70 protein-coding genes and 2 tRNA genes are annotated in these 81,718 nt (G+C 41.1%); 44 read left to right on the top strand and 28 right to left on the bottom strand.

Annotated elements, in window-relative coordinates; translation table 11 throughout:
- Positions 1–533 precede the first annotated feature (533 nt).
- From D1164_RS20095 to D1164_RS20025, 16 genes are all read left to right on the top strand, one after another.
- On the top strand, positions 534–743 hold the full coding sequence (locus D1164_RS20095) for a hypothetical protein (protein ID WP_119351699.1): 210 nt from the start codon (positions 534–536) through the stop codon (positions 741–743).
- Between the two features lie 54 nt (positions 744–797).
- A complete protein-coding gene (locus tag D1164_RS23990; protein WP_206611079.1) occupies positions 798–1,430 on the top strand; it encodes a B12-binding domain-containing radical SAM protein in 633 nt (210 codons plus the stop codon).
- The gene (locus tag D1164_RS23985; RefSeq protein ID WP_206611078.1) at positions 1,343–2,290 is read left to right on the top strand and encodes a B12-binding domain-containing radical SAM protein; all 948 of its coding nucleotides are present in this window, start codon (positions 1,343–1,345) and stop codon (positions 2,288–2,290) included. Before D1164_RS23990 ends, D1164_RS23985 begins: the two co-directional genes overlap by 88 nt.
- 19 nt (positions 2,291–2,309) lie before the next feature.
- Positions 2,310–3,155: a M48 family metallopeptidase gene (locus tag D1164_RS20085; RefSeq protein ID WP_119351698.1), complete on the top strand. Its 846-nt coding sequence runs from the start codon at positions 2,310–2,312 to the stop codon at positions 3,153–3,155.
- A gap of 106 nt (positions 3,156–3,261) precedes the next feature.
- Positions 3,262–3,540, top strand: coding sequence for a YtxH domain-containing protein (locus D1164_RS20080; RefSeq protein WP_119351697.1), 279 nt, complete (start codon positions 3,262–3,264; stop codon positions 3,538–3,540).
- A gap of 205 nt (positions 3,541–3,745) precedes the next feature.
- On the top strand, positions 3,746–4,087 hold the full coding sequence (locus tag D1164_RS20075; protein ID WP_119351696.1) for a phage holin family protein: 342 nt from the start codon (positions 3,746–3,748) through the stop codon (positions 4,085–4,087).
- A 6-nt stretch (positions 4,088–4,093) separates the two neighbouring features.
- A complete protein-coding gene (locus D1164_RS20070) occupies positions 4,094–4,492 on the top strand; it encodes a hypothetical protein (RefSeq protein WP_119351695.1) in 399 nt (132 codons plus the stop codon).
- Positions 4,485–5,597: an AI-2E family transporter gene (locus tag D1164_RS20065; protein ID WP_119351694.1), complete on the top strand. Its 1,113-nt coding sequence runs from the start codon at positions 4,485–4,487 to the stop codon at positions 5,595–5,597. Before D1164_RS20070 ends, D1164_RS20065 begins: the two co-directional genes overlap by 8 nt.
- Positions 5,598–5,761: 164 nt before the next feature.
- Entirely contained in the window at positions 5,762–6,628 is an 867-nt protein-coding gene (locus D1164_RS20060) for a sigma-70 family RNA polymerase sigma factor (RefSeq protein ID WP_119351693.1), read from the top strand.
- Positions 6,629–6,751: 123 nt separating this feature from the next.
- Positions 6,752–7,573 (top strand): MlaE family ABC transporter permease, encoded by an 822-nt coding sequence (locus D1164_RS20055; RefSeq protein WP_241558303.1) that lies wholly within the window; start codon positions 6,752–6,754, stop codon positions 7,571–7,573.
- Positions 7,574–7,584: 11 nt separating this feature from the next.
- Positions 7,585–8,364, top strand: a complete 780-nt coding sequence (locus tag D1164_RS20050; protein ID WP_119351692.1) for an ABC transporter ATP-binding protein — start codon at positions 7,585–7,587, stop codon at positions 8,362–8,364.
- A gap of 3 nt (positions 8,365–8,367) precedes the next feature.
- Positions 8,368–9,312, top strand: coding sequence for an MlaD family protein (locus tag D1164_RS20045; protein ID WP_119351691.1), 945 nt, complete (start codon positions 8,368–8,370; stop codon positions 9,310–9,312).
- A gap of 294 nt (positions 9,313–9,606) precedes the next feature.
- Positions 9,607–11,421: a hypothetical protein gene (locus D1164_RS20040; RefSeq protein ID WP_119351690.1), complete on the top strand. Its 1,815-nt coding sequence runs from the start codon at positions 9,607–9,609 to the stop codon at positions 11,419–11,421.
- Between the two features lie 106 nt (positions 11,422–11,527).
- Entirely contained in the window at positions 11,528–12,346 is an 819-nt protein-coding gene (locus tag D1164_RS20035) for an OmpA/MotB family protein (protein ID WP_172594551.1), read from the top strand.
- Positions 12,347–12,525: 179 nt separating this feature from the next.
- Positions 12,526–13,035, top strand: a complete 510-nt coding sequence (locus tag D1164_RS20030) for a sigma-70 family RNA polymerase sigma factor (RefSeq protein WP_119351688.1) — start codon at positions 12,526–12,528, stop codon at positions 13,033–13,035.
- A gap of 506 nt (positions 13,036–13,541) precedes the next feature.
- Entirely contained in the window at positions 13,542–14,066 is a 525-nt protein-coding gene (locus D1164_RS20025; protein ID WP_206611077.1) for a helix-turn-helix domain-containing protein, read from the top strand.
- 449 nt (positions 14,067–14,515) lie between these two features.
- Here D1164_RS20025 and D1164_RS20020 read toward each other — a convergent pair whose 3' ends face one another.
- The 3 genes from D1164_RS20020 to D1164_RS20005 all read right to left on the bottom strand — a co-directional run bounded on the left by D1164_RS20020 (position 14,516) and on the right by D1164_RS20005 (position 16,915).
- Entirely contained in the window at positions 14,516–15,175 is a 660-nt protein-coding gene (locus D1164_RS20020; RefSeq protein WP_172594550.1) for a porin family protein, read from the bottom strand.
- A gap of 49 nt (positions 15,176–15,224) precedes the next feature.
- Positions 15,225–15,896: an OmpA family protein gene (locus D1164_RS20015; protein WP_119351685.1), complete on the bottom strand. Its 672-nt coding sequence runs from the start codon at positions 15,894–15,896 to the stop codon at positions 15,225–15,227.
- A gap of 407 nt (positions 15,897–16,303) precedes the next feature.
- Positions 16,304–16,915: a sugar transferase gene (locus D1164_RS20005; RefSeq protein ID WP_119351683.1), complete on the bottom strand. Its 612-nt coding sequence runs from the start codon at positions 16,913–16,915 to the stop codon at positions 16,304–16,306.
- A 671-nt stretch (positions 16,916–17,586) separates the two neighbouring features.
- Between D1164_RS20005 and D1164_RS20000 the strand changes: the two genes are divergently transcribed.
- From D1164_RS20000 to D1164_RS19985, 4 genes are all read left to right on the top strand, one after another.
- Positions 17,587–20,514 (top strand): chemotaxis protein CheB, encoded by a 2,928-nt coding sequence (locus D1164_RS20000; RefSeq protein ID WP_119351682.1) that lies wholly within the window; start codon positions 17,587–17,589, stop codon positions 20,512–20,514.
- Complete coding sequence (locus D1164_RS19995; RefSeq protein ID WP_147372241.1) at positions 20,511–21,077, top strand: hypothetical protein; 567 nt, start codon at positions 20,511–20,513, stop codon at positions 21,075–21,077. Before D1164_RS20000 ends, D1164_RS19995 begins: the two co-directional genes overlap by 4 nt.
- A gap of 181 nt (positions 21,078–21,258) precedes the next feature.
- Positions 21,259–21,642, top strand: a complete 384-nt coding sequence (locus D1164_RS19990) for a glycoside hydrolase family protein (protein WP_147372240.1) — start codon at positions 21,259–21,261, stop codon at positions 21,640–21,642.
- A gap of 128 nt (positions 21,643–21,770) precedes the next feature.
- Entirely contained in the window at positions 21,771–22,421 is a 651-nt protein-coding gene (locus tag D1164_RS19985) for a CPBP family intramembrane metalloprotease (protein WP_119351679.1), read from the top strand.
- Here the strand turns inward: D1164_RS19985 and D1164_RS19980 are convergent.
- Both D1164_RS19980 and D1164_RS19975 read right to left on the bottom strand, forming a co-directional pair.
- A complete protein-coding gene (locus tag D1164_RS19980) occupies positions 22,412–23,137 on the bottom strand; it encodes a DUF6320 domain-containing protein (protein WP_119351678.1) in 726 nt (241 codons plus the stop codon). The two genes, D1164_RS19985 and D1164_RS19980, sit on opposite strands and share 10 nt — an antisense overlap.
- A 6-nt stretch (positions 23,138–23,143) precedes the next feature.
- Positions 23,144–24,442: a hypothetical protein gene (locus tag D1164_RS19975; protein ID WP_119351677.1), complete on the bottom strand. Its 1,299-nt coding sequence runs from the start codon at positions 24,440–24,442 to the stop codon at positions 23,144–23,146.
- 408 nt (positions 24,443–24,850) lie between these two features.
- On the opposite strand from D1164_RS19975, the gene D1164_RS19965 reads away from it, so the two are divergent.
- The 12 genes from D1164_RS19965 (at position 24,851) to D1164_RS19915 (ending at position 34,219) form a co-directional block, all read left to right on the top strand.
- Positions 24,851–25,048, top strand: coding sequence for a general stress protein CsbD (locus D1164_RS19965; RefSeq protein WP_119351675.1), 198 nt, complete (start codon positions 24,851–24,853; stop codon positions 25,046–25,048).
- Between the two features lie 25 nt (positions 25,049–25,073).
- Entirely contained in the window at positions 25,074–25,940 is an 867-nt protein-coding gene (locus tag D1164_RS19960) for an SPFH domain-containing protein (protein ID WP_119351702.1), read from the top strand.
- Complete coding sequence (locus D1164_RS19955; protein ID WP_119351674.1) at positions 25,937–26,494, top strand: universal stress protein; 558 nt, start codon at positions 25,937–25,939, stop codon at positions 26,492–26,494. The genes D1164_RS19960 and D1164_RS19955 overlap by 4 nt, the downstream gene beginning before the upstream one ends.
- A 100-nt stretch (positions 26,495–26,594) precedes the next feature.
- The gene (locus tag D1164_RS19950) at positions 26,595–26,987 is read left to right on the top strand and encodes a hypothetical protein (RefSeq protein WP_119351673.1); all 393 of its coding nucleotides are present in this window, start codon (positions 26,595–26,597) and stop codon (positions 26,985–26,987) included.
- Between the two features lie 145 nt (positions 26,988–27,132).
- Entirely contained in the window at positions 27,133–27,672 is a 540-nt protein-coding gene (locus D1164_RS19945; RefSeq protein WP_206611076.1) for a helix-turn-helix domain-containing protein, read from the top strand.
- Between the two features lie 146 nt (positions 27,673–27,818).
- Positions 27,819–29,318 (top strand): B12-binding domain-containing radical SAM protein, encoded by a 1,500-nt coding sequence (locus D1164_RS19940; protein WP_119351671.1) that lies wholly within the window; start codon positions 27,819–27,821, stop codon positions 29,316–29,318.
- 122 nt (positions 29,319–29,440) lie between these two features.
- Positions 29,441–29,767, top strand: a complete 327-nt coding sequence (locus D1164_RS19935) for a fatty acid desaturase (protein ID WP_147372239.1) — start codon at positions 29,441–29,443, stop codon at positions 29,765–29,767.
- A 125-nt stretch (positions 29,768–29,892) separates the two neighbouring features.
- Positions 29,893–30,768: a GTP pyrophosphokinase gene (locus D1164_RS19930; protein ID WP_172594549.1), complete on the top strand. Its 876-nt coding sequence runs from the start codon at positions 29,893–29,895 to the stop codon at positions 30,766–30,768.
- A 301-nt stretch (positions 30,769–31,069) separates the two neighbouring features.
- Positions 31,070–31,420: a cupin domain-containing protein gene (locus tag D1164_RS19925; RefSeq protein WP_119351668.1), complete on the top strand. Its 351-nt coding sequence runs from the start codon at positions 31,070–31,072 to the stop codon at positions 31,418–31,420.
- 24 nt (positions 31,421–31,444) lie between these two features.
- Entirely contained in the window at positions 31,445–31,570 is a 126-nt protein-coding gene (locus D1164_RS24130; RefSeq protein ID WP_262707174.1) for a hypothetical protein, read from the top strand.
- A 75-nt stretch (positions 31,571–31,645) separates the two neighbouring features.
- A complete protein-coding gene (locus D1164_RS19920; protein ID WP_119351667.1) occupies positions 31,646–31,849 on the top strand; it encodes a hypothetical protein in 204 nt (67 codons plus the stop codon).
- Between the two features lie 123 nt (positions 31,850–31,972).
- Positions 31,973–34,219: a glycosyltransferase family 4 protein gene (locus tag D1164_RS19915; RefSeq protein WP_119351666.1), complete on the top strand. Its 2,247-nt coding sequence runs from the start codon at positions 31,973–31,975 to the stop codon at positions 34,217–34,219.
- Positions 34,220–34,613: 394 nt separating this feature from the next.
- Here the strand turns inward: D1164_RS19915 and D1164_RS19910 are convergent, their stop codons facing one another.
- The 10 genes from D1164_RS19910 to D1164_RS19865 all read right to left on the bottom strand — a co-directional run bounded on the left by D1164_RS19910 (position 34,614) and on the right by D1164_RS19865 (position 42,423).
- A complete protein-coding gene (locus D1164_RS19910) occupies positions 34,614–35,084 on the bottom strand; it encodes a hypothetical protein (protein ID WP_119351665.1) in 471 nt (156 codons plus the stop codon).
- 286 nt (positions 35,085–35,370) lie between these two features.
- Positions 35,371–35,445 (bottom strand) — tRNA-Pro (locus D1164_RS19905).
- Positions 35,446–35,522: 77 nt separating this feature from the next.
- A tRNA-Ser gene (locus tag D1164_RS19900) sits at positions 35,523–35,611 on the bottom strand.
- A 300-nt stretch (positions 35,612–35,911) separates the two neighbouring features.
- Positions 35,912–36,775: a universal stress protein gene (locus tag D1164_RS19895; RefSeq protein ID WP_119351664.1), complete on the bottom strand. Its 864-nt coding sequence runs from the start codon at positions 36,773–36,775 to the stop codon at positions 35,912–35,914.
- Positions 36,776–36,801: 26 nt separating this feature from the next.
- Positions 36,802–37,014 carry a hypothetical protein gene (locus tag D1164_RS19890; protein WP_119351663.1) on the bottom strand — a complete coding sequence of 71 codons (213 nt, stop codon included), beginning with the start codon at positions 37,012–37,014 and terminating at the stop codon, positions 36,802–36,804.
- 127 nt (positions 37,015–37,141) lie between these two features.
- Positions 37,142–37,495, bottom strand: a complete 354-nt coding sequence (locus D1164_RS19885; RefSeq protein WP_119351662.1) for a phage holin family protein — start codon at positions 37,493–37,495, stop codon at positions 37,142–37,144.
- A 39-nt stretch (positions 37,496–37,534) separates the two neighbouring features.
- On the bottom strand, positions 37,535–37,834 hold the full coding sequence (locus D1164_RS19880) for a YtxH domain-containing protein (protein ID WP_172594548.1): 300 nt from the start codon (positions 37,832–37,834) through the stop codon (positions 37,535–37,537).
- Positions 37,835–38,060: 226 nt separating this feature from the next.
- A complete protein-coding gene (locus D1164_RS19875; protein WP_119351660.1) occupies positions 38,061–38,465 on the bottom strand; it encodes a response regulator in 405 nt (134 codons plus the stop codon).
- A gap of 134 nt (positions 38,466–38,599) precedes the next feature.
- The gene (locus D1164_RS19870) at positions 38,600–39,949 is read right to left on the bottom strand and encodes a sigma-54-dependent transcriptional regulator (protein ID WP_119351659.1); all 1,350 of its coding nucleotides are present in this window, start codon (positions 39,947–39,949) and stop codon (positions 38,600–38,602) included.
- A 41-nt stretch (positions 39,950–39,990) separates the two neighbouring features.
- On the bottom strand, positions 39,991–42,423 hold the full coding sequence (locus tag D1164_RS19865; protein ID WP_119351658.1) for an ATP-binding protein: 2,433 nt from the start codon (positions 42,421–42,423) through the stop codon (positions 39,991–39,993).
- 107 nt (positions 42,424–42,530) lie between these two features.
- Here D1164_RS19865 and D1164_RS19860 point away from each other — a divergent pair, with 107 nt between their 5' ends.
- Positions 42,531–43,226, top strand: coding sequence for a 3-keto-disaccharide hydrolase (locus D1164_RS19860; RefSeq protein WP_119351657.1), 696 nt, complete (start codon positions 42,531–42,533; stop codon positions 43,224–43,226).
- Between the two features lie 62 nt (positions 43,227–43,288).
- Positions 43,289–44,071 (top strand): class I SAM-dependent methyltransferase, encoded by a 783-nt coding sequence (locus D1164_RS19855; RefSeq protein WP_119351656.1) that lies wholly within the window; start codon positions 43,289–43,291, stop codon positions 44,069–44,071.
- Here the strand turns inward: D1164_RS19855 and D1164_RS19850 are convergent.
- From D1164_RS19850 to D1164_RS19815, 7 genes are all read right to left on the bottom strand, one after another.
- A complete protein-coding gene (locus tag D1164_RS19850; protein WP_119351655.1) occupies positions 44,064–45,614 on the bottom strand; it encodes an AbgT family transporter in 1,551 nt (516 codons plus the stop codon). The two genes, D1164_RS19855 and D1164_RS19850, sit on opposite strands and share 8 nt — an antisense overlap.
- A gap of 180 nt (positions 45,615–45,794) precedes the next feature.
- Positions 45,795–49,334, bottom strand: a complete 3,540-nt coding sequence (locus D1164_RS19840; RefSeq protein WP_119351701.1) for a family 78 glycoside hydrolase catalytic domain — start codon at positions 49,332–49,334, stop codon at positions 45,795–45,797.
- A 178-nt stretch (positions 49,335–49,512) separates the two neighbouring features.
- Positions 49,513–50,922 carry a BNR-4 repeat-containing protein gene (locus D1164_RS19835; protein ID WP_119351653.1) on the bottom strand — a complete coding sequence of 470 codons (1,410 nt, stop codon included), beginning with the start codon at positions 50,920–50,922 and terminating at the stop codon, positions 49,513–49,515.
- 1 nt (position 50,923) lies between these two features.
- Positions 50,924–52,933, bottom strand: coding sequence for an alginate lyase family protein (locus D1164_RS19830; protein ID WP_119351652.1), 2,010 nt, complete (start codon positions 52,931–52,933; stop codon positions 50,924–50,926).
- A gap of 27 nt (positions 52,934–52,960) precedes the next feature.
- Entirely contained in the window at positions 52,961–54,367 is a 1,407-nt protein-coding gene (locus tag D1164_RS19825; RefSeq protein WP_119351651.1) for a BNR repeat-containing protein, read from the bottom strand.
- A gap of 165 nt (positions 54,368–54,532) precedes the next feature.
- Positions 54,533–54,736, bottom strand: coding sequence for a hypothetical protein (locus D1164_RS19820; RefSeq protein ID WP_147372238.1), 204 nt, complete (start codon positions 54,734–54,736; stop codon positions 54,533–54,535).
- Positions 54,729–56,639: a heparinase II/III domain-containing protein gene (locus D1164_RS19815; RefSeq protein ID WP_119351700.1), complete on the bottom strand. Its 1,911-nt coding sequence runs from the start codon at positions 56,637–56,639 to the stop codon at positions 54,729–54,731. The genes D1164_RS19820 and D1164_RS19815 overlap by 8 nt, the downstream gene beginning before the upstream one ends.
- Positions 56,640–56,815: 176 nt before the next feature.
- On the opposite strand from D1164_RS19815, the gene D1164_RS19810 reads away from it, so the two are divergent.
- The 3 genes from D1164_RS19810 to D1164_RS19800 are packed head-to-tail and all read left to right on the top strand — an operon-like array spanning position 56,816 to position 63,441.
- Entirely contained in the window at positions 56,816–57,898 is a 1,083-nt protein-coding gene (locus D1164_RS19810; RefSeq protein WP_119351649.1) for a hypothetical protein, read from the top strand.
- 23 nt (positions 57,899–57,921) lie between these two features.
- Complete coding sequence (locus D1164_RS19805; protein ID WP_119351648.1) at positions 57,922–59,766, top strand: CHAT domain-containing protein; 1,845 nt, start codon at positions 57,922–57,924, stop codon at positions 59,764–59,766.
- Between the two features lie 21 nt (positions 59,767–59,787).
- Positions 59,788–63,441 carry a tetratricopeptide repeat protein gene (locus D1164_RS19800; RefSeq protein ID WP_172594547.1) on the top strand — a complete coding sequence of 1,218 codons (3,654 nt, stop codon included), beginning with the start codon at positions 59,788–59,790 and terminating at the stop codon, positions 63,439–63,441.
- Here the strand turns inward: D1164_RS19800 and buk are convergent.
- The 3 genes from buk to D1164_RS19785 all read right to left on the bottom strand — a co-directional run bounded on the left by buk (position 63,426) and on the right by D1164_RS19785 (position 66,691).
- Entirely contained in the window at positions 63,426–64,505 is a 1,080-nt protein-coding gene (gene buk, locus D1164_RS19795; protein ID WP_119351646.1) for a butyrate kinase, read from the bottom strand. The genes D1164_RS19800 and buk overlap by 16 nt on opposite strands.
- A 14-nt stretch (positions 64,506–64,519) precedes the next feature.
- Positions 64,520–65,422, bottom strand: coding sequence for a phosphate acyltransferase (locus tag D1164_RS19790; protein ID WP_119351645.1), 903 nt, complete (start codon positions 65,420–65,422; stop codon positions 64,520–64,522).
- Between the two features lie 72 nt (positions 65,423–65,494).
- Positions 65,495–66,691: an acetate/propionate family kinase gene (locus D1164_RS19785; protein WP_119351644.1), complete on the bottom strand. Its 1,197-nt coding sequence runs from the start codon at positions 66,689–66,691 to the stop codon at positions 65,495–65,497.
- Positions 66,692–67,103: 412 nt separating this feature from the next.
- Between D1164_RS19785 and acs the strand changes: the two genes are divergently transcribed.
- The 5 genes from acs to trmD all read left to right on the top strand — a co-directional run bounded on the left by acs (position 67,104) and on the right by trmD (position 74,979).
- Positions 67,104–69,029 (top strand): acetate--CoA ligase, encoded by a 1,926-nt coding sequence (gene acs / locus D1164_RS19780; protein WP_119351643.1) that lies wholly within the window; start codon positions 67,104–67,106, stop codon positions 69,027–69,029.
- Positions 69,030–69,103: 74 nt separating this feature from the next.
- Positions 69,104–70,435, top strand: coding sequence for an L-lactate MFS transporter (locus D1164_RS19775; protein WP_119351642.1), 1,332 nt, complete (start codon positions 69,104–69,106; stop codon positions 70,433–70,435).
- A 295-nt stretch (positions 70,436–70,730) separates the two neighbouring features.
- Positions 70,731–73,421: a bifunctional acetate--CoA ligase family protein/GNAT family N-acetyltransferase gene (locus D1164_RS19770; protein WP_119351641.1), complete on the top strand. Its 2,691-nt coding sequence runs from the start codon at positions 70,731–70,733 to the stop codon at positions 73,419–73,421.
- Positions 73,422–73,491: 70 nt separating this feature from the next.
- On the top strand, positions 73,492–74,235 hold the full coding sequence (locus D1164_RS19765) for an SIR2 family NAD-dependent protein deacylase (protein ID WP_119351640.1): 744 nt from the start codon (positions 73,492–73,494) through the stop codon (positions 74,233–74,235).
- A gap of 57 nt (positions 74,236–74,292) precedes the next feature.
- Positions 74,293–74,979, top strand: a complete 687-nt coding sequence (trmD, locus tag D1164_RS19760) for a tRNA (guanosine(37)-N1)-methyltransferase TrmD (RefSeq protein ID WP_119351639.1) — start codon at positions 74,293–74,295, stop codon at positions 74,977–74,979.
- A gap of 180 nt (positions 74,980–75,159) precedes the next feature.
- Here trmD and D1164_RS19755 read toward each other — a convergent pair whose 3' ends face one another.
- From D1164_RS19755 to D1164_RS19750, 3 genes are all read right to left on the bottom strand, one after another.
- Complete coding sequence (locus D1164_RS19755) at positions 75,160–75,816, bottom strand: transposase (protein WP_119351638.1); 657 nt, start codon at positions 75,814–75,816, stop codon at positions 75,160–75,162.
- A 32-nt stretch (positions 75,817–75,848) separates the two neighbouring features.
- Positions 75,849–75,971 carry a hypothetical protein gene (locus D1164_RS24125; RefSeq protein WP_262707173.1) on the bottom strand — a complete coding sequence of 41 codons (123 nt, stop codon included), beginning with the start codon at positions 75,969–75,971 and terminating at the stop codon, positions 75,849–75,851.
- 211 nt (positions 75,972–76,182) lie between these two features.
- A complete protein-coding gene (locus D1164_RS19750; protein ID WP_119351637.1) occupies positions 76,183–79,053 on the bottom strand; it encodes a PD-(D/E)XK nuclease family protein in 2,871 nt (956 codons plus the stop codon).
- 103 nt (positions 79,054–79,156) lie between these two features.
- On the opposite strand from D1164_RS19750, the gene D1164_RS19745 reads away from it, so the two are divergent.
- A complete protein-coding gene (locus D1164_RS19745; protein ID WP_119351636.1) occupies positions 79,157–79,816 on the top strand; it encodes a phosphatase PAP2 family protein in 660 nt (219 codons plus the stop codon).
- On the top strand, positions 79,813–81,480 hold the full coding sequence (locus D1164_RS19740; RefSeq protein WP_119351635.1) for an ArnT family glycosyltransferase: 1,668 nt from the start codon (positions 79,813–79,815) through the stop codon (positions 81,478–81,480). Before D1164_RS19745 ends, D1164_RS19740 begins: the two co-directional genes overlap by 4 nt.
- Positions 81,481–81,718: the final 238 nt, after the last annotated feature.

Here is an 81,718-nt window from a genome sequence, read left to right as displayed (position 1 = left end):
ATCCTGAGCATGTCGCTTTTCGACAAAACACCGATCAGGGAACTCTTCAAAAGGGTGGTGCAAATGGATGATATGCCTGAAAATGGTCATGGCCAATTGTGCTTTAATTTTTAGTGGACACTAATGACGTTTTGCTGGTAATTGCAGTTATTGCCATAATAATTAGAATTATTCAGGGAAGAAGGATTTTATAAAAGTTCAGGACAAAATATTGTCCATAGTCGTTAATAGTTTAGTTTGGGTTGGTTTTTAAAAATGTGGGTCTTGTGCCCACATTTTTTTCCAAAAAAGCGTAATAAATCGGGAATGACAGTTCTACCTGGTTTTTTGTTATGAAAACCCTGCCTCAAAAATAACTACCACCGGGCAACCATACTTTGGAAGTTCTGCCTGACGAAAAAAATGATACTCATTGTGTGGAAATCAAATACATCTTTAAATGTGTGAATTATGTAATATTATTTAGGAATTGTATAATAAACACCCACCCTTCAATTTTTAACTTTCTTATGAATTAATTCATACTATATAGAATGAAAAAAACAGGCATCGTACTGATTATTGTCGGATTATTACTGACCATTTTTACTACTGTTTCTTTCTTCACCAGAGAGGATGTAGTTAAAATAGGAGATTTAAAAATTACAGCCAATAAACCTCATAATTTCAGGTGGTCGCCATTTATTGGCATCGCGGTAATGGCTGTTGGTGGTATTTTTGTATGGCAGGGATATAAGAAATAAAATGGCTTTTCCGACCTGCATAAAGACTTTTTATAACCTGTAAAAAAGAAAATTATGAATATTTTATTGGTATATCCCAAATATCCTGAATCATTCTGGAGTTTCACGCATGTATTGCGGTTTATTTCCAAAAAAGCAGCAGTGCCACCCCTGGGTTTGGTTACCATTTCGGCTATGTTGCCGCCAACATGGAATAAAAAGCTTGTTGATCTGAACGTTACATCACTTCAAATCAGTGATATCATCTGGGCCGATTATGTTTTTATCAGCGCAATGTATATTCAGAAAGAATCGGTAAATAAAATTCTGGAAGAATGTATAAAAAACAAGGTTAAAGTTGTAGCCGGCGGTCCGCTGTTTACCCAGGAGTACAACAATTATTCGCAGATTGACCATTTTGTGCTGAACGAAGCAGAGATTACGATGCCTTTGTTCCTCCATGATCTGGCTTCGGGAAAACCACCACAGCGTATTTATAAAACCAGCGAATATGCCGATATGACTACAACCCCTGTCCCCGACTACCATTTATTATCGGCAAAAGACTATGCTTTTATGAATATTCAGGTATCGAGGGGTTGCCCGTATTCCTGCGATTTTTGCGAAATTACTGCCCTTTTGGGGCACAAGGTACGAATGAAAACCCCATCCAAGTCATTAACGAACTCGAGGCGCTTTACAACCTGAACTGGCGTGGCCCGGTGCTGATTGTTGATGATAATTTTATCGGGAACAAACATGAAATAAAAAACAACCTGCTTCCGGCAATGAAAAGCTGGATGCAAAGCCATAACTACCCGTTCAAATTCAATACCGAAACATCCATTAATCTTGCCGACGATGAGGAACTGATGCAAATGATGGTAGAAACCGGTTTTAGTTCCACATTTGTCGGCATCGAAACACCCGAAGAAAAATCGCTTCATGAATGCCACAAAATTCAGAATAAAAACAGGGACCTTTTGCTAAGCGTAAAAAAAATACAAAACGCGGGGATGCAGGTATCCGGAGGTTTTATTGTTGGTTTCGACAGCGACACGCCTTCTGTTTTTCAGCGGCAGATTGATTTTATTCAGCAAAGCGGAATTGTATCCGCAATGGTTGGACTGTTAAACGCTCCCAAAAACACAAAACTTTATGAACGACTTGAAGCCGAAAACCGGCTGACGGTTGAATCATCGGGCAATAACACAGACGCATCCATGAATTTTATCCCCAAAATGGATCATCATGAACTACTCGTCGGGTATAAAAAAATTATCACCGGCATCTATTCTCCAAAACCCTATTATCAGCGAATACGACAGTGTTTAAACAATTATAAACGTCCGAAAACCGGAAAAGGAAGAGTGCAGTTGAACTACCTGGCAGGTTTTATTAAATCTGTATTTATCATCGGGCTTGCCAACAGTGGCCGCCGCGAGTACTGGAAATTTCTGTTTTGGACACTCTTTCGAAAGCCCGGATTAATGATTGATGCCATAACCTTTGCGGTGTATGGTTATCACTTCCGCACGGTATATGGGTTAAGGAACAAAAGCAGATAATGAATTATAAGATAAGGAAATGAAAACACTTGCTAAAAAATGGATAAAACGAGTTGGGTTTCAGGTCAGAAAACCTCTTTTGCTGGTTCTGGGTTCTGTTTTGTTTACTGGATGTGTTCTGAATCTTGTAACCGGCCGCAACCAGTTGAGTTTAGTCCCCGAATCGGAATTGCAATTAATGGCTACCAGCCAGTACAGTGCTTTTTTGGCCGAACACAAGGTGTTAAGCCCGGGCAATAAAGAGGCCGCCATGGTTGACCACGTTGGAGCGCGTATTTCCAATGCAATCACAAAATATTACAATAGCCAGGGGCAACAATCGGTAATTGAAGGCTACAAGTGGGAGTTTAATACTGTAGATGACAAAGCCGTTAATGCCTGGTGTATGCCCGGAGGAAAAGTGGTTGTTTACACTGGCTTATTGCCCGTTACGCAGACCGAAACAGCGCTTGCCATAGTCGTTGGCCACGAAATTGCCCATGCCATTGCAAAACATGGCAGCGAACGAATGAGCCAGGGAATGATTCAACAATTGGGCGGCGTTGCATTGCAGGTTGCCCTATCGCAAAAACCTCAGGAAACTCAAAATCTGTTCATGCAGGCCTATGGCATTGGTAGCACGGTTGGTGCAGTTTTACCCTGGTCGCGGCAACAGGAAACCGAAGCCGACCAGTATGGATTAATATTTGCAGCCATGGCCGGTTACAACCCGCAGGAAGCAATTCCCTTTTGGGAAAGAATGTCGAATGCAGGCGGAGCAAAACCTCCTGAATTTTTAAGCACTCACCCCTCCGATGAAACAAGAATAAGAAAGCTGAAACAATTTATGCCCGAAGCCATGAAATATTACAATCAGTCAAAATAAAACGTGTGAATGATGTAAATCATTTGCAAAATTGTGTAACGCCATTCGGTGCAGGATGGCCGACCTTTGTCGGTATAAGTTATTTAATCAATAATCAATTAATAATATGAGTTCAGGAAAAGTTTTGTTGGGCGTATTGGCCGGGGCAGCCGCCGGCGCATTGGCAGGAATTTTATTTGCTCCTGCAAAAGGATCGAAAACCCGTAAAAGAATTTTGAAAAAGGGGGAAGACTACTCAGATGCAGTAAAGGAAAAGTTAAACGATTTGCTTGAAGTAGTCACCGAAAAATTTGAAAAGGTGAAAGCAGATGTTTCCGACTATGCTGATAAAAAAATGGGGAAACCCGATGAGGCAGAAAAGGAAACAAAAACTGTTGAGAATTAGAAGGGTTTAAAATGGAAACATGTTAAAAGAAACATTGAAAACAGAAATCCTTTGCTGAAGTTACAGATCATCTGCTACTGCACAATATAAACTTTAGCAAGCGGGAAAGAAACCGTGTTTCTTTTAACATTTTATTTCAGGCACCTTGGGCAAACAAATTCAACATTCGCCGAATGAAAATGAAGTACTATAATGTAAAAATACCATGGATGAAAACGTGAAATTAATTGAATCCCTTCTGGAAAGTACCTTCAAGTATGGGGTAGCAGAAATAGAGTTGGTAAAGCTAAAAGCTTTAGACAAAACATCGGAAGTAGTTTCCGGGTTAATACCCCATGTTGTTGTTTTTTTTATTCTTGTTTTGTTTCTGCTTTTTTTCAATTTAGGCCTGGCATTTTGGCTGGGTGATATTTTCGGGAATAATTTCTACGGATTTTTTGTGATTGCAGCATTTTATGCTGTTGTGGGACTTGTAATGCATTTTTTTATGCATAAGTGGATTAAACGGAAAATTTGCAATTATCTGGTTAAACAGATGTTTAAATAAACTGACATGGAAAATATATCTACCCCTGCCGAACTTAAAGAAGCCATTCAACTGCTGGAAGCAGAAAAATCTGTTCATCTTCTAGAGATGAAGGGAAACTTTTTTCTTGCCTACGAGAGCCTTAAACCCGCTAATCTTATTAAAAGTACAATGAAAGAAATTGGTTCTTCCCCCTATCTTTTCAATAATATTTTTAACGTTACCCTTGGCCTGGTTGCAGGCTATCTTTCAAAAAGAGCGCTAATGATTGGCAGGTCAAACAATAAATCAAAGAAACTATTGGGTTTAATTTTACAGTTGGGTGTTACCAACCTGGTTGTTTATGCCCCAAATGCCATAAAGTCATTTGTTCAGAATATTTTTCAAAACAACAGCCGGAAATCGAATTCTGCAAGCCGTGATTAAAAAAGAAACAAGAATTCCGATCAGCATAAAAGCACCCCTTGTTTTTATTGGCATATTTGCGTTTTTCACGGTACTGTATATCGCCAAAAGCATTATTATCCCTCTTGTTTTTGCTACCATCATTGCCATTATTTTGCACCCCGTTGTAAATCTGTTTGTCAGGATTAAAATAAACAGGATTGTTGCCATTTTAATTACCTTATTACTAACCTTTCTGGTAATTGCCGCATTTGGGGCTCTTTTGACTACCCAGGCAAGCCGGTTTACCGAATCGTTGCCAAAACTGGTTGATAAATTTACTGAAATAATCAACCAGACAATTATTTACGTTTCGGGGCATTTTAATTTAAGCAATAAGGAAATTACCACATGGATTACAGAAACAAAAAATGAACTCATTGGAAGTGCTGAAATCGGGCAAACCATAATTAATGTAGGCAGCGTTGTAGCTTTATTATTTCTGATTCCTGTATATGTTTTTATGATTTTGTTTTATCAGCCTCTCCTGATTGAATTTTCACACAAGTTGTTTGGAAAAAGCAACAGAAGTAAAGTGAGCGAAATCATCAACCAGATTAAAACCCTTATTCAGCGTTACCTTATCGGATTGTTAATTGAGGTGGTAATCATTTCGTTTTTATATACCATTGGCCTTCTGATTTTGGGAATTGAATATGCTTTGATTTTAGGCTTATTGGGCGCACTTCTTAACCTGATTCCCTATCTCGGTTCAATTATAGCTGCGTCAATGCCAATGATAATTGCCATTGTAACCAAACCATCTCCCTGGTTTGCATTGCTGGTTTTGGCCCTTTATATTTTTATTCAATTTATAGATAACAATTACATTGTTCCCAAAATAGTTGCTTCGAAGGTAAAAATCAACGCATTGGCTTCCATCATTGCTGTTATTACATTTGGCGCACTATGGGGTATTCCGGGAATGTTAATTGCCATTCCGCTAACTGCAATTGCAAAGCTTATTTTCGATCACATTCCGCCATTAACACCCTGGGGCTTTTTATTGGGTGATACAATGCCCCCAATTATAAGATCGCACCGATTCAAAAAAAATGAAACCAAATTGAATGCACCGGATAAGTAAAATTTGAATTATAAGTTAGTTCCATTTTAAAAATCCTTTCAAAATACGAATTAACAATATCATTCTAAAATCATTGGAAATGTGTGAATTGTGTAAATCATTTATAAAATAGTGTAAATAGTTTCTTGGAAAAATGGAGACATTTGTAATAACAATTATTTTATATGAGACACCTGAAAATTTCCCGGCAAATAAATTTTACCAATAGTACAGCGCTGGATATATATTTGCGCGAGATTAACAAAATTAAACTGCTGACAACAGAAAAAGAGATTGAACTTGCCCGGCGAATTAGTGAGGGCGACCAGCACGCATTTGGGGAGTTGGTAAAAGCCAATCTCCGGTTTGTTATTTCGGTTGCAAACCAATACAAAAACCAGGGATTAAGTTTACCTGATTTGATAAACGAGGGAAACCTGGGGCTGATAACAGCAGCCGAACGTTTCGACAAAACCCGGGGATTTAAATTCATTTCCTACGCTGTTTGGTGGATTCGTAATTCAATCCTGCAGGCAATCGACGAAAATTCAAGAATAGTTAGGCTTCCGGTGAATAAAATCGGGTTAAAAAATAAAGTGAAAAAAACGTTCAACCAATTAAGCCATGAGTATTTTCGCGAACCAACCATTGACGAATTATCTGAAGCGATGGGATTGCAGCCAGAGGTTGTGGAAGATACAATGTATATCTTAACCATAAATATGTCGATGGACGAACCAGTTGGCGATGAAGCGGAAAATAACCGTTATGATTTGGTACCGAACGATAATTCGCATAGTCCGGTATCAGGTTTAATTACCGAATCATTGCAAAAGGAAATTGAACGGACGCTTTCCAGGCTGTCCTCAAGGGAAGCCAATATTTTACGCCGGTTTTTTGGGCTCAACGGAATTGTTGCCCAACCTTTGGAAAAAATAGGCGTCGATTTCGGGTTATCGTATGAAAGAGTAAGGCAAGTTAAGGAACATTCGCTGAAAAAATTAAAAGTTCGCACACATAGCAACAGTTTACTTAAAGAATACGTTTGTTAATGATTTCTTCGGATTCACTTACAGATGTGTGAATGATGTAACTCTTATCCGAAATACTGTAAAATTTTCAGGCATAAACGCCCCTACCTTTACTAGGTGAAAAAATTTACCCCATTTAAAAAAGTGTCAATAAACACCCTTGTCGTTAAACAGCAAGTTATTAAGCTTAGCGAGAAAACTATTGAGAAAACGAAGGAAGCGAATGTATTCTTTTCCGGAATAGGCGATTTCTTTTTATTTCTTTGGAAAACTACAAGAGAAACTTTTTCCCTGAATTTTGAATTTAACGAATTCCTGCGCCAGTGTTTTCAAATAGGGTACAAAACTTTGCCACTTATTTCGGTAACAGGCCTCATAATGGGATTGGTATTAACCATACAATCGCGGCCGGTTTTGGTCGATTTCGGAGCCGTATCCATGCTTCCCGGTATGGTATCTTTATCAATTATCCGGGAAATGGGACCGGTTATTACCGCATTAATCTGTGCCGGGAAAATTGGTTCGGGGATTGGGGCCGAGCTGGGTTCAATGAAAGTGTCGGAACAAATCGATGCCATGGAAGTTTCTTCTACCCACCCCATACGTTTTTTGGTAGTAACAAGGGTTTTGGCCGCCACGCTGATGATCCCCGTTTTGGTTTTGTATGCCGATGCGCTTGGGATTTTGGGAAGCTGGGCCGGCGCAAACATTAAAGGAAGCGTCTCTTTTGTTTTGTTTTTCAACCAGGCATTCCGGGTGGTCGATTTTATGGATTTTTTACCTGCCGTAATTAAAACATTCTTTTTTGGAGCCGTCATCGGGCTTGTGGGGTGTTATAAAGGTTATTCTGCAGGGCACGGCACGGAAAGCGTGGGCAAAGCGGCCAATTCGGCCGTGGTACTTGCTTCCCTGCTTGTGATAATTGTTGATTTGATTGCTGTTCAGATAACCGATATGCTTTTATAGAAAAATAAGAAATGATTAAAAATAAAAAGGTTACTCCGGAAAGTACAAAGAAGCCCAAAATGGTTATTGAAATTAATAACCTCAGTAAAGGTTTTGATGATATGCAGGTATTAAAAAAACTGTCGTTAAAACTTTATGATGGCGAAAACCTGGTTGTACTCGGTAAATCAGGCTCCGGAAAATCGGTTCTTATTAAATGCATCGTCCGTTTGCTCAACCCCGACCAGGGAACTATTATGGTTCTGGGCGAAAATGTGAGTGAATTGAAAAGCAAAAAACTGGCCCGGTTGAGGGAAAAAATTGGTTTCCTTTTTCAGAGCGGTGCGCTGTACGATTCAATGACCATTAAAGAAAACCTTGAATTTCCTTTACGCAGAATAAAAAAGAAGCTTTCAAAAAAAGAAAGGGATAAAAAAATTGAGGAAACTTTGGAGCATGTAGGTTTGGCCGACACGTTGCATAAAATGCCATCGGAACTTTCGGGCGGAATGCGGAAACGGGCAAGCCTGGCACGCACCATAGTAGTAGACCCGATGATTATGCTCTACGATGAACCAACCACCGGACTCGACCCGGTAACTTCTGGTGGAATAAGCGCACTAATTAATGATGTTCAAAAAAAATACCTTACATCATCTATCATCATCACGCACGATATTGAATGTGCCCGCGCCACTGCCGACAGAATTATCATGTTAAAAGACGGCGAGATTTACATGGAAGGCAACATTGATGATTTTGAAAATTCAACTGATGAGGTAATCCAATCTTTTTTCAAACAAAAAGCATAAAAAATGGAAAATTACACACCACAGTTTAAGGCACGTTTAGGAATTTTTATTGTAGTAGGAATTGCCATTTTTGTTGTGGCCATTTTCATCATTGGCAAGCAACAAAATTTATTTAATCCTGTGTTCAAAATTACAACCAATTTCTATAATGTAAGCGGCCTGGAAGTTGGAAATAATATACGGTTCTCGGGAATTGATGTCGGCATTGTTGATAACATTAAAATTATTAACGATTCAACCGTGCAGGTCGACCTGCTTATCAGAAAAGATGTGCAGCAGTTTATAAAAGCCGACAGTTATGCAAGTATTGGCTCCGAAGGAATTATCGGCGACCGGATTATTACGATTACACAGGGAAGCACTAACTCATCAATGGCAGAAGACGGAGAACATATTTTGTCGAAAGAACCACTTGAAACCGACGAGATTATGAAAAGTTTAAAAACCAGTGCCGAGAGCGCCGAAGTTATAACAAAACAACTTGCCGAAATAATGACAAACATTAATAACGGACAAGGAATGCTGGGAAGGTTAATCCAGGATTCAACCATTGCGGAAAATGTGAATCTGACCATCGAAAACTTCAGAAAAAGTTCGGAAGGGTTGGATGAAACCATAGAAATCACAAAAGAAAATGTGTTTGCCTTTATGGAGAGCTTACAGAAAACTGCCGCAAAAACGGAAGTTGCTTCCAACGAACTCGGCGAAATTATGACAAAAATAAACAATGGCGAAGGGGCTATTGGAATGTTGCTCAAGGATACGTCTATTGTTAATAATATTGATGAAACGATTATTAATCTAAAAGAAAGCAGTATCGGACTGAACGAAAATATGGAAGCGCTCAAACACAATTTCCTTTTCAGGAGATATTACAGGCGGCAGGCCAAGGAAGAGGAAAAAATGCGAATGGAGACAGATACGATAGTGCCGGAGGGAAATAAGTAGGAAGCAGAGGGCAGAGAGCAGAGGGAAGGGAGCGAAGGATGGCATCCCTTTTCTCATCAGCGGTACGTAAAATCCAAACCCTTGCAAGTTTTTTAAACAGAAGGGATGCTATCCTTTTGGCAACAGGACAGCGGGTGGAGTGCGAGGGACAAAGGGCAAAAAGCAAGGAGTTTTAAGATTAAATGCTAAAGCCAGATCTCTGCTTAAATAATTTAACCCCCGGCTTAAGCCGGGGGCAATAAACCCCACGAATGATAGGGGCTTTAGCCATTAAATATGTTTTAAAGACTAAAAATGTGGATAAAAATTGCGGCAATATTATTTTTTGTTTTACTCATAACAAATGATTTTGTTTTTGCGCAGGAACCTATAGCCCAAAAAGATACAACTCATCTTTACGAAAACATCGAAACTTATTCTGAACGCACCCGATTTACAAAATTTATGTTCCGGCTGTTTTTTAAACCGGTTGCGCCACCCCCTGCACAAAAAATTCTGAACAAAAGGCTGATACAAAAACCTTACAGCTCCTTTGAAGGAAAAATCATCAGGAAAATTCATATTGTAACACTCAACCCGTTTGGATATTCCATTGGCGACACCATTGCGGCATCGTTCAACTTTTTAACCAGGACCGGAAACAAATTTCATATTAAAACACATCCCTTCACCATTCGCAACCTGTTGCTGTTCCATCGAAATCAACCCTTCGACTCGCTGCGGGTAAAAGAATCGGAACGTTTGGTGCGCAGTATGAATTACATTACCGATGTATCGTTTTATACAGTTGCATTGGAAAACTCCGATTCGGTTGATATTTTCATCCGCGAACTGGATAGCTGGAGTCTGATTCCGGGAGGCTCTTTGTCTTCAACACGGCTAAACTTTCAACTCAGAGAAAACAATTTTACTGGCCTGGGGCACACGTTCCAGAATGGAATTGTCTGGAAACATTCAACCGGCGATGTGGCTTACCGGATGAAATACTTTATCCCAAACATTCGGAACACCTACATTAATTCTACACTGCAATACGGTACAGATGAATACGGAAATTTTATCAAACGTTTTGCTGCGGAACGACCGTTTTTTTCTCCTTTGGCAAATTGGGCGGCAGGCGTAAATTTTTCGCAACACTTTCACAAAGATTCAATCTGGTCGGTCAATTTTATGCGGTTTAAATACAATGCACAAGACTACTGGGCGGGCAGCTCCATGCCGGTTTTCAGGGGAATCACAGAATACAGCCGCACCACCCGGTTTATTTCTGCTGCTCGATTTATCCGGATCCGTTTTATTGAAAAGCCCCATGAAACGATTGACACACTCCGGTTTTACAGCGACGAAAATTTTTACCTCGCCGGCATAGGTGTAACAACCCGTTTGTACGTAAAAGACAAGTACATTTTTAAGTTTGGCATAACAGAAGATGTTCCGGTTGGAAAAGTTATCAGCCTGACCGGCGGTTACCAGGACAAAAACAGTTTGGGCCGTTTCTATGCCGGAGCGCGTTTTTCTTCAGGCAATTATTATCAGTGGGGATACCTGAGTTCCAATGTCGAATTTGGGACATTCCTCCGGTCGGCGCAGGTTGAGCAAGGCGTTTTCAGGGCCGGGGCAAATTATTTTACCAACCTGATTGAAATTGGGTCATGGAAATTCAGGCAGTTTATTAAACCACAGGTAATTATTGGCATTCACCGCACCAGTTACGACAGCTTAACCATGAACAATGAATACGGACTGAGAGGTTTTAACAGCCCTGAATTATCAGGTACCAGCCGGTTGTTGTTTACAGCGCAAACACAATCGTATGCCTCGTGGGATTTTATGGGGTTTCATTTTGGCCCTTATTTCAACTTTTCGCTCGGTATGCTTGGCCATGCATCAAAGGGTTTCCGGGACAGCAAACTCTATTCACAAATAGGACTGGGGGTTTTAATAAAAAATGACAACCTGGTTATGAATGCTTTTCAGCTGTCTGTTTCCTTTTATCCTGTAATCCCCGGAAAGGGAAACAATGTTTTTAAATTCAACTCCTTTGAAACCACCGATTTCGGTTTTCGCGATTTTGAAATTGGAAAACCGGAGCCGGTACTGTTTCGATAAAAGTGAGATGTGTGAATGATGTAACTCTTATCTGAAATTGTGTAATGTTTTGTATTCCAAATGTTCTCACCTTACTCTTGTTATTTTTCACTAAAAAATGATCAAAATGAAAAAATCTATTTACCAATTTACTTTTATTGCCCTGATAGTTGGGTTGGCATTTACATCCTGCGTATCGGGCAAAAAATTTGCAGCTTCAGAAGCCCGGGCCGATAAGCTGCAAAAAGAAAATGCTGACACGCAAAGCCAACTGAATGAAAGCAAAATGCAATCAATGAAACTAAACAATGAAATGGCATCGCTTCAAAAAGAAAAAGAGACGTTTCAAAAAGAATATAATTCCATTCAAAATGACTTGATGTTGCTCTCTTCCGAATCGAAAATGACCATCAGGGAACAGGCTGAGCGTTTAAAAGAACTTCAGGATATCATTCAATCGCAAAACGAAAAAACCACCCATCTGAAAAATTCAATTTCCCAGGCCTTGTTAAATTATAAAACAGATGAGCTAAATGTTTATCAGCAGGATGGAAAGGTTTATGTTTCGCTCGAAGAAAAATTGTTATTCAAATCGGGCAGCGATGTGGTTGATCCGAAAGGCAAAGAAGCGCTAAAATCGCTGGCCGGCGTACTGAACAGCACCAACGATTTCACTGTTGACATTGAAGGCCACACAGATAATGTACCCATTAAAACCCAACGATTTAAAGATAACTGGGATCTCAGCACCGCGCGGGCTTCATCCATCGTTCGTATTCTTACCAAAGATTATGGTTTTGATGCCACACGTATCACAGCTTCGGGTAAAGGCGAGTTTCACCCGGTTAAACCAAATGCATCCGTTGAAGGACGGGCCGGAAACCGCAGGACCGAAATTATTCTTTCGCCTGATTTACAGGAAATATATAAGCTTTTGTATCAGTAAAATTTTATTGCCGGTATTAAAAGCTGCCTCACCGCACTCTTCTTTATTGGGTGCGGTGTTTTTTTGGGAATGTGGGAATGATGTAAATCCCTGAGAAAATTGTGTAAGTAATAAACATGCATAATCGCCTATTTTTATGGGATTGATTTAAGTTTCGCATTAAAAAAAACAAAAACGCCATGACCAAAATTCAATTTAACAACGCACTTCTTAATTTAAGGAAAAAGCTGTATATATATGCAATCAGTTTAACTTCCGATTCGGAGCAGGCGAGCGATCTGTTACAGGAAACCATGTTAAAAGTGCTGATTGCCCGTGACAAGTTTACGCAAAACACAAATTTTAAGGCATGGGTTTACACCATCATGAGAAACACCTTTATTAATGATTACCGGAGGATTTTAAAAACAAGGAACAAGTTCGTTGGTTCCAGCATCGATTTTTGCTACCTGGTTCCAACTGAAAAAAATTATCCGACCCCCGACTCCATTTACCATACCAGGGAAATTCACCGGAATATTGAAGCCCTTGAAGACGAATACAGAATTCCTTTTACTATGTTTTTCGAAGGGTACAAATACAAAGAAATAGCGAAAAAGCTTGATTTGCCGCTTGGTACCGTTAAAAGCAGAATTTTTTTCACCCGGAAAAAACTAAAAAAAACACTCAGGGAATATTCGGATAGTTAATACAGAAACGAGTGTTACTTCACTGTGAACTTGTCAGTGGCACCACCGGGAATTCGGAGAAAAATTTGCTGTCAGAAGTGATCTCCTGCCCGTTTGCCCGGGCAAAACCAACTTCGTACCTCAGGTATCTTCCATGAGAACCACTTCGCTGGAAATGATACTTCCTTCATTTTATATCTGACATGATAGCACCATGTTTGCAAACACAAAAAAATATACAGGCATTTTTTATCCGGGGCACATACCACCTCATATTTCAGGAATTTTGTATCAAAAAAATTATTGTCGTTATTAAAAAGCTGCATCACCGCACTCCTTTATTGGATTGTGTTGTTTTTTCAATGTGGGAATGATGTAAAATTTTAAAAGAATTGTGTAACATTTAAAAATACGAATAGATTAATTTTACATTGGGCTATTGGCCTCTGATTCAAAAAAAATAAAAAGTGTACAATAATGGCATAGAATAAACGGGAAAAACAGGAATGATTCTGAAAATTAAAAATATGAAAACCAGTCGTTGTAAAACTTTTGTTCAGGAAGAAGTGAACAAACTGGGCGTTTACAACATAACGGTTGAATTGGGTGAAGTAGAATTAAGCGAGAAATTACCTGAAAAAAAATTACGGTTACTGGATAAAGCCCTCCGAAGTGCGGGTTTGGAATTGCTTGAGGATAAAAAACACCAACTGGTAGAAGAAATTAAAGCAGTTATTTATGAATTGGTATATCACACAGATGACATTCCCAAACCAAACTATTCTGATTTTATCAGTCAAAAAGTAAATCTCAGTTACGCTTCCCTTAGCAATACTTTTTCGAAAATGCAGGGCATAACCATTGAAAAGTATATTATTGAACAACGTATAGAACGGGTTAAAGAATTGCTTATATACACTGACAGCAGCCTCGACGATATGGCTTTTAAATTAAATTACAGCAGTGTGGCCCATTTGTCGAACCAGTTTAAAAAGTTTACCGGAATGACACCATCTTTTTTTAGAAAACAAAGACCCCGACACTTAACATAAAAATAATTTCATAACCATACGACCTGCAGAGCCAAAGCAGAATTCATTTAATTTTTTTGAATTAGGCACTGAGGTTATAATTTAAACCATTTGTTTTAAATCCAGCGAATTTAAATGTTTATAGAAAATCCAGGCAAATTGTACGATACAACCCCGACCAGGGTCGAACTTCAATACAAATATTTTTTCTATAAGTATTTAACACCTATGATATTAAAGCTACTACAAAACAATAGTTACCTGGTATCTGTGCAAAACACCTGATTCTTTTAATTTAAAAAGGCCACCGTTGAAAACAACGACAGCATTTTTCTAAAATCTGAAACGAACATGAATTTTAATTCTTTAAATTCACAAACAAGAAGAATTAAAATTGACTTAGGTCGAACTTCGTTTCATCGGGAGTTACATCGAATACAAACGAAATAAACAATTTTAATGAGATAAAACTAAAACCGGAACCCAAGTGAAAGCCCGTAACCTGTATTTCTAAGTGTTGATTGATTGTCACCGGTGATGCGGTTGTCCTTTGGATTGATATCGATCAAGCCGAGTTGCGTATTCAGTTGCAAAAACAGTCCGGCCGGTAATTCATAACCAAAAAAGAGGTTGGCTCCGGCATCAAACGGTTTTATATATACTGTGGTCAGCGGGTCACCCGAATCCACCTCATTTTTAAATTCAATATCCGTCTCAACCGATGCAGCGCCGCCTTCGTACGTGGCTTTTCCTCCAATTCCATACGCTACGTAAGGACCAAATCCGAGCATAAAATAACCATTGCCAACCGGTGCTTTGTAAACAAAATTCAACGGAAGTTCAACATACGACAGGTTGTAAGTGCCTGATAATACTCCTTCTGTATTTTCAGCTCCTTTAGTGCTAAACATCAACCCGGGCTGAAAGTAAAACTGCGGGGCAACAGGAAGCTGAACATTTACTCCGGCATGAAAACCGATGATCATGTCATTTTCAAGTTTGTCGTCGCCCGCATCCTTTCCGTTCAGGTTTTGTAAATTAACACCACCGAGAATCGCAAAGGAAGTTTTTGAACCGTCAAGTCCCTGGGCAAATGCCATGGAACCTGAGAGTAAAAAAATTAGTATCAAATAAAACAGTTTTGTCTTCATGTTTAAAATATCTATAAGGTGTTAAAAATTAATTCATTACTTCACTTTCAGCATCGGCCTTCATTTTTTCATTGGCAGTAATCAAAAACTCAACCCTGCGGTTTTGAGTCCGGCCATCTGCTGTATCGTTTTCATATTTGGGCAATGTTTCGCCAAACCCTTTAATGTTTAAACGGTTATATGCAATTCCTTTCCCCGTCAGGTAACCGGAAACAGTTTCGGCCCGTTGCTCCGACAAATTCTGGTTATATGCCAAACTTCCTTTGCTGTCGGTATGTCCCTGAATTTCAATATCGGTGTCTGCATAACTATTTAATACAACAACCAGTTTATCCAGGTTTGTTTTAGCGTCCGCAGAAAGGTTCGATTCATCGAATCCAAACAAAATATTGCTGCTGAATTCTACCACAATACCTTCGCCAACGCGTTCAACTTTTGCATCGGGTACGTTTTTTGCAATTTCTTCGGCCTGCTTATCCATTTGCCTGCCAATTACAGCGCCGGCGCCACCGCCAACGGCAGCCCCAATGATTGCCCCAAGAGCAGTATTTCCCGAAGCACGGCCTATTACTGCACCAGCAGCACCGCCTGAAGCAGTTCCTATAACTGCTCCTTTTTGTGTTTTATTCCACGAAGCACAGCCCGTAAAAAGAAATGCTGCGCTTAAAATCACGGCTAAACCCATTCTAAATTTTTTCATTCTGTTGTTCTTTATTTTTTTAGTTAACTTATTGCCAAATAACTATTACAAATTATTTTCCCTTACCTCTGTGTTATTCTGTAATCTCATATTTCTATTTAATTCAGATGAACTTTGAATTATTTTAAGCTGATTTCTTAGACTTTGAACGTCCGTCTCAACAATTGACTGCTGCAAATCATTTTTCCAGCTAATTTTCATTTTATATGTATTTGTCATTTTGAACTTTTTATTTTCATATAAAGGTATGCCCATTAAAAGAGCGAAATGTTACACAATTTTCAATAACAGTTACATCATTCACACATTGAAGTGGCGTTCCGGATCATTTGGAAACAGGCACACTGCAACAGACTGACGATAAGTCCCTTCAGGCACTTTAACAGTTTTCATACGGTGCAACTGAATTATTTTCCGGTTCTTTTAAGTATTACTTTGACGGTTTTTAAAACTAAAATTACATCCCGGGTAAAAGACCAGTTGTCAATGTATTCCAAATCCAGCCTCACCCATTCTTCAAAAGGAATACCGTTTCTTCCTGAAACCTGCCAGGTGCAGGTAATACCCGGTTTTACAGTCAATCTTCTTTTTTGCCACTGTTTATACTCTTCTACTTCTGAAGGAATTGGAGGCCGCGGCCCCACTACCGACATCTCACCCCGCAAAACATTAAAAAACTGGGGTAGCTCATCAAACGAAGTTTTTCTCAGAAACCTGCCAATCCGGGTCACCCGGGGGTCATTCCTGATTTTGAATACTGGGCCACTCTGTTCATTTAGTCCCTGCAATGATACTTTTAATGCTTCGGCGTTGGCAACCATGGTACGAAACTTAAAGATAGGGAAACGACGTCCGTTCAGGCCTACCCTCTCTTGTATGAAAAACACTGAACCACCATCTTCAAGCCTGATAGCAATGGCAATTATCAGAAACACCGGTGAAATCAGCATAATAACAGAAAAGCTAAAGAATAAGTCGAAAACGCTTTTCATTCTTAAACCCACGGATTCTTTATACATAAAAGGAAAAATTTATCTTGAATAAAGGTAGGGCGGTTTGGTATTGAAAGGCTTACACAACTTTCATAAAGAGTTACATCATTCACACATTACGGCAGTGTTTTCCAACTCTGCTTTTTTAAATTAAAATTGAAATTCAATTTTTCTCCTGATTACCCTGATCCTTTCGATGGAAATGCCTTTGAACAAAGGGTGTCAGTAAAAAAAACCGGCTGCGGAAACAGGGTAAAAACAGTCAGGTTTTGCAAATGTACAGAATTAAAAAAGTGGGAATTATGTAAATTTTCTCCGGTGTAATGTAACAAAACCGTAAACGCGGTTTTCTATTTTAGTACTCAATTAAATAAGTTGAAAATACGATGAAACGTAGAATTATAAGGAGAGAAACAGTACTTTACACTGTAATAGCGATAATCATAATCCTACTATTTTTGTTGCTGGGTGGAAGGAGATGGATGACGGGGCCAATGCACGGACAGGACATGAACGGAAACAGACAGATGGAAATGCGCTCAAATCCTGATTAGGATTGTCTGTGCTGCCATTTAAAGGGAATGTGTATATTTATAATTAATTTTAAAATGTATATTAAAATTCTGTTCGGATATTCCAACCCCGGGAATTCAATAAAGTGGATTTTTGATAACCGTATAATTCAAAAATAAAAATAATTGAAACGTAAAAAAACAAAACCAACTGACTCACCAAAAGAAAAGAGTTCAGGAGTAAAAGCCCAAAAAATTCCAATTGTGGGTATCGGCGCATCAGCCGGTGGACTGGAAGCATTGGAGCAATTTCTGAAAAATGTACCTGACAAAAGCGGAATGGCCTACGTGGTTGTCCAGCATTTGGATCCGACCCAAAAAGGGATGCTTCCGGAATTACTTCAACGGGTTTCCAATATGAAGGTTTTTCAGGTGGAAGACCTGATGAAAGTAAAACCAAACTGCGTTTATGTTATTCCACCAAATAAAAGCATGTCCATTTTCAAAGGTGCGCTTCACCTGTTTGACCCAGTTGAAGCCCGTGGATTGCGCCTGCCCGTTGATTTTTTCTTGCGTTCGCTGGCCGATGACCAAAAGGAAAATGCTGTTGGAATTGTCCTTTCGGGGATGGGCTCCGACGGAAGCATAGGAATTCGGGCAATAAAAGAAAAAAACGGAATTGCACTGGTGCAGGAACCTGATACCGCAAAGTTTGACAGTATGCCCCGAAATGCCATCGACTCCGGACTGATTGACATAGTGGCTCCACCGGAAAAATTACCTTCGGAACTTATTCATTTCCTTAAACATATTCCTGTAGTTAAATCAAACCTAAATAGTGAAGTAAAGGATAAAAGCGCCCTTGAAAAAATTATTATTTTATTGCGAACACATACCGGGAATGATTTCTCGCTGTATAAAAGAAATACAGTTTACCGGCGTATCGAAAGGCGAATGAGTGTCCATAAAATTGATGGAATATTTTCGTATGTCCACTTTTTACAGGAAAATCCAAAGGAAGTGCATATCCTGTTCAAAGAACTGATGATTGGTGTAACCAATTTTTTTCGCGATGCACCGGTTTGGGAAAAACTAAAAGAAAAAGTATTGCCCGGGCTGATTGATAAGTTGAAACACAATTCGCAATTGAGGGCCTGGGTACCCGGGTGTTCTACCGGCGAAGAAGCCTATTCGCTGGCCATCGTATTTAAGGAAACACTGGAAAAAGTCAATCCGAACGCAGGGATATCATTACAAATTTTTGCTTCCGATTTGGATAGCGATGCGATTGATACAGCGCGCAAGGGGTTGTTTCCGGAAAATATTACCAACGATGTGTCGGCCAAAAGGCTGAGCCGTTTTTTTACCAAAGTCGATGACATGTACCGCATTAATACGGAAATCAGGGAAATGGTTGTATTTGCGCACCACAACATTATCATGCATCCGCCTTTTACCAATTTAGATATTATCTCGTGCCGCAACCTGCTCATATATATGGATCCGGAATTGCAGCGAAAATTGCTCGGACTATTTTACTACAGCCTTAACCAGCAAGGGTTTTTAATGCTTGGAACTTCAGAAACACTGGGTGTACAAAGCCATCTTTTTGAGCAGGTTGATTCACCCCTGAAAATTTTTAAACGATCTGATGCCAACCTAAACCCGCAATTATTCGATTTTCCTTCTTCATTTACCCGGACTAAAACGGGTAATATTGAAAATACAGAATCTGACAAACCAATTATGAATATACAAACACTTGCCGATCAACTTCTGCTCCAGCAATTTTCGCCTGCCGGAGTTTTGGTAAACGAAAACGGCGATATACTGTACATTAGCGGACGAACGGGAAAATACCTGGAGCCTGCAGTGGGAAAGGCAAACCTGAATATTTTTGCCATGCTGCGTCCGGGTTTTCAAAACGATTTTGCCATCGCGTTTCGCAAAGCGGTAATGAACAAAGAAGCCACTGCCTTGCACCATGTTAAAATTGGAACAAACGGAGGTACAATCACTTTAAATGTAAACATTCAGTGGATTCATAAACCGGAACCTTTATATGGCAAACTGATGATAATTTTTACAGATATTCCGCAAGCTGCTGAAACCAAACAACCGGAGAAAAAAGGAAAAAAAGCAGTAGCCAGTGTCAGAGAAACCGAATTAGAGCATGAGTTACAACATACCCGCGAAGAGATGCAAAATATTCTGGAAGAGATGCAAACTTCACAGGAAGAGTTGAAATCGACCAACGAAGAATTGCAATCAACCAATGAAGAATTACAATCAACCAACGAAGAACTCACTACTTCAAAGGAAGAAATGCAAAGCCTGAATGAAGAACTTCAAACGGTAAATGCCGAATTGATGGCAAAGGTGGAAGACTATTCGCGGGTAAACAACGACATGAAAAACCTGCTCAACAGCACCGACATTGCTACTTTGTTTCTCGACAAGGAACTCAATATCCGTCGGTACACCAATCAGGCTACAAAAATTTTCAAACTGATTAAAAGCGATATTGGCCGCCCGTTTACCGACCAGGTTTCACAACTTATTTACCCCGACCTGCCCGAAGATGCACGCGAGGTTCTGAGGACACTCATTTTTATTGAAAAACAAATTCCAACCAAAGACGGGCGGTGGTTTTCCATCCGGATTATGCCATACCGTACCTTCGACGACCGGATTGACGGCCTGGTTATCACATTTATCAATATTTCAGAATTGAAACTGGTGGAAGAGAAATTAAACGAAAACCACCAGTTCAATCGCCTGCTGCTCCATTCATCATCAGATGTGATCATTAAATTATCTCCCGATTGGAAAATACTGGAGTTTAATTCAGCTGCTGAAGACGTTTTTGGAGTAATACAGGATGATGTTATCAATAAAAATTATCTGGAATTGTTTGTTACTGAGCCTATGCGGCATAAAACCGAACAACAAATGAACCAACTGCTGAAACATGCAGGTGAAAATAAAATAAAAATGAGGGCAATTGGAGCAGGTGGTCTTGAAATGGAAATTGAATGGAAGGTTAATGTACTTTCCAATGATCAGGATTTGCCAATGGGAGTTATAATTACTACAAAAAAATTGAAGTCATGATGAGCGATGAAATGAATTTTTTGAATGCCAAAATGCTGCGCAAAAAAGCGGAAGAACTACTCAATGAAAAACAACAAAAGGAGAAAATTTCGAAGGAAGAAACCGATATGAAAAAACTCCTGCATGAATTGCAGGTGCATCAGATAGAATTGGAAATGCAGAATGAGGAGCTGCGTCAGGCATATGAAACAGCAGAATCGGCCCTGAAAAAATACATCATGGTGTTTGAATTGTCTCTTGTAGGTTATTTTACACTCGATTCAGATGGAACCATTTGCGAGCTGAACTTTACAGGTGCTGAAATGCTCGGAGACAGACGTTTTAGTTTAATAGACAGCAATTTTAAGCTATTCGTATCAGAAGATTCAAAACCTGTTTTTAATAAATTTTTCAGAAAAGTCTACAACACTAATGCAAAAGAATCGTGTGAAGTTTTGCTGGGTTATGATAATAGACTATTATGTCCTGTTTATATGGAGGGAGTAGTTACAGAAGAGGATCAAAAATGTCTTTTGTCGGTGGTCAATATTTCAAAGTTCAGTTTGCAGAATAATAAGTACTGATATTGAAATTTCTTTTTTTTTAGAAATGTGTGAATGATATAACTCCTGGGTTGAATCTGACATTCCGACACAAATTAACTCAATTGTTTTCTTCAAAAAAGGATTTGTTTTACTGGATTATATTCAACAGATTGAACGGCATATGTATGAAAAAGCTTCCATTAAAAGCAATCTGAACGAGATGAAAGATTTTCATTCGATTATCCTTTTCAGTTTAATTACCAACGAGTTAAACAATACATTTACCTACGGCGAACTGTGCGATTGTAAGAGAAAAGCAAGAAAATCATTACATCTTACATCGGAGAAAGAAGTGTTGTTTAATCAGATTATCTGGCTGACTTCGTCGCATTACGAATTGGAATTTTCGTTGGATACCAACACTTCAGAGCGGGTAATTTTTCCGATTTCGGCAAATGAAAAAAATGGAGTTGAGGATGCAGGTTTTGTAAAATTTGTTGATGATGACGGTAAAATAAGTTATTATGCAACTTATACGGCTTATGATGGTACAACTATAATGCCCAACTCCGAAGAGCGCGGGAAGGGTATGTGCCCAACGTAGTTTATTCATGCGGTTCAATGATTCATAACGACGAATTGATTATACCTTATATTTTGTCGGATTATGATTTCACCTATGCCAATGTTAACCTGCGAGCACTGTTAAATGAGTGGAGAGATTCATAAAAAATGGAAAATTCTAAAGAAACCGACAAACGACGGTGCTTTGAGATAGCAGCAGTTTTAGCAACCGGTTTAATGAAATTTATTTTAATAGACTGGCTGAATCTCCGTGCATTTTATATTGCAGCTGCATGCATTTTTTGGTCAGTTTACATTTATAAAAGGTATCGGGAAAATCAGTTCATTTCACAACAATGGGGCTTTCGGAAAAACAATTTCAAACATACGTTCTTTTTTATTTTGCCATTTGCGTTGGTTATGTTTGCAGTCATTGTTTGGTATGGTATTTTTTACAATGCCATCTTTCTTAACTGGCATGTGATTCCCGTTTTTGTGTTTTATCCGGCATGGGGAATTATTCAGCAATTTCTGATGGTGGCGCTGGTTGCCGGAAATTTGCAGGCAATTAAAACGATAAATTTCAGTAAATCTCAAATATTCCTTTTAACTTCCACAGTGTTTGCATGGGTTCATTATCCCAGTCTGCCTTTAATGGTTTTTACTTTTTTTATGGAACTGGTATTTCTTACCGCCTGGTTTAAATGGCGAAATCTTTGGGCTTTGGGTCTTTACCACGGATGGGTGGCCAGTTTTTTTTTATTTTTCGTGTTGGACCGGGATTTGTGGAATGAAATGTGGACGGTATTTCAAATATGAAAAAACCGTTTCAGGTCGGTTGCTTTTTTCAGCCGGTAATGTATATACAGCAGGAGTATTGAGATAAATGTAACAGAAACCATCACAATCAGACTCCATCCAAAATAAACTGAGCTTTGGAAATAAACGGAAATCATTCCTTCAACACATATACACAGCAGTCCGGCTGCAGTCAAAGAAAAAGCGATAATATTCAAGCCTTTTTGCTTGGCTTTGCGCACCAGAAAAATGAGTGTAAAAACGGTTAAATATGCAGCAAAAATAATTGGGATTCCCAGTTTTATTTCCCAGCCGGTGTTACCGGCATAAATATCGAAAAGCCTAAAAAGGCCTGTTACCGACAAAAAACTTAAGATAACCATGAGTATAATTTTTTGCCGCAAAAATGTATTCAATGTAAAATTGATAAACAAAACCAGGCTAATTGTGGCCGGGTATTTTGACCAGGTGATGTTTTGATTTCCAATAAAATCGATGAGTGAAGTGATAATAATACCGGAAATAAGAATTAGTGCCGATATTTGCCAAAAAATTTTTCGTTTCTGAAATCCGGTCAATTTCTGATAATCTGTGAGCAGTTTTTCCTGCCTTCGTAATTTTCCCGATTTTATGATAGCCGCACTATCGGCTGCATTTTCGAGTAGTAACTCACCGCATAACGAACAAAAATTGGCGTTTTCTTCTACTTCCACTCCGCAATTCGGACATTGTACCATAGCCTTTTATCTATTTGTTTCCCATTCAACCGAAATATTCTGATCGCGTAAAAACTGCATAAACTTTTTTTCAAATTCAAGCGATTGTGTAATGTTGCCAAAGCTCAACACCAGGTTATCGCCAAATCCGGCTACTCCGCAACTTATCTTCAGCATTTTGTTGGGTGGTGGAGGTGTCATTATAAAATAATTGATCAATTTGCCGGTTTCATCTGGAAGATCTATTTTTCCCAGATTGGTAAGCACTCCGCTATACTGGCTTGTACCCAGCGAGTAGTATTTCATGCGCAGGATCAAACCCTTCAAAAAAAGTGGTATTCCCCTGATAAACAGTTTCCTTTCACTTCCCACATTTCTTGAAATGTTTTTATGGATTAACTTTTCATCGGTTTCCAATTTTGTTTGGTGATAGACCGATTTAATTATCTCATCGAACTCATAATGCCCCAGACGCAAATCAATTTCCGGCATCACAAACAACGAAAAATTCCGCATGGTTTTCGACGGAAAAATATTTCTCAAATTTACCGGCACCTGCACACGAAGCTTTTTCCGTTTTTTATGGTTGCTAAATGCATTCAGGCTTTCATAAATCTCCTGCAAAATAAAAAGATAAACCGAGGTAAGATAAACCGTTATACTTACTCCTTTGGCATGTGAAATCTCCTTCATTTGTTCCAGAGGCATCATTGCGTTTAACCGGGAAAAGCGGGAAGATGGTCTTAAAGAAAAGGGCAGGTGAAAAGCTTTTGATCGTTTTACCATTGGCGGGATTTCGGCTTTAAAAAAACGGTTGTAAGCATCTTCGTACTCTTCAGCCAGAATGGCTGTCGGTTCGTTAAAATGATATTCGGAGGGAATTTCTGTCCCGCATTCGCCTGAATAAGCAATGAGAATGGTTTTGAAAAATTCCAGAGCCCCACTGCCGTCGGTTAAAATGTGCGAACATTCGATGCTGATGTTGTTGCCTTCTACCGGAATCCGTATTAAAAGGCTTCCTTTTGGAAATTTCCTACAGGGAGGTTTATCATCGGGCTCAACGGAAATGTGTTTCGAAAGATACTCAAGGTAGTACCAGAAAAATCCTTCTTTTAGTTGTACCCTAAAAAACGGAAACCGCTTTTCTGCCTGCAAAACTGCTTTTCGAAACGGTTTTATCTTAACGGGTTGTTTTAATCTGGCCGTCAACCTGAAAACGGCAGTAACATTTTCGTTGATAATAGCCGGATATATTTTCGCAGCATTATCCAGAGCAAACCAGAATTTGCCGGAATTTGGAGCCGTATTTTTGATTTCAGTGTCCAAATAATAAATCTTTGATTTAAAAATTACCCCGTTTATTGTTCAAATCTATGAATTATTTGGGAATCTGAATAGTATCGCTAAATAGGACAACTAAATGTGTGAATGATGTAACTCTTATTTAGAATTATGTAACACTTTCCGTGCCTTTTCAAAGTAACTTTATTCAAATAATTGAAGCGCTATTTAAGATTAATAAAAACAATAGGATGAAAAATTCACTTTACATCATCGCAGGGCTACTCGTACTTCTTTGGGCCATTATAACGTTTGGGTTTCACTCATTTCGCTATATTGATATCTTACTTCCTCTAGCCGTGTTTATAATACTTCTTCGAATCCTTTTTACAAAAAAACAAAATTGAAATAGTTAGAATGATAAGAATTTAAATGAACAGTTAATATACAATTATGGAAACAAAATTTGACATGAATGAATGGGGAAGAATAAAGGAAAAGCTTAAAAATAAGTATCCTGAGCTTACCGATGCTGATATGTATTGGGGACGCGTTTCGGGAGAAGACCTGATACAAATGATTTCATCCAAATTAGGTAAAACAAAAAAAGAACTGATGGATGAAATTGGCTCATTGGAGTATACTTCGTAAAAACAAACAAGCTAAAAATATTAAAATGAATTATTTGTATTTAATCTTTCCGATAGTAATCTTTTTGCTATTAGGAATCAGAATTGTAAGACCCACTCACCGCGGTCTTATTGAGCGACTTGGAAAATATAAGAAACTTGCGGACCCCGGGTTTCATTGGATTATTCCGGTTGTAGATCGCATTTTTATGGTAAATATTACAGAACAAATGGTTGACGCCGAACCTCAGGAAATTATCACCAACGATAACCTGAATGCTAGCGTAGATGCTCAGGTATATTTTCGTGTAAAAGCGGACGAGGAAAGTATAAAAGGTTCAACCTATGATGTTGACAATTACCAATGGCAGATTGTTAATCTTGCCCGTACAACACTCCGTAATATTATAGGCACACTTACCTTAAAATCGGCAAACAGCGAACGTGGAAAAATAAATACCGAACTGCATGAAACCCTGCATAAAGAAACCAAAAGCTGGGGAATTGAAATTATACGTACTGAATTAAAACAGATTGATCCTCCCTCTGATGTGCAGGAAACCATGAACAAAGTGGTGAAAGCGGAAAATGAAAAAATTGCAGCCATCGATTCTGCTACTGCGGCCGAAACCGTCGCCGACGGTGTAAAACGCGCTAAAATCAAGGAAGCTGAAGGGTACAAACAGTCAAAAATTTTACATGCCGAAGGTGAGGCAGAAGCTATAAAACTGGTCAACGAGGCTGCCGATAAATATTTTATTGGAAATGCCCAGTTATTGCGAAAATTGGAAGCGCTGGAGGCATCGCTGGAGAACAATGCCAAAATTGTTATTCCAACCGGCTCCGATTTGGTGAACATCATAGGCGAAATGGCTGGTATTATTCCCCTGGAAAGAAAACAAAAAGAGAAATGATTACAAGAAAAACCTTTTTGAAACGATTTTTTAGAGGTATTGAGGGAAGAACCAGGACAATATATCAACATGAAAAAATGAAAAAAATATTGATTGCACTGGACTATGATCCAAGTGCCCAAAAAGTAGCGGAAACAGGTTTTTCATTTGCCAAAACAATGAAGTCCGCAATAACATTAATGCATGTACTGGTAAATCCACAGGATTATAAGTTAACTGAACCCATTAAGGTTATGGGTTTTGCAGGTCACTTGGATACCAGTAAAGTGATGCAGGAGGAGACTTTTAATCCTGAAAAAGTGGGCATTCAATTTCTTGATAAGTCAAAACTTTATCTTGGCGATAATAGTATTGAAACGTTGATTAAAGAGGGTGATTGTGCAGAAACTATTTTAAAGGAAGCAACCAGAATTAGTGCGGATATTATTGTCATGGGTTCGCACAGCCGTAAATGGTTTGAAAATACAACCATGGGAAGCGTAACTGAAAAAGTTTTACAAAATACAACTATTCCGGTTTTGATTATCCCAACAAAAAAGCAAAGTAAATCCTGAATTCAACGGTATTAATGAGGGGATTGATTTCATTAAAATACAGTGATCAAAACGCCTGAGAGAAATAAAACAGTAATGAAAACAATAAAAATAGAATATCATGAAATCAGTAAAACGGTTAGGAATATGGATGGATCATTCAACTGCCAATATATTTGAATTATTAAATGACACGGTAATATCAAAAACGCTGGAATCAATTCCGGCCTTCCCTGACCAAGTCGAAAATCTGAGATTGGATGAGAGCCTGATGCACAATAAAGAGCAAAATCAATATGCGGATTTTTACAAAAAATTAAGTTACATTATCAACGATTACAGTGAAGTACTCCTTTTTGGACCCACTGATGCCAAATCCGAATTATTCAACGTGTTACAAAGTAACCGCAAATTTGAAAAAATAAAAATTTCTGTTCAACCTGCAGATAATATGACCGATAATCAACAAAAAGCCTTTGTGAAAGACTTTTTTAACACTCCCGATAAAGAGTAAAACAATGGACGTTGCTATTAGTTTTGCCCGCCCCAACGATAATACTGTAAGGTGTAATAAACCAAAAATTAAATAATACGTAAATTTAATAGTGTACTTTTAGCACACTAAGGGTAGACTTGAATTGAAGTTATATATTAAAAATATGGTTTGCATTCGCTGCCAGATGGTAGTTAAAGCTGAATTGAAAAAGATTGGGCTGCCATATACTTATGTGAAAATAGGGGAAGCTGATATTATAGGTAATGTGGAAAGGGAACAGCTAAAACAGTTGGGTCTGGCATTAAGAAAAACAGGGCTACTATTAATGGATGATAAAAAAAGCATTCTGGTTGAGAAAGTAAAAAGTGCAATTATCGAACTGGTGCATTACACCGAGGAACAGATTAAGGTAAACCTTTCTGATTACCTGAGTGAAAAACTTAATTACGATTACACTTACCTTGCCAATCTTTTTTCGGAAGTGAAAGGTATTACTATTGAAAAATATTACCTGACCCATAAAATTGAAAAAGTAAAAGAACTCATTGTTTATGATGAACTTAATCTTTCTGAAATCGCTTACAAAATGCATTACAGTAGTGTTGCCCATCTTTCAAACCAGTTTAAAAAATATACCGGATTAACTCCTACCCATTTTAAAATGCTCAAAAACAAACGCCGTGATACCCTTGAAGATGTGTGAATAATGTAAATATTCTTCAGAATTGTGTAACACATTCCTCAACCTTAATCACGAAATTTACGCTTAAAGTGTTGCTTTAGAATTGTTTTCTCAAAAAAGGATGGCAATTACAATGCTTTTATATGATAATTCAATAAATATTAGAAATGAAAGTATTATTGGTCTATCCGAAATGTCCCGACTCTTTCTGGAGTTTTACCCATGCCTTGAAATTTATCTCTAAAAAAGCTGCAGTACCCCCACTTGGTTTAATTACTGTGTCGGCAATGCTGCCAGATACGTGGGAGAAAAGACTGGTGGATTTGAATATAACCACACTTCGGACAAGTGATGTTCAGTGGGCTGATTATGTTTTTATCAGCGCCATGTATATTCAAAAAGAATCGGTAAACAAGGTAATTGAAGAAAGTAAAAAATGGAACAAAAAAATAGTTGCTGGAGGCCCGCTTTTTACACAGGAACATCAGAATTATCCGGAAGTTGATTACTTTATTTTGAATGAAGCAGAGATAACCATGCCCTTTTTCCTGGCTGATTTAAATGCAGGACAACCGCAACGGATTTATGCTACGGATGAATATGCTGACCTTTCATTAACACCGGTTCCCGATTTCCATTTGTTGTCGGTTAAAGATTATGCTACTATGAATATTCAGGTTACACGCGGCTGTCCGTATAACTGCAATTTTTGTGAAATTACATCACTATTGGGGCATAAAATGAGAATGAAAAATACGGCCCAGATCATACGCGAACTGGATTTCTTGTATAATACCATTCATTGGCGCGGGGCAGTTTCAATTGTTGACGATAATTTTATCGGGAATATAAAGGAAATAAAAAAGAACCTGCTCCCGGAAATGAAGAAATGGATGCAAAGTCACAAATACCCCTTTAATTTTAGCATCCAGAGTTCAATAAATCTTGCGGATGATAAAGAGCTTATGTCGCAATTGATTGATGCCGGTTTTAATGCTGCTTTTATTGGCATAGAAACACCCGATGAATTATCTCTTCAGGCATGCAATAAAGTGCAGAACAAAAACAGGGATCTTATTCAAAGCGTTAAAAAGATACAACAGGCTGGAATTCAGGTTTCAGGTGGTTTTATTGTTGGCTTCGACAGCGATACACCGTCTGTTTTTCAGCGCCAAATCGATTTTATTCAGAAAAGTGGAATTGTTTCGGCCATGGTTGGATTATTGAATGCACCTAAAAACACTAAACTATACAAACAGTTAGAAGCAGAAAACAGATTAACCATTGAAGCCACAGGGAATAATACTGATTCATCAATGAATTTTATTCCCAAAATGGATTACAATGAGCTTCAGGAAGGTTATAAAAGAATAATCACCAATATTTATTCGGTAAAGCCCTATTACCAAAGGGTTAGGCGGTTATTACTGAATTACAACCGGTTGGCTAAAGGACAAAGTAGAATAAAATTTAACCTGCTGATGGCTTTTCTAAAATCGGTTTTTGTTATTGGTTTTCTCAGTAAGGGAAGAACCGAATACTGGAAATTTATGATTTGGATCCTTTTCAACAAACCAAAACTAATGGTTGATGCAGTTACATACACGGTTTACGGATACCATTTCAGAACCATTTACGGACTCAGACAAAAAAAGCATAAATATTAAATTATCAAGGAAAAGTTATTGTCAATTTTACAACAGAAATTAAAAGTTTGGTAAACGAATATTTTAGCAAAAACAACAATCAACCGTATGGTATTCAAAAAATTTCCGTAAAAACTATTTTCATGACCTTACTGTACATTTCTCCTTCTATCCTGATGATTTCAGGACTGGTTCCTTCAGTAATACTTGCATTAGTATTCAGGCTTAATATGGGATTGGGGATGGTTCCCATGCACGATGCCAATCACGGTTCTTTTTCGAAACACCGGTGGGTGAACAAGTTATTTGGAAATTCTTTATATCTGCTGGGTGAGTTTCCTCCTAACCGGCACTATCAACACAACATGATCTATCATGGATTTGCCAACATCGAAGGGCAAGACGAGGATATCGCTCCTCCGGGAATCTTAGGGTTTTCGCCTCACCATCCATTAAAAAAAGTAAGGTAATGGAGGTTTAGATGAATGAGCTTGATAAAAAAATCAATGAATTTAAAATCTGGTACGATCAAAAACTGGACTTTCATAACGCATCTGTAAAATTTTTCTGCCGCGTAATTTCTTCTATTCCCAAAGTGGAAACAGTCAATGGCAGAACTAAAAGCTTTAATGAATGCATCAGCAAATTTGAGAGAAAGTACCTGCCTTTGCTGAAACCGGATGATGATATCACAAAAATCAGCGATTGTCTTACTGACCTGATTGGAATAAGGGCTGTGTGTTTTTACAATGAAGAAGTGAATCAAATAAGGCGGGGACTTAAAAGATACTTTACTGAAATTGAAACTACAGATAAAAGCAGTCAGTTGGAAAAAACAGATGACAAATTCGGATATAAAAGTTTGCATTTACAACTGATTCTGAAAAGCAAACTGGATGGTGTCCCTGATGCGCATAATTTTAAAGGCATTAAAGTTGAACTCCAGATTCGTACAGTGATTCAGGATGCGTGGAGTGTTTTAGATCATAAAATTAAATACAAAAAAAGTATTCCTCAATCACTTAAGCGCCGGATAAATCGCTTATCAGCATTGTTTGAAATAGCGGATGACGAATTCTCAAACATAAAAAATGAAATATTTCACGCCGAAAAAAAAATTAGTGATCGTCTAAAAAAAGGTGACAGAATAGAAACAAATAAATCATTGGATGTTTTTCGGTTTTTATTTATTGCCTTAAAATATTTTCCCGCCTATAATTTTGTTGAATTTAAGGTGGATGGTTTTGTTCAGGAAATATTGCAATTGAGAAATAGTTTTACAGAAGGTCAATTAAATGAAGCAATCCAAAATTATCTTACCATTGCCAATTCAATAGAAAAAGAGATAAAGCAAAGCTTGAATCCGTACACAAAAATACGCTATTGTTTATATCGTTCAGATATTAACAATTTTGCGAAAATTTTATCCGGTCATCAACGTAAAATATTTACAGCATTCGATAGATTATAAACTGCATAAACTTCATCTCAGAAGTTTGTATAAATGCACTACAGCAGTGTGACTCATCTCTCAAATCAGTTTTAAAAATATACCGGACTACCTCCCATTCATTTCAAATAGCAAAAAAAACAAACGCCGCGAGACACCTGAAGATGTGTGAATAATCTAAACCCTTCAGGTATTTAATAAAACTAAAATACTGGTTACCATTTTTCAAAATGTGTGAATGATGTAAATTAAAACATCAATTATGTAACTCTTTTGAATTGAGCAGAAGTAACTTTGTTAAGAATATCAAAGTTGGAAACTGATGCAAACAAATGAAATTGAAAAGTCGGAAATCCATATTCTCATCAAAATCATTGAGTATGTCCCCAATTCAGTGGTTAGCAAAACAATTATCCGAAAAACTACAGGGAATATTAGCGTTATTGCCATCGACACCGGCGAAGCGTTGGCAGAAAAAATTTCTCCGTTCGATACTTTTATTCAAATTATTGAAGGAACCGCCGAAGTTGTAATTGATGATCAGTCAAACATACTTCAAATGGGACAAGGTATTATTATTCCGGCACACTCATCAAATATTGTGCGGGCAAATGGTCGGGTTAAAATGATTTCAACAGTAATTAAAAGCGGATATGAAGGGAGTACATTATAATAGAAATATTTAAAAATAAATATGATGACGAAAAGTAAAGAAGGAAAAGAAAGAAGAAACATGAAAAAGGAAGCTGTAAAAAGCCTTAAAGAAAAAAGAGCCGATAAAGCGGTAAAGAAAGCTGTGAAAAATGATTCAAGCATAATCTGATTTTTCATTTTAATAGAATTCTAAAGGGAAAGATAGGGGATGAAAAAACAGTAGAGAACAATTTAAAACATAAAAATGGAGAACAAATATAAAGCAGGTGATATTGTGCAGGCAAAGGTTAATCCAACCCTGAATTTGCTCGTCAGGCGCTATGTTGCCCGGATTTATTATTGTCAGATACAAGAAGACCTTACGCATAAAGAATTGGTCTATTTTGAACGGGAACTCATTCCACCCGGCAAAAAAGATATAGGGAAATTACTTTCTAAAACCCAGTAACTTAAAAATGATAACCATGGCAAAGGAGTTTTGGTAAGTAAGATTAGGGTTAATTTCTGTTTTGTGTCTTAATTTTCTGCCTTTCGGCAGACAGGTTTTGTCTTTATTCTAATATTTGTCTACATGAAAATCTCTTATATTGCAACATATCCAACCCGCGAATGCGGCATAGGAACCTTCACAAATAATCTGTTTAAATCAATGTTAGCGCACAATCTGAAAAATGAACATGTGCTTGAAGGTTTTGTGATTGCAATAAATGACAATGATGTCTCATATAAATACCCTGAAGAAGTTAAAGTTACCATCCGGCAAGAGCATCAGGAAGATTATTTAAAAGCCGTAAAATACATTAATCTCAGTGGTGCGGACGTTTGTATTTTACAGCACGAATTTGGCATATTCGGAGGACAGAGTGGTGTTTATATCCTTCCTTTGCTTCACCGGCTTGAGATTCCACTTATTGTTACACTTCATACCATACTCAAAACACCTTCGTACAATGAAAAGGCAATTTTGAAAGAAATTTGCAAAATGGCTCATAAAATTGTAGTAATGAGCCACAAGGCAGTTGAGTTTCTGGTAAGTGTTTACGATGTGCCCAAAAAAAAAATTGCACTGATTGAACATGGCGTCCCTGATATCCATTTTAGTCCCGAAAAATCGAAAAAAGATTTTAAACTTGAAAAAAAGAAAGTACTGCTTACTTTTGGTTTTATCGGACGAAGTAAGGGCATTGAAACTGTAATTAAAGCATTGCCGGAAGTGGTTCAAAAATTTCCGAATCTAATATACATCGTTTTGGGTAAAACCCATCCCAATGTGCTAAGGCATTCTGGCGAAGAATACCGAATTTTTCTTCTTCGTTTGGTGAAAAATCTTCAGCTTGAAAATCATGTTATATTTCTAAACGAATTTATCGACGAGCAGGATTTATTCAAGTATTTATATGCCTGTGATATTTACATTACACCTTACTTGAATGAAGCCCAAATTACCAGCGGAACCCTTTCGTATGCTGTCGGAGTGGGTGCGGCCGTTTTATCTACACCTTACTGGCATGCAGCTGAATTGCTGGCTAAAGGTAGAGGCAGGTTATTCAATTTTAATGATTCGACAGAACTTGCGAAAACCTTAAACGAACTTCTTGATAAGCCTGAAGAACTAAGTAAACTAAAAAACAAAGCCGGCGAATATGGGAAAAAAATTACATGGCCACAAATTGGGGAAAGATATGTAGCACTTGTAGAAAATATAATGAAGGATGAGCACTCAGTTGCCCTTCAAAAAGAAACGGAGCCTGATTTGCTTATTCTTCCCCCCTTTTCGCTTGCGCATATTAATAGATTGACTGATGATACCGGCATTATTCAACATGCTAAGTTTGGTATTCCGAATTTAAAGGAAGGTTATTGCCTGGATGATAATTCGAGGGCTTTGTTAATGGTTTTAATGGCATACCGACAGAAAAAAGATATGCGGGCGCTTGAATTGTCCCCCATTTTTTTAAGTTATATCCATTACATGCAAAACACAAATGGTACTTTCAGGAACTTTCTGAGTTTTAACCGGAATTTCTTGGATAAAATTGGTTCAGAAGATTCGTTTGGCAGAACAATCTGGGCGCTTGGGTATTTGTTGGGAAATGCTCCCAACGATGCTTACTATCAGACTGGTAAATTGGTATTTTTTAATGCATCGCCCAATTTTGAAAAATTAAAATCCATTCGGGGAATTGCCAATACAATGATTGGAATCAGTTATTACCTGAAAAGCAATCCTTCTGACGATTCCATGACGGAAAGGTTGAGGAACCTCTCGAATGTATTAATCAAACATTATAGGGAAAACCAGACCCCTGATTGGAATTGGTTTGAATCGTTGCTGGCTTATGACAATGGAATTTTGCCTTTGGCATTGCTGCATTCAGCCGAAATACTGAATGACGATAAAATTACGCAAATAGCTATCACTACCATGAATTTTCTGACCAGTCATACATTAAAGGATAACTACCTTTCGATAATTGGAAACGAAAAGTGGTATAAAAAAGAGGGCGAACGTTCTGTCTTTGCGCAACAGCCCATCGATGCAATGTCAATGGTTTTAATGTATCACCAGGCATATTCCGTGACAAACGACAAGGATTATCTCAATAAATTATATACATCTTTTCTGTGGTTTTTAGGTGAAAATGATTTGCGGATGAGTTTGTATGATTTTGAAACCAAAGGATGTTGCGATGGGTTCGAAAGTTATGGAGTAAACCGCAATCAGGGCGCTGAAAGTTCGCTCGCTTATTTAATTTCACATCTGACAGTATTGCAGGCCTACGAAGAGTTTCACAGATCGGATTTAAAATTGGTATGAAAGGCTCTGTGAATAAGATGAGAATGTTGTTCGTGCCCATCATCCAAACCACCCATAATTGATTTCACCTTGAGAGTTTTTAATACCTGGTAAAATTAAGGGACACATTTTTCATCGCTCCGCCTGCCGAGGGAAACAATAAAACAATACCACGACGGATGGCTCAATTTTGTTCCTCCGGCCCTTTATTGTTCCATTGATAAGTTATCATTTTCACATAAACAGGAGCTTACAACCAAATGCTTTGAATTACGGGCAAATTACGGGAGAAATACCTTCTACCGCCCAAGAATTTTCCGAAAAGGTTCCAGCTTTTCAGAAAATTCTATTTCACTTTCATTCACCCACTCTGAAAACCGCGAGTTCAGACTCGCCCTGTTTACCTCCCGGCCATTTAAAATAAATGTGGATTCGATAAATTTGAACAGAACTTCTTTGCGTTCCTTTTTAAAATCTCTGATTCCTCCATTTCGTGAAGGTCGCAGGTTGTAAGAATCAGGTTTAATTCTTCCCGATCAGAATCAGAAAACCCTAAATCCGGTAAATGAATTCCACAGATGTTACTGCGTTTAAAATGAAAACAGGATACAAGCTCGTTCCGATGAAGTCGTATGGCTTCATGCCAGGAACTAACAAAAACTAAAATGATAAATAGTATTATCAAGGTAGCCGAAATATATATTATGATTTTGAGAACCGGATATCCCCATGCCCAAAACATGGTTAAAATAGTAATAGAGCAAACCAGCATGATAAACAGAATCATGGAAGTATGATTCCTTAAAACCTGTGTACTGAGTAATCTTTTCCCTTTTCGGTTGAGCAGATACAGTAACCTTCCTGTTTTCTGAATAATAATTTCCATCTACAATGACTTTTTTGAGTAAAAACTGGCTTTGTTTTCTGTTTTCAACAGCATTGAAAATCAAGAAACTAAAATTACTGAATCAGATAGATGAAAACAAGGGAAAGCTGTTGTAGTGGCAGCATTTGTCGTTGTTTGGATGGTATTAGACTTCGAAATGTTGGATAACATTCAAAATCCATCGATTATGTAGTGATATGTAATGGTTGATTTTGTTGTACCTATGTTGTACACATGTAAAATAAAAAGGAGTCAGATTTCAATCTAACTCCTTCATTTTCAGCCGTCGGGGTAGCAGGATTCGAACCTGCGACCCCCTGCTCCCAAAGCAGGTGCGCTAACCGGACTGCGCTATACCCCGTTCATACACTGAAATTTCAGCGTTATGTTTTAAGAACTAAAAAAATACTCCTCCGCAAAAGCTTTGGAGTATAAAAGCGGTGAGGGCGGGATTCGAACCCGCGGTACAGTATTACCCGTACGCCGGTTTAGCAAACCGGTGGTTTCAGCCACTCACCCACCTCACCTTTTTTCTTTTCACAGAAAGATGACTGGTTTCGTATCCGGTACCTACCGGTTTAACCACTCACCCAACTCGCTGTTTATATTATTTGTGGAAAAGCTGCCAAATACTTTCAGCGTGAAAGCTTAGCTACTTCAACATTTCTATCGTATAAAAGAACTCCTGTTTTTCGTGCGTGCAAATGTATTAATTGTTTTTTCATTGTCAAAATCTTTTTTCAGCCAAAAGAACAATTTCTGATAAAAAATAACCGGCCTGCATTCTTATTAATGACAGACCGGCTACGAATCGACAAGTAAAAAATCTAATTTTCGTGGTAAACCAATACCGGTTTATGGAAATGTGTTAACACACTTTTTGTTTCATTCTGAGTAAACATTTCCTCAAAAAAGCCCTTTCTTTCCTTCATAATAACAAGTAAATCAGGATCATTTTCTCCGGCAAATTCTTCAATGGCGCTTACCGTATCTTTATTATTTTTAAGGCTGAATGATAGTTTTCGATTCCCGGTTTCTTCCTTTACGATTTCCTTAAAACCGGTCCACATTAATTTTTCCTCAAATCCATAATTTTTTTCATTATGCAACACAGTTATCCTGGCATTTGCCGAATTATGAATCAAACGGAGAAGATGTTTCAGGGCATCTGCGTCTTCCGGATTAAAATCGGACGCATATACCACTTCCTTCAATACAGCATGACGTGCATTTTCCGGAATTACAAATACCGGACAACCTACATGTTCTATCAGGTTGGGGTACCCTACCAGTCCGCCGGATGCTTCAGAATAACTTTGATGATTGCTAATAAACAATATCAAACCAGGTTCTTTATCCAATTCATTCTGTACTACATCAATACGGTTCATTTCCGTTACATGCACTTCAAAAGAAATTTTTACGGCATGTTTTTTCATGTAGTCGGCAGCCACCTCCCTGATTTTTGTTTCAGCCACTTTAAACTCTTTCCTGGCATTTTTCTCCACGGCAACCAATGCAGGGTTCACCGGACCGGTAGCTCCTACCATAAACGATTGTCGCATCCAGTCAAAATCAAATACATATACAATTTTCAAATTTCGTTTCAACCGGTTGCTAAAAGAAAAAGCATACGCAACCAAATCTTCCATATTTTTGTACGAATCGAGCAATAATAAATTTGTTTCCATGACAATACAGCTTATAAATTAAAATCCTACTCTTCGGGAGTATGATGTTTCCGGCGTGAGTGAATAAGCCGGAGTAGCAGGCGCGATCCTACATCGAAAGCCGTATCCCTCAGTTTGTCGGTAAGATTGTCAATTATGTCGGCTGTCGACTCGGCCAGTTCTTTTTCATACAATTGTTCCTGGAACTCCAGCTTCTGCCTTACCAGGCGCAACTCACGCATATTCTTAATCGTTTTCATGTGTTTTAATTATTCTTTTTTAATGGCGCACACATGCCTTGCCGACTGATAGAGTCAGACAGGGAATTCGCCACACAAGTATCTTCCTGTTTTTGATAATTTCGCTCACGGACATTTCATCCTGGCATTATTCTTCTTCCTCAAATAATATTTTCGAAAAGTTTTTAATAACCGATCCGGTCACAATCTGTTTTCGCAAAAGGATAAAAACTAACGCTGTCAGAATGAGTACGCCACCTGCAATGAGCATTCCTTCCACATAGTTATTATAAGTTTCACCATACCAAACGGCGAATGCTGCAGCAGCAAAACCAATTGCCAGCATGGAAAACATTAAAACAACCAGGAAATTGAATAGATAGGATGTAAACCTTGTGATTTTCTCCAGAAACGTAAGTTTTACCAGGTCAATCTTTGCCTGGACATAACTTTTTACGGAGCCGTTCAACTCTCCTAAGTTTTTTGTCAGTTCTTTACTCATTGCATCAAAATATACGGTTAAACAGTCAGATTCCTTTTTCTAGTTGGTTGCTTTCGCTGATTCTGCAGCAGTTTTTTCCTTCACTTTTTCTTTTACCTTTTCTTCTGCATCTTTGGCTTTACCACGCATTTCATTCACCACCTCATTTACCTGTTCTTTCAGGTGGTCTACTTTTTCACTCAGCGTATCGGTAATGTCTTTCGACACATTCTTTACTTTTTTTGAGATTTCTTTCCGTGTTTTCGAACCCTTGTCGGGCGCAAGTAAAATTCCGGTTAAAGCTCCTGCTGCCGCTCCGGCAACAAATCCCAACAATGCATTTCTTGTTCCTTTTTTCATGGCATCTTCATTTTTAATGTTAATACTTCTATTTATTTCTCTCTTGTTCATTCTTCTTTATGAAAAAAGTATTCCAGCTTCCGTCCCCACCCGGACAAAAAAAACAAATACTGAAAATCAGAAAGATAAACGTCTCTGGAAACCCAGAATACAAATAGAGGTGAGGAAAGGTTTCCTCAACCTGTGGAAAGAAATCAGATGATTTCCACAAAACCCTATCCCCTATTCAGTCCGATTGCCCGGTAATTAGAAATTCAATATAGTTGGATGGAATCGGTTTTACCAAAAACGCGCTTACAAAAGGATATTGCATAACCTGGTTGCGCAAGGCATTGTTATTTTCATTGGTACACACAATGATTTCAGACTTTTTCAGGAAATTTTTCAACCCCGAAATTTTTTCCAGAGAGGACACCAGTTCTTTACCCAAAATTTTCTGGTCCAGCAGGATGTAATCCAACTTTTCATTGTGGGGAATAACCTGTTTTTCAATAAAATGAATAGCATCTCCAAAATCATTAAATCCGAAAAAACAATGCCCAATCTTCTTATGGGTTAACGTTTTTTTCTGGAGATCGAGGAAGGAGGGATCGGAATCAACACACAACACCTTTTTTCTTTTTTGCCTCATCACAACGCTTGTTTTTGTAAAAGAAAAAAGTCAATTTCTATTCCAAAAAAACTCCGGGTGCGAACAACTATTTTAAAAAACCTTTCTTTTGATTTTTTTAGCTACAGAAAATACTGTTTGGAAGTTAACCCGGGTTAGATATCGATACCGTATTGCCTGATTTTATTGTAAAGTGTTTTTCGGTCAATATTAAGCGTTCGGGCTGCCTTCGATTTGTTATATCCGGCTGCTTCAATGGCTTTGATAATGATCTCCTTTTCAGCGCCGGAGGTCAATTTTTTCAATGTTTGTTCCTGGTTATTTTCGTTAATTCCTTCTCCTGGAAAAGTCTGCACAGATGAAAACTGTACAATTTCTTCCGGAAGTGCCCGGGACGAGAGTATCTCTCCGGAAGAAAGCAGCACAGCACGCTTCACAACATTTTTCATTTCTCTCATGTTTCCGGGCCACTCGTAGCGAAAAAATATTTCCCGTACATCGTCCGAAAATTGTTCAACCTGCTGATCCAGTTCTTCATTAGCCAGTTTCCTGAAATGATCGGCAAAGAAAAGAATGTCTTCCTGCCTTTTTCGCAAGGGAGGCAAAACAATTTTAAATTCGTTGATGCGGTGCAGCAAATCTTCCCTGAAGTTATTCTCTTCCACCTGCCGGGTCAACGTTTCGTTAGTAGCGGCAATCACCCTTACATCCACTTTCACCGGTTTGTTTTCCCCAATCCGTGTAACCGTTTTTTCCTGAAGCGTGCGAAGCAACTGTACCTGCACACTGTAGCTGAGGTTTCCTATTTCATCGAGAAAAAGAGTTCCACCATCGGCTTGCTGAAAAACTCCGGTTTTATCGCCCACGGCACCGGTAAACGATCCTTTCACATGGCCGAAAAGTTCGCTTCCTGCCAGTTCTTTTGGAATAGCGCCGCAATCAACCGCCACAAAAGGTTTATTCTTCCGGCTGCTATTCCGGTGAATATACCGGGCCACATATTCTTTTCCTGTTCCGGTTTCCCCCTCAATCAACACCGACATTCCTGTAGGAGCCACCTTTTTCGCAAATTTTACAGCCTGCTTAAACCCCGGATTTTCTCCCACCAAAAAATCTTCGAAAACATCGGAGGAACCGCTTTTTTTTGTGGTGCCGGTCAACTGCTTTGCCAGGCTCACAATTTCTTCGTGTTGCAACGGCTTGGTCAGGTAATCGTACGCGCCCTGTTTCATTAGCTTCACCGCCATACGCACATCGGCATAAGCCGTGATAATTACCACCGGGATACGTGTATCCATCTGCTTTACTTCCCGAAGGATTTCCAACCCATCTTTATCGGGAAGCCTGAAGTCACACAAAACCAAGCTGAACGATTTCTCCTTCAGCAACTTTAGGCCGGCATTTCCCGAAAAAGCAATTTCCGTACGGAAACCTTTATTGGCAAGTTGTTTTTGAATTGCCTTACAAATAAATATATCGTCGTCGATGATGAGAATTCTTGCCATTGGATTGCCGTTTGAACAAAACTAACCAAAACTTTGGAGATTCAGTTCCCATCTTCCGGAATTTTAGCTTCTTCCGCAAGACGAACCATTTTTTCAATTTCTTTCACCAATGAGGCTACCAACTCTTCCACTGGTTCTGTTTTTCTTTGCCGGAGAGTCATCTCTTCCAGTTTCATCAGGCTACTAACCAACCGGGTCAACCCAAAATAGCGAAATGAGGGAATTGCCTTGTGTGCCCTTTTACCAATTTCGTTCCGGTTTTTGGTCTGAACCGCTGCCACCATCCCTTCAGAAGCCTCTTTTGCCCCGGAAATAAACGTATCAATCATCTGGTTAAAAAAAGCAATGTCCCCGCCCGATGTTTTTAACAAAAGAGAGGTATCAAACCTTTCAGATGTAATTCCGGTTTTGGAGGTTGAAACAGGAAAGGTGTCTTTCCCCAACACCGGAGGCTCCAAATCCAACAGGTTACAAATCTTGCTGTAAAGATTTTCTTCCCTGAAAGGTTTTACAATATAGCTGTCGAATCCGCTTCTTAAATATCTCTGAATATCATTTCTCATAATATTTGCAGTCACAGCCAACATTTTGACGTTTTTATTGGGGTTTGTTTCATCCATTTTTACCTTTTTCAGTACCTCTACTCCCGAAAGTTTGGGCATGTGGATATCCAGCAACACCAGGTCGAAAGGCTCCCTTCTCAACAACTCCAGCGCTTCCGCACCGTCAACAGCCAATTCATAGTCCACGTTCCAGTCTTTTAGGATTGATTCTCCGAGCAGGAGGTTATTCTCATCGTCGTCGGCATATAAAATACGCTTGCCTTCCAACAGGTTAAAAGTACCTCCGTAATCTTTCTCCTGCACTTCAGAAACATCAGCGTCCGTTTTTTCAAACGGAATAACGGCGAAAAACGTTGAGCCTTCCCCAGGCAAACTTTCCACACCCATTCTGCCACCAAGCAAATCCACCAGTTTTTTCACAATGGTAAGCCCCAGGCCGGCGCCTTTCCGTCTTTTTTCATTTCCAATTCCCGACTGGGCAAATTCATCAAAAATAAAATCCAAATCTTTCTTCGGAATACCTATTCCTGTGTCTTCCACTTCAAACCGCAAAAACACACGCTTTCGGATACTTTTCTCTTTTGAAACCCGGACACACACCCTTCCGTCATCGGTAAATTTAATCGCATTTCCTACAAGATTTGAAATAATCTGCTTCAGACGAAAGGGGTCACCCGCCACCACCTCCGGCACACCGGAATGAATAGAGTAAACAAACTCCAGGTCTTTCTCATTGGCACGGAATATAAGCGATTCACGCACATTCCGAATCAGTTCGTGGAGATTAAACGGCACTTTTTCAATATACACCTTTCCCATTCCAAGTTTGAAAAGGAAAAGCACTTCGTTGACAACCGAAAGCAAATGCTCCGATGACTGGCTGATCAATCGACTGAACTTTTTCTGTTTTGGCGTTAAATCGGTTTTATGAAGCAGATCGGTGAACCCGATAATAGCATTCAGGGGCGTCCTGATTTCATGGCTCATGCTAGCCAGAAAAAGGGATTTGGCCTTATCGGCTTCTTCCGCTTCACGCTTAGCCCGTAACAGATTTTTTTCGACCTCTTTCTCTTTTGTGACATCCTGGGAAATTAAGGCTCCTCCCACCACCTGTTTGTCAATGCCCCGTACCGGTGTGGCACTGATAAAATACACACGCCCTTTTATCCGCACCTCCCCTTCCGACAATTTACCGTCGAGTGCATTGCGGTAAAACGGGAAAAGACGTTTTCGGGTCTTTTCACCATACACCTCAAAAAGGGTTTTACCAATGAAATCGGCATTGGAAAGCCCCAGGCGTTCCTTTTCCCGCCCTCCCGACAAAACATGCCGGAATTGGGTATCGAAAAGATATACGTCCATTCCGGGAAGGTTTTCTATCAAAATTTCACGATAGTTTTCCAGCACGGTGGGCGTCTGACTGAAAAATACCATTCCGGCAGTGACTATCTCCTGTCCGGCGCTAAAGGAAATTTTCTCGAGCAGAAAATGTACCGGCAATAATAATCCGTTTTTTGAAATAATCTCAGCATAAAACGATTGCGGTTCCCCGGTTTCCAGCAACGACTCTGTCTTTTCCCGAAAATGGTCGAAACCTGCTGCATTAAAAAATGAACTTACTTCGGGGAGATCATCAATTTTTCCTGAACCGAATATATTTTCGTAGGATCCCACAAAACGAACCACCCGGAACTGTCGGTTGAAATAAAAAGCTGCATCCTGCTTTACCCCCTGATCATTAAGCTCCGTAAAATCTTCCTGTCCTTCGAGCCGGACAGTCTTAATCAGGTTGCTCAGCATTTCGAGCGACCGGTCGAGTTCGATCAGCTTCTCCAAACCGACATCCGCCCCTTTCAAACCCGAAATGAGCTTACTGATTTGATCCAGTTGCCTGTTCAAATATTCATTCATGCTTATAAAGGTAAAATGAAAAAGCGGATCTAAAAAGTGCTATCCTTTGTTATTTTTGCAAAGAACATCTAATCTGATATAAGAGAGAGCAACAAAAGTTTATACACATGAAATCATATTCACTCACTCTAAAACGAACCCAAATTCCTGTGCTGGCAGCACTTTTGCTGGTCCTCGCCTCCTGTACCGGAAATCCAAAAACAGAGAATCGTACCACTCCGCAAACCAAAAGCGCTGAACCGGGATGGGTTTCCCTTTTTGACGGGGAGACGCTGAATGGTTGGGAGGTAACCAACTTCGGCACGCAGGGACCGGTGCGTATTTCCGGCGGCAATATTGTGCTGGGGATGGGTGACGGCTGCACAGGCATCACCTGGACAGGCAATTTTCCCACCATAAATTATGAAGTGCAGTTGGAGGCAAAAAAAATAACCGGCAATGATTTTTTCTGCGGAATGACTTTCCCGGTTGCCGAGTCGTTCTGCTCCCTGATTATTGGCGGTTGGGGTGGCCCGGTGGTCGGGCTCAGTAATATCGACGGTTACGATGCTTCCGAAAATGAGACCCGAACATTAAAAAAATTTGAACACGACACCTGGTATCATATCCATCTGAAGGTTACGCCGGAAAAAATCGAAGCCTGGATAAACGAAGAGAAAATGGTGGACTTTGCCACCGAAAACCGGAAACTTTCCATCCGGCCCGAAGTAGAACTTTCCAAACCCTTTGGCATTTGCTCCTGGGTAACTACCGCGGCTTTACGAAATATTCAAGTAAAACCGGACTTACAAGCCGGGCACTAACACTTTTTGAAAATACCGAAGAATTAAATACAGCTAATTCAGTAAAACAATAATTTAACAACATGAAAAAGAAACAATGGTACGAAACCTTCTTTGAAAACTATGCGGAACATTATGAACGCGAAAGTTTTACAAAAGGTACAATGGGGGAATGCGATTTTATTGAGCAGGAGCTCCGGTTCGACAAAACATTGAAGATACTGGATGTTGGTTGTGGAACCGGCAGGCATGCCATCGAACTGACCAAACGGGGCTACTCCGTTACAGGGATAGACCTGTCGGAAGCACAACTTGCCAAAGCCCGCGAAAAAGCAAAAAGCCAGGGCCTTTCCATTGATTTTCAACAATACGACGCCAGAGACCTTCCATTCGTAAATGAATTTGATGTGGCCCTTATGCTTTGTGAAGGCGGATTCCCGCTGATGGAAACCGATGAAATGAACTTTGACATTTTGCAGAATGTAACAAAAGCGCTGAAAAATAAAGGGATATTCATCTTTACCACCCTGAATGGATTATTTGCCCTTTTTCATTCAGTGGAAAACTTTTTCGATACCACGACCACCGACGAAGGGAATGCGACTTATAGCAATAACACATTCAATCTAATGACTTTCCGCGATCATAATACCACGGCGTTTGTAGATGATGCGGGCAATAAAAAGACACTCGAATGCAATGAACGTTATTACGTTCCGAGTGAAATTACCTGGTTGCTGAAATCCCTCGGATATTTAGAAATTGACATTTACGGCGCCAGACTGGGTGCATTTTCGCGCAACGATAAACTGACGACCGAAGACTTTGAGATGCTGGTTATTGCCCAAAAAAATCAACCTACCTGAATATCCCCTCGCCCACTCCAATGGGAAGATCGAGCCAAAACCAAACAAACAGCAATACCACCCACATTATAAACAGGACCACCGCATAAGGCACGAGCAGAGACAGAATGGTGCCGATGCCTACATTTTTATCGTATTTTCTTACCCACCCGATGAGCAGCGGAAAATAAACATACAACGGACTGATAGCGTTGGTGATGGAATCTCCCACACGATACATCAGCTGAATAAAGGCCGGATTATACCCCAACTGTGCCAGCATGGGAATAAAAATGGGGGCAAAAATGGCCCACTTCGCCGAACCGCTGCCAATAAAAATATTCAGGAAGGCCACCAGAATCATGTACATAGTGAACATCAGCGGGCCGGTTAGCCCGGTTGACTGTAGAAACTCCGCCCCGTTAATGGCCAGAATAGTATCCAGACGGCTCCAGCTAAAAAGATTGATAAACTGCGCCACTACCAGCATCAGGACAATATAGCCCGAAAGATCCTTCATTCCCTGCTCCATAAATTTTAGCAGGTCGTCGGGTTTTGTAATGCTGCCCGTTATTTTTCCATACACGTACCCGGGAAGAGCAAAAAAGAAAAAGAGGATAGGTACCAGTCCGCGTAAAAACGGTGAAGGCACCACTCCGCCAGTTTCCTGATTACGCAATGGTGCATTGGCCGGAATTACCAACGCCGCAATTATTACGATATAAATCAACGTAACCAATCCGGCATATTTTAACCCTTTTCTTTCGGTAGCCGTTAGTTTGGGCGCCTCATCATACGACTCTACCGAACCGTCGCCCATGGCAAAACCCCGGGTGCGGGGAATGGTAAAACGTGAAGCGACAAACGCCCCTCCTATTCCAAGCAGCAGGGTAGAAATAATCATAAAATACCAGTTGGCTGTGGCGCTCACCTCCAGGGTGGGATCGAACTGCTGTACCACCTCGGTACTAATGCCCGCCAGAAGCACGTCGGTTCCGGCAATAAAAAAGTTGGCAGTAAATCCGGCAGTAGCACCGGCATACCCGGCAATAAGGCCTGCAATGGGATGCAACCCCATTTGCATGAATATTAACGCGGCAATGGGTGGTACAATTACCACTCCGGCATCGGAGCCGATGTTTCCGCACGCCCCAATAATAAAAATGACAGGTAAAACAATCTTACGCGGAACAGCAAATGCCATGGTACGCAATATAATGGTGAGCAGGCCGCTGCGTTCGGCTACCGAAACCCCCATCAACATTACCAGTACCAACCCGAACGGCGCAAAATGGGCAAAGTTGGTAACCATCTCCTCCAGAAAACGCCGCAACCCCCAACCCGAGATAAGGTTTTGCGGTGTTACTACTTCACCAGAACCGGGATCCACTGCACTGATTCCGGAAAAAGCAGCAACGGCACTCAGCACAATAATAAAACCAATAATCCATACAAACAGCCAGAACGGATGGGGCAGTTTATTCCCCAACTGTTCAATCCACTTCAATATACCTTTACTTTCCGACTGCAAATCCTTTCGCGATGTATCCTTTTGTTTTGCCATACAATTATATTTTGTTCCTTCAATTACCCCAAAATTCCTTTATTTGTTCTAAAAGCAAACGCACGAAAAATCGGGATTTTTTTTAAACCGAAAAAGGAAAATGATAAAAATCCAAAAAGATAGTGCCGGATTTTCACCGGTTCAGCAGAAATTCTAAAAAATAGACAGATACCGCGATCTTTAAAACGAATGAACCCGGATTTCAATATTATTAACGCCGGGTTGCAAACGAATGGAACCAAATGAGAGGTTTACCTTTTCTCCGTTAAGGGTTACCTCGTCCTGTGGAGAGAAATCCGATTCAAATTCAGCAACCATATTGGCCGGGAGTTCAATAGTAAACATCTTCAGGCGCTGATTTACCCGTTGAAATTCGCCGCGAATGGCTCCCTTAACAGTAGGCATTTTAATGGTGCTTTCTTTCAGATTACCCATTTGCGGACGGATGCTGACAACTCCAAATCCCGGCGTTTTGGGTTGAATTCCCCACAAAAACCGGGGAATAATATTGGCAGGAGCCGCCCCCCAGGCATGGTTCCAGTCGGAATTGGGTTTGTATTTCATATCCCAGGCCTCGAGGGTAATTGTTGACCCGATTTTAATCATGTTATACCAACTGCGGTCATGAGTGGCAGTCATCAGTTCCAGAGCATAATCTTCGTCACCGCCGTTGTATACCGCTTCCATCAGGAATTGAGCTCCATAAACACTGCATCCCATTCCGCGCGTTTTAAGGTATTCTGTCACACTTTTTTTGTAACTCCCGGGAACAATATCAAAAGCCAGTGGCAACATATTGGAGTGCACCGCCCCGTGGTCGGTACCAATACCATCCCGGTAATATCCCCCATCCGGATTAAACAATTTTTCGTTCATGGCCTTTTTAACTTTGGCTGCACGCAGCTTAAACTCCAGTTCTTCCTCCGGCTTGTCCAGTACCCGCGCAAACTCCGTCATAATTTTCAGGTTCTGGTAATAAAGACTGTTGATAACGGTATTTACCGGCTTAAAAACAAAGCCGTCGCGTTCTCCCTGCGGCCAGTCTTCAGGCAATTCCCATCCGGTATCTTTTTGAGCCGGCGGCCAGTCCACAATGTCTCTGATGCGTTGAGTAGTATCGGCGAAACCAAGCCTGGCCATAAATTCACCATTTAATTTCGAAGAAGATGTACTGATCAGGCCATCTTCATATTCCAGTTCCATCAGTGTTTTATGTTTAAGCGGCTCGTAATATTTTTCTATGAGTTCGGTATCTCCTGTGTACATGTAGTCCTGATAAAACATGAGCGCCACATGCAGTTGCCATTCCGTCGGCCAGGTAGGATGTTCCATAAAATACTCAATGGTTTGCCTAGCCATGGCATATTCCCGATCGGTGCAATAATGCCCCAACTGATTAATGTATGCATCGGCCTCATAAGGAATGCGCTCACGGTCGCCATCCACATACAGGCCAGCAAAGGAAGTGGCCTTCATACTGTATTTGCAAATATCCCACACCTGGTTTAAAATGGTATCGGAACTGGAGAAAGCACTTTGGGTATCGTCAAAGTAATAAAAGTAAGCTTTTTGAAGCACGTCCTCAGCCGAAATTTTCTGTGTTGCGTTGTCTATTTCGCAATACCGGAACGGAATCACCACATCAAAAGAATCAGGCAGTTGCACTGCCGCCTTCCCGGTGTTACGTTTATCAGGGGGTAATTGTACCGTATAATTCAATTTTCCGGGATGTACTTCCAGTTTCACTTCCTGAAAACGGATTGAGCCACCGGGCTCACGGTCGATACGGCCATCCAGCAATTTTTCTCCCAAGCGGATAATCAGTGTTTCTATGCGTTGGGCCTGGTATTTCAACTCCAGCGTTCCAAAAGCTGCTTTTCCAAAATCGATAAAATAGTTGTTTCCTGCGGTCGTTTTTATGGCAGCAGGCTTAATCCGCTCTACCTGGAAAAAATTCGCTGACGAAATAGTCCCTTTAAAATTGCCGGTTTGAAATGGCTGAGCTTTGGAGTACTCAGAAATCCGGTTATCCTGGTCAAAAATCCGCACCTTCCATAAATAACTTTTGTTTGGCTGCAACGGAATACCTCCATGTTCTATATTGGTTGAGTTCCCTGATTGTACCGGTTTACTGTCCCACACATCTCCGATGTTATTATCAATATTTTCCCGGGAAGAAGCCACCAGCACCTGGTAAGCTTTCTGAAAAACAGCTTCATCCGGAACTATCCAACTGTATTCAGGACGGATATCATTGATACTTGTTTTCTTTGGTTCCCGGATGTATTCTACCGTCAGGCCGGAAGGAATACCCGAAAATGGGTCTGCATATTTCCGGATCAGTTCGTCGCATTTATTTCGTAAATTCAGCAGCGTTTCACGGTAGCGGATTTCCCCTGCAAGGTTATTTGTTTCCCGGGGATCATCTTTAAGATAGTACAGTTCTTCGGTCGATTTATCATTCACATACCGCAAATATTTCCAGTCAGCCGTGCGTACCCCTTCACTGGGGGGAATATTTTCAAACTCCCATAAATGTTCCAGCAAAACGGTATCGCGCGATAATGATTTTTCCTTTCCTGAAACCAGGGGCATTAACGTTTTTCCGTGCCACGACTCCGGTTCTTCCACTCCGGCCAAATCGGCAATGGTGGCCGGAATGTCAATGTTCAGCGCCATCTCATCAACATCACGGTGTTTCCTGGCACGCGGGTCATACACAATAAGCGGTACACGGACAGAATTCTCATACATGAGCCATTTTCCTGCCAACTGACGCTCACCCAGGAATTGGCCGTTGTCACCCATAAGAATGATAACTGTATTCTCATCCAGCCCTCTTTCTTTCAGCTTCTTCCTGATTTTAGCAATTTCCAGATCGATCCCGTTGATCATGCGGTAGTATCCTTTAAGACTGTGCTGGTATTTTTCAGGTGTATCGTATCGCCAGTACCAGCGTGTGCGGTTAAACCCTTCGCGTACCGGGGCAGGCAACCGGTTAAACCAAGTATCTTCCGCCAAAGCAGGCCCCGGCATTTCCATGTTGCGAAACAAACGCCCCGGTTCTTCCTGCCAGAAATACTGCTCCGGGGCACCATCGTGGGCATGTGGCGCGCTAAAACTAAGCGACAGGCAAAAAGGTTTATCCGAAGGTGCCTCATCAATAAATTCCAGGGCTTTCTCCCCGGTGTAACGGGTTAAATGGACAGTATCTCCATCTAACATTTTGTAGTAATATCCGCGGTAATCCTTAAAACGGTTGTTCCGATCGTAATCTTCCATTACATCAAAAAGCGCCACGTTTCCCGGATAGTTTACCCCAAACTTTCCGAAAAAACCCGTATAATACCCGGCATCTTTCAGCAACTTCGGATAAGACGCTTCCATGTATTCATTACGAATGGGGCCAGTCTGGAAAGTATATTTATGGGTTCGTTCATACAAGCCGCTGAAAATACTAGCCCGGCTGGCTGAGCAAATAGGAGTGGTTACCATCCCCTGGCTAAAATATGCCCCCGCCTCTGCCAGTTTATCCATTTCCGGGGTATGGATAACTTTATTTCCGGCATATCCCAGGGCATCCCACCGCTGATCATCGGTCAGAATAAAAATGATATTGGGCCTTTTTACTTTTCCACGTTCTTTTTTAGCCTGAACGGTCTGAGTACCGAAAAAAATATAAAGAGTTAAAAGCAACAGGATGTATCTTTTCTGTTTCATAAGTCTGTATTTTATGCGGCCCACTCCTCCATGAACTAAGAAACCAGTCATTCACCGATGCGTACACAATCTATACCCCGGGCATGGGCTGTTTTATTCTATTTATTTTTATCTTTTACTTTAATATGTCAGCAAAAAAGTAAAAACCAACTGTTTTTGTATCCCGTGGTTACCCGCATCATTTTGCCTTCATTTTAACCGGTTTTGCGAAATCCTCTTCCATATTATAAGGCAACATCCAAATATCTCCGTTAAAATCGCCAAAGTAAAGTTGCGATTTACTGAACTCGTGAGAATGCCCATCGGCCCAGAAAAAACAAAACGGCGGTTTATAATCTAGCGGGCGACGTACATAGGAATGACTGAACTCACTTTTCCGGGTAAGCTTTTTCGCCCGCTTCCAGGTTTTTTCTTCGTTTGTTGAACGCCAAACCTCCAGTTCGCCTCCCACCCCCCACTTTTGCGGTCCGGGCTGGGTGGGCCCCACTACTTTCCAGTCTTTTTCTAAAATGTACAAACTTCCCATATCGTAATTATGATCCGATTCGGTAACAACTGTTGTCAACCATTTTGCTCCATTCCAACGGGTAATGCACCATTCATAAGGGGCGCTTACCGGTCCCGGCTCGTGACCATTACTACGGATATAAAGGAATGCAGGGTAACCTTCCTGGTCAAACCCCATATCTTTTACATAAATATTTTTCCCTTGCGACTGGTAATCGATAACACGTGCCGGATTATCGCGCTGCAGCAGCGGAACCGGCATTGGTTCTCCCTGCACATTGGTCCAGGTTTGCCCTAAATCACTGCTTTCAATATAGTAGATATCGGTTCGTTTATCCACATCCCCATCGGGATGGCGGTTAAAAAAAGTCCCCACCTTTTCCCCGTTAAAACAGGCGCTGGTTTGATAGTGCCCCGATTTTTCACCTTCGTGCACGGGAATAGCAGCCAAAAGCCGGTCTTCCGTCCAGGTTAAACCATCGGTACTGGATTCAAAATACAACTGCCTGACTCCGCTATATTTGGTAAAAAGATGCAGGAAACCTTCACGGGTATTCCAGGGTTGCGGGTAGGTCATTTCCTCTTCGGTAACCTGTTCAAACCGATTGATAGAAAATGGTTCGGCACTTCTGAATTTATACCCCATCCGCCTGACATTTCGCCCACTGATAAAAACCCAGATATAGCCGTCGTCATCTATCATCAGTGACGGGTTATCATGCGGATCGTTCACTCCCTGTTTGTCGTAAACCACTGTTGGTCGGGAAACCTTTCCGGTTTTGTGATCGAACTCGCCAATCATACAAAGCAGGTAGCGTTCGTTTTCTGATGTTGTCCCGCCATACACAAAAAAAGTTTTATCCACCTCCTTTGCATAAACAGCCAACGGAACATGTTTGGCGGTGTATGTTCCCAAAGCGCCCGAATATTTATCCCCGTATTCATATTTTTGGTTCAGTTCAAACCAGATTCCCCGGTAGCCATCGAACTTTGTGCTGTTTAACGACTGACTATTTGCAATAAAAACGGACGATAATAAAATGCCTGTAATTACAATAAGCTTTTTCACATTCTCTGCCATTTTAAAGAGGAACAGTTACTACCCGTTCTTCATTCCTTTCATTGATGACCTTTACTTTTATTTCTTTTGAAGATTCCGAAATAATTTCAGCCCGGACACCTGTTTCAACCTTTTCCGAAGGGAATAATACCCAAACAAATTTACTGTCCGATTCAACTTTGGTAGTATAAACGGAAGCCACATTGGGCTTATATTTGTTGTACTCTTTGCTGTACCATCCCTGAATTTCAGGATTTTCCTGTCCCTTCACAAAATTCACCTCCCATTTTTGATTACCTGCCGGAATAATCTGCAAATTTCCCCTTTTATTTTGAGTTGAAACGTTATTTCCGTTAAGATGAACCTCGCAATCCGGATGCCAGTGCCAGAGCGCTTCAACTTTCCGGGGCCGGTCCGTAGCAACTTCATCTACCACAACCCAAAAATTACCCCGGTCATAGTATAGCCTGCGTGTGTGTGTACATTCGCCTTCCACATCGATAAATTTGCTGAATGCGCCCCAGGCATAATCATATTTGCCGGTAATCAGCCTGTGTTTCTCAGATAACGGCTTCTCTGTCTTCCGCGGCCCCGGTTCCTGTCCTTTTCCGTCAATAAGCAGCACATTATGCCCCTGGCTTCCACGCGCATATCCGCGGAATTTTTCCGCTACTTCGCCCGTATAGGCAAACCGGCCGGCATCTACCAGTAAATCGCGCCCGTAGGCAGCAATGGAAATATGCAGTTTGTCGCTGTGCTGATGGCCGCTACCCCACGGTCCGACATCAAAAAAGGACCAGTGCGCATCCGCATCAAAACCACTCCGTGAAATCAATTGCCCGGCCCATGGAAAAAAGTAAGACGGCCCCTTTTCAGGTGCTTTGCCACTTTGACCATTTGAAGCAATAAATTCCCAGTCGTGACGATTATAGGCAGCCGCGGCATCCAGAATTCTATTTCTGTTGTAATCCAAATCCCCGTCGTTATTCAGAATCCCCGTGCCATTAGGTCGAACGGTCTGCGCCAAATAATTCTGCATAAGTTCCAGATTTTTCAGGTAATAGTCGGGAAGCTGGCGATTGGCATGGTCACAAATTTGCTTGAACAGTTCAAAGTTTGAAAGAGAGACAATATGGTAATGCGAAGTTAACTCAGCCTGTACGCCATCAGGATAAACCTGCTCCTTCATACTCTCTATCATGGTTTCGATGGAATATGCCAGCCACTCTTCCGATTTTTTGTATTCCGGAAAGTTGGTGGCAACAGTTGCCAGCGCTGAAATTTCCATGGTTAACCAATTGCTTCCGGCATGAAAATTCCGGTTGTAATGGGCATGATCAGGTAAACTGCTTAACATCAAAAGTTGGGTAGCAGGCGAAATATATTCGCTGTTTAACAATCCGTAAAAAATACGGCTCCAAACTTTCGCACGAGCGGCAACTTCAAGTCCACGCCAAACCGATGTACTGCTTTTCACCCCCGGGTAGGGCATACTTTTAATGATAAAGTCACGCAAAAAAAGATCAATATGTCTGGCATACTTCGGATTTCCGGTTTCAAAATAAACTCCAAGCACATGGCTTATCTGGCTGTGCCGGTTGGAAAGCCACGCCCATTCACGATCGTTGTTTGGCCCCTTATAATACCAGTCGCGGTGGCCATCGTCGCCCCAGGGAACCTGTCCCCTCACATTTTGAATCACAAATACATTTTCTAAGATGGTATCAGCTGCTGCATTGGTTTGTCCCGTTGCTGCAGGTTGGGATTTTCGCAAATGCAATGCATTTTCGCTGTTTTTGTAATAGCTGAGAAGATACTCACAGGCTTCTGTCAAATTTCCCTTTTCCTGCGCAGCCTTCACTTTTTCCAGTCCCGGATAGTCCAGGTTAAATTCTCCCAGCATCCTTTTCATTTCATCCGGATACGCCCTGCAGACATCTTCAACTGATTTAATTTCCTGCCATTTTTGAGCTGAGAGCATTCCTGAAATTATCAGAAAAGCAAATAATAGGTAAATACTTTTTGTTTTCATTTTTCCAGATCCTTTTTTGTTATAAAATTATTTGTTTTTCTCCATTCTGTATAGGTACAAATTGCTCGGTTCCGGCCATGGCTCAGGACGTGGCCTGTCGCGGTTTCGGCTCAGGGTTTCCCATTTTAACAGGTACCTGAATTTTTTTTCGCCGCTGTCTCCAATATCTCCGGAAACAAGCACCTGTAACCCGGGAAATTCACCTTCTGGTTTCATTGTTTCTCCAAAAGGTTGTGGCTTCAGCACTTTACCCATAGGATCAAAATTTTCATTTAACAGGATTGTTCCAAAACCATATTTAATATGCCAGTAATCTACTTCATAGTTTTTGTCTTCCCGCTGCCGGAAACCCTTTAATAGTATCTCTTTATTAATACTTCCGTTTCCTGAAAAAAACCAGCGGTAGTCCCATTCTGTAATGGGTTTATAACTCCATTCTTTTCCGTTGGGCCGTGCAATGTAAAATTGCGTGTTTCCCTGGTCATCAAATTTATGGTACACAAAAACCGGATTGTTTTCTTTGTCCAGAATAAGCCTTGCAGCCAGATTAATAATTCCCCCTTCAACCGGAACCGGATCTACAATCAGCGACTTGTTATCCAAAGTGGCGGGCAGATTAACCTTTTCGCCAAATGCATTGAACCAGTTTTTCAAATCAGGGCTTTTCATGTAGGAAAGATCGTGGTTGGTCGAACAATCCGGCGTGTCGCGCCAAACCCAGTACACATGGTACCAGTTGTCTTTCATCAGTGTGGGCTGCGACTGGTAGGCATTCATCAAGCCCTGACCATCAGTAAGGGGAGTATCGAGTAGCCTGCTCCAGGTTTTGGTTTCGGTATTGTAAATGTTGTAAATTTCATTTCCATCTCCACTTCCGCCATCGCGGTAATGAAAAAGTAATTCTCCTTCGCGATCATTCATAAACTTTGGATAGGTACATCTTTTTTCTTCCGTCCCCACCATTTCCATTACCTGGTTCAATGTAGAAATATCATTGGGCCGGGTACTTCTGAAGTAAGTAAGCGGATGCACATGCATGTTCCCGGAGAGATGAATAAAGCCTTCTTTGTCTACGCCAAGCGTTACCGAATTGTGACTGTCCCAGTTAAGCACAGTACTGGTACCCCCATGAGTTTCCCGGGAAGTCGCCGGCATTATGTGCAACTGAAATTCAAGTTCATTCAAATTCCGCTGGCCCACTACTAAATTTCTGTTGGCATTATAGTAGGCAATATACTGCCGGTCTGCATGGGTCAACAGGCAAAACCCAACCGGATGCCCTGCCCATACACTGTCAATTTTAATGGTTTGAACAATGGTTTCAGTGTTATCCGTTTCGTCAATAACAACAGGCTGGTGTGGGCCTGACTGTGAACAAGCTGCTACAAACAAAATGGACAAAGAAAAAATTAAAATGTGTGGTATTCTTCTCATAATAAAAATTTTTCGATACAAAGAGATGTTACGTTCTTCTGACACTTTTCAGGTGAATATATGCCCCATTCACAATCCCCAATTAAAACGATTGCATAAAACGTTTCCGGCACCAGCAATAAATCGCGTCTAAGAAAACCAAAAATATTTTTATCGTCAAAAAAATTATAAATTAATGGTTACACTGGCGCCGGTGTAATTATCTTCCGGAAGGTCAATGGAAATATGTGTCATGCCTGTAGTTTCATTCCAAACCGTGCTAAAATTTTCGCTGCCCTTATCAATGCGTAAAGAAACGGAAAGATTGAAACGCGCCAGTTCCCGGTTAGGGTCGGGAACCGAAATTTCGCTAATCCGGCCGTCATTCATTTTCAACATAACAATTCCCGGCTAATCTCACTTTAATTGTCTCTTTTCCATCTTCAATCGTCCAGGCCGGAATACGAATCTCGAGCCGTTTGAGCCCCTCTATCTGACGATCGAGTTTAAGTGGCGCCGGGTCCAGAGAAACAACGGAAACCATCAGTTCCGGATGCGAAAGATTTTCCAGGTTAAGGGTTTGTCCGTCTTGTTTCAGGATTGCACCACCATCTACAATTTCCACATCGGCAGTTGTCAGCATCTGCCAGGTCACCAGTTTGGTTTCATCCGATGTTTCAATATAATCTTCAATTACCAAAGAAGTTCCGCTGTCTTTCAGGAACCTTCTCCGGGCACTTTTCAGTTGCCCTTCAAAAGTTGGAGTCAGGTCAATAGTTGCTTCCGGGATTTCCTCCTCTTTAAAATCGACAATGGTGGCCAGTCCCTTTACTATATGCAACTTATCATTCACGGTAAGCGTACTGTGCCCGAAGTTATTTTTGGTAAGCAGGGTCCAGCGTTCACACTCCTGACACCCTCCCCAAAGGTCGAATCCGGTTTTTTCCAGATCGTAGTAACTCTGATTACCCGGATCAATTACCCAACGAACACCGTTCAGTTCAAAAATAAAAGAACCGCCGTCCATATTTCCATGATTTACAGCACCGCGACCACCTTTGCCCCCAAAATAATACTGATGTGGGTCATTTTCCCCACCGGAAAAGATAACAATCGGGTTGGCACCTCCGCCCTTCCAGGCAGTGGGAACCTTTTCTTTTCCGGTTTCCTCAAACTGAGCCAGCCACACCAAAGCTGCTCCTGTCAGACGCGATAATCTCCCCATCTTTTCGGCAGGAGTCAAAAACCGCTCCCTTTCAAAAAAGGTTTTGTTCCCGGTTTTGGCAGCAAACCAGGCCAGGGTAATGTCACCCTGTTCACTACGCTGACTACTGCAATCGGCAAAATTGTAATACCATCCGGAAGGAGCAATCATTAATACTTTGTACAAAGCGCTTTTTTTAAATGCTGGATATTCAAAATGACCAAAATCGGTATTGAATGCACTTTCAAGCATGGCTGCAGTTATAACCGAAAAGCCGGTTCCATAACCCCAATAGGAAGCTCCCTCGGGATAAACGCCGTCAGGGCCATATTCAACCAGTGCATGAGGCAGGCCATCGAGTGCACGCCAGATTGTTTTTGCAGCCAGTTCCGGTTCTTCATCCGCTATGGCTATAGAGGCGGCAATCATACCCCCGTTACACACCTGGTTCCAGTTATTGGTTCCGTATGCCCACCAGGGATTCTTTCCATTTTCGGACCAACTTGGTTTTATTCCTTTTTCTATTATTGCCGTTTTTGCCAGCTCAATGGTTGGCTTGGGCAGTTTCCCGGCGGTCCAGTCGAGCGCAATAGCCACAGCCATTGACATTTCCGCCACATCGAGAAAGTGCGACGGATTCCAGTCTGAAAAATTACAAACAGCTACCACTTCATCGTTGATCCGTTTCAACACCTTCGGATCTTTATCTATTCGATAAACCATCCCCAGCATATTCATGCGGTAAAGCATCTCGCGGGATACAGAAAGTAGCCTTCGACCAATTTTGATACGTTCCAGAAACGGTTCTTGCTGAATTCTTTCTGCGTTTAACTGAATGGCTTTATACATGTTCTGAACCACCGGATCGGTTTTCAGCTTATTCTTAAGATTCCGTTCTGTGACTGCGTTCAGCACCAGACGTGGCTGAGACTTCCGCAGGTTCTTTTTTAGGTATTGCACTGACATAGGATTGTCGAGCTTTGGAAGTTCCTCCTCCGGAAATGAAGTATTCGTTCCGGCAGTAGCTAAAGTTGTGGTTAGTGTCAAAAAACATAACAAACTAACCAGGAGATTCATTTTTGTTATCATTTTAATTGGTTTAATTCTCTCAACAATAATAAACAATAAAAAAGAAACCGAAGAAACATCCGGGATGAAAAAGGATTTGGGAAATTGATATTAAAAGATTTTTTCGTAAATTATCGAAACAAAAAATGTAAAGAAAATATTGGATTACATTTTACCACTCATTAAATTCAAAGAAAATGCCTTTATCTCAATTCTTCAACAACCTGTGGGACAACATCAGACAATCCCCCACTTTTGTTCCTACCTACATCGAATTTTCGGCAAATCAAACAGATGAACCGGCTCTGTTCTCAACGAAATTCGATGACCGCCGGCACTATTTTATGGTAAGCGTAAGCGAGATGTTTTTATCTTACAACCGTCTTTGGCATCAGAACTTTTCGCCCATGGTTTTTTCAGTATGCAATTTCAAATACAACGGTGAAACACTTGAAATTCCATATATAATCGGACCCTCACACCTGAAAAAATTTGAACAAAGACTCCCCAAAGGCATGTTATTCTTAAACACGCCGGTGGTAGGAGTTCATCCGTGGCGGGGTGGTAACCTTTCGCTGAGTATTATTCTTTGCCGGGTAAAAGAAACCAACAACATTGAAAAAGTTTTGAGTGTCGTTGAAGATGTATCAAACAGTCTTGATTTTTCCGCAGGACTCGAAAGCTATACAAAGGTCGGGCGAGTGGTGCTCAAGGGATTTGATTCGCTGTTGGGATTTGAACAAACCAGTCCCCTGTTGGGCATCAACAACAATTTTGGACAGGCTTCCGGCAATCCTTTCCGTCCGGGATACTATGCACTGGTTCAGGGAGAAAACCTCGACAAAAATAAATTTTGGGTAAAAAACAAACGGCTCTGTTACGGTGATAGCCTCGACACGGCGCAATCTTACCGTGATGATGATTTTGTATTGTTCCGAATCGGAATTTCGGAGGACCGGAAAGATGAAGAGTCGCTTTCGTTTTACAAACAATATACAAGTATATATGAATACATCAGAAACCAGTCAGAACTCAGCGAGAACCAACTCCTCAACCTGAAGTCACGACTCCGCCAGCTGGCGGTGGACATCAGACTAAGTCCTGATCTTACAACGCTGCAGGCCGACAGAATCTGGAAAGAGAAAAAGGAAGAAATCGAAAGCTTTGTGGACATGCTGACCAAACTGGACGGCAGCGACGAAGAAATAAGGATAAAAAGTATGAAGATGGACCCCATCGATCAAATTATGGATGAAGCAGCCGGACAATTAAATTTTTAACAGGGGCAACGACTTTTTAAGGTATGGCAAATTTTTATATCAAGTTCTTAAAACGGAACAATGAAACCAAGGTAGGGTGGCGGCCCGATTCGCGAAAGTCGTTTTTTTATGCAGATACCATCCGGGAGGAAGTGCGCGACAGACGTATTGTGAGCATCCTGCGGAAATACCTCGACATGGAATTTGAAGCCGGGCAGTTGTCGGTTTTTAACCGGAAAGATTTCGAGGCGTTGGGTGAGTTGCTTTTCGACCTTATTTTTACCAAAGAAAACCTGATAATCGAATTTGAAGACTGGTATTCCAGCGCGCTAAAAGACGAAGAAGGGGCAGATGCATATAATATTTTTCTCGAATTTGACCTTGAACCGGAATTTGACGATCTGGCCATCCTTCCCTGGGAATACATTCATTACCGCCCCAAAACCAAAGGGTTAATAATAGATGAGCCCTTTTTTGCTGCCAGTTTTGGAAAAAAAATCAACTTCTACCGCAAAATCCCTTTTACTTTTGTGGATTCACGCGACGAACAGCTATCTGAAATTGAATACCCTCTGAAAATTCTACTTATCATTTCGGACCCGACGGAAAAGCCATTGAAAAAGCGGAACGAATTGCTCCTGTACTTCAAGGAACTTAAAGACAACTATCCCGAAGAGGAAACCCTGCAAATCAAATATCTATACCAGCCAAACCCCGACCAGGATTTTTTCAAATCAGAACTAAACAACGGGCAGGCCGGGGCATCAGAAATCTATTCACTGGAAAATGAACTGGGCGACAAAATAGGTAAACACGACGCATCTTTTTCTCCCCATATTATTCATTTTATTGGCCACGGTTTTGTAAAAGACAAAAACGGAATGCTGATTTTTTCGGAGGAAGATAAAACAAGGGGTGGTTTGTTTTTAAAAAAGCCGGTAACTGATATTAAATTTTCCAATTGTATCAAAAATTCACGGCTCGAACCCAAGCTGGTCTTTCTCCAGGTTTGCAACGGGGGCAGAATTGTGGATTACCTCAATAAAAACGGCATTGCGTCGCGGCTGCTGGAAAAACAAATACCTTTTGTTATTGCCATGCAAAACCCGGTACAGGAAGATCATGCACTGAAATTTACCGAGACATTTTACAACCATTTTTTGAAAGGCGCCAATATTGGCACCTGCGTTTCAGCCGGAAGGTTTGAATTGGGCGGACAAGGTGAATTTAACCAAAAAGCTTTCGGGAGCCCGGTGTTATTTACTTATGTTGATTTTCCACTGAAATTGAAAAGTCACGATGCCCAAAGCCCTCCCCAAAGGGAAACAAGGGAAGAAATAACAACCAAGTTTTGTAATAATCCCGGATGCCCCTATTATAGAGACGAAGCCCGCTATACTCCGCTGGACAAATTATGTTCCAGTTGCGGACAGCAGTTGGTTACTAAGAAAAAAGAATTTTATGAAGAACTCACTATGGCGCGTTCCGGTCAGCCGGAGGTAGCTGTTCAAAGAATGGGGCGCGAAAGTAAATCACCCGAACCCGTTTCCTCTTCTGCCCCTAATGAAAATGGCAGGGGAATGGCGGGCCCCAACAACGGAAACGGAAGGTTTTTACGACAATCTCAACAATGGTCGCCAGCGTTGTTTAAAATAAAAGGAGAATTGCACCTCGCCATTGACAGCAACATCGGAAATGCACTGGAACTTTTTCAATCATACGTAACAATAGACATTTACGCCAGAAAACTTAAAAATACGGAGGAAATGTACACAACCTGCCTGAATACCAACACTCTCCGCGAGAAAGCAGAAGAGATAAAAGCTTTTCTTCACCGGCTTTCTGATGAATTGACAGAAAACGATATTAAACCCGGATACCTGCAATAAAAAATGGATAGCAACGAAAAAATGAAAAAACTTCTTGCAGAAAGCTATTTTCAGGCTGCCAATTCAGGCTGCGACATGCACCGGATAACAGACATTTTGGAGGCAATTCGTTCCATGTTTCTGAATAAAATGGAATTTCAAAAAATTGATGATCAGCTGTTGGTGTATCTCGGAGAAAGTATTGAAAACGATGCAGAATTCAGTACCATTCACCAATTGCAAAAAAAACTCAGACAAAACGTAAGGCTTGGCACTAAAAAAGAGATTACTGAAAAACTTAAAACCAATGAGAACGAAGGATGGAAAAAATGGCTGGAAGTTTTTGCCCATGAGCTGGCCCGGCTCAACCATGATTTTCTGAATTCGCTGCTAAAGATAAAAACACCTCCATCCTGTGGAACCGATTTTAAGTTTATAAAAAAACACTTGTCTTATCTCAGAGAGGAAAGATGGGTAGAAGGTAATTTTTTATTTGAATTTTTTCTAAAACAAGACCACATTCCACCCCAGGTAAAGGCGGATCTGCACTTACTTGCGGGAGCTGTACAAATGTACCACCTGTTGGATTTTGACAAGGCAGTAGAACATTTTCAGCAAGTCAAGGAACTGATTCCGGGTACGTCCAAAGCGGAAAGAATATGGGGTGAATATTACATTCAGCAAAACGATTTTAAAAAGGCACGGGAACACCTTCAGAAAGCATTGGAGATTGATAAAAAAGACTTTGAAAATTACCTGGTTCTCGGCGATTTATACAAGGCGGAAAAAAGGGATGACACTGCAGCAAACTGGTACAACGAAGGACTGGGTGAAAATCCGGGCAAGGCCGATTTATACAACAGACTCCTGCTGTTAAACGAACAGCCTGCCTATTTTAAAAAGCACCACGAAGAAGTGGACTACCTTTTAAGTAAAATAATGAAGTTGGCGCCTGACTTTAGTTACACAGCCCTGAACAACGCTGCTTTTGTTTACCAGAAAAACGGGCATTTTGCGGAAGCGGAGGAATATTACCAAAAATCCATCAAACTGCATCCCCTCAGAATTCAGGCCTGGTGCAATCTGGGTTATGCCTGGCTGGAAAAAAATGAACCGGAGAAATCGGAAGAGGCCTTCAAAAAAAGTATTGAAATTGACAAAAAAGCATTTGAAGGTTACTGGGGACTGGTAGCTTTAAACAGGAAAAAAGAAAATTGGAACGGGGTGGTGGCCAATTTAAAGTATTGTGAAAAATACAGGCCACAATGGCGGCATTACATTTACAACGATTTTGGGAATGCATACCAAAAACTGGAAGAGGTTGAAAACGCCCAAAAATACTACCTGCTGGCACTAAAACACGATCGGGAAAAGAGCCTCGGGTTAAACGCCCTTTATGATATAGCAGAATTTAAGCTTCCGGTAAAAAAGGGAATATCGTTGCTCGAAAAAATCAGGGAAATTAAAGGCCCCGCTTTTGAAAGCAGTTTTCACCACGAAGCCGGTGTCATCTATTTCAAAAACCAATTGTACCAGGATGCCATCGGGCATTTTGAGAAAGCGGTAGAAACCGACCCGAATGAGCCGGTAAAACTGGAATACCTTGGCCTCGCATGGGAAAAAACCGGGAACTACGATAATGCAATTTCCTATTACCGGAAAGCAATCAAAAATGAAGCAGCCGACAAAAGCAAATATTACAACCGGTTGGCTTTTTTATTGATTGACCTAAAAGAATATGACGAGGCCATTGATTTATTGCAAAAGGCCGTTGAAATAAATGCCAGTCCACTATATTTCGAGAACCTGGGATTTGCCTACGAAAATTCCGGAAACAAGGAACAAGCCAAATTAAGCTACATTAAAGCACTGGAATTAGCTGATAACGACAAAGACATTTATGAGAACCGGCTCGGCATTTTCTATTACAACCAGGGCTTCTACGAAAAAGCATTGCAACATTATTTGAATGCCATTCATTTCTTTCCCAAACCTGTTTATTATGAAAATACCGGGCTTGTTTTCGAAAGAAAAGATCAAACCAAAAAAGCGGAAGAAAGCTACCGCAATGCACTGAACCTGGCCGATGAGAGGAGTGATGCAAGCCGGGACAAATATTACAACCGGCTGGCCTTCTTTTTGTCAGGAACGGGGAAGCACGAAGAAGCAGTCGATTTATTAAAAACAGCCGTCCAACTCAATCCGGCGCCCATTTATTACGAAAATCTGGGGTATGCGTTTGAAAACCTCGGCATGTTGGAAGAAGCGAAAAACAGTTACAGTGCGGCGCTTCGATTGTCCTCCGGGGAAAAAGATATTTTTCTGAACCGGCTTGGCATTTTTTACTACAACCAGAAAAAATACGAAGAGGCCGTTGCCTATTACCGGCAGGCAATTGAAAAAAATCCCAAAGCCGTTTACTTCGAAAACCTGGGAAATGTATTCAACGACCTGGGGAAAATGGAACAATTTGAAGAAGCCTACCTGCAGGCTGCGCAGCTAGAACCCTGGGAGGGCCGGTACTATTTTCAGTTGGGATGGAATATTTTAGATAACTACAAGGATACCCAAAAGGCAAAAAAGTATTTAACAAAAGCCATAGATATTTATAAAAGAACGCCTGAAATTGAACCTGAAGAGTTAATGAGTATCCAGTTCCTCGGAGCTGCCTACCAACAAGAAGGGAATTGGCATAAAGCCGAAGAAATTTTCAGGGAAGCATTTCGCATTGATCCGGAAAATGATATTGTTTGCAGTTTTCTGGGTAAAATTTATCTGCATCAGAATGATATCCCAAAGGCTTTGGATTTCTATGAAAAGGCGTATCATTTAAATCGTAACCGGGTAAATAATTATATCAATTTAGGGGAAGCGCTCGAAAAAAACGGAAACAATGAAAAAGCCATTGAAATTTATAAAGAAGGTGCCACCCTGGATCCTGTACTTTTTGAAAAAATCGCGAATGTGTATTACAAAAACCAGGAATTTGATAAAGCAGAAGAAAATATCCGGCGGGCAATTGAGGCTTATCCCGAAAACAATATTTACCATGAAACCCTGGCATTGACTCTTCAAAACCAGGGAAGATATGATGAAGCAAGAGACACGTTTGACATAGCAATGAAAAAGGCTTCGCCCGGAGAGGCCGACATCTATTTCAATTTTATTGGGAACACCTGGTATGCGCAGGGAAATTTCGAAACCGCGGCCGGATATTACCAGAAAGCGATTGAATTAAACCCCTATTTAGCTGTTTATCTGGACAACCTTGTTTCGGCTTACAAACTTTGTAACCAAAAAGAAAAAGCCATCGGCTTTTTGGAAAAGATGCTGGAAAAGGAGGCTCCCTCCAAAAGTTTACTGAACCACCTCGGACTGCTGCTTTTTGAAACGGGCAAGCAGGAAGACGCAGTGGAATGTTTTAAAAAATACATTGAACTCGATCCCGAAGACTCATTAGGATACGACAATCTGGGGTTCGCCCTTGAAAAGTTAAACCGGAGGGAAGAAGCAATTCAAATCTATCTAAAGAAAGCAGCTTCTGACAAAACTTTTTATCAAAAGGCAGCAAACGTCTCTTTCGATTTGAATGACTATTCTGCTGCCGACGAATACCTCAAAAAAGCCCGGGAGACAAATACCAGTGAAGACGATACTTCCTCCGAATCAAATCACTTCATTCAGGGCCCCGCCTGATATTCTTTTACCTCCACTTCGCCATTGGCCACCCGCAAAGCGTTCATGGCCAAAGCCTCCAGCTCGTCCTCTCCGGGGTATGTAAAAACAGGAGCCAAAAAGCCGGTTTTTTCTTTTACATATTTTTCCAGTTGAACATCGAAAGCCAGTCCTCCGGTAAGTAAAATAGCATCTGCCTTTCCTTCCAGCACCACGGCCATTTCCCCAATCATTTTTGAAACCTGGTAAAACAAGGCTTCCCTTATCAGACGGGCCTTTTCATTTCCCGATGCAGCCATTTCAGCCACTGCTTTAGCGTCGTTTGTACCGAGGTATCCCACATAGCCCCCCTCACCCACAACCATCCGCCTTACTTTCGCTTCCGAATACTTTCCGTTAAAACAAATATCAATTAGCTGTCCCAACGGCAGTGTACCCGATCGCTCCGGGCTGAAAGCACCTTCGCCATCAAAAGCATTATTCACATCCACTACCCTGCCCTTTTTATGAGCGCCCACAGAAATACCTCCTCCCAGATGAGCAACAATCAAATTCAGCTCCTCATATTTCCGACCGCTTTTTTTCGCATGTAACCTTGCTGTTGCTTTCTGATTCAATGCATGAAAAATAGAACGGCGCTCAAATTTAGGATGCCCTGCTATCCGCGCTACCTCATCCAGCTCGTCGGTCACCACCGGATCAGCAATGTATGCCTTTGCATAAGGTATTTGCTGTGCAATATAATCGGCCAGCAAGGGTCCCAGGTTACTGGCGTGCTGCCCCTGTACCCCTTCGCGGGCATCCTTAAGCATCTTGCTATTCACACTGTAAACTCCCGATTCCAGCGGGTATGTAAGTCCGCCACGGCCAATTACAATTTTTATGGAATCTACATCAATCCCCTCTTCCACAAGGGAATCAATAATAAACCCTTTGCGAAAATCGAACTGATCAACCACATTGCGATAGTGCATCAACTCTTCCAGCGAATGGCGAATTGTTTTATTCAGCACACATTTTTCGTCAAAGTAAACCGCAAACTTCGTGGACGTTGAACCGGGATTTATAGCGAGGATTCGGTGCATATTCAAAAATTTGCTCAACTGATAAGAGAAGCCACCGCGATGGAATTCAGTTTTGTTTTCTCGCTGTCGCCGCGGGAAGAAACAATGGCTGGCACTTTTGCCCCGGCAATAATTCCTGCCATCTGGGCTTTACACAGTTTCGAGTTGGTTTTATAAAACACGTTGGCGGCATCAATATTTGGGAAAAGCAGGCAGTCGGCATCACCGGCAACGGGCGAGGTAAATCCTTTAATGGTGGCCGAATCACGGTTAATGGCCACATCAAGCGCCATGGGCCCGTCAACCAGGCCACCTTCAATCTGCCCGTGTTCCGACATTTTTGCAATGGTAGCGCCATCCATGCACGACTGGATAGAAATAATGATTTGCTCGGTGGGTGCTACCACAGCCACTTTCGGTTTTTCAATACCAAGCGACTGCGCCGTTTTAATCAGATACCCCGTCATCAGTATTTTCTGCTGAAGATCGGGATAGGGAATCACACCGGCATCGGAAAATATCAGCATTTTATGGTAATTAGGGCTTTCCATCAGTGCTACATGACTCAACACCCCTTTGGCCGGCACCAGCCCAAACTCTTTTTTCAGCAACACCTTCATAAATTTATCCGTGGAAACCATCCCTTTCATTATCATATCGGCATAACCGTCGTGTATCAGTTCCACCGCTTTCTCTGCGGCTTCACGCTCTGAACCGGTATGAATGATTTCGTAATTTCCGCTATCGATGTTTAGCTCGCTGCATGTTTCCTCAATTTTACTCCTGTCTCCTGTAAGGATAGCCGAAACCAATCCCATTTCTACTGCTTCGTTTAGCGCTTCCAACGTATTTTCATCCACACCGTTTACGGTAACCAGACGTTTTTCAGGCTGCTTTTTCACAGCTTCCAGCAAGTCATTAAAGCATTGTATTTCCATGGTTAGATTTTCTCACTAATTTAGAACAATCCTTTTTACGATAGGATAACATTTCTCAGTTTTATTTATGTTTTAAACCAGTTTAGCTACTTCCCGGGCAATCATCAACTCTTCCCTGGCCGGAACAATCAACACTTTTACATTTGAACCGGTTTCACTGATAACGGATTCTGTCCCGTTCATTTTATCATTCAGCATTTCGGAAAACCGGATTCCCAGAAAATCTGTTTCACTGCAAATTTCCTTTCTTGCCCTGCTGCTGTTTTCTCCAATTCCTCCGGTAAAAACAAGCGCATCCAGTCCTCCCAAAGCCATGCAATAAGATCCAATGTATTTTTTCACACGGTAATGGTAAGCGTCAAGGGCATTCAGGGCGGCCTCATTCCCCTTTTGTGCCGCTTCCTCCACCGCCCGGTAATCGGCTGAAATGCCCGACAAACCGAGTAATCCTCCCTGTTTATTGATGAGCTGCTGAATAACGTCGGCAGAGAGATTAAAATGTTGCTGAAGGTAAATCAATACCCCGGCATCTATATCTCCGGAACGGGTACCCATCAGTAAGCCTTCAACCGGCGTCATCCCCATGGAGGTATCAATAGATTTCCCGTTTTTAATAGCTGCCACCGATGCCCCGTTTCCCAAATGACAGGATATAATTTTGCTCCGGCTAAAATGCAAACCGGCCAGTTCACAAGCCCGTTGTGCTACATATTTATGCGATGTTCCGTGAAAGCCGTATCGCCTTATTTGATGTTTCCGGTACCATTCCAAAGGAATTCCATATAAAAAAGCCCTCGGAGGCAGACTATAATGAAAAGCCGTATCGAATACCCCAGCCTGCAAAACTCCGGGCATCAACCGGGAGATTGTATGGATACCTTCCAGGTTTGGAGGATAATGTAATGGCGCCAACGGTACGCATGTCTTCATGTGGGAGATTAGCTTTTCTGTAATTTTAACGGCTCCGCCGGCTGTATCCATTTCTCCTCCGTGAATCAAACGGTGTCCCACCACGTCCACCTCTTCAGACGACACAAGACAGCCATTCGAAGGACGAACCAATTCGGCCAAAATCTTCTCAAAATTATACGCAAATGAGAACCCTTCCCAATTGCTTGCTGACTCTATGCTTTCGGTTTTAAACCACAAACCGGTCCCCCCTGTTTCATTCCGTTCAGCTTTGCCTTGAATAAGCAATGCTTCTTCGGGCATCCGAAACAATTGAAATTTTATGGATGAACTTCCGCAATTTAAAACCAGTACGTTCATAAAGAGCAAAAGGTTAAATTACATTGAATAACAGAAAAGGAAAAACTTTTCAAGTTAACAAAAACAGGCAGATATATATGTATCGATATTAAGTTTTTTATAGAATTAAACAAGGTGTTGTACAATATATAATTTTCGTCTCCAAAAACTATTTTTTTTACTTATTTTACGCGCGTATTTATTAATAAGTAATTACAAAATTCAAAGGAAAAACGTGCTTTACGTTTGTTTACCATATCTTTTTCTATTGAACTTCGAATATTCATGCGAAGCAATTATAACCGAGAACAATTATGATCGATTTTCCACGGGAACAAAACGATCAGCGGGAGTGTTTAAGGTTTTATGCTTTTGCTGAAATAGGAGAAGTTTTAAATAATATTTAATCATTCAAAAATTTAATTTCTAAGCTATGGTAAATAAAATAACCAGTCTTGCCGAGTATTTTCAAAAGTACAACGAAAGTGTTGCCAATCCTGAAGGTTTCTGGGCCAACATTGCTGAAAGCCATTACTGGCATAAAAAATGGGACAAGGTCCTCGATTGGAACTTTGAAGGCGAAGGAGCGCCCGACGTAAAATGGTTTGTAAACGGGAAGCTGAACATTACGGAAAATATTTTCGAACGTAATATGTTCATGCGAAAAGATCAGGTAGCCATTATATGGGAACCTAATGACCCGAAAGAACCTGAAGTAAGGCTAACCTACGGCGAACTTTTTGAAAAAGTAAAGCAATTTGCAAACGCTTTAAAAAAATTAGGTATTGAAAAAGGCGACCGTGTTGCTATTTACCTTCCCATGGTGCCCGAACTGGCTATTGCGATGCTTGCCTGTGCACGTATCGGAGCAATCCACTCTATTGTTTTTGCAGGTTTTTCCGCTTCGGCCCTGGCTGACAGAATTATTGATGCTGAAGCCAAATTGTTAATTACTTCCGATGGTGGATTCAGGGGAGCCAAATCAATCCACCTGAAAAACATTGCCGACGAAGCGTTGGAGAGCTGTCCTTCTGTTAAAAACACCATCGTTTTGCACCGGACCAACGAAGATCATGTTCATTGGGTAGAAGGCCGCGATATTTGGTGGCACGATGCCATAAAAGGGGTTAGTACCGAAAACAAAGCGGAAGTGATGGATGCAGAAGATATGCTTTTCATCCTTTATACTTCCGGTTCTACCGGGAAACCTAAAGGTGTGGTACACACCACTGCCGGATACATGCTCTATGCCGAATACACTTTTAAAAATGTTTTCCAGTACAGCGACGGCGACACATACTGGTGTACTGCTGATATCGGCTGGGTAACCGGACACTCATACATTGTGTATGGACCACTGCTCAGTGGTGCCACTTCCATCATGTTTGAGGGAGTTCCCACCTGGCCCGACGCCGGAAGGTTCTGGGACATTGTGGACAAGTACAAAGTAAATCAGTTTTATACAGCACCTACTGCCATTCGCGCACTGGTGGCCCAGGGTGATCAATGGGTCAAGAGCCATGATTTAAGTTCCCTTAAAGTATTGGGCACGGTAGGAGAACCCATCAACGAAGAAGCCTGGAGATGGTATCACGACCTGGTGGGCAAAGGCCGCTGCCCGATTGTCGATACATGGTGGCAAACCGAAACCGGCGGTATTATGATTACTCCGCTGGCCGGTATTACTCCTACCAAACCATCTTTGGCTACCCTGCCCTTACCCGGAATTCAACCCATCCTGGTAGATCCGGAAGGGAATGAACTAAAAGGAAACGGCGTGGAAGGTATTCTGTGCATCAAATTCCCGTGGCCGGGAATGTTGCGGACAACCTACGGTGACCACCAGCGGTGCTACACAACTTATTTCGCGGCATACAAAGGGTTGTATCTGACCGGCGACGGAGCCAAACGGGATGAAGAAGGATATTACAGAATCATTGGCAGGATTGATGATGTAATTAATGTTTCAGGGCACCGCATTGGAACGGCCGAAGTAGAAGATGCCATTAATCAGCACCACAAAGTAGTGGAATCAGCGGTGGTTGGATATCCGCACGAAATAAAAGGTTCAGGCATTTATGCTTATGTTATTTGCGAAGATTTGTCTGATAAGGAACAGGCAACGATAGAAGATGAAATCAGGGCAACCGTTACCAAGTTTATAGGCCCCATTGCCAAACCGGATAAAATTCAGATTGTAAGCGGGCTACCCAAAACCCGTTCCGGTAAAATTATGCGCCGTATCCTGCGTAAAATTGGAGAAGGCGATGCCACAAACCTTGGGGATACCTCTACACTTCTCGACCCGGGCGTTGTGGAAGATATTATCAGCGGAGCCAAAGTGGAAGTAAAACGTTAAGTACTAATATCAACGGAAAGACACCTTCAATTCAAAGGTGTCTTTTTCTTTTAAACCATCCTAAAAAGAACAAAATGAATGACCAAAAAACAATGAACAGGTGGCTTGTTGTGTTTGGAGCCATCTTGATCCAATTGGCATTGGGCGCAATTTACGCCTGGTCGGTTTTTACACCTAAACTCACTGATGCCGAAGGCGCCTATCGTTTTTCGGCGGGTGAAGCAGCCTGGATATTTTCTGCCGGGTTGTTTTTCTTCGCTCTTGTTATGATTTGGGCCGGAAGAAAACTGGCTACCATAGGTCCCCAAAAACTGGCTATGGCCGGAGGACTTATTTTGGGCCTGGGTTATGTACTCGCCGGCTTTTTCGGTAACAGTTTTATCGCCCAGCTCTTGTTTATCGGAATCATTGGAGGCTCGGGAATTGGCCTGGCTTATGTTGTGCCTATTGCAGTAGGAGTAAAATGGTTTCCTGACCGAAAAGGCATGCTGACCGGACTGGCAGTGGCCGGCTTCGGCTTTGGTGCCACCATTTGGGTGAAATGGGCCGGTTCCTGGGGAGGAGGCCTTCTGAACAACCTCGAATTGTTTGGGCTCGATGCAATCAGAAGTGTCTTTGTTCTGTATGGAATCATCTTTGCCGCCATGGTTTTAATCGGAAGCCTGGTAATGAAAGATCCCCCACAGGGATGGCTTCCAAAGGGCTATGCTCCGCCCGAAGCCAACTCGGTTAAAGCAAGTGGACACCTTAATTTTGAAACGGGAGAAATGCTAAAAACACCTCAGTTTTATATGCTTTTTTTCACTTTCGTATTTTCTGCCCTGGCAGGACTTATGGTTATCTACTGCATTAAATTGTTTGGAATCGATGCATTAACCTACTCCGAGCTGGGCTCCCTGAACCCATCTAATCCGGAATTTAAAACAACCATGACCTGGGCCAGTTCTGTTGCAGGAACGGCCATGGCTACTTACGCTATTTTAAACGGGCTTGGGCGGATTATTTGGGGTATTCTTTCCGATAAAATCGGAAGAAGAGTATCACTTTTCCTGATGTGCCTTTTACAGGGGGTTATCATGCTGTTACTCTACCGTCTGGGCGCAACTACAGTTACATTTATTGTTGCAGCGGCCATTATCGGATTTAACTTCGGGGGTAACTTTGCCCTTTTTCCGGCTGCTACCGCCGATTTTTTCGGGAATAAAACAGTAGGGAAAAATTACGGATTTGTATTTTTCGCATACGGAATTGCCGGCATTGCAGGGCCACAAATTGCCGGCGTTTTTAAAGATGCCGCCCAGAATGCAGAAACACCTTCAGCATGGCTCACTCCTTTTATTATTGCAGGAGTTGCATGTATTGTAGGAGCGTTTTTAATCTTAATGACCAAACCGCCAAAGCGGTAAAAAAGTTATACAAAACGTCTTATGTTTTTCCATAAGGCGTTTTTTTTGAAATAATGCCAATAAATGCTGTCAAACAGGTTGCAGCAGGATTGTTTTTAAACATAAAATCACAATTTTTGCACTTCTAAACTACCATACAATACTGGCAATTAAATACTTTTTAAATCTTTTAGTATAAAAAAGATCTAGTCTTCAAAATTTTCTAACATGAGATTTTTTCATATTTTTTATAGAAAATTTCAGGCATCTTTGAAGATTCAATAAATTAGGTTCAACTTAAAAAATAAATATACCAATGGCCATCAAAAAATTAGACAGTATTTTTAAGCCAAAAAGAATTGCATTAATTGGCGTTTCAAACAATCCGGACAGTGTAGGAGGAATTACTCTTCGCAACTTAGTTGGTGGAGGGTATAACGGCGTGGTTTACCCGGTTAACCCTAAACGTGAAGCAGTATTTGGAATTCCGTGTTATCCTGATGTAAAAAGCCTGCCCAAGGTTCCCGATTTGGCAGTTATCATGACCGCTGCCAAATTCGTTCCTCAACTGGTACGCGAATGTGGAGAAGTGGGCATTCATGGAATAATTATCATGTCGGCCGGTTTTAAAGAGACCGGAAAAGAAGGGAAGGCCCTCGAAGACCAGGTTAAAGCAGAAAAGGCAAAATTCCCCGACATGCGGGTAATAGGTCCCAACTGTCTCGGAATATTGGTTCCCGGACTCAGCATGAACGTAAGTTTCGCCAACGGCATGCCAGAGAAAGGACATGTTGCCTTTATTTCCCAATCGGGTGCCCTGTGTACTTCCGTACTCGACTGGGCTTATGAATCTCGAATTGGATTCTCTTACTTCGTTTCCATAGGTAACTCAATGGATGTAAACTTTGGTGACTTAATCGATTATTTCGGTCAGGACCCCAATACGAAATCCATTGTGCTTTATGTGGAATCACTGGCACAAGCACGCACATTTATGTCGGCAGCCCGTGCTTTCTCACGTGAAAAACCCATTATTGTTTACAAATCAGGACGTTTTCCCGAATCGGCAGCCGCAGCAGCTTCACACACGGGAGCGATGGCGTCGGAAGATTCTATCTATGATGCTATCTTCCACCGGGCAGGACTGGCAAGGGTTTATGACTTCGGAAATATTTTCGACTTCACTGACCTTGTTGGCCGGAAACGAATTCCCAAAGGGAACCGGTTGGCCATTGTTACCAATGCAGGTGGCCCCGGCGTAATGGCAACCGACTCGCTTATTTCCTGGGGAGGCAAGCTGGTAAATCTTTCTGACGAAACCATGCAGAAGCTAAACGATTACCTCCCGCCTTTCTGGTCGCATGGCAACCCGGTAGATGTTTTAGGGGACGCCACACCTGAGCGTTTTGCAAGAGCTACCGAAATTGTACTGGAAGACAAAAACGTAGATGCTGTGCTGGTGCTTTTAACACCTCAGGCCATGACTTCGCCTACCGAAACTGCCCAGGCCATTGCGGATATGGCTTCAAAAACATCAAAAAGTATTATGGCAGCATGGCTCGGTGGTTCCAGCATGCGGGAAGGGATTCAGGTATTTAACCGTGCAGGGATTTCCAATTATCCCACACCCGAACAGGCCATTCGTGCATTTATGACACTTTCTCACTATGCCAAGAATCAGGAAATGTTATACGAAACCCCCAAAGAGGTACCAGTTTCATTCCAGTATGACAGGCATTTGCTTCGCGAAAAATACCTGAAAGAAATTTTCCCGAAGGCAAAAATATTGAATGAGGACGACTCCAAAATGCTGGTGAACGATTACGGAATCGACACCACACATCCTACCCCGGCGGCCACCGAAGATGAGGCAGTTGAAATTGCACAAAAGAAAGGATATCCGGTAGTACTGAAGATCTATTCTCCCGATATTACCCATAAATCAGACGTTGGCGGTGTAGCGCTGAATATTAAAGACGATGAGATGGTGCGCGCCACATTCAGAAATATGGTAAAAACCGCAGCAGAAAAAAAACCGGATGCAAAGATTGAAGGTGTTACCGTACAGCGGATGGTTGATACTAAAGATGCCGTTGAACTCATTATCGGCACCAAAAAGGATCCGGGATTTGGAACGGTCATGTTAGTAGGAATGGGAGGAACCAGTGCGGAATTATTCAAAGATAAAAGACTGGAATTCCCTCCCCTGAACGAACGGCTGGCAAGACAGATGCTTGAATCGCTCCAGATTTATCCACTTTTGGAGGGCTACCGTGGAGCTCCCCGGAAAAATATTGAAAAGCTGGTGGAAGCACTCATCAGAATGTCGTACCTGGCAGCCGACTACCCGGAAATCAAAGAGTTGGATATAAACCCGCTGATTGTTACATCAGAAGATGTTATTGCTTTGGACGCCCGTATTGTAGTGGATGAAGAAGTGATGAAAAATCCGGTGAAAGAATACTCACACCTGATATTGCGACCCTATCCGGAAAGTCTGGTACAATCGGCAAATCTAAAAGATGATTCACCGGTCTTGTTGCGGCCCATTAAACCGGAAGACGAACCCATGTGGCTCGAACTGCTGGCAAGTTGCTCCAAAGAGTCTATCTACCATCGGTTCCGGTACGATTTCTATTTCGATTCGCATGAAGTTGCCACGCAGTTCTGTTTTATTGACTACGATCGGGAAATAGCTATTGTCGCTGAGATTGAAGAAGAAGGACGAAAAAAACTAATTGGAGTTGGACGTTTGATTGCTGATCCAGATGTGGAAGTGATGGAATATGCCATTTTAATAACCGACAAATGGCAGAAAAAAGAGCTGGGCTATATTATTACAAAATATTGTATGGAAATAGCCAAAATAAGGGAAATAAAACAGCTGGTAGCTGAAACCACCCGCGATAATAAACCGATGATTTCTGTTTTCAGAAAACTAAACTTCAAAATACGTTTTAATGAAGATGGTACCGTGACGGTACGTAAAGATCTGACGGAAAAATAATTATTTACACTGAAACGTTTTGCTCCCGGCAGCTTTTCAAAAGCTGCCGGGACTATTTCATACAAGGGGAATGAACACCGGAAATATAAAAAAGGCCGTTAAACTTATTCGAGAATCAAGATACATGGTAGCCTTTACCGGCGCCGGAGTTTCAGTGGAAAGCGGTATCCCTCCTTTCAGGGGTACCGGGGGACTGTGGAATACCACACACCCTATTTTTCTTGAAATTGAATATTTTCAAAAAAAACCACTCCAATCCTGGAAAAAAATAAAGGAAATTTTCTACGATAAACTGGGAGATGCCGAACCCAATATTGCCCATGAGATTTTGGCAAAAATGGAAAAACGTAGCTTTCTGGAATCAATCATTACCCAAAATATTGATCACCTGCACCAAAAAGCCGGCAACAAGTATGTGTACGAACTACACGGAACATACAAACAACTGGTATGTATTGGATGTAATTCTGAATACGACATGAGCTTTGCCGATCTTAACTTCCTGCCGCCCACCTGCTTTGTTTGCAAAGGAATTTTAAAGCCTGACATGGTGTTTTTTAACGAAGCCATTCCGGAATTTGCCCAGAAAAAATCATTTGAGGAAGCCCAAAAGGCCGATCTTCTGCTTATTATCGGAACAAATGCAGAAGTACTGCCTGCTGCCAAAATTCCGGAAATAGCTAAAAAAACAGGTGCAAAAATCATTGAAATAAATATAAAACCTTCGCCCTTTACAAATACCGTTACCGACGTTTTTATTGAATCCAGGGCAACCGAAGCCATGGAAGAAATAGGGAAATTGCTCTACTTGTAAACCACCTAATTTTGCCGTCATTCCTCCAAAAAAACTACATTTGCAAAAAATACGCTTATGCGGATCGATATTATTACCGTTTTACCTGAAATACTTGAAAGCCCGTTAAACCATTCTATAGTGAAGCGGGCACGGGAAAAGGGACTGGCAGAAATTCATGTCCATAGCCTGCGTGATTTCTCCAGCGACAAACACCGCCGGGTAGACGATTACTCTTTCAGTAAAGGTGCCGGAATGGTTATGGCCATTCAGCCTATTGAAAAAGCCATAGAAACGCTCAAAAAGGAACGGGACTACGACGAAATCATTTTTACAACACCCGATGGTAAATTATTTGACCAGAAAGAGGCAAACACGCTTTCACTAAAAAAGAATATCATCATCCTTTGTGGCCATTACAAAGGGGTGGACCAGCGCGTACGCGATCATTTCATCACCAAAGAAATTTCCATTGGCGATTATGTACTCACCGGCGGAGAACTGGCAGCAGCTGTGATTACCGACAGCGTAGTGCGCCTGCTTCCCGGAGTACTTTCTGACGAAACATCTGCCCTCACCGACTCTTTTCAGGACTACCTGCTGAGCCCGCCTGTTTACACCCGGCCGGCCGAATACAAGGGAATGAAAGTACCGGAAATACTGCTCAGCGGTAACGACAAGCTGATTGATGACTGGAAGCACCAGCAATCTATCGAACGCACAAAAAAGCTGCGTCCCGATTTGTATAAAAAATATTCCGGGTGATGCGGTTTCCAACCGCGTTATTCTTCAATATTCAGGATAGATAATTTATCGACCTTTTCTCTGGGGATCGGCGAATTGTACTCGCCTCTTCATCAACGGCGATTAGAAATCGCCGATCCCAGTCCCCAGCAGGGTGTCGCGGTTTCAAACCGCGCCAGTATTCCTCTTTCCCACTCAAGTTCAAAAATCTTCGCACAAAAAATTCCCAGCCCAATCATTTCTGTCCTTTACCAATCCTGCATTCACCGGGTTATCTAATGTATATTCTACCGCACGAAACAAATGCCTATCATTCCGAATTGTAGTGTCAAAATTCTCTTTTTGCCATAAGGCCCCTGTTCTGCTTTCTAATTTATTAATTGTATATGCGGTGTGTCTTTTTACCGAATGTAAAATATCCTGTAAATAAACAGGGTTGTTTTGTTCATCTTTCCAGAGCAATTCTACAACCCAATGCACATGATTAGGCATAATGGAATATGCAATATTTTTAAGTTTACGTTTTTCCCAAAAATGTAATGCCTCTGAAATTATATTAATATACTCTGGTTTTGCCAAATCAACTACCGCTTTATTGCTCACAGCCAGCAAATCATCAAAAGCTTTGATGTATTTTTTTCGCACCGAATAATATTGATTTTTCAAATCGTCAACGACCTGTTTCTCCGGTTTGTTTTGTTTCTGAAAATCGATCTGATTTTTTAGTTGCTGAAGTTTTTTAGTGTATTGGGATAATGCTTTAGGAGGAACAGCGTCCTTTAAAATCCAGGTTACAAAATATGCCTGACCAGGCTGTTGAAAATGTGGCAGGTTATGCCGGTAAGATTCTTTTTTCATGGGAACGGGTATTCGAAACTGCAATTTATGGATTATTCAGACAATTGCAAACTATCCAACCGGGTGGGGCGATTATACTCATGGCAACTCTGCCGGCGATTAGAAATCGCCGATCCCATTCCCCAGTCAGGTGATACGGTTTCAAACCGCGTCATTCTTTTAACAGCTTCATTTAATCCGGGTATTTTCAAAAGACTCAAGATTCAGGAAAGCTAATTTTCCCTTTTCTTTTCGGGGATCGGAGAATTATATTCGCCGCTTCTCCAACGGCGATTAGAAATCGCCGATCCCCCGGTCCCAGATCTCCAGTCTCCACAGTCTCCAGCCACATAAACGAGGCGGCTGAAACCACTGCGCAGAAGGCTGTTAATAACGCTGACAGATTTTATTGTACGGACAATACCCACACAATTTTTCATGCGGGGTCTGGTAAAACCGACTATCAGATGAAAAAATTTCTGCAACAAGGTCTTGCAGCTGTTCTTTAAATTCCGCTTCCATTTCGTCAAAAGAAAACATGTTTTTATCCCATTTTATCTCAGGCGAAAAATTATCCTCGAACAACCTGCGAAGGCTGTAAATGGCAGGTTGTAAATGCCCCGTTTCCTTCGTATTTTCTTTATAGATCAAACAGTAAACCAATGCCTGCAAAATTTCTTTTTTAGGTTTTTCCCTGTCCTTTTCAAAAAGCTCCTCTACTTCTTTAAAAGAAAAAGACTCAACATTTCCGGTTTTATAATCAAGAATGCGCAACGTGTCATTTATTTTGTCCACCCGGTCTATTTTTCCACCAATATAAACAGGAACCGTTTTTCCGTTCACATTCACATCCAGTGCAGTCTGATAGTTTCCTTCCAGCGAAACCAACTGAAAAGGAGCCTGCTCCATGTCAATATCGATCAGCCGTTGCAGAAAAGTTTTAATATTCTCAAAAAACAATATGGTTTTCCCTTCCAGTTTCACGTTTTTTTCTCCCGGCTCCCTTTGCCTGAAATAATATTTTCCGATAGCTTTTCTGATTTCGTTTTCAATAAGAACCTTGTCCTTTTTTATTTTTTCCAGATCCTCTCGGTTCACTGTCTTACCCAACAGGGGCTTGTAAAGGTTCTCGATGGTTTCATGAAAAATACTCCCGAAGACCGGACTGTCGATTTCATCTTTCATCTCGTCGGGTTCCGGGAGTTGCAAAACGTACCGGAAATAAAACCGGAGGCTGCATTGCAACCAGGTATTCATGGCCGTTGGTGAAAGCGGATTTTTTGCTGAATTATTTTCCAGAAGAACCGTTGTTTTTTCCAGCGAACCGGGAACCAACACAGGGGTTGCGGGTTCGTTGGAAAAAGGAAAATCAAGAGTGGTATTTTTCACATTAAAACCCGAATCGTAGCGCAACTGATAGCCAAAGCGACTCAATTCTCCTGTACTGATACCTTCCTTCAGGGTACTATAAGTAGCAGAAACATTTCTGGCGCGTTGCACCAGCCGGTAAAAATAATAGGCATACATCGCATCCTGCTCGTCGATACCCGGCAACCCGAACCCTTTGCGTATATTGTAAGGAATAAACGATGGGGCCGTAAAAGTTCGGGGCCACTTGTTTTCATTCAACCCCAAAATAATCAGATTTTCGAAGTCGAGACACCGGGTTTCCAGCACTCCCATTACCTGCATCCCACTGAGGGGTTCTCCTTCGAAAGCGACAGAAACCTGCCCCACATACTGGCTAAACAGCCTGAAGTAAACAGCATCACTGATTTTACGGTTTTGCGTTTGCAGAACATCTGAAACCACGGCATCCAGCTTTTCAATGGACTGGTAGATGGAATAAATCAGCTCAGGCAACAACTGATTTTCAGGCTCAGTATCTTTCAGTAAATCATAAAAACGGCCCAAAATTTTAAGAAAATACCGGCTGTAATCCCCCACCCTTTCCGGCGGAGAAAAAATCAGCTTGTGCAACGGAGAAAAATTAATCTCCTTCAGGTAAACCGAAATGCGGTTATTGGCTTTCAGATCAGCCAAAAAACGGGCATTTTTCTCCGGTTCAATATTTCTTAGCATCTGATGATTCAAAACATCGGTAACGAAACGATGATACACTACCGGATGCCCCTCCTCACTCCGGCGAAGATTTTTCAGGATATTCACAAGCAACAATAAAAACCCGTAAACCACTGCATTCTTTACCGGATAGCCCATTGTCACGTTCACCGTTTCAAAGCCTTCCGGAATAGCTCCTAACACCGGAAACAACAGGGATTCATCTGCCAGGACAACGGCCGTATTATCAAACTTATTTATTAAGTCAGACCCGATTTCTTCCAAAAACCGGGGGATTTCCTGCGCCTGCCCGTAATTGGAAGAAACAGCTACCAACCGAATATTTTTCTTCTTTGAAAAATGTGAAATATTCAGGTTAAAATCCTCTGGCGGCGGAAACTGCCGGAGGTTATCCCGGATAAACCGACCGGCCTCATTTTTTACGTCATTCAGATAAAACGTGTCATAATCCCACAAAAAAACAGCTTTATCCTGCTGCTTTTTCAGGGTTTCAAAAAAAACTTTTTCGCACCGGTTTAATGCGTTCAATCCGATGATATAGTATTTTTTAAATTCAAACTTCGGCTCCTGCTCCCCAAAGCGCTCGACAACCTGCCTGTAAACCATTCCTCCGTATGCCATGCCTTGTTCCTGTAAATATTTTTTAAAGTCGGCATAAACCGGGTAAAGCTTTTCCCAGATAGAAACAAACTTTTCATGGTGGGCTTTTGGGCTGGTACCTGCCATACTTCCCCAAAATCGCTCTAAGGCCTTTTTTTGTTCCGGTGTCAGGTAGTCAAACAAGGTTTCCAACTCTTTTAAGTTGGCAACGTTGGTAAACAAATCCCTGGCATTCACAAGGTAATGGTCGATGTCGTTAAAATCGGACAGTAACACTTCACCCCAAAAATAAAAATCATCAAAGCTTTCCTCTGTTTGTGTATGCTTTTTAAAGATGTCATACAATATGGAAACCAGTCGCAATTTTTCCCCCTGCTGCAGGTTGGAATATCCCGAAATAAGCTGATTGATGGTGGTAACCTGCGGACCTATAACCGGCTCAGAAAGCTGGGTCTGCAAATAAGAATTAAAAAACACACCACTCCTCCGGTTTGGAAAAATGAGGCAAATCTCGTGAAGTTCACCGGCATGTTTTTCAAAAATATATTCCGCGCAACGGGATAGAAAACGTTCCATTCTTTGAAATTTTCACCGAAGATAAGGAATGGCAGGAACATTCAAAAAATTGTTGTTTCCGATTTTTTTATGAATTTTATGCCGTTTTTAAAAAATTTGACTGATGAAGAAACTGATTTCAGAAAACCGCTTTTTTTTCCTGCCATACGTTTTATTCCTTCTGGTTTGCACATTTTTACTGCTCACCTTCAGCAAACCCGGACTGCACATTTGGCTAAACCAGGCGCATTCCTCTTTTTTTGATGGTTTCTTCCGTTACCTGACCCACCTGGGCGACGGCACAATGATTGCCATTCTGACCATCATTTTTTTGTTTGTAAAATACCGGTATGCCATCGCATTTTTGATGGGCAGCCTGCTCACTGCCGGTGTAGTCAACCTGTTCAAAAAAGTGTTACTGGACGATATGTACCGCCCTTCGAAATATTTTGAACTGTTTGAAACATACCAGTTACATCTTGTGGAAGGTGTAAACCAGCACAGTCTGCAAAGCTTTCCGTCAGGACATACAGCCACTGCATTTAATGTGTTCCTGATGCTTGCCCTGGTTTGTAAAAATCAATATCTGAAAGGAGCCCTTCTTCTTCTGGCGGTTTTAGTTGCTTATTCGAGGGTTTACCTCTCGCAGCACTTTATCATCGATATTACGGTAGGTTCCATTATTTCCGTAATTTTACTTTTGGCTTCTTTTTACTGGGTTGAAAAGTGGAACAAAACCTGGCTCAACAGTTCTGTTTTAACAAAAGCAAATCCTTCAAAATGATTGAAAAAATCAACCGTGCCAATCCGGCAAAAATTGGAATTTATATCGTTTCCATTGCCGCCTTGCTGTTTATCCCCTTTTTGGGTGGAGTGCACCTTTTTGACTGGGATGAAATTAATTTTGCCGAAGCGGCGCGCGAAATGATAGTAACCGGCGACTACCTGACTGTCCACATCAATTTTCAGCCCTTCTGGGAAAAACCACCACTGTTTATCTGGATGCAGGTGCTTTCCATGAAACTGTTTGGCATCAACGAGTTTGCTGCCCGTTTTCCCAATGCCGTCTGTGGAATTGTTACCCTGCCCATACTTTTCGCTATGGGGAGAAAAATTCGGGACAACTTCTTCGGGCTATTATGGGTAATAGCTTACGCCGGATCGGTTTTGCCGTTTTTCTATTTCAAGTCAGGCATTATCGATCCCTGGTTCAACTTATTCATCTTTCTCGGGGTTTGGTTTCTGATGCTTTACGCATTTCGGGAGAACCAGCATAAACTCCGGAACATTATACTTTCGGCAGCGTTTGCCGGACTGGCAGTGCTTACCAAAGGGCCGGTAGGTTTTTTACTGATTGCCCTCACCGGTGGAGTTTTCCTGCTTTGGGTAAGATTTAAGGTAAAGGTCCGTGTAAAGGATGTGATAACCTATTTTGCTGTGCTGGCGCTGGTAGGCGGTTCGTGGTTTATTCTTCAAATTTTGAACGGGCATCTGGATACAGTGGTCGAATTTATCGTTTACCAGGTACGACTGTTTCGCACGCAGGATGCAGGACACGGCGGTTTTTTCGGATACCACTTTGTTGTGTTGCTGGTGGGAGTATTTCCTTCGTCCATTCTGGCATTGAAAGCTTTTGGAAAAGAACCGGGGAACGAAACCTTTTACCCGTTTGCAAAAAAGTGGATGGTTATCCTTTTTTGGGTAGTGTTAATTCTTTTTTCCATTGTAAAAACCAAAATTGTCCATTACTCATCGCTAACCTATTTTCCGCTCACTTTTCTTGCGGCTGCTTTTGTTTACCACGCGCACAAAAAAACAATCCGATGGAGCAGATGGATGTCTGTACTTATCATTGTACTTTCGGTTTTACTGGCTTTGCCCGTTATGTTGTTGCAATTTATTGACAAATACAAACATGAAATTATTTCCCGGGACCTTATTCACGACCCTTTTGCCGTGGAGAACCTGAAAGCTGACGTCCGCTGGATGGGCTTTGAATTTTTACCCGGTCTGCTGTTTTTACTTGCCATTATTTTCATTTTTACCCGAATCAAAAAAACCGCACCGGTGAAACGGGCCCTGTTTCTTTGGGGAACAACACTGGCCTTCACATTGTCCGTACTTCTGTTGCTGGTACCTCGAATTGAAAAATATTCGCAAAATGCCCTCATCGAGTTTTTCAAATCGAAAGCCGGTGAGGATGTTTATATTAAAAATCTCTATTTCAGATCATATGCCACCTATTTTTATGGAGAGACCCAACCAACGGACAACCCAAACTTTTATGATGACGACTGGCTATTGACCGGAGATATTGACAAAGACGTGTACTTCGTCACCAAAATTCACAGGGCGGAACAACTTGATAAATATGACGATTTGGAAGAAACAGGCCGGAAAAACGGATTTGTCTTTTATATTCGGAAGGCGAAAAACCCGAAGCCTTAACTTTGGGGTAAACTTTTAAATTGTTGGAACACTTTCCTATTGTTAGAGTTCCTGAATTTCTTCTCCGTCAGATGACGGATGAGCATTCGGAAATCAAAAATTTTTAAACAGATGAAAGCCACACCGCTGAGGAAATAGATTTATAAGGACAAGCGACAAAAGGACATGAATAAATAATAAGCCACCTAGCTTTGCATTTCCAAATCAACAAGAGCTAGATGGCTATGAAAAAAGATTT

The organism is Mariniphaga sediminis (assembly GCF_003573545.1).
Classification (GTDB): domain Bacteria; phylum Bacteroidota; class Bacteroidia; order Bacteroidales; family Prolixibacteraceae; genus Mariniphaga; species Mariniphaga sediminis.
This window is presented reverse-complemented; position numbering and strand designations above follow the sequence as displayed.

Coding starts and splice junctions, on each gene's coding strand:
- D1164_RS20080 (WP_119351697.1), top strand. CDS start 3,262: ATGAGTTCAGGAAAAGTTTTGTTGGGCGTATTGGCCGGGGCAGCCGCC.
- trmD (WP_119351639.1), top strand. CDS start 74,293: ATGCGGATCGATATTATTACCGTTTTACCTGAAATACTTGAAAGCCCG.
- D1164_RS19885 (WP_119351662.1), bottom strand. CDS start 37,495: ATGAGTAAAGAACTGACAAAAAACTTAGGAGAGTTGAACGGCTCCGTA.
- D1164_RS19745 (WP_119351636.1), top strand. CDS start 79,157: ATGAAGAAACTGATTTCAGAAAACCGCTTTTTTTTCCTGCCATACGTT.
- D1164_RS19775 (WP_119351642.1), top strand. CDS start 69,104: ATGAATGACCAAAAAACAATGAACAGGTGGCTTGTTGTGTTTGGAGCC.
- D1164_RS24130 (WP_262707174.1), top strand. CDS start 31,445: ATGACGAAAAGTAAAGAAGGAAAAGAAAGAAGAAACATGAAAAAGGAA.
- D1164_RS20045 (WP_119351691.1), top strand. CDS start 8,368: ATGGAAAATTACACACCACAGTTTAAGGCACGTTTAGGAATTTTTATT.
- D1164_RS23990 (WP_206611079.1), top strand. CDS start 798: ATGAATATTTTATTGGTATATCCCAAATATCCTGAATCATTCTGGAGT.
- D1164_RS19880 (WP_172594548.1), bottom strand. CDS start 37,834: ATGAAAAAAGGAACAAGAAATGCATTGTTGGGATTTGTTGCCGGAGCG.
- D1164_RS19985 (WP_119351679.1), top strand. CDS start 21,771: ATGGAAAATTCTAAAGAAACCGACAAACGACGGTGCTTTGAGATAGCA.
- D1164_RS19980 (WP_119351678.1), bottom strand. CDS start 23,137: ATGGTACAATGTCCGAATTGCGGAGTGGAAGTAGAAGAAAACGCCAAT.
- D1164_RS19750 (WP_119351637.1), bottom strand. CDS start 79,053: ATGGAACGTTTTCTATCCCGTTGCGCGGAATATATTTTTGAAAAACAT.
- D1164_RS19785 (WP_119351644.1), bottom strand. CDS start 66,691: ATGAACGTACTGGTTTTAAATTGCGGAAGTTCATCCATAAAATTTCAA.
- D1164_RS19950 (WP_119351673.1), top strand. CDS start 26,595: ATGAAATCAGTAAAACGGTTAGGAATATGGATGGATCATTCAACTGCC.
- D1164_RS20095 (WP_119351699.1), top strand. CDS start 534: ATGAAAAAAACAGGCATCGTACTGATTATTGTCGGATTATTACTGACC.
- D1164_RS20075 (WP_119351696.1), top strand. CDS start 3,746: ATGGATGAAAACGTGAAATTAATTGAATCCCTTCTGGAAAGTACCTTC.
- D1164_RS19910 (WP_119351665.1), bottom strand. CDS start 35,084: ATGGAAATTATTATTCAGAAAACAGGAAGGTTACTGTATCTGCTCAAC.
- D1164_RS19865 (WP_119351658.1), bottom strand. CDS start 42,423: ATGAATGAATATTTGAACAGGCAACTGGATCAAATCAGTAAGCTCATT.
- D1164_RS24125 (WP_262707173.1), bottom strand. CDS start 75,971: ATGACGCGGTTTGAAACCGTATCACCTGACTGGGGAATGGGATCGGCG.
- D1164_RS19925 (WP_119351668.1), top strand. CDS start 31,070: ATGCAAACAAATGAAATTGAAAAGTCGGAAATCCATATTCTCATCAAA.
- D1164_RS19825 (WP_119351651.1), bottom strand. CDS start 54,367: ATGAGAAGAATACCACACATTTTAATTTTTTCTTTGTCCATTTTGTTT.
- D1164_RS19855 (WP_119351656.1), top strand. CDS start 43,289: ATGAAAAAGAAACAATGGTACGAAACCTTCTTTGAAAACTATGCGGAA.
- D1164_RS19965 (WP_119351675.1), top strand. CDS start 24,851: ATGGAAACAAAATTTGACATGAATGAATGGGGAAGAATAAAGGAAAAG.
- D1164_RS19805 (WP_119351648.1), top strand. CDS start 57,922: ATGGCAAATTTTTATATCAAGTTCTTAAAACGGAACAATGAAACCAAG.
- D1164_RS20025 (WP_206611077.1), top strand. CDS start 13,542: ATGAAAACCAGTCGTTGTAAAACTTTTGTTCAGGAAGAAGTGAACAAA.
- D1164_RS19820 (WP_147372238.1), bottom strand. CDS start 54,736: ATGAATGACGGCCGGATTAGCGAAATTTCGGTTCCCGACCCTAACCGG.
- D1164_RS19800 (WP_172594547.1), top strand. CDS start 59,788: ATGAAAAAACTTCTTGCAGAAAGCTATTTTCAGGCTGCCAATTCAGGC.
- D1164_RS19765 (WP_119351640.1), top strand. CDS start 73,492: ATGAACACCGGAAATATAAAAAAGGCCGTTAAACTTATTCGAGAATCA.
- D1164_RS20015 (WP_119351685.1), bottom strand. CDS start 15,896: ATGAAAAAATTTAGAATGGGTTTAGCCGTGATTTTAAGCGCAGCATTT.
- D1164_RS20060 (WP_119351693.1), top strand. CDS start 5,762: ATGAGACACCTGAAAATTTCCCGGCAAATAAATTTTACCAATAGTACA.
- D1164_RS19895 (WP_119351664.1), bottom strand. CDS start 36,775: ATGGAAACAAATTTATTATTGCTCGATTCGTACAAAAATATGGAAGAT.
- D1164_RS19740 (WP_119351635.1), top strand. CDS start 79,813: ATGATTGAAAAAATCAACCGTGCCAATCCGGCAAAAATTGGAATTTAT.
- D1164_RS19850 (WP_119351655.1), bottom strand. CDS start 45,614: ATGGCAAAACAAAAGGATACATCGCGAAAGGATTTGCAGTCGGAAAGT.
- D1164_RS19790 (WP_119351645.1), bottom strand. CDS start 65,422: ATGGAAATACAATGCTTTAATGACTTGCTGGAAGCTGTGAAAAAGCAG.
- D1164_RS19995 (WP_147372241.1), top strand. CDS start 20,511: ATGATGAGCGATGAAATGAATTTTTTGAATGCCAAAATGCTGCGCAAA.
- D1164_RS19875 (WP_119351660.1), bottom strand. CDS start 38,465: ATGAGGCAAAAAAGAAAAAAGGTGTTGTGTGTTGATTCCGATCCCTCC.
- D1164_RS19840 (WP_119351701.1), bottom strand. CDS start 49,334: ATGAAACAGAAAAGATACATCCTGTTGCTTTTAACTCTTTATATTTTT.
- D1164_RS19940 (WP_119351671.1), top strand. CDS start 27,819: ATGAAAGTATTATTGGTCTATCCGAAATGTCCCGACTCTTTCTGGAGT.
- D1164_RS19860 (WP_119351657.1), top strand. CDS start 42,531: ATGAAATCATATTCACTCACTCTAAAACGAACCCAAATTCCTGTGCTG.
- D1164_RS19945 (WP_206611076.1), top strand. CDS start 27,133: ATGGTTTGCATTCGCTGCCAGATGGTAGTTAAAGCTGAATTGAAAAAG.
- D1164_RS19810 (WP_119351649.1), top strand. CDS start 56,816: ATGCCTTTATCTCAATTCTTCAACAACCTGTGGGACAACATCAGACAA.
- D1164_RS19990 (WP_147372240.1), top strand. CDS start 21,259: ATGAAAGATTTTCATTCGATTATCCTTTTCAGTTTAATTACCAACGAG.
- D1164_RS19770 (WP_119351641.1), top strand. CDS start 70,731: ATGGCCATCAAAAAATTAGACAGTATTTTTAAGCCAAAAAGAATTGCA.
- D1164_RS19935 (WP_147372239.1), top strand. CDS start 29,441: ATGACCTTACTGTACATTTCTCCTTCTATCCTGATGATTTCAGGACTG.
- D1164_RS20050 (WP_119351692.1), top strand. CDS start 7,585: ATGATTAAAAATAAAAAGGTTACTCCGGAAAGTACAAAGAAGCCCAAA.
- D1164_RS19955 (WP_119351674.1), top strand. CDS start 25,937: ATGATTACAAGAAAAACCTTTTTGAAACGATTTTTTAGAGGTATTGAG.
- D1164_RS20040 (WP_119351690.1), top strand. CDS start 9,607: ATGTGGATAAAAATTGCGGCAATATTATTTTTTGTTTTACTCATAACA.
- buk (WP_119351646.1), bottom strand. CDS start 64,505: ATGCACCGAATCCTCGCTATAAATCCCGGTTCAACGTCCACGAAGTTT.
- D1164_RS20070 (WP_119351695.1), top strand. CDS start 4,094: ATGGAAAATATATCTACCCCTGCCGAACTTAAAGAAGCCATTCAACTG.
- acs (WP_119351643.1), top strand. CDS start 67,104: ATGGTAAATAAAATAACCAGTCTTGCCGAGTATTTTCAAAAGTACAAC.
- D1164_RS19755 (WP_119351638.1), bottom strand. CDS start 75,816: ATGAAAAAAGAATCTTACCGGCATAACCTGCCACATTTTCAACAGCCT.
- D1164_RS20035 (WP_172594551.1), top strand. CDS start 11,528: ATGAAAAAATCTATTTACCAATTTACTTTTATTGCCCTGATAGTTGGG.
- D1164_RS20005 (WP_119351683.1), bottom strand. CDS start 16,915: ATGTATAAAGAATCCGTGGGTTTAAGAATGAAAAGCGTTTTCGACTTA.
- D1164_RS20085 (WP_119351698.1), top strand. CDS start 2,310: ATGAAAACACTTGCTAAAAAATGGATAAAACGAGTTGGGTTTCAGGTC.
- D1164_RS19920 (WP_119351667.1), top strand. CDS start 31,646: ATGGAGAACAAATATAAAGCAGGTGATATTGTGCAGGCAAAGGTTAAT.
- D1164_RS19890 (WP_119351663.1), bottom strand. CDS start 37,014: ATGAAAACGATTAAGAATATGCGTGAGTTGCGCCTGGTAAGGCAGAAG.
- D1164_RS19815 (WP_119351700.1), bottom strand. CDS start 56,639: ATGATAACAAAAATGAATCTCCTGGTTAGTTTGTTATGTTTTTTGACA.
- D1164_RS19835 (WP_119351653.1), bottom strand. CDS start 50,922: ATGGCAGAGAATGTGAAAAAGCTTATTGTAATTACAGGCATTTTATTA.
- D1164_RS19960 (WP_119351702.1), top strand. CDS start 25,074: ATGAATTATTTGTATTTAATCTTTCCGATAGTAATCTTTTTGCTATTA.
- D1164_RS19870 (WP_119351659.1), bottom strand. CDS start 39,949: ATGGCAAGAATTCTCATCATCGACGACGATATATTTATTTGTAAGGCA.
- D1164_RS20030 (WP_119351688.1), top strand. CDS start 12,526: ATGACCAAAATTCAATTTAACAACGCACTTCTTAATTTAAGGAAAAAG.
- D1164_RS19915 (WP_119351666.1), top strand. CDS start 31,973: ATGAAAATCTCTTATATTGCAACATATCCAACCCGCGAATGCGGCATA.
- D1164_RS19830 (WP_119351652.1), bottom strand. CDS start 52,933: ATGAAAACAAAAAGTATTTACCTATTATTTGCTTTTCTGATAATTTCA.